This is a genomic window from Rathayibacter sp. AY1B4 (assembly GCF_002932815.1).
GTDB lineage: Bacteria > Actinomycetota > Actinomycetes > Actinomycetales > Microbacteriaceae > Rathayibacter.
Genome location: NZ_PSWN01000010.1, coordinates 1 through 113,615, shown reverse-complemented (window position 1 = coordinate 113,615; position 113,615 = coordinate 1). Strand labels below are relative to the sequence as shown.

The following is a 113,615-nucleotide window of genomic DNA, read 5'->3' as shown; positions in this document are numbered from 1 at the left end:
CACCTCCTCGAAGATGCCGTTCGGCTGGAGCATCAACCCGATGCGCGGCTGCACCCACGCCTGCACCTACTGCTTCGCCCGGCCCACGCACGAGTACCTCGAGTTCGACGGCGGCCGCGACTTCGACTCGCAGATCGTCGTGAAGGTGAACGTAGCCGAGGTCCTCACCCGGGAGCTCGCCAAGCCGAGCTGGGAGCGGCACCCCGTGGCACTCGGCACCAACACCGATCCGTACCAGCGCGCCGAGGGCCGCTACCGGCTGATGCCGGGCATCATCGCCGCGCTCGCCGCCTCGGGCACCCCGATCTCGATCCTCACGAAGGGCTCGCTGCTGCGGCGAGACCTGCCGCTGCTCCGCGAGGCCGCCGAGCACGTCCCGGTCGACCTCGGAGTGTCGATCGCCGTCTACGACGAGGGCCTCCAGCGCTCCGTCGAGCCGGGTGCGCCGACTGCGGCGGCCAGGCTGGCGACGGTCACCGCGGCACGGGAGGCCGGCTTCGACTGCTCGGTGTTCCTGATGCCGATCCTGCCGTTCCTCACCGACACCCGGGCGCACCTCGACGAGTCGCTCCGGGCCTGCCGCGAGGCGGGCGCCAGCACGATCATGTACTCGACTCTCTACCTCAAGCCCGGGGTGAAGGAGTGGTTCCTGCAGTGGCTCGGGCAGGAGCACCCCGAGCTGGTCGACAAGTACCGAGCGCTCTACCCGGGCCGCGACGCCTACGCGCCTCTCGAGTACCGGCGCTGGCTCTCGGCGCGCATCCGCCCGCTGATGCGCGCCCACGGGCTCGAGCGCGGCGAGGAGGACCCGGCCACCGGCTCCGTCAAGTCCTCCGCCCTCGGTTCGCTCGGGACGCTGCGGACCCTCGGCGGCGAGCGGCGCTCCCTCCAGCACGACGGGCTGCTGGTCGGGGAGCTCGGGCCGGAGCGCGCTGCGATCCTGCCCGGCGTCGGGCAGCCGACGCTGTTCTGAGCCGGGGGCGGGCCCGGCCGCGGCTAGGATCGTCCGCATGGTCACCCGCTCCGGTGAGCCCTCGGGCTCCTCCGCCCGGAGCGCCCGCGACGCGGCACCCCGTGCGGTCCGGCTCGGCCTGCTCGACCCGCGCGAGGACCTGCTCGCGGCGACGAGCGCGTGGATCCGCACCCACGCCCCGGACTTCGAGGTCGTCGTGGCCGCCTCCACCTGGCACGACCTGGTGACGAGCGATGTCTTCCCCACCCAGGTGGTCGTGATGGACGTCGAGCTGCGCGAGCCGATCTCGATCGAGGCGCGGATCCGGACCTGCCGGGCGGCCGGAGCCGCGGTCGTGGCGCTCTCCGCGAGCGAGGACGACGAGGTCCGCGAGCGCGCCCTGAAGGCCGGAGCGGTGCGGCACCTGGCGAAGTCGCGCCCGCTCGCCGAGGTGATGGAGCAGACCCGCGCCGCTCTCGAGATGCGCTCTGCCGACGTCTCGTCCGCGCAGTGGCGGCCCCTGCCGTCCGGAGTCGCGGCGCAGCAGCGCCCACGGCTCAGCGCCGGCGAGCTGGAGGCGCTGCGTCTCTACGCGTCCGGATCGAGCACCCCCGAGGTCGCCGCCAAGATGAACGTGCAGTTCGAGACCGCGAAGACCTACCTGCAGCGCGTGCGCCGCAAGTACGTCGCCGTCGGCAGGCCCGCGAGCCGCCGGGCCGATCTGATCCGCCGCGCCGGCGAGGACGGGTTCCTCCCGTGACCGGCCCCTGCTCACCCCGGGGGCCCCGCCTCCGGACCCGCCCCGAGGAGACCTGATGGCCAAGCTGTACTTCCGCTACGGAGCGATGAACAGCGGGAAGAGCACGTCGCTCCTGCAGGCCGCGCACAATTACGAGGAGCGCGGGCACCGGGTGCTGCTGGCCAAGCCGGCCGTCGACACGAAGGGCGAGGAGCTGATCGTGTCGCGGCTCGGCGTGACCCGTCCGGTGGACATCCTGTTCGAGCCCGACGGGGACCCGGTGGCCGTCTTCACCGCCGCCCGGGCCCGCGTGCTGGCCGAGTCGAAGCGCGACGTGAGTGCTCTGCTCGTCGACGAGGCGCAGTTCCTGCCGGAGTCGCACGTCGATGATCTGCTCCGGATCGCCATCCTCGAGAACGTGCCCGTCCTCGCGTACGGCATCCGCACGGACTTCCGCACCGCCGCGTTCCCGGGAAGCAGGCGGCTCCTGGAGATCGCCCACAGCCTCGAGGAGCTGAAGACGATCTGCCGGTGCGGGCGCAAAGCGATCTTCAACGGGCGCGTCGTGGACGGCCGCTTCGTGTTCGACGGCGATCAGGTCGCGATCGACGGAACGGCGGTCACCTACGAGTCGCTGTGCGGCGCGTGCTACCTCCAGGAGAGCCGCGGCCGGCTCCGCGGGTGACCGGTCGAGCGTTCCTCACCGGCGCGACACCCCTCCGAAACGAGGAAGTGGGTAGCCTGACGACGTGACAACACCGGAAACGGAATTACGCCTTTCGAAGCAGCAGGAAAGGTCGGGGGAAACGATGACGGCGCAAGGGGCACCGCTGAGGCGTCGGCCGTCGTGGGAGCAGGACTACCGGCGACGGCTGCTCATCACGGACGTCGTCGCGATCGTCCTCTCCGTCTTCGGCACGCAGCTCTTCTGGTTCGACCTGAACCTGAACTCGGACCTGGGGTTCAAGAACCCCGCCGACATCGCGGTCAGCTACACCTGGGTGTCCGTCGCCCTGTCGGTCGGCTGGCTCCTCGCCCTCCAGGTCTTCGACACGCGCGACCGCCGGATCGTCGGCACCGGATACGTCGAGTACCGCCGCGTCGTCGACGCCTCCATCTGGCTCTTCGGCATCGTCGCGATCATCGCCTACCTGCTCCAGATCCTGCTGGCGCGCGGCTACATCATCACGGCGTTCCCCGCCGGGATCGTGCTGATCTGCGTCGGCCGCCTGGTCTGGCGCTCCTGGCTCACCCGGCAGCGCCGGGCGGGCCGCTTCTCGAGCCAGGTCGTGCTCCTCGGCTCCCGCGCGAGCGTCCTGCACACCGCACGCGAGCTGCGCCGCGGCACCGAGGCCGGCTACAAGCTCGTCGGCGCCGTCTCGACCTCGGTCGGCGGTGCGGACGCGCTGCGGAGCGAGCAGGAGCTCTCGGGCCTCGCGGTCCACGGGTTCACCGGGATCGACGGCGTCCGCGCCGTGATGGACGCCACCGGCGCCGACACGGTGGTCGTCACGAGCTCCGACGAGCTGGCGCCGCAGCGGATCCGCGAGCTGAGCTGGACGCTCGAGCCCGGGCGCGAGCACCTCGTCGTGGCGCCGAGCCTCACCGACATCGGCGGTCCGCGCATCCACACCCGCCCCGTCGCGGGCCTTCCGCTGATCCACGTCGAGACCCCGCGCTTCGACGGCCGCCAGCGGTTCGCCAAGCGCCTCTTCGACATCCTCGCGTCGACCATGCTGATCATCCTCAGCGCGCCGGTGCTCGTCGTCGTCGCCGTGCTGGTCAAGGTCACCAGCCCCGGGCCCGTGCTCTTCCGGCAGGAGCGCATCGGTCTGAACGGCGCGACCTTCGAGATGCTGAAGTTCCGCTCGATGGTCGTCGACGCGGAGGCGCGACTGGCGGCTCTCGCGTCGCAGCAGCGTGCGGAGGGGAACTCGATCCTCTTCAAGATGGCGAAGGACCCGCGCGTCACCCGGGTGGGCGCGATCCTCCGGCGCTTCAGCCTCGATGAGCTGCCCCAGTTCCTGAACGTCTTCCGCGGCGACATGTCCCTGATCGGCCCCCGCCCGCCGCTGGCCCGCGAGGTCGAGCAGTACGAGGAGCACGTGCACCGCCGCTTCCTGATGAAGCCCGGCATCACCGGGCTCTGGCAGGTCAGCGGACGCTCGAACCTCTCGTGGGAGGACACCGTCCGCCTCGACCTGTACTACGTCGAGAACTGGTCGATGACCGGCGACATCGTGATCCTCTTCAAGACCGCGCGCGCCGTCCTCGCCCGGGACGGGGCGTACTGATCGCCGGGGGGAGGGGCGCCGAGCCCCGCAGCCTGTCCGTCTCGGTCCTCGAGACCCCGTTCCGCGTGGTCTTCGGACGCGGCGTCGGCGACGAGGACGCGGCGCGGATCGCCGACAGCTGGGCCGCCTGCGCGTCCGAGCCCGACGCGGGAGCACGCGACGTCCTCGCCGAGGTGGGGCACGATCCCTCCGTCCCGGTCGACGGCTCGCCCCGGGTCTCGAGCGCCACGCTCGCGCAGCTCGAGGAGTCCCTGACCTCGACCCTGACCCTCGAGGCGATCGGCGCCCGGCGCGCCGACCTGCTGATGCTCCACGCCTGCGGGATCTCCGACGAGTCCGGCCGCGTGCTGGCCTTCGTCGCCGCCTCCGGGACCGGCAAGACCACCATCGCCCGGACGCTCGGGTCCCGCTTCGGCTACGTCACCGACGAGACGGTCGGCGTGACCCCGGAGGGGCGCGTCCTGCCCTATCCCAAGCCGCTGTCGGTGAAGCCGCTGACCGGATCGGCGCCGAAGGCGCAGCTGGCCCCCGGGTCGCTCGCCCTCCGACCGGTCCCGGAGGCGCCCCTGCGGCTGGCGGGAGTCCTCCTGCTCGAGCGCCGCGACGGCGTCGGGAGGCCCTTCCTCGAGCACGTCGACCCGGTCGACGCGATCGAGGACCTGGTGCCGCAGACCTCCTACCTCTCGGCCCGCCCGCGGCCGATCGCCGATCTCGTCCGCACCCTCTCGGCGCTGGGCGGCGTCCGGCGACTGGTCTACTCCGAGGCCGCGAGCGTGGTGCACCTGGTCGAGGAGGTCTTCGCGTCCCTCGGCGCCGAGGCCCCGTCCGCCTGGTCCGAGGTGGTCTCCGTGCAGCTCGACCCTGTGGGCGAAGCCCTGCCCGGCACCGTCCTGCGCACCCCTGCGGACGACGCGGTGGAGCTCGCCGACGGCCAGCTGCTCGTGTTCTGCGGCGGCACCCTCGTGCGCCTGTCCGGCATCGGCCCGACGATCTGGCGGCACGCCGGCCGGGGCTCCGATCTGCCCGGTCTCGTCGCCGCGGTGCTCGAGGAGGCGGGCCCGCCGCCCGCCGGCGTCGATGCGGAGGCGGTCGTCGAGTCGGCGGTCGTCGAGCTCGAGGGCCTCGGAGTGATCACGAGAGGGACTCCGCCGGAGCCCACCCCCGACGGGTGGCACGGTTGACGCGCCTGGCGCCGAGGGCGCGGAAGCGCTGTGTCAGAATTCGGAAGAACCCGTCTCCGGCGCCCGCCGCGTGATCCGTACCAGCGAAGGAAATCTGACTCTGTGGAACTTCGAGACGTCCTCCGGCTCCTGCGCGACCACTGGATCCCGATCGTCGCGGCGATCCTCCTCGGCACTCTCGTCGCCTTCGGCTGGTCGCTGACGCAGAAGCCGCGGTACGTCGCCGACTCGCAGGGCCTCGTCTCCGTCGCCACCACCGGTGCCGACGACAGCCAGGCGATCTACACGCAGCAGATCGCGCAGTCCGTCGCCAAGTCGAGCCTCGCCACCTACGTCCCGATCGCCACCTCGCGCGACGTGGCGCAGATCGCGATCGACAGCCTCGGCCTCGATGTCTCGCCCGCCACGCTGATCTCGGCGATCGCGGTGCAGGCCGACACGGTCGCCCCGGTGATGAAGGTCAGCGCCACCGCCTCCACCCCCGAGGGCGCGCAGAAGCTCGCCGACGCCTGGGTCGCGGCCATCGCCACCAAGGTGCAGCAGGTCAACCAGGAGACGGGCGTCGGCGACACGGTCTCCCTCACCGTCCTGCAGACCGCGGCGCTCCCGTCCTCGCCGGCGTTCCCGAACCTGCGCCTCGTCCTCGCGGTCGGCGCGCTCGCGGGCCTCGTCCTCGGCCTCGTCTACGCGTTCGTCCGCAACACGCTTGACCGGCGCATCCGCACCGCCGAGATGGTCGAGCGCCTGTTCGACCTCCCCGTGGTCGGCACCCTCCCCGTCGACAAGCGCCTCAGCGAGACCAACCGCATCGTCCCCGAGGCCGACACGACCGACTACATCAAGGCCGACGGCAAGCACGCACTCGCCGAGGCGCTGCGCGAGCTCCGCACGAACCTGCAGTTCATGAACATCGACAGCCCGCCGCGCATCATCGTCGTGACGAGCCCGCTGCCCTCGGACGGCAAGTCGACGGTGACCGCGAACCTCGCGGTGACGCTCGCCGCCTCCGGTCAGCGCACCGTCGTCGTCGACGGCGACCTCCGCAAGCCCACCGTCGCCAAGTCGTTCGGCCTCGTTCCCGGCGTCGGACTGACCGACCTGCTGATCGGCAAGGCGGAACTGCAGGACGTCCTGCAGCCGTGGGGCCCGTCCGGCAACCTCTGGGTACTCGGAGCCGGGTCGATCCCGCCGAACCCGTCCGAGCTGCTCGGCTCCAACGGCATGGACATCCTCCTGCACGAGATCGCTCGCGAGGCCATCGTGATCGTCGATGCGCCGCCGCTCCTGCCCGTCACGGACGGCGCCATCCTCACCGCCCGCACCGACGGCGCGCTCGTGGTCATCTCCGCGGGCAGGACGACGACCGACGAGCTGGGCAAGGCGATCCAGAACCTCGAGCGGGTCAGCGGCCACACCCTCGGCGTGATCCTCAACCGCGTGCCCGCGCGCGGCCAGGTCGGCCGGGGCTACGGCTACTACTACACGAGCTACTACGGCTCCGAGCGATCGGGTGCCCGCCCGGACACGGCCGTCGAGCCCGAGCCCGCGTCGACCTCGGCCTGAGCGCCCCGCGATGATCTTCCCGGGAGACGACTCCGCCCGCCCCGCCCGCCGGAGCTGGCGACCGGACGAACCGGTCGCCGCCTCCGCCGCGCCCGTCTTCACCGTGCTCTCGGTCTGCACCGGCAACATCTGCCGGTCGCCGATGGCGGAGCAGCTGCTGCGCGCCGCACTCGCCGACGCGACCTCACCCGCGGGAGGTCCGCTCTTCGCGTTCACGAGCGCCGGAGTGAGGACGCGCGACGGACTGCCGATGGACCCGGTCTCGGCCCGCTTCTCGGCTCAGCACGGGGGAGACCCGGCCGCGCACACGAGCGCGGTGCTCGGCGACGCGATCGTCGGCGACGCCGACCTCCTGCTCACGATGACGCGCGACCACCTGGTCGACGCCTCCCGGCGCTTCCCGTCGCTCCTCCTCCGCGGCTTCACGCTGCTCGAGTTCGCCCGCGTGCTGCCGTTCGTGCTGCGGGAGGTGCCGCTGCCGACGGTGGAGGACCCCGCCGCGCGGCTCCGCGCCGTCGTGCGGCTCGCCGCCGCCCACCGCGGGCGCGCCCCGCGGGGCGAGGGCGGCGACGACATCGAGGACCCGATCGGCCGCAGCGAGGCCGTGCACGAGCGCGTGGCGGCGCAGATCGCGGCGGCTGTCGCCGACCTCTCCCGTGATCTGAGAGCATTGGCGCGGCGGTAGTCGCGCGTCTGCGGGCGCGCTGACGCCTCGCCGCATCGCATCGCTCCTCCTCACCGTCGCGACCGCGACACGAACCCGCCACGATTCGGAGAACCCCTGTGAAGCTTTCTGTCATCGGCTGCGGCTACCTCGGTGCCGTCCACGCTGCCGCCATGGCCGAGCTCGGCCACGACGTCATCGGCATCGACGTCGACCAGAAGAAGATCGACGCCCTGGCGGCCGGCACCGCGCCGTTCTTCGAGCCCGGCCTCCCGGAGCTGCTGTCCTCCGGCGTCGCCTCCGGGCGTCTGCGCTTCTCGACCGACATGGCCGACGCCGCCGGTGCGGCCGTGCACTTCGTCGCCGTCGGCACCCCGCAGAAGCCGGGCGAGAACGCCGCGGACATGACCTACGTCGACTCGGCGATCGACGGTCTCCTGCCCTACCTCGAGGCGGACTCCCTCGTCGTCGGCAAGTCGACCGTCCCCGTCGGCACCGCCGCCCGCCTGGCCGACCGCATCGCCTCCTCCGGTGCGACCCTCGCCTGGAACCCCGAGTTCCTCCGCGAGGGCTTCGCCGTGAAGGACACGATCAGCCCCGACCGCCTCGTCTACGGCGTGCCCGCAGGCGAGGCTGGAGCAGCGGCGAAGGCGACCCTCGACGAGGTCTACGCGACGGCGCTCGCGGCCGAGACCCCGCTCGTGGTCACCGACTACGCCACCGCCGAGCTGGTGAAGGTCTCGGCCAACGCCTTCCTCGCGACCAAGATCTCGTTCATCAACGCGATCGCCGAGATCGCGGAGGTCACCGGCGCGGACGTCACGCAGCTCGCCGACGCGATCGGCTACGACGTGCGGATCGGCCGCCGCTTCCTGAACGCGGGCATCGGCTTCGGAGGCGGCTGCCTCCCGAAGGACATCCGCGCCTTCTCGGCCCGCGCCGACGAGCTCGGCGTCGGCGAGTCCGTCGCCTTCCTCAAAGAGGTCGACGCGATCAACCTGCGTCGCCGTCAGCGCGTCGTCGACCTCGTCACCGAGGGCCTGGGCGGCTCCGTCGAGGGCCGCCGCATCGCGGTGCTCGGTCTGGCGTTCAAGCCGGAGTCGGACGACATCCGCGACTCGCCGTCGCTCGACGTCGCCGCTCGCCTGCACGACCTCGGTGCGACCGTGGTCGCGACCGACCCCGAGGCGATCGAGAACTCGCGCCGCCGCTACCCCGAGATCACCTACACGACCGACGTCGACGAGGCGCTGGCCGGTGCCGACGCCGTGGTCGTCGTGACGGAGTGGAAGCAGTTCCGCGCCCTCGACCCCGCGGCCACGGCGGCGAAGGTGGCCAACACCTTCCTCGTCGACGGTCGCAACTGCCTCGACCCCGCCGCCTGGCGTGCGGCCGGCTGGGAGTACCGCGGCCTCGGCCGCTGACGCGGCAGAGCCGTCGTCTCAGCGGACGCGGCTCGGCTGGTCCGCCACGACGCCGGAGGTGCCGCGGAGGGGGATGTGCGCGAAGGCGTCGTCCCACTCCGCCGCCCTCCGGCGTCGTCGTGCGCGGACGACCATCCGGAGCAGGACGCCGGCGACCGCGCCGAGGAGGGCGCCGGAGGTGTTCATCACGACGTCCTCGACGGTCGCGAAGCGCGCCGAGAGGAAGAGCAGCTGGCCCGCCTCGATGAGCGAGCTCACGACGGCGCCGACGGCCACAGCGACCCACGCCCTCCGGAGCCGCAGGTTGAGGGCCAGGAGCAGCCCCAGGGGCACGAACAGGGCGATGTTGGCGGTCGACTCGATGAACGCGTAGTCGACCATCGGGAGGCCGTGCCGGGCGAACCAGGAGGTCACCCGGCCGAGATCCCCCCGCACTCCCGCATCGACGGGCGTCGGCCAGAAGGCGATCGCTGCGAGCGCGACCACGTAGGGCACGCCGATGGCGAGGGTGAGGCGGGTGAGCGACCGGGTCACGGTGCTCCTCTCGTCGGTCGTCGGGCGGAGGCGGCGACGACGGCGGAAGAACAGTCTCGCTCCCGGCTGCTGGGATCGGGCCGGGAGGCGCGGGGGAGTGGGCTGGAGGCACGGCCGTGCGCAGGACGCTCGGGACGCCGACAGGGGTGCTCGAGCCGGAGAGCGCAGGGCGGTGATCGGGCCGGCTCCGTCGACGACCCGGCTCCGATCCGGGCGAGCATCCGCCCGCGGGCGAGCCCCGCCACAGCAGAATTCCGAGAACGCCCCGGGAACGACGAAGCCCGGCCGGATCATCGATCCTGGCCGGGCTTCTCACCGGTCGGGGTAGCGGGATTCGAACCCACGACCTCCTCGTCCCGAACGAGGCGCGCTACCAAGCTGCGCCACACCCCGGTGTGCTCATCACGGAGAACCGCTCACGAGCCTCGACAATAGTAGCCGATTTCCGGACCGCCGTCGGACACCCCTCGTCAGGCCGCCGGAGTGAGCGTGACGAGGGTCACCTCGGGCCGGCAGGCGAAGCGCACCGGTGCGTAGATCGAGGTGCCGACTCCGGCGGACACGTTGAGGTACGAGCTGCGCAGTCCGTTGTCCCACGTCGTCGAGCCGGCGACCTTGTCGCGCGGGATGTCGCAGTTGGTGACGAGGGCGCCGAAGCCCGGGACGCAGACCTGCCCGCCGTGCGTGTGCCCGGCGAGGATCACCTCGGCGCCGCGGGCGACGAAGTCGTCGAGGATGCGCTGGTAGGGCGCGTGCGCCACGCCGATGCTGACCCCGGCCGGTCCGTCCTCCGCGCCGCGCAGCTCGTCCACGGCTCCGGCGACGAGGTCGATGCGGTCGAGGCCGATGTGCGGGTCGTCGACGCCGAAGAACTCGATGCGCGTCCCCTTCACCGTGATGCTCTCGGCACGGTTGTTGAGGTCCACCCAGGCGAGCCCGTCCGAGAAGAAGCCGGTCAGCCCGTCGGTGTCGAGATCGGCCTCGTGCTGCTTGGGGTTCTTGGAGGGGCCGACGAAGTAGCGGAGCGGGTTCTTGATCCGAGGGCCGAAGTAGTCGTTGGACCCGTTGACGAAGGCGCCGGGGATCCCGGCGAAGGGCTCCAGAGCCCGGCGGATGCCGAGCACGCCGTCGCGGTGGCCGAGGTTGTCGCCGGTGTCGACCACGACGTCGGGCGCCAGGGCGAGGAGCGAGCGGATCCACTCCTGCTTCTTCGTCTGCCACGGGGCCATGTGCAGGTCAGACACGTGCAGGACGCGGATCGGCTCGGAACCCGCGGGCAGCACCGGGAACGACGTGCGCCGGACGGTGAACAACGTCCGCTCGACGCCGATGCCCCAGGCCGCGGCGACGGCTCCGGCCGCGGCGACGGTCGCAAGGGCGGTGGTGAGGGGGCGACGGGTGCGTCCGGTCATGGGTCCTTCTCTCGCACGTCGGCCGCGAGCGCGGCCGCGTTCATTCTGCCGGACGCTCCCTCGGGAGCAGCCGGGGGTGCAGGGGCTCAGCCCGCGCGGGGCGGGGCGCCCGGTCCGGCGCTGATCTGCAGGGTGATCTCCGCGCCCCGGGAGACGCGCGACCCGGCGGGAGGGTTCGTCTGCGCGACCGTCCCTGCCGGGCGGTCGGAGGGGACCGGAGAAGTGTCGACGCGGACCGTGAAGCCGACGGAGCGCAGTCGTGCGGCCGCCGCAGAGGGGCTCTGGCCGGTGACCTGGGGCACGGCCTCCTGCGGAGCGTCGACGAGCGAGCGGACGGGAGCCGGGAACGCCGTCCCGCCGTACTTCGCGTCGGCGACGCGCATGATGCGCGGCCAGATCTGGTGGCGCACCTGCCCGGCGTTCACCCGGTTGAGACTGAATCCGCGCATGGAGGTGAAGCCGGTCACGTTGCCGACCCAGGTGGCGGTGGCGACCTCGGTGCTCGCGCCGACCATCCACGTGTGCAGCGCGTCGTCCGTGGTGCCGGTCTTACCGATGTGCGGCACCCCGGTGCGGGGGTTGGAGGGGGCGCCGGTGCCGCCCGTCACCACCTGCTGCAGGGCGTAGCCGGCGGTCGCGGCCACCTCCTCGGACATCCCCTGGCTGCACTCGGAGGCGGGCGGCGCGACGTCCGCGCCCGTGCGGTCGACGATCCGGTCGATCGCGATGGGCGTGCAGACGGTGCCCTTGTTCGCGAAGCCGGCGAAGGCCGTGGCCATCGTGAGCGGAGCGATCTCGTTGGTGCCGAGGATGGTCGGCGCGAGCTTCTGCAGCTCGGTCCCGTCGGCACGGTGCACGCCCATCGCCAGCGCCGTGTTGCGGATGCCGCAGAGGTCCAGCTGCTGGGCCATGGCGGCGAACGAGGTGTTGATCGAGCCGGTCGTCGCCTGCAGGGCCGTGGTCACTCCTCCGTTGCCGCCCTCGTCGTTCCCGGGGTTCCAGGACTCGCCGTAGTAGACGCCGTCGGGCTCGCAGCTGTCACGGAAGGTCGTGTAGGCGCGGCGGGTGCCGTCGACGCTCTCGCCGAGCGAGTGCCCCTCCTGCAGCCACTCCGCGAGGGTGAACACCTTGTAGGTCGAGCCGACCTGGAATCCCGAGGAGCCGCCGTACCCGAAGTCGGTGTTGTAGTTGACGCTCGTGTAGTTGGGGCCCGTCAGGTCCGGATCGTTGGAGTAGTCCTTGTTCTGGGTCATCGCGAGGATCCGGCCGGTGCCGACCTCGACCGAGACGCTCGCGCTGCCGATGTTCACGTTCGCCATCGACTTGGGCACCCAGTCGTCGGTGGCCGAGACGGCGGCCTGCTGCAGGTCGGAATCGAGTGTCGTGTAGATCCGGTAGCCGCCGCGCTTGAAGGTGGCGTCGCGCTCGTCCTGGCTCGCACCGAACGCGTCGTCGTTCTTGATGACCCAGGTGACGTAGTCGCAGAAGAAGGCCGCGACTCCGGCCGTCTGGCAGCCGGTGCTCGGCTCGGTGATGTCTGGCGTCACGGGCTCGGCGACGGCCGCCTGCGCCTGCTCGGACGTCACCTTCGACTCGAGGTCCATGCGGGTGACGATGTAGTCGCGCCGGTCCCGGGTCTGCGGGTAGCCCTCCGCGGCGGGGTTCGCCGGGTCGCCGGGCCGGTCGAAGCGGAACTTCTCGGGGTTGTTCACGATCGCGACGAGTGCGGCGGACTGCGCGAGCGAGAGGTCCTTCGCGCTCACTCCGAAGTAGTAGCGGGCGGCCGCCTCGACGCCGTAGACGGTGCCGCCGAACAGGGCGATGTTGAGGTAGCCCAGCAGGATGTCGTTCTTCGGATACTCCTTCTCGAGCCCGATGGCGAGCCGCATCTCGGCGACCTTGCGCTCCGGAGTGGTCTCCGTGGCCTCGCGGTAGGCCGCGTCGCGCTCGATCGGATCGCTGAGCGCCTCCGCCTTCTGCACGAGCACGTTCTTGACGTACTGCTGCGTGATGGAGGAGCCGCCCTGGACGTCCCCGCCCATGGCCGTCGTCGCAGCCGCGCGGACGGTGCCGAGCAGATCGATGCCGCCGTGCTCGTAGAAGCGGGGGTCCTCGGAGGCGACCACGGCGTCCTTCACGAACGGCGAGATCTCGTCCCAGCCCACCTCGACGCGGTTCTGGGCGTAGAAGGAGGCGAGCAGCACGTCGCCGCCGGAGGAGTCCTTCGCGTACACGTCGCTCTTCTCGGCGAGCGTGCCGATCTCGAGGTACTCGGGGAGGTTGTCGAACATCTCCACCGTGTTGCCGGCGGCCATCCCGCTCAGCGCGATCGCCGGCGTCACCGAGGCGGCCACCAGGACTCCCGCGACGACGCTCATGGCGACGATGCCGATCAGACCGCCGACGGCGCCCCCGATGGTCTTCACGACTCTGGTCCCGCCCTGCCCCGACATAGAATCAGCGTAGTCGCCGCGCTCGGACGAGCCGCGGCGCTCATCCCGCCGACGCGCGGCGCTCAGCAGTCGTCCCGCACCGGCCGCACCCGAGGAGAGCCATGTCCGTCCCGCGCTGGGAGTACATCACCACCCCGCTGATGATCCACAACACCACGGCGATCCTGAACACCTGGGGATCCGAGGGCTGGGAGCTGGTCCAGATCGTGACCGGTCCCGAGGGCGGCCTCGTCGCGTACCTCAAGCGCCCCGTCGCCGAGGCCGGCGCGTGATCGCCGAGCGTCTCGCGGAGCTCGGCGTCGAGCTGCCCGCCGTGGCGGTCCCCGCCGGCGCCTACGTCCCCGCCGTCGTGCACGGCGGCCTCGTCTACACGGCCGGGCAGATCCCCTTCGTCGACGGCGCTCTGCCGCTGGTCGGCAAGGTCGGCGCCGAGGTGTCGCCCGAGCAGGCGAAGGAGCTGGCCCGCACCTGCGCCCTCAACGCGCTCGCGGCCGTCGCCGACGCGATCGGATCGCTCGACCGGGTGACGCGGATCGTGAAGCTCACCGGCTTCGTCGCGTCCGCCTCCGGCTTCACCGGGCAGCCCGGCGTGATCAACGGCGCCTCGGAGCTGCTCGGCGACGTGTTCGGCGAGCCCGGCCGTCACGCGCGCTCGGCCGTCGGGGTGGCGGAGCTGCCCCTCGGCGCTCCCGTCGAGGTCGAGCTGATCGTCGCCTTCGACTGACGCACCGCCCCCTCCGGCCCACGCGGCGGGAGGGGGCGGCGCCCGGTCAGTCCGCGGCGATCGCGGAGGAGATCACCGCCATCACCTGCGTGTCCGCGAGCGTCGTCGTGTCGCCCACGGCACGTCCCTCCGCCACGTCGCGCAGCAGCCGGCGCATGATCTTCCCCGAGCGGGTCTTGGGCAGCTCCTGCACCACGAAGATCCGCTTCGGGCGGGCGATTGCGCCGATGTGCTCGGCGACGTGCGCCTTCAGGGTGGCCTCGAGCTCGTCGTGTCCGTGGGCCAGCGCCTCGGCCTGGCTCGCCTTCGCGATCACGAATGCGACCACGGCCTGGCCGGTGGTCTCGTCCGCGGCTCCCACGACGGCCGCCTCGGCGACGACCGGGTGCGAGACGAGGGCCGACTCGATCTCGGCCGTCGAGAGGCGGTGGCCGGAGACGTTCATCACGTCGTCCACGCGCCCCAGGAGCCAGAGGTCGCCGTCCTGGTCGCGACGCGCTCCGTCGCCCGCGAAGTAGCGGTCGCCGAACTTCGACCAGTAGGTATCGACGTAGCGCTCCGGGTCGCCCCAGATGCCGCGCAGCATCGCCGGCCAGGGCTCGGTGATCACGAGCAGTCCGCCCTCGTCGGCGCCGACCGGCGTCCCGGCGTCGTCGACCACGTCGATCGAGATCCCCGGCAGAGCGACCTGCGCGGACCCGGGCTTGAGAGTCGTCACCCCGGGCAGGGGGGACACCATCATCGCGCCGGTCTCGGTCTGCCACCAGGTGTCGACGATGGGGGTGCGGCCGCCGCCGATGACGTCGCGGTACCAGACCCACGCCTCCGGGTTGATCGGCTCGCCGACCGATCCGAGCAGGCGCAGGCTCGAGAGGTCGAAGCGCTGCGGGATCTGCCGGCCGAGCTTCATGAAGGAGCGGATCGCCGTGGGCGCCGCGTAGAGGATCGTCACGCCGTGCTTCTCGACGATCTCCCACCAGCGGCCGGGATGCGGGCTGTCGGGAGTGCCCTCGTACATCACCTGGGTGGCGCCGTTGGCGAGCGGGCCGTAGACGACGTAGCTGTGTCCGGTGATCCAGCCCACGTCCGCGGTCGACCAGTAGACGTCCGACTCGGGGTGCAGGTCGAAGACCGCGCGGTGCGTGAAGGCGACCTGGGTGAGGTACCCGCCGCTGGTGTGCAGGATGCCCTTGGGCTTCCCGGTCGTGCCGCTCGTGTAGAGGATGAAGAGGGGCTGCTCGGCGGGGAACGGCTTGGCGACGTGGTCGGCGTCGACCGCCACGATCTCCTCGTGCCACCAGAGGTCGCGCCCCTCGTGCCAGGCGACCTCGTTGCCTCCGCGGCGCACGACCAGGACGTGCTGGACGCTGGACTCGCCGCCGAGGGCGAGCGCGGCGTCGACCGCCGGCTTCAGGGGCGAGACGGCGCCCTTGCGCCAGCCGCCGTCGGCGGTGATGACGAGTGTCGCCTCCGCGTCGTCGATCCGCGCGCGGAGGCTCTCGGCGCTGAAGCCGCCGAAGACGACGGAGTGGACCGCCCCCAGCCGGGCGACGGCCAGCATCGCGATGACCGCCTCCGGGATCATGGGCAGGTAGATCGCGATGCGGTCGCCGGCGCGGACGCCGAGGCTCGTGAGCAGGTTCGCGGCGCGCTTCACCTCGGCGGTGAGCTCGGCGTAGGTGATCGAGCGGGAGTCGCCGGGCTCGCCCTCCCAGTGCAGGGCGACACGGTCGCCGTGGCCGGCCAGGACGTGGCGGTCGAGGCAGTTGTAGGCCACGTTCAGCTCGCCGTCGTCGAACCACTTCGCGAACGGGGGCTCGCTCCAGTCGAGCGTGCGCGTGAACGGCCGGTGCCAGTGCAGGAGCTCGCGGCTCCGGTCGGCCCAGAAGGCGAGGCGGTCGGCCGCGGCCTCGTCGTAGAGCGCGGCGGTCGCGACCGCTCCGGCGGCGAGATCGGCCGGCGGCGGGAACCGGCGGGTCTCGTGGAGGAGGTTGTCGATGGCGTTCCGGTCGGCGGCCGGGGCGTCGGGGGGAGTGGACATCTGCGATTCGCTCCTTCGCGAGTGAGACGTTCGCCGGCCCGCGCGGTCGGCGTCGCACCACCGTAGCGCCCGCCTCCAGCGCGGATCACCGAGCGCCACAAGCTGGGTGCGGGGCGGGTGTCGGATAAGAGTCCGCAGAGAACAGGATCCGGGCTTGGCGAATCGCGATCCGTCCCCTACAGTTGCATACGGCCGAATGAACTTCGGCCCAGCGGCGCAAGTGATTCCCCCCAATCCAGCGCCGCCGAGGCGGCACCTGTTCCCCCCAATGGGTGCCGCCCCCTTCTTCCCGCCGGATCCGGCGGAGGGACGCCCCCGCTCGAGCTCTGCTCGCGGGGGCGTTTCCGCGTTGCCGGGACGTCTCCTCGTCGACTGGGCTTCTCTGCGCCGTGGGGCCCCTCCTCGGAGCGGCTCCCTGCCGAGAGCCCCGGGCCGCCCCTGCGCGCGCGTCCGGCCCGGGTCGTTCCTCCACAGGCGCCGACGCGGGCGTCTCTCCTCCGATCGGGCAGGGAGCGCCCCGGCGCGCGGAACGGGCTCCTAGCGTGCCGGGATGACCCGCGACTTCGTCCCCCTCGTCCCCGCCGAGCACCGCCGCGACCCGCTGCCGGTGCGGCCCGCCGCCGCCGGTCTCGGGCTGCTCGCGCCGCACGCCGCGGACCCCGCGGTGACCGACCTCTTCGTGAACGGCGGCGCGGGCCTCTGGATAGACCGGGGCGGTGGTGCGGAGCGGGTGCCGGAGTGGACGCTCGACGCCGCCGGAGCACGGCGGCTGGCCGTCGCGCTGGTCGCGGCCGGTGGACGGCACGTCGACGAGGCGACCCCGTGCGTGGACGTCAGGCTCCGTCACGGGGTCCGCGTGCACGTCGTGCTGCCGCCGGTGGCGACCGGGGGAGCGCTCGTGTCGGTGCGGGTGCCGCGGTCGGACTCCTGGACGCTCGGGGAGCTGCAGGCGGCGGGGATGCTGGACGACGACGGGGTGCGGCTTCTGCGCCGGGCGGTCCGCGAGCGGTGGAACCTGCTGATCACGGGAGCCGGTGGATCAGGCAAGACCACCCTGCTCGGCGCCCTGCTCGGGTGCGCGGCGCCGACCGAGCGGATCGTCGCCATCGAGGACGTCGGCGAGCTCCGGCCTGCGCATCCGCACGTCGTCTCGCTCGAGGCGCGGCAGCCCAACCTCGAGGGCGCCGGTGCCGTGGGGCTGGACCGGCTCGTGCGGGAGGCGCTGCGGATGCGTCCGGACCGCCTGGTCCTCGGCGAGTGCCGCGGCGTCGAGCTGCGCGAGCTGCTGTCCGCGCTGAACACCGGGCACGACGGCGGTGCGGGGACCCTCCACGCGAACTCCCTCGAGGACGTGCCCGCGCGTCTCGAGGCGCTCGGGGTCCTCGCGGGACTCGGGCCCGAGGCGATCGCCCGCCAGACGGTCAGCGCGATCGACCTGGTGCTCCACCTCGAGCGCCGCGACGGGCGGCGGCGGCTGGCGGCATTCGGGACGTTCGCGCTCGACGCGGCCGGCCGCCTGAGGGTCGAGGACGGGTCGCTCCCGAGCGCCTCGAGGTCGAGCGCGTGACGGGCCGGGACGGGCTGGACGAGGTCGCGGCCGTCGTGCACCGACTGGCCGTCCTCCTCGCGGCGGGAGTGGCTCCCGCGTCGGCCCTCGGGCATCTCGCGGGGGCGGAGGGGGCGGACAGCGGGGACGCGCGGCGGCGGCGACTGCTCCGGGCGGTGTCGGAGGAGGCCGGCCGAGGGGGCGACGTGACGGAGGCGCTGCTGCGCGGGACGCCGGCTTCGCGGCGGAGCGGCTCGGAGCGGAAGCGGCCGCGACGGCGAGCGCCGGACACCGGTGAGGCGACCGCGTGGGCGGCGCTGGCCGCCGCGTGGCGGGTGGCCGCCGACTCCGGCGCGCCGGTCGCCGCCGCTCTCGGCGAGCTGGCGGAGTCCCTGCGCGAGCTGGCGCGCGCCCGCCGGGACATCGAGGTGGCTCTGGCCGGTCCCTCCGCCACCGGGAGGGTCGTGAGCGCGCTGCCGCTGGCGGCGCTGGGTCTGGGGGCGCTGCTGGGCTTCGACGTGGTCGGCGTGCTCCTCGGGACGGTGCCCGGTGCGGTCTGCCTGGTCGGGGGAGCCGGGTTGATGGCGGCCGCGCACGCGTGGACGCGGCGCCTCGTCCGAAGCGCGGCCCCGGCCGATCCGGCGCCCGGGCTCGCGCTCGACCTCCTCTCGGTGGCGCTGGCCGGTGGCGGCTCGATCGAGTCGTCGCGCGCCCGGGTCGTGGCGGCGCTCGCCGAGTGCGGGCTCGACTCGGGCGAGCGCGTGCTCTCCGACGCGGACCCGGTGCTCGCCCTCTCCGCGGCGGCTGGTGTGCCGGCCGGACGCCTGCTCCGGAGCGAGGCGGCTCTGGTCCGGGCGCGGGCGTCCTCCGGGGCGCGGGAGCGAGCCGCTCGGCTCGGCGTGACCCTGATGCTGCCGCTCGGAGTCTGCGTGCTGCCGGCGTTCCTGCTGCTCGGAGTGGCCCCGATGGTCGTCTCGGTCCTGCTCTCGACGTTCTCGGTGACGGCGTGATTCGGTCGACCGCTCCTCCACAGGGGCGGGATCGGGAGGCGTGTCCACGGATCGGCCGGAGGGCCGATCGGCGGGATCGGGAGTCCGCGATCCTCGGAGGAGGGGCACGGAGCGGGGCGGAACGGAGCAGGACACATGAGCAGTGACACGGCGATCAGCGGCGGGGAAGTCTCCCGGAGTCGAGGATTCGGTAGGAGGAGGGATGCGGGAAGTGGTGTGGCCGGAACGAGCCGGGGCTCGAGGAGCGGCGGAGATGCGGTGTCCGGCGGAGGAACGGGCATCGACGTCTCCGCGGGGCGCGTCGAGTGGTGCCGACCCGGGTGGGGAGGTCTCGGCGCTCTGGGCGACGAGGAGGGGTCGGCGACGGCGGAGTACGCGATCGCGACGATGGCCGCGGTCGGCTTCGCCGGGCTGCTCGTGGTCATCCTCAAGGGCGACGAGGTGCGGAGCATCCTGACCGACCTGGTGACCCGCGCGCTCACCGCGGCGGGATGAGAGGCCTTCCGCTGCTGCGCGGGCGGCTCGTCCAGGAGGAGGGCTCGGCCACTGCCGAGCTCGCGCTCGTGCTCCCGGCGGTGGTCGCGGTGCTGGCGCTGTGCCTGGGATCGGTGGCGGCCTCGGCGCAGTACGTCCGGCTCGTGGACGCGGCGGCCGACGCGGCCCGGTCCGCGGCCCGGGGCGACGACCCCCACGCGCCGCTCGCCCGGGTAGCGGGGGCGTCGCTCACGGCGGGGGAGCAGGACGGACTGGTCTGCGTCGACGTCGCGGCTCGGCTGCATCCGCTCCCGGCGGTGTCGCTCCCGGTCTCGGTCCGGTCCTGCGCGCTGGGCGGAGGCGGATGATCCGCCGGCTCCCCGGGGCTGTCCGCGACCAGGAGGAGGGATCGGCCGCGGTCGTGGCGATCGGAGTCGTCGCGGGCACGATCCTGGTGACGGCCGCCGTGCTCGCCGGCTGCGCAGGAGTCGTCGGGCACCAGCGAGCCGTCGCCGCCGCGGACGCCTCGTCCCTGGCAGCGGCCGACGTCGCCTCCGGCCTGCTGGCCGGGGATCCGTGCGGACGTGCCGCCGCCGTGGCCCGCGCGAACGGCGCCGAGCTCGTCCTCTGCGACGTCGACGGCGGCGTCGCGAGAACGGAGGCGGCCGTCGCCGCGGGTCCGCTCTCCCTCACGGCGCGGTCGAGGGCCGGACCGCCGCCCTGAGGGCGGAGGCAGCAGCGGGCGTCGTCCGGACCGAGGTTCGGACGACGCCGCGGGAGCGCGTCAGTCGGAGGAGAGTCGCTGGTACCGGTACGCGGCGGCGGTCGGCAGGGCGCCCGCGCCCTCGTCGTGCTCGAGGCCCCCGGCGAGGAGGTAGATGTAGCGGGAGCCCGCCCTCGCCCCGGGGATCTCGAGGCGTGCGGCGGGGGCCTGATCGTCGCCGTATCCCCGGCGGAGGGTCTTGCCCTCCAGCGGTCCGTCGAGGAGCTTGGCCGTGTAGGCGGAAGTCGTGGTGGTGTGCGTCGTTGCCATGCCTCATCATGCGCCGATCGGCGCCGCGCGTCACCCCCGCCGACGGCAGGCCGGGCAGGCGGCTCCGAGGCCGTGTCCAGCGTCCTCCCGAGGTCCCCGTGTCCTCGGGAGGGGGCAGGACGTCCGGGGTCAGTGTGTATGGTGTGCCTGTCGGGCGCCCCCGCCGATGGGGACGCGTCGCCGTTCCCCGCACCACGTCGCCGCGCACCGTCTCCCCGCAGCAGGGGACGTCGGACCACTGGTCGTCCGACCCGACAGCACCAATCGAGGAGAACTGTGTCCGGCACGAAGAAGCTGGTGATCGTCGAGTCGCCGGCGAAAGCCAAGACCATCGCCCAGTACCTGGGCGACGGCTACGAGGTGCTCGCCTCCGTCGGGCACATCCGCGACCTCATCGAGCCGAAGAACCTCCCCCCGGAGCTGAAGAAGGGCCCGCTGGGCAAGTTCTCCGTCGACGTCGACAACGGCTTCGAGCCCTACTACGTCGTGTCCGACCAGAAGAAGAAGACGGTCGCCGACCTCAAGCGCGCGCTGAAGAACGCCGACGAGCTCTACCTCGCCACTGATGAAGACCGCGAGGGCGAGGCCATCGCGTGGCACCTCCTCGAGGAGCTCAAGCCCAAGGTCCCCGTGCACCGCATGGTCTTCCACGAGATCACGAAGGACGCGATCCAGAAGGCGCGCGACAACACCCGGGACATCGACACCTCCCTGGTCGACGCCCAGGAGACCCGCCGCATCCTCGACCGCCTCTACGGCTACGAGATCTCGCCCGTGCTGTGGCGCAAGGTCGGCCCCGGGCTCTCGGCCGGTCGGGTGCAGTCGGCCGCGACCCGCCTGGTGGTCGACCGCGAGCGGGAGCGCCTGGCGTTCGTGTCGGCGAGCTACTGGGACCTCGCCACCGTGCTCGCACCCGAGTCGGACGCCGCGGCGGGCTTCGACGCCCGCCTGGCGCGGCTCGACGGCAAGCGGATCGGAAGCGGCCGCGACTTCGACGACCGCGGTCAGCTGAAGGGCGACGTCACCGTCCTCGACGAGTCCACCGCCGGTGCCCTCGCCGAGGCGCTGCGCGACCCCGCCACCACGGTCCGGGTCTCGAACCTCGAGTCCAAGCCGTACTCGCGCCGCCCCGCCGCCCCGTTCACCACGTCCACGCTCCAGCAGGAGGCGGCGCGCAAGCTCCGCTTCTCGGCGCGCCAGACGATGAGCGTCGCGCAGTCGCTCTACGAGAACGGCTTCATCACCTACATGAGGACCGATTCACCCGGGCTCTCGCAGCAGGCGCTGAACGCCGCACGCACTCAGGCCGCGTCCCTCTACGGAGCCGAGACCGTCCCGGACAAGCCCCGCCTGTACTCCGGCAAGAACAAGAACGCGCAGGAGGCGCACGAGGCCATCCGGCCCGCGGGCGAGACCTTCCGCACCCCGGACCAGCTCTCGGGCACCCTCCGCGGCAACGACCTCCGCCTCTACGAGCTCATCTGGAAGCGCACCGTCGCCTCGCAGATGGCCGACGCCAAGGGCTCGACCGCCACCGTGACGCTGCTCGCCGAGCCGGCCGGCGACGTCGCGAAGACCGCCGAGTTCACCGCCTCCGGAACCGTCATCACCTTCCGCGGATTCCTGCTCGCCTACGAGGAGGGGCGCGACGAGGAGCGTCACGGCGCCCGCGACGAGAAGGACGCCAAGCTGCCGGTGCTCGAGGTCGGCCAGAGCCTGGTCGTCGCCGAGGTCGAGGCCAAGGGCCACGAGACCTCGCCGCCCCCGCGCTACACGGAGGCGAGCCTGGTCAAGGCGCTCGAGGAGCTCGGCATCGGCCGGCCCTCGACCTACGCGTCGATCATCTCCACCATCGTCGACCGCGGCTACGTCACTCCGCGCGGCACCGCCCTCGTGCCCAACTGGATCGCCTTCTCGGTGGTCCGGCTGCTCGAGGACTTCTTCTCCGACCTGGTGGAGTACGACTTCACCGCCGAGATGGAGGGCGACCTCGACCGCATCGCCGGCGGCGAGGAGGACCGCGTCGCCTGGCTCAACCGCTTCTACTTCGGCGGAGGCACGCACCCCGGGCTCCGACACGTCGTGGACAACCTCGGCGAGATCGATGCGAAGAGCATCAACTCCGTCCGGATCACCGACGACATCACCCTGCGCATCGGCAAGTACGGCCCCTACCTCGAGGTGGCCCAGGAGGAGGGGCAGGAGACGCCGCGTCGCGTCAACCTGCCGCTCGAGCTGGCTCCCGACGAGCTCACGCCCGCCAAGGCGCAGGAGCTCGTCGACGCCCCGGTGCAGACCGACCGCGTGCTGGGAAGCAACCCCGACTCGGGCAAGACCGTCGTCGTCAAGGACGGGCGCTTCGGCCCCTACGTGACCGAGGTCGATCCGGAGCCGGAGACCGCGGCGGATCCCGCCACCGGGGAAGTCGTCGAGCGCGCGCCCGCGAAGCGCGGCGCGAAGAAGCCCGCTGTCGTGAAGCCGCGCACCTCCTCCCTCTTCAAGTCGATGGACGTCGCGTCGATCGACCTGGCGACGGCGCTGCGCCTGCTCGACCTGCCGCGCACGGTCGGCGACGACCCCGAGAGCGGCGAGCCGATCACGGCTCAGAACGGCCGGTACGGCCCGTACATCAAGAAGGGCACCGACAGCCGGTCGCTCACCAGCGAGGACCAGATCTTCGAGGTCGACCTGCCGACGGCGCTCGAGATCTTCGCCCAGCCGAAGTACGGGGCGCGACGCGCGTCGAGCGCGCTGAAGGAGTTCGAGGCGGACCCCGTCAGCGGCAAGCCGATCCGGATCCGCGACGGACGCTTCGGCGCCTACGTGACCGACGGCGAGACCAACGTCACGATCTCCAAGGGCCTCACGATCGAGGAGATCGACTTCGAGCAGGCGGTCCAGATGCTCGCCGACAAGCGCGCGAAGGGCCCGGCCAAGAAGGCTCCGGCCAAGCGCGCGCCGGCCAAGAAGCCCGCGGCGAAGACCACGGCGGCCAAGACGACGGCGGCCAAGACGACAGCGGCTAAGACGACGGCGGCTAAGACGACGGCGGCTAAGACGGCCGCGGCCGCCAAGAAGACGACCGCAGCGAAGAAGCCCGCCGCGCCCCGCGCCACCGCCGCGAGCCGCGCGGCCGCGGCGGCCGCCGCCGAGACGTCGGACGCGACCGAGTCGTGACCGGGCTGTTCGTCACCCTCGAGGGCGGGGACGGCGCGGGCAAGACCACGCAGGCCCGGCTGCTCGAGGAGTGGCTGGGCACGCGGGGCGAGACCGTCGTCCGCACCCGCGAGCCCGGAGGCACCGAGGTGGGCCTGCAGATCCGCGAGATCGTTCTGCACCACCGCGGCGAGATCGACCCGCGGGCCGAGGCCCTGCTCTACGCGGCGGACCGCGCCCAGCACATCGGGACGCTCGTGCGACCGGCGCTCGAGCGCGGCGAGGTCGTCGTGCAGGACCGCTACATCGACTCCTCCGTCGCCTACCAGGGAGCCGGACGGGTCCTCGACGCCGTCGAGGTCCGGCGGCTCTCGGAATGGGCCACCCGCGACCTGAGGCCCGACCTCACCGTCCTGCTCGACCTCGACCCCGCCGTCGCGCGGGGCCGGCTCGACGCGGCCCGCACCCGCTTCGACCGGCTGGAGGCCGAGAAGGCGGAGTTCCACGGGCGCGTGCGCGAGGCGTTCCTGGCGATCGCCGAGACGGACGCCGAGCGCTTCCTCGTCCTGGACGCCGCTCTCCCCGTCGAGGAGATCGCGGCCGCGGTGCGGGAACGGGTCGCCGTCCTCCTCGACGGCGCGTCGGCTGTCGGTGCTCGCGGTTAGCCTGGTGGCATGACCGTCTGGAGCCAGCTCGTCGGGCAGGAGCACGCCATCGGCGCCCTGCAGGACGCCTCGACGCCCCGGGACGACCGTGGCCGGGAGTCGTCGTCGATGACGCACTCCTGGCTCATCACCGGCCCTCCCGGGTCCGGCCGCTCGAACCTCGCCTACGCGTTCGCCTCCGCACTGCTCTGCCGCCGCGGCGGCTGCGGGGAGTGCCCCGACTGCCGCCAGGTCGCCGCCCGCTCCCATCCCGACCTCGCCGTGCTGACGACCGAGCGCGTGATCATCTCGATCGACGAGGTGCGGCGGCTGGTCAGCAGCTCGCAGTACTCGCCCTCGGTGTCGCGCTACCGCGTCATGGTCATCGAGGACGCCGACCGGATGAGCGAGCGCACGTCCAACGTGCTGCTGAAGGCGCTCGAAGAGCCGCCGGAGCGCACGGTCTGGATCCTGTGCGCCCCGAGCGAGGCCGATCTGCTCCCCACCATCCGCTCCCGCGTCCGCTCCGTGCGGCTCCGCGTGCCGAGCGTCGAGGACGTCGCCGGTCTCCTCGAGCGCCGCGACGGGGTCGACCCCGAGACCGCCGAGCGCGCCGCCCGCCAGGCTCAGAGCCACATCGGGATGGCGCACCGCCTGGCGACCGACGCGAACGCGCGCGAGCGGCGCGAGGAGACGCTCCGCATCGCCCTGCGCCTCCGCGGCGTCTCGGACGCGGTGCTCGGCGCTGCGCGGATGATCGAGGTCGCGACCGAGGACGCCAAGGCGATCACCCTCGAGCGCGACGAGGCCGAGCGGCAGCAGGCGCTGCGCTCGCTCGGCGTCGAGCCCGGGGGCACCGTGCCCGCGCAGCTCCGCTCGCAGCTGCGGGCGCTCGAGGAGGACCAGAAGCGACGCGCGACGCGGAGCCTCCGCGACGGCCTCGACCGGATCCTCGTCGACCTGCTCTCCCTCTACCGCGACGTGGTGCGCCTCCAGCTCGGGGCGCCCGGCGGCGTCATCAACGAGGAGGTCCGGACCGAGATGACCGCGCTCGCCGAAGCGACTCCGCCCGACCGCACGCTCGCGGTCCTCGACGCGATCGCGACCGCCCGGCAGCGGATCGACGCGAACGTCTCCCCGGTCCTCGCTCTCGAGGCGCTGCTCGTCGTCGCGGCGCGCCGCCCGGTGGCCGCGTGAGGCGGGGGCGCCGGTCGGCCGTCGTCGTCGCGCTCGCCGCGGCCGCGTCCCTCCTGACCGGCTGCTTCGCGCCCGGCCCGAGCGTCGACCGGACCTCCACCCCCTATCCGCAGACCGTCGACGACTCCCTGGAGCGCTACTACTCGCAGGTGCTGGTCTGGGACGACTGCGGCGACGGCGCTCTCTGCACCGACGCGACCGTCCCGCTCGACTGGGACGACCCCTCGGGGGAGACCGCGTCGATCGCTCTGGTGCGCCGACCCGCGACGAAGGGACCGGCGATCGGCTCCCTGCTCGTGAACCCGGGCGGACCGGGAGCGTCGGGCGTCGACTTCATCCGCGACAGCGCCGACTACGCGGTCGACTCCGCGCTCGCCGCCCGGTACGACGTCGTCGGCTTCGATCCGCGCGGAGTGGGCGCCTCCACCGCGGTCTCCTGCCTCGACGCCGCGGGCCTCGACTCCTACCTCTACGACATCACGCCCGGGGAGCGGGGCAGCGACGAGTGGATCCAGGCGCAGCGCACGTCCGCCGCTGCGTTCGCCGCCGCCTGCCAGGAGCGCAGCGGGCCGCTGCTGCCCGAGGTCGGCACCCCGAGCGCCGCCCGTGATCTCGACGTGCTGCGCGCGGCGCTCGGCGACGAGACGCTGCACTACCTCGGCTACTCCTACGGCACGTTCCTCGGAGCGACCTACGCCGGGCTGTTCCCGGACCGGGTCGGCCGCCTCGTCCTCGACGGCGCGATCGATCCGGCGGCCACCTCGTTCGACGTGGTGCGCGAGCAGGCGAAGGGGTTCGAGAGCGCACTGCGCGCCTACCTCGCCGACTGCCTCCGCTCGGACGACTGCCCGTTCACCGGCACCGTCGACGCGGGGATGGCCCAGCTGAAGCGCATGCTCGATGACGTGGACGCCTCGCCGATCCGGGCCGCCGACGGCCGTGAGCTCGGCGCGAGCACGCTGTTCACCGCGATCGTCTACCCGCTCTACGACGCCACGGCGTGGGGAGCGCTGAGCGAGATGCTGGCCGACGTCCGCCGGGGCGACCCCGCGGTCGCGTTCCAGTACGCGGACGCCTACAACGGGCGCGACGCGGACGGCCGGTACGCGGACAACACCACCGAGGCGTTCCTCGCGATCAACTGCGTCGACTACTCCTACGACGCCGACACCGCCTCGATGCGCGCCGACGAGGCCGCTCTCGAGCAGGCCGCGCCGACGATCGGCCGCTACATGGCCTACGGCGACATCCTCTGCAGCGAGTGGCCGGCGGCCTTTGAGGGCTCCCGCGAGCCGATCACCGCGGAGGGCTCGGCGCCCATCCTGGTCGTGGGCACCACGAACGATCCCGCGACGCCCTACGTGTGGGCGCAGGCGCTCGCGGGCGAGCTCTCCGCCGGTCACCTGGTCACCTACGACGGCGAGGGCCACACGGCCTACAACAAGTCGACGTCCTGCGTGAACGACGCGGTCGACGCGTACCTGCTCGAGGGGACCGTCCCGGAGGTGGATCCGCAGTGCTGAGCGAGCAGGAGCGGCCCCGCGAGCAGCAGCCCGGGCTCCGCGAGCGCAAGCGCCTGGCCACGCGGCGGGCGATCGAGATCGCCGTCCTCCGCCTGGCGAGCGAGCGCGGGCCGGAGCGGGTGACCATCGAGGACGTCTCGCGCGCCGCCGACGTCTCCACGCGCACCTTCTTCAACTACTTCGCCTCGAAGGAGGACGCGCTGGTCGGCGGGCTCCCGGTCATCGCCGACGAGACGGCGGCGGCGTTCGTCACGGGCCGGGGCGCCGTGCTCGAGGACCTGCAGCGGGTCTTCGTCGCCGCGATGGAGGAGCCGCTCGAGGAGGACCGGGAGCTGCACGTCCTCCGCCGCGCGCTCTTCCGCGAGCACCCGCATCTGGTCGGTCTGAAGATCGCGGGCATGCGCGAGTTCGAGCTCGCGGTCGAGGGGCTCGTCGCCGAGCGTCTCGGCCAGGAGGACGACGACGCGGAGCGGGTGCGCAGCCGGGCGCGGATGCTGACGCTCCTCGGGCTCGCCGCCGTCCGCCACGCCTGGGCGGCCTGGGTCGATCACGACGGCCGGGAGGCCCTGCCCGGACGCATCGCCCGCTCCTTCGAGGAGCTCCGCGGCGCGCTCGCCTGAGCCGAGCGCAGCGGTAGCCGCCGCCGTCGCGGGGCCTCTGCTCGACCGCGCCGTCCTGATTCACGCCCGGGGGCGCGAGCAGGCTATGCTGTGTAATCGTGTCCGGGGCTCAGGCCCCGCGTGCACGCCGCCTTAGCTCAGTCGGCAGAGCGTCTCACTCGTAATGAGAAGGTCGTGGGTTCGATTCCCACAGGCGGCTCCCTCTCCCGTCATCCTCGACGTCCGAGCCGGATCCGTGAGTTCCCGGCCGGATCCGCGGCGTCCAGGTCGCGTCGAACTCGCGTCGCTACCCTGTTGCGGATGACCGACACGCCTCCTCCCCGCCGTCGCCGCACTCTCGTGGTCGCCGCGGTGCTCGTGGCCGCCGTGCTCGGTGGCGGCGCCTTCGGCGTGGGGACGGCTCTCGGCAGCGCCGCGGAGCCAGGGGCGCTGCCCGTCGCCTCGACCCCGACCGCCACCGCGACTCCCACACCGACGCCGACGGCCACGGCGCGGCCCACCGCCGAAGCGGCGGCCGAAGCGCTCCGCACCTGCTCGGTGGCGGGGCTCGCCGCCGACCCGCGCCTGGGCTCGATGCAGGCGCGCGTGGTCGACGCCGCGACGGGCGAGGTCCTGTTCGACCGCGGGGGCGGGACCGCGTCCCGCACCGCCTCCGCCCTCAAGATCCTCACGGCCGCGTCGGCGCTCGCGGTCCTCGGCCCGGACACACGCATCGCCACCACCGTTGTCCGCGGGAGCGAGCCCGGAAGTGTCGTCCTCGTCGGCGGGGGAGACCTCACCCTGACCGGGCTCCCGACCGGCCGGGAGTCGACCTACGCCGGAGCGGCCCACCTCGACGACCTCGCGGCGCAGGTCGAGAGCGCCTGGGAGGCGGACCCCTCCACCGCCGGGACGCCGATCACGTCGCTGGTGCTCGACTCCTCCCTCTACTCGGGCGAGACCTGGCAGCCGAGCTGGAACCGCAAGGAGCAGGTCGACGGCTACATGCCCGAGATCACGGCGCTCCAGGTGGACGGCGATCGCGAGGACCCCACGGCCTCGACCTCCGAGCGCGGCACGGATCCGGTCGGCCGGGCCGGAGGGGCGTTCGCCGATGAGCTGGACGGCTCGCCCGTGGTCTCCACCGGGACGGCTCCCGCGGGCGCGGCGGTTCTCGGCACGGTGGAGTCGGCCCCGGTCGGCACGCTCGTGCAGCAGATGCTGCTCGTCTCCGACAATGCGATCGCCGAGATGCTCGCGCGACTCGTCGCGATCCGCACCGGCGCGGGCAGCGACTTCGCTGCCGAGCAGGCCGGTGTGCTGCAGGGGCTCGCCGGTTACGGCGTCGACACGTCCGGGATCGCGATCGTCGACGGCTCCGGTCTGAGCGACGACAACGCGGTCGCGCCGGCGTACTTCACCGAGCTGCTCCGGAAGGTGCAGGCCCGCGAGGGGCAGCTGGGGATCCTCCTGGACGGCCTGCCGGTGTCGGGCCGGACGGGCTCGCTCTCCTACTCCGACCGCTTCGCCGGCGACAACGCCGCGGCCGACGGCGCGGTGCGAGCGAAGACGGGCTGGATCGACACCGGCTACACCCTGGCCGGCGTGGTCACCGCGGCGGACGGCACCGAGCTGACCTTCGCGGTCTACGCTCTCGGCGACGTCTCCGACTCGGCGAAGACCGCGATCGACACCCTCGTGACGGGCGTCTACCGCTGCGGATCCTCGCTCTCCGACTCCTGACCCGGACGGGTCGGCCGCCCGCTCCTCCTCTCCACCTCCTCCCGGAAGGCCCACGATGACCACCGCACTCCTGATCGTCGACGTGCAGAACGACTTCACCGAGGGCGGCGCGCTCGCCGTCACAGGCGGCGCGGCCGTCGCCCAGGGCATCACCGCGCATCTGGCGGCGCACGCCGGCCGGTACTCCGCGGTGCTGGCCTCCCGCGACTGGCACGAGGGCGACTCCGACAACGGCGGCCATTTCGCGGTGGAGCCGGACTTCGTCGACAGCTGGCCCGTCCACTGCGTCGCCGGCACGGACGGCGCGCGGTTCCACCCGGCCCTGGACACCGCTCTGATCGACGTGCAGATCCTCAAGGGGCAGGGCCGCCCCTCCTACTCGGCCTTCGAGGGCACGACGGAGGCGGGCGAGGAGCTCGGCGCCGTGCTCGCGGAGCAGGGCGTCACTGCGCTCGACGTCGTGGGACTCGCGACCGACCACTGCGTGCGCGCCTCGGCGCTCGACGCGCGACGGGCGGGGCTCGAGGTCCGCGTGCTCCAGGACCTGGTCGCAGGCGTCTCCGAGGAGGCGAGTGCCGCGGCGCTGCGCGAGCTGACGGAGGCGGGAGTCCGCGTCGAGCGGTCCGTCTGAGCGCTCGTCCCTCCACAGGGCTCAGGGAGGCGCAGGTCCTCGCGGCTCCCGGCGACCACGCCCCCGGAGCGATCGCCCGTCCTACACTGGGAGGACGAGAAGCTCCTCCCGGCGCGGTCTGCGCGCTCCGATCCGAAGAAGTGGTTCCCTCCTGTGACTGATTCCGTCGCGTCCCGCGCCGCCGAGACCGCTCTGCTCGCCCGCATCCCCACGCAGCTGCTGATCGGCGGTGAGTGGGTGGACGCCTCCGGCGGCGGCTCGATCGACGTCGAGGACCCGGCCACCGGAGCGGTCCTGGTCTCGATCGCCGACGCGACTCCGGAGGACGGGGTCCGGGCGCTCGACGCCGCCGTCGCCGCCGGTCCGTCGTGGGCCGCGACGGCGCCGCGGAAGCGGGGCGAGATCCTCCGGCGGGCGTTCGACCTCCTGCAGGAGCGCACCGAGGAGTTCGCGCTCCTGATGGCGCTCGAGATGGGCAAGCCGGTCGCGGAGGCGAGGGGCGAGGTCGTGTACGGCGGCGAGTTCCTCCGCTGGTTCAGCGAGGAGGCGGTGCGCATCAGCGGACGCTACGGCGTCTCGCCCGAGGGCAGTGGCCGGATGATCGTCTCGCAGCACCCGGTGGGCCCCTGCTACCTGATCACCCCCTGGAACTTCCCGCTCGCGATGGCGACGCGGAAGATCGCTCCGGCGCTGGCGGCGGGCTGCACCGTCGTCGTGAAGCCGGCCGAGCTCACTCCGCTCACCACGCTCGCCTTCGCGGCGCTGCTCGCCGAGGCGGGGCTCCCCGACGGCGTGCTCAACGTGGTCACCACGTCCTCGGCGGGAGCCGTGTCGGCTCCGATCCTGTCGGATCCCCGCCTGCGGAAGGTGTCCTTCACCGGCTCCACTCCCGTCGGGCGCACGCTGCTGCAGCAGGCCTCCGAGAACGTGCTGCGGACCTCGATGGAGCTGGGCGGCAACGCGCCCTTCGTCGTGTTCGAGGACGCCGACCTCGACCGGGCGGTCGAGGGCGCGATGCTCGCGAAGTTCCGCAACATCGGCCAGGCCTGCACGGCCGCCAACCGCTGCTTCGTGCACGAGTCGATCGCCGAGGAGTTCGCCGCGCGGATCGTGGAGCGCGTGCGCGCTCTGCGCGTCGGCCGCGGCACCGAGGACGGAGTGACCATCGGCCCGCTGATCGACGAGCGCGCGGTCGAGAAGGCGTCCGCGCTGGTGGAGGACGCAACCTCCCGCGGCGCGCGCCTGCTCACCGGCGGCGATCGGATCGAGGGGGCCGGCCACTTCTACCGGCCGACCGTGCTCGCGGGGGTCGACCGGGAGAGCGAGATCCTGCGCACCGAGATCTTCGGCCCGGTCCTCGCGATCGTGCCGTTCACCGACGAGGACGACGCCGTCGCGCTCGCCAACGACACCGAGTACGGACTGGTGTCCTACGTCTTCACGCGCGATCTCGCCCGCGGTCAGCGGATGATCGAGCGGCTCGCCACCGGGATGATGGGCCTCAACGTCGGCGTGGTGTCGAACGCGGCGGCGCCCTTCGGCGGGGTGAAGCAGTCGGGCCTCGGCCGCGAGGGCGGACTCGAGGGGATCCACGAGTACCTCAGCACCAAGTACACGCTCACCCCCGACCCCTTCGCCTGATCCGGTGGAGCGGATCGAGGTCACCGCGCTCGACGACCCGCGGCTGCGCGACTACGCGCACGCGACCGATGTCGCGCTGAAGAACGCCCGCGGCCCGCACGGCCTGTACATCGCGGAGTCGGCGCTCGTGCTCGAGCGCGCGATCGCCGCCGGGCACCGGCCGCGCTCGGTGCTCGCCCTCGGCGGTTCGGCCGGCGAGGCCGAGCGCCTGGTCGGCCGCTTCGACGTGCCCGTCTTCACGGGCCCGGGTGAGCTCCTGGCCGAGCTCACCGGGTACACCCTGCACCGCGGCCTGATCGCGGCGATGGACCGGCCCGTGCTGCCCGACCCGGCCGGCCTGCTCGCGGGAGCGCGCCGCGTCGTCGTGCTCGAGGACGTGGTCGACCCGACGAACGTCGGCGCGATCTTCCGCTCCGTCGGGGCCATCGGAGCCGATGCCGTGCTGGTGACGCCGCGCTGCTCCGATCCGTACTACCGCCGCGCCATCCGCGTGAGCATGGGAACGGTCCTCCAGGTGCCCTGGACGCGCGTCGGCGACTGGCCGTCGACGCAGCGGCTCCTGCACGGAGCGGGCTTCACGATCGCGGCGATGGCTCTGACCCCGGAGGCGGTGCCCCTGCGGGACTTCGCCGCCCGCGCTCCGGAGCGCGTCGCCCTCGTGCTCGGCACCGAGGGGCAGGGTCTCACCGCCGAAGCGCTCGCCGCCGCCGATGTCGCCGTCCAGATCCCGATGCGGCACGGGATCGACTCGCTCAACGTCGCTGCGGCGTCGGCGGTCGCGATGTGGGCGCTCGCCGAGCCCTCCTGAGAGGCGCGTCTGTGCCCCGTTGGGGGTGCCACTGAGACGTGAGAGCGCGCCCAGCGCTCGCCGGAAGCACCGACTGCGCTACCGTGGCCGCACTCCTGCCCGCAGCCAGCCGTCACGAACGAGGTCGTCCATGCTCCTGCGCACGACGCTCCGCCCGCCCGTCGCGCTGCTCGTCGGAGTCGCGCTCGCACTGAGCCTCACCGCCTGCTCCGGTCCCGCCGCGGAGGTGCCGGACGGGTCCGTGCGCGACTCGGGCTCCGTCGCGACCGCCGCCCCGGCGCCCACCGGCACAGCCGATCCCGAGAGCGGCGCGCGCATGACCCGCCTGATCAGCGACTGCCTCGCCCGCTACGGCCTGAGCGACCGGCCGCCGCTCGCGAGCCCGCTCGCGGAGGAGGAGGTCCGCCTGGCGGCGCAGCGCGCCCGGGACGCCTACGACGCCACCCTGACCGACTGCTCGGCGCAGGCGCTCGCGTCCGGGGAGCCGAGCAGCGATCCGAAGGGAGAGCCCGGCGGCGAGCCGACCGACGAGCCCGACGCCGACTCGACCCCCGCTCCGGCGGGCTGACCGTGCGACTCGAGGGGACGTCCGCGCTGATCGCGGGGGGAGCGTCCGGACTGGGAGCCGCGACGGCGACGGCGCTCGACGCCGCAGGAGCGCGCGTGGTCGTGCTCGATCTGCCGAACGCGGTGGAGGCCGCGCGTCTGCCCGCCTCCGTGCAGCTGATCGCCGGGGACGTCCTCGATCCGGACGCCGTCTCGAGCGCCGTGGAGGCGGCGGGGGAGCTGCGCGTCGCCGTGAGCTGTGCGGGCGTGGCCACACCCGGGCGGCTGCTCGGACGCGACGGGCCGCTGCCGCTCGAGCAGTTCGAGCGGGTGCTGCGGATCAACACGACCGGGACGCTCAACGTGCTGCGCCTCGCCGCGGCGTCGATCGCCGAGCGGGAGCCGATCGATGGGGAGCGGGGAGTCCTGGTCACGACCGCCTCCGTCGCCGCCTTCGAGGGGCAGATCGGACAGGCGGCCTACGCCGCGTCGAAGGGAGCCGTGGCGGCGATGACCCTGCCGCTCGCGCGCGAGCTCGCGGCCCGGCTCGTGCGCGTGGTGTCGATCGCACCGGGCACGTTCGACACGCCCCTGCTCGCCGGGCTGCCGGACAGGGCCCGCGAGGCGCTCGGCTCGGCGACGCCGCATCCTGCCCGCCTCGGACGCCCCGAGGAGTTCGCGGCCCTGGTGCGGCACATCGTCGAGAACCCCATGATCAACGGCGAGACCATCCGGCTCGACGGGGCTCTGCGGCTGCCGCCGCGCTGAGGGACGAGCGGGCGCAGGCTGCCGGTCGAGACGTGCGGGCGTCTCGACACGCCGCTGCGCGGCTGGTCGACCGGCATGAGGCAGCGGCGGTCGCGAGACGCCGCTGCGGCGTCCGTCAGACGAGCAGCTGGTGCTTGGCGAGGTCCCGGTAGAGCGGCGTCGACTCGACGAGCTCGGAGTGGGTGCCGACTCCCACGACCTCGCCCTTCTGCAGCACGACGATGCGGTCGGAGTCGACCACGGTCGACAGGCGGTGCGCGATCACCAGCAGGGTCCGGTTCTCGGCGACCGCGTCGATCGCCAGGCGCAAGCGCTGCTCGTTGAGTCCGTCGAGGCTCGACGTGGACTCGTCCAGCAGCAGGATCGGCGGGGCCGCCAGGAGCGCGCGGCCGATCGCGAGGCGCTGACGCTCACCGCCCGAGAGCATCACTCCGCTCTCGCCCACCGGCGCGTGCAGGCCGAGCGGGTTGCGCTCGAGCACGTCGGTCAGGTTCACCGCCTCGAGCACCCGGAGGCAGTCGGCGTCGTCGGCGTCGGGGCGGCCGAGGACGAGGTTCTCGCGGATGGTGCCGGCCAGGACCGGGGCGTCCTGCTCGACGTAGCCGATCTGCGCGCGGAGCGCGTCGCGGTCGATGGCCGTGATGTCGACACCGCCGAGTCGGACGACGCCGGCCTCCGGGTCGTAGAACCGCTCGATGAGGGCGAGGATCGTGCTCTTGCCCGCTCCCGACGGCCCGACCAGGGCGGTGCGCTTGCCGCGCGGCACGGTGAAGGAGACGCCGCGCAGGACAGTGCGGTCGCGCTCGTCCGCCACGGCCGCCGCGTCGGGCACGGCGCCCTCCTCGTAGGAGAACACCACGTCCTCGAAGGAGATGGCCTCCTCCGCCACGCCGGCGCCGAGGCCGCCCGCGGAGGCGTCGCCGTCGCCCTCGATCGGCAGGTCGATGATCTCCTGGATGCGGCCGAGGGCGCCCAGCGCCGAGTTCACCGAGGTGATGGCGCCGATGAAGTTGCCGAGCGGCATCACCATCATGAAGAGGAAGAGGATGAACGAGACCAGCTGGGCGATGTCGATCGCGCCGGACGCGACGCGGTAGCCGCCGACGCCGAGGACGGCGAGGAAGGCGACCTGCATGGCGATCCCCGCCACCGGCACCACGAGGGCCGAGACGTGCGCGACGCGGATCCCGAGGCGGTACGCCTCCGTCGCGTGCTGGTCGACGACCGCGATCTCGCGATCGGTGGCTCCGGCGGCACGGATCGTCCGGACGGCGCTGATGGCGCGCTCGACGGCCGCGGCCAGATCGCCGACCTTCTCCTGGGCCTTGCGGCTGGCGGTGCGGATGCCGCGGCCGAGGGTCAGCGCGAGCCCGAGGGCCACCGCCACCACCGCCACGATGATCAGCAGCAGCACCCAGTCGATGACGGCCATCGCGATGATCGCGCCGACGAAGACGAGGGAGCCCGCGATCGAGTCGACGAGCCCCTGGGTCAGCACCGCGCGCAGGAGCGTGGAGTCGGAGCCGACGCGCGAGACGAGGTCGCCGGTGCGGCGCGCGTCGAACTCCCGGATGGGGAGGCGCAGCAGCCGTGCGACGAGGCGGCGGCGGCTCGAGAGCACGATCCCCTCGCCGGTGCGCTGGAGCAGGTAGTGCGCGAAGCCCGAGATGAGCCCGGAGGCCACGACCAGGCCGACGAGGGCCCACACGAGCGGGCCGAGATCGAGACCGGACTGGACCCGGGTGATGACCTGGCCGACGAGCAGGGGCTGGCCGAGGCTCGCCGCCGCTCCGAACAGACTGAGGACCACGACGACCGAGAGGATGCCGCGGTGCTCGAGCAGGTAGGGCACGAGCTGCGAGAAGGAGGCGCGGGGTCCGTCGTCGCGGGAGGGTCGTCGTCCGCCGCGCCGGGAGGTGGTGGTGCTCATCGCCGTCCATTCTGCCCCGTCGTCGCTGCGAGCAGGCCGCCAGAGGGCGGGCCCGGTGCTCAGGGAGGGAGCGGAGACGCGGACGGCCCGCCGGGGGATCCCGTCGGGCCGTCCTCTGCAGGGAGTCCTACGAGACGTTGTCGTGGTACGACGCGTTCTTCGTCTCCTTGGAGAGCAGGAGCGCGATCAGCGTCAGCACGGCCGCGGCGCTGAGGTAGAGGCCGACCAGCACGGTGCTGCCGCCCGCCGCCCTCCAGAGCGCGACCGCGATGATCGGCGCGAGGGCCGCTCCGAGGATCGATGCGAGGTTGTACGCCATCGCCGAGCCGGTGTAGCGGACGTTGGTCGGGAACAGCTCGGGGAGGACGGCGCCCATCGGGCCGAAGGTCAGGCCCATCAGCGTGAAGCCGAGGATCAGGACGGCCATGACGCCCGCGAAGCCGGCGCTGAACAGGGGCACGAAGAGCAGGCCGAACACGAGGATCGCCGCGGTCACCACGAGCAGCGTCCGCCGGCGGCCGAAGCGCTCCGCGAGCGGGCCGGAGACGAGCGTGAAGATCCCGAAGAACACCACGCCGACGATCAGCATGACGAGGAAGTCGTTGCGCGTGTAGCCGAGGCCCGGAACCGCGCCGTCGACGGGCGAGGTGCCGTAGGTCAGCGTGAACGTGGTCATGAGGTAGAAGAGCACGTAGGTCGCCAGCATGATGAAGGTGCCCAGGATGAGCGGGCGCCAGCTGGTGACGAAGACGCGGGCGAGGGGCAGCTTGGCGACCTCGCCCTTCTCGACGACCTTCTGGAACGCGGGCGTCTCGACGAGCTTGAACCGCACGTAGAGCCCGATGATCACGAGCACGGCGCTCGCCAGGAACGGCACGCGCCAGCCCCAGGCCGCGAACGTCTCGTCGCTCATCGTGCTCGCGAGCACCAGGAACAGGACGTTGGCGACGATGAAGCCGATCGGTGCGCCCAGCTGCGGGAAGGTGCCGTAGATGGCGCGCTTGCCGGCCGGTGCGTTCTCGGTCGCGAGCAGCGCGGCTCCGGACCACTCGCCGCCGAGGCCGAGGCCCTGGCAGAAGCGCATCACCACGAGCAGGAACGGAGCGAGGAACTCCCAGCCGGGCGTGAGCGCGGTGGGCAGGCAGCCGATCAGGAAGGTCGCGACGCCCATGGTGAGCAGTGAGGCGACGAGGGTGCCCTTGCGGCCGACGCGGTCGCCGAAGTGGCCGAAGATGATCGACCCGATCGGGCGCGCGATGAACGCGACGCCGAAGACGGCGAAGGAGGCGAGGAGGGCCGTGGCCGGGTCCTCGTTGACGAAGAAGAGCGACGGGAAGACCAGGACGGCGGCGGTCGCGTAGGCGTAGAAGTCGTAGAACTCGATCGAGGTGCCGATGAGGCTGGCGAGGATGACGCGGCCGCGGGAGTTCTGCGGGGCGGCTGCTGGCGCGTCGGAGACGGCGGGAGAAGACATGAGGGAGGGGCTCCGTGTGGACGGCGACTCCCCCTGAGCCGGCGGGGCGGGGCGTCGATCAGGCGTCGCGGACCGCTGGGGCGAGGGGGAGGAGAGAGGGGTCGCTCGTGACGACCCGACCACTTTACTCCGTGTTCTCCCAGGTTCGTGTGCGGGCGGCCCCAGGACGGGGGCCGCCCGCAGTGGTTCAGCTGCGCAGCGAGCGGAGGAGCAGAGCGGTCGAGACCGCCGCCTCGGCCGCCTCGCGCCCCTTGTCCTCCTTCGAGCCGGGAAGGCCCGCGCGATCGATGCCCTGCTGCTCGGTGTCGAGGGTGAGCACGCCGAAGCCGACCGGCTTGCCCGTCAGGATCGAGACGGTGGTGAGCCCGGAGGTGGCGGCGTCCGAGACGTACTCGAAGTGCGGGGTGCCGCCGCGGATGATCACGCCGAGGGCGACGACCGCGTCGGCCCCCGCCTCCAGGGCCGCCTTCGAGGCGACGGGCAGCTCGAACGAGCCGGGCACGCGCACGAGCGACCAGGACGCTCCGGCCTCGTCGAGGGCTCGGCCCGCTCCGGCGATCAGACCGTCGCTGATCTGCTCGTGCCAGGTCCCCGCGATGACGACGACGCGCAGTCCCGCGCCGTCGAGAGGGGAGGTGGTGGGGGCGCCGCTACCGGCCATTGCTACTCCTTCGTGGTGGCGCCGGCGATCCCGGCGTCGAGGGCGAGGCCGGAGATCCCGGCGTCGAGGGGGTCGTGGTCGAGGACGCTGTCGAGGGTGTGGCCCATGCGGTCGCGCTTGGTCTCGAGGTAGCCCTCGTTGAAGGCGCCGACCCCGACGACGAGCGGCACGCGCTCGGCGACGACGATGCCGCGGTCGGTGAGCTGGCGGACCTTCTCGGGGTTGTTGGTGAGCAGGCGCACCTCGGTGAGGCCGAGGTCCTCGAGGATCCCGACCGCCGCTCCGTAGTCCCGCGCGTCGGCGGGGAGCCCGAGGGCGAGGTTCGCGTCGAGGGTGTCGAGTCCGTCCTCCTGCAGGCGGTAAGCGCGCAGCTTGTTGATCAGGCCGATGCCCCGGCCCTCGTGCCCGCGGAGGTAGACGACGACGCCGCCGTCCCGCTGGATCGTGTCGAGGGCGGCGTCGAGCTGGGGTCCGCACTCGCACTTCAGCGAGCCGAACGCCTCGCCGGTCAGGCACTCGGAGTGCACGCGCACCAGTGCGGGCCGCCCCGCGGCGACCTCTCCCGCGAGGATCGCGACGTGATCCGCTCCGGTCTGCCGGTCGCGGTAGGCGCGGATGCGGAACGGGCCGTGGGTGGTCGGCACCGTGGTCTCGACCTCGAAGCTCACCCGCGCGCTCTCCGGGACCGCGACCGTGACGGGCACCTCCGCGTCGCAGTGGAACTCCTGCAGGTACGCGATGAGGGCCGCGACCGTGGTCACCGGCACGCCCTCGCGCTCGCCGAGAGCGATCAGCCCGGGCAGCCGCATCATCTCGCCGTCCTCGGCGACGATCTCGGAGATCGCGCCCACGGGGTACAGGCCGGCGAGCTTCATCAGGTCGACCGCCGCCTCCGTGTGCCCGTCGCGCTCGCGCACGCCGCCGTCGACGGCGCGCAGCGGCAGGATGTGGCCGGGGCGGTTCAGGCGGGACGGGGTCGCCTCGGGGTCGGCCAGCACGCGGAGGGTGTGCGCGCGGTCGGAGGCGCTGATGCCGGTGGAGAGCCGGTCGGCCGCGTCGACGGACAGCGTGTAGGCGGTGCCGCGCGGGTCCTCGTTCTCGACCACCATCAGCGGCAGGGCGAGGCGGTCGGCGATCTCGTTGGTCATCGGCGCGCAGATGAACCCGGAGGAGTGGCGGACCATCCAGGCGATCGTCTCCTGGCTGGCGAGCTGGGCCGAGACGATGACGTCGCCCTCGTTCTCGCGGCCCTCGTCGTCCGCGACGATGATCGGGCGCCCGGCGCGCAGCGCCTCGACGGCCTCGGGGATGGTGGCGAGGCTCATGAGCGGGCCTCCGCGATCGAGCGCAGCGCGAGCATCCGCTCGACGTGGCGGGCCAGGACGTCGGTCTCGATGTTGACCTGATCGCCGATCGCGCGCGCGCCCAGCGTGGTGACGGCGAGCGTCTCGGGGATCAGCGAGACCTCGAACCACTGCTCCGGCTCGGCGGCGGGGCTGATCGCCGAGACGGTCAGCGAGACGCCGTCCACCGCGATCGAGCCCTTGTCGACGACGAGCGGAGCGATGCCGGTCGGCAGCGAGAACCGCAGCACCCGCCACGCCTCGCCCGGTGCGATGGCGAGCAGCGTCGCCGTGCCGTCGATGTGGCCCTGGACGATGTGGCCGCCGAGCCGGTCGCCGACCAGCGCGGCGCGCTCGAGGTTCACGGGGTCGCCGACGCCCACGGTGTCGAGGGTCGACATCCGCAGGGTCTGCGCCATGACGTCGGCGGTGAAGCCCTGGTCGGTGTGCTCGACCACGGTGAGGCAGACGCCCGAGACCGCGATCGAGTCGCCGTGCCGCACGCCGTCGACGGCGAGGGGCCCGCGGATGCTGAGGCGGATCGCGTCGGCGCCCGCCTCGACGGCGGTCACGACGCCCTTCTCCTCGATGATTCCGGTGAACATCAGTGGGTCTCCATCTGCAGGGCGTGGGGGAGGCGGGCCGGGGTGCCGGCACCGCCCGCGGGGAGGACGTCGGGGCGCGCGGTCACGAGGAGGTCGTCGCCGAGGATCTCGACCGAGCGGAGGGAGAGGCGCCGGGCCCCGCCGATGCTCTCCACGCCGAGGTCGCCGAGCGCGAGGCGGGGGCCGCCGAGGAGCGCGGGCGCGAGGAACACGAGGTACTCGTCGACCAGTCCGGCGGCGACGAGCGCGGAGGCGAGGGTCGGTCCGGCCTCGACGTAGACGCTGCGGATCTCGGCGGAGTAGAGGTGCGCGAGGACCGCGGCGAGGTCGCGGGTGCGCTCGACCACGACGGCGCGGGGGTGCTCGTGCAGGCGGGCGCCCGGCGGCACGGGGCGCGTGCCGACGACGACGGGCACCGGCTGGTGGGCGAGGAGCTCGCCTCCGTCGCCGCGGGCGGTGAGCGCGGGATCGTCGGCGAGGACGGTCCCGGTGCCGACGAGGATCGCGTCGTGCGCGGCACGCTGCTCGTGCACGCGCTGCCGGGCCGCCGCTCCGGTGATCCAGCGGCTGCTGCCGTCCGCCGCCGCGGTGCGGCCGTCGAGGGTCGAGGCCCACTTGAGCGTGACGAAGGGGCGGTGCAGGCGGGTCGCGGTGAGCCACGGGTGGAGGAACTGCTCTCCCCCCTCGGCGAGCACGCCCTCGATCACCTCGACGCCGGCCTCGCGGAGGGTGCGACCGCCGCCGGCCGAGCGCTCGCCCGGGTCCGGCACGGCGTAGACGACGCGGGAGACGCCCGCCTCGATCAGGGCGCGGCTGCAGGGACCCGTGCGCCCGGTGTGGTCGCACGGCTCGAGCGAGACGACGGCCGTCGCGCCCTCGGCGGCGCCCGCCGCGACGTGCGACAGGGCGTCGACCTCGGCGTGCGCGGTGCCGGCTCCGTGGTGCCAGCCCTCGCCGAGGACGGTGCCGTCGGGCGCGAGGATCACGCAGCCTACGCGCGGGTTGGGTCCGCGGGCGGGCCCGCGCTCGGCGAGCGCCAGCGCCCGGCGCATCGCGTGCTCGTAGTCGATCGTCATTCCCGGTTCTTCCGTTCGTCGCCGAACTCCGGGGTCTCGATCGACGGTGCGCGGGCACCGTCGCTCAGCATCGCGCGGTGATGCGCGACGCTCGTGCTGCCTCTCCTCCGGACTTTCACCGTCGGTCCTGGAGTTCCACCAGGTCAACCGCCGCCCCTCTCGAGGGGCTGCGGCTCGCGGACTGTGACCGCCGGTTCGGAATTCCCACCGACCCCGGAGCACGTGCTGTCCGGTCAGCCTACCCACCCGCCGCCCGGAGGGAGCCTCCGCGCGTCACACTCCCGGCGCACGGTCGGCTCCGTGCGTCCCGGAGCCCGTCGGCGCTGCGGTCGCCCGTCGTCTCCGCACGGTGGACGGCCGCGCTGCGTCCCCTCCGTCGATCACTCTTCGTTTGCCGTAGATGTCGGTTGCATCCCAAATTGGATAGTCCGATCGTTCGACTCCGGTTGGCGTATACCGGCCGGGCTGGTCAGACACGCAATGTCCTCCACCGGCGACGGAGATTTTTGCCGCTCAATGGCGCGACGAGAATCTCCGTCGATCGAGGCTCCGAGGTCAGCTCTCCCGCTCCTCCGCGCGCATGCGCCTCCTAGCGCGTCGAGCTACCTCCACGGTAAAAGCAGTGAGGACCAGTCCCGTTCCAGGCCCGACGAAGGGCGTGAGAACGGCGCGTGCATCGGTGAACCAGAACAGAAGCAATAGAACCGCTGTGCCGCCGAACAGCAGAAGCGCCAATCCTCCAAGGATGGGATTGCGCAATTCTCGGCGCATCGCCCGACTGAGATCGTGATCAGAGGCCATTGAATCTCCTTCGCTGTTCTTCGCGCGCTCTAACAGCGCTGGATGACCGGGTGCAGAGAGCCACCTATAGTGAGGTAGCGTGCGCCGAGGCACTGGCCAGAGTTGTTCGCTTGAACTGCGGCGACGTGGAATACGGCGCCGTAAGCGCCGCACACCGCTCCGATGGGGGCGAATGCGGCCGTCATTGATCCGCACAGTAATCCTGCCGCTGCTGCGGTAGATTGCGACGCGGTTTTCGTCTCGGTTCTGTTGAGCATGATTGTACAGAATGCGATGTCACAGGCGAGGCTGGGGTCGGCGACCACGGGATAGGATGCGCCCGTGTGATGCACTCTCTGCACCAGCGTGCCGCCGTCGATCGAGAAACTGGTCCTGACAGGAGCGCCGGTGGAATCTGAGGCCCAGGCCGGATTTATGAAGTTGACGGTCCGTCCGTGTGAATCCTTCACCGCAACCGAGTGATCGATGAACTCAAGGATGGCGGGTTCTCCATCCACGGTCACGTCGAATCTGTAATCAGATGGGGCTGCCTGGTCCTTGATGAGAGCAAAGCCCGCATTGAGAACATGGCCTGCCCCTGTGAACGCGTAATCGTAGGAGTCGCTCATGTTGTAGACGAGCGCGCCTGAAGGCCCGACGCTCGCCGATCGGACAGCGGTTCCTGGAGTGATGCCGACGCTGTGGTTCCTGTATTCGACCGTGAGGCCGGACTTCGTCGAGAGGGAGCCGCTCGGCTCCAGGTGCTCTGATTCGGAGCTTAGTCGAGCGGCGCCTTCACTGGAGGCGGCGATAGGCGTGAGCAAGCCGAAAGATTGCATTGTCGATTCTGCTGTTCGGGTCGCTGTGACGACTCCCGGATCGGCCGTCGCAGGTGTCGCGACCAATGAAGTGAAAGCAAGTACGGTGCCCATGAGCAGCGCTCGAACCGATCTTCTGGTGCCTGGCAAGAACATCTCCTTCTCTCAACGTCATCTTTGACACCAGTCACAATTGCAGGGTTATCGGAGGTCATCAATGATCGGGCGGGTTCCAGAAGTCCGATGGCGCGTTCGGAGGACCATTCGCCGAATGGTGTCCTTGGCGGGTCGCGCACGTCGAGTCCCGCGCGGCGGAGGACGCCCGGCTCAGTGCCGGTGGTCGTCCACCCAGCGCGGGAAGGGGTCCGCGTACTCCGCCCAGGCGGCGGGGCCGGCCAGCAGCTCCTCGGGGGTGAGCAGGCAGCTCTGCAGGACGGCGGTCAGCCTCCCGGTGTCCAGGCCCGTCCCGAAGAAGGCGAGCTCCTGGCCGAGAGGCGCGTCCTCGTCCCAGCTGAGCAGGCTGGTCGGGTCCAGCGTCAGCACGTCGCCGGCGACCGACCACGAGCCGACCCGGTCGGCGCGCGTCGCCAGGCGCACCAGGCCGCGGGAGCGGAGGATGCGGCCCACCTTCTCCGCCACCAGCTCCCCGTGGACCGCCGTGCTCAGGCGGCCGGGGTGGAAGGGCAGCGGATCGCGGAACACGAACTCCTCGACGGTCGTGCCCGAGGCGCGGCGCCGCGAGGTCCCGTTGAGGGCGCACTGCCAGCCCATCGAGGAGGCGATCGCGTGCGCGCGCCGGGGGTGGAGCCTCCGTGGCGCCGCCGGGAGCTCACCGGCGGGGAGGAGATCGGCGGTGGGGGCGAGTGCTCGCAGGAGGTCGCGGACGAGTGCGGTCCGCTCGGGGTCGCTCTCGGAGAGGGGCTCGGCGAGGGCGATGAGGCTCGAGAACTCCAGGCGGGCGGCGAGGCGCTCCGCCGAGTCGAAGGAGGGGCCCGCGCCGCCGCAGAGCACGCGCAGGATCTCCTCCGTCGACGTCACGGCGACCACGTCGAGGATCGCGATGCGGGTGTCGGCGGGATGCCGCTGCGCGCAGAGGTGCTCGAGCACGAGTCCGATCTCGAGCGGGTCGGCCTGGCCATCGAGGGCGACGACCGTGTGACCGCGGTGGCCGTCGTCGGCGTCGGCCGCGAGGCGCCGGTGGAGCTCCTCGGCGAGAGCGGGACCGTCGGCGCTGGGCGGATCGACCTCGAAGGCGATCCGGGACTCGGGCCTGCCGGCGAGGAGCGCGGCGGTCCGCCCGGCGTCCCGGGGGTCGGTCGCGCTGACGAGGGTGACGGCGAGGACGGGGGGTGCGGGGTGGTGGGGCTCCATGGACCGCTACTCTATCGATAACAGTTCTCATTAACGACAGGAGCATCCGTGAAGGTCCGCAACTCCCTCAGGTCGATGAAGGCGCAGCCCGGCTCGCAGGTGGTCCGCCGCCGGGGCCGCGTCTTCGTGATCAACAAGCTGAACCCGCGCTTCAAGGCCCGTCAGGGCTGAGCGCCGACGGGAGGGTGCGAGCCCTCCCGTCGCGCACGGCCTCAGTGCTCGTCGTAGTGGCCGGCGTGAGCGGCGTGCTTGTGGCCGTCGTGGACGAAGTCCACGTGGTCGTCGTGCTGCACGGTCTCGTGGCCGCAGGCGTCGCCGTGCTCGTGGTCGGCGGTCGAGTGCTCGGCCTCCGACTCGTGCTCGTCGTAGTGGTCGCCGTGCAGGGCGTGGTGGTGCGTGCCGTGGACGTAGTCGACGTGGTCCTCGTGCTGCACGGCCGGGTGGCCGCAGCCCTCGCCGTGCTCGTGCTCGGTGACGGGGTGCTCGGCGTGGAGATCGGTGGTGCTCATGGTGCTGCCTTTCCGGATGCGGGGGCCGCGGACGCGACGGGCTCCAGTCGACCAGATCCATAAACGCATTGCAATGGATGCGCCTAATCGAGAGCGATCATCGTTCCCGACAGGGACGGAGGTCACCCCTCCAGGGCGTGCCGGACAGCGTCGTCGACGATGTGCGTGACGTGGGTGTCGGCGACGGAGTAGTGCGCCTCACGGCCCACGCGCTCGACCGCGACCAGCCCGGCGGTGCGGAGCATCCGCAGGTGCTGCGAGACCAGCGGCTGCGAGAGCCCGGTCACCTCGGCCAGCCGCCCGACCGTCGACGTCTCCTCGGCGAGGGCCCGGAGCAGGCGCAGCCGGGAGGAGGAGGACAGCACCTTGAAGAGCTCGGCGGCGGGTTCGAGGTCCTCGGTCATCTGCTCATGTAAGCAGAGGTGCATGCGCCGTGTCCGCGCGGCGCCCCGCGCGCCTCCGGCTACCCTCGGTGCGATGGACGAGGACAGGTACGGGCAGGACGTGCTCGCCGGCGACTGGCGCGCCCGCGGCAGGGTCGAGGTGGCGGTGGTCGAGGCCGAGCGCGATCTGGTGGTCGAGGAGGTCGCCTCCGGCTTCGTGGGCGCCGTGCTCGGCGTGGAGCTGCGGATGGTGCGGCTGGAGGACCGGTTCGGCAAGGTCCGCGTGTTCCCGCTGGGGCCCGGGTTCCTCCTCGAGGGGAAGCCCGTGTCGCTCAAGGCGCCCGGGCTGAAGCGCGACGCCGGCCTCGGTCGCGCGCGCTCCGCCTCCGGCTCCTTCCACGTCGCCGACGCGAAGGCGCGGGTCGCCCTGCCCAGCCGCATCTACGTCGAGGGCCGGCACGACGCCGAGCTGGTCGAGAAGGTCTGGGGCCACGACCTGCGGGTCGAGGGCGTCGTCGTCGAGTACATCGAGGGCGTCGACAACCTCGACGAGCTGGTGCGCGAGTTCCGGCCCGGTCCGGGGCGCCGCATCGGCGTGCTCGTCGACCACCTGGTGCGCGGCTCGAAGGAGTCGCGGATCGCCGGCCAGGTCGCCGCCGGTCCGCACGGCGCCCACGTCCTCGTCGTCGGCCACCCCTACATCGACGTCTGGCAGGCCGTGAAGCCCGGCCGGATCGGCCTGGAGCGCTGGCCCGAGATCCCGCGCGGCACCGAGTGGAAGCACGGGATCTGCGAGGCGCTCGGCTGGCCGCACGAGGAGCAGGCCGACATCGCGCGCGCCTGGCAGCGCATCCTCGGCCGGGTGCGCACCTTCCAGGACCTGGAGCCGGCGCTGCTGGGCCGGGTCGAGCAGCTCATCGACTTCGTGACGGAGCCCGCATGACCCGGCACGCGGGCCTCGGCCTCGCCCTCGACGCCGTGCTCGTCCTGGTCTTCGTGCTGATCGGCCGCGGGAGCCACGACGAGGGGTCGGCGCTGATCGGCCTGCTCACCACGCTCTGGCCGTTCCTGGCGGCGCTCCTGCTCGGCTGGGTCGTCACGCGCTCGTGGCGCTCCCCGGACCGGATCGTGCCCGCCGGGCTCGTCGTCTGGGCGGTGACCGTCGCGGGCGGGATGCTCCTGCGGATCGCCTCCGGGCAGGGCGTGCAGTGGAGCTTCGTGATCGTGACGGCCGTCGTGCTGGCCGTATTCCTCCTCGGCCGCCGCGCTCTGACGCGGCTGATCGCCCGCCGGCGCTAGGCGGACCGCCGGCTCAGCCCACCCGCACCCCGAAGTGCTCCGCGAACAGCGGCAGCAGCAGGCTGAGCTGCAGCTCGGAGAGGGTGGCGCCGCGGAGGCCGTCCAGCCCGGTGAGCACGTGCAGCTCGGCGCCGCGCAGATCGAGGTGCTCGATCCGGGCCCGGGAGAGATCGAGGGAGCGGACGTCGCAGTCGACCAGGCTCAGCCGCGTGCCGGTCGCACCCGCCAGGTCGAGCTCGTCGATCGTGCAGCGCTCGAGCAGCACGTCGCGCACCGCGGCGCCGCGGAGGTTCAGGTAGCCGAGCTTGCAGTCGGCCACGCGCACCTGCTCCCAGGTGCTCTCGTAGAGCTCGGCCGAGCCCAGCCGCGAGGCGAGCAGCTCGACGGATCGGAGCCGGCTCCGCGGCGCCGAGAGCCCGGGGACGTCCAGCCGCTCGAGCCGCGACTCCGCGATCGACGCGGCCCGCAGCTGGGCACCGTCCAGGACCACTCCCTCCAGCGCGCACTCGCTGAAGGAGGCCGCGGTGAGATCGGCGCCGGTGAGGTCGGTGCCGGCGAAGCGCAGCCCTTCGGCGTGCTCCCGGGCGCCCGTGTCCCCGGCGTACCCCTCGGCGAGGCCGTCGAGGAGGAGGGGGTCGAGCCGGGGAGGAGCGGTCGCGTCGCGCACGCGGCGAGCCTAGTGCTGGCACCATGGCGGCATGCCCCGCCTGCTCGCCGTGTGCCGCGTCGCCCGCCTCCTGCCCGACTCCGGCACGGTCGGCGTGACCGCGATCGACAAGCGGCCGGTCGAGGGTCCCGTCGGAGTGCGCGACCTGGGCCTCTACGGCGACGTGCAGGCCGATCGCGCGCACCACGGCGGCCTCGACAAGGCGCTCTACGCCTACTCCGACGAGGACGCGGTCTGGTGGGCGGAGCGCCTGGGGCGGCCGGTGGCCGCGGGGATGTTCGGCGAGAACCTGCGGATCGCGGGCCTCGACGTGAGCGGAGCCGTGATCGGCGAGCGCTGGCGGATCGGCGAGGCGGTCGAGGTCGAGGTGACGATGCCGCGGACGCCGTGCGCGACGTTCCAGCGGGCCCTCGGAGAGCCGCAGTGGGTGAAGCGCTTCGCCGACGAGGGGCGCACCGGCGCGTACCTGCGGGTGCTGCACCGCGGATCGGTGGAGGCGGGCGACGCCGTCGAGGTGCTGAGCCGGCCCGGGCACGGCGTCCCGGTCGACCGCTGGTACCGCGAGCACAGCCCGGCGGACGCGCAGGCGCTCCTCGAGGCGGAGGAGGCGGGTGCGCTCCGGCCGGCTCCGGCGCTGCGGGCGTCGATCGAGCGGGCGCTCGCCTGACCCGGTCTACTCCCCGCGCGCCTCGCGCTTGAGGCGGCGCTTGACCGCTCGCTCCGTGAGCACCGTCAGGTAGTCCTGCACGGGCCGGTCCTGCAGGTCCGCGAGCTCCTCGCGCACGAGCGGCGCGACCTGCTCCTCGGAGTGGTCGGGGAACTTCTTGCGCACGTTCGCGGTCACGTCGCGCACCACCTGGTCGAGATCGAAGTCGGTCGTCATGCGGAGATCCTGGCCCCTCCAGGTGAACAGGAGGGGCACGGAGCCCACGGCCCCGCGCCCCTCCTCCGTGCCGATGGTCAGCTCGCGGCGACGGCGATCTCGTTCGGTGTGACGTCGAGCTCGCCCGTGGCGACGACCTCTCCCGTGGTGAGGTCGACGGCGTGGATGCTGTCGGCGGCAGGGTCGGTCACGTAGGCGATGTCCCCGGCGACCGTGATAGCGGGGTGCGGGTCCTGCCACTCGACCGGGCTCTCCCAGGCGTCGACGACGGGGTAGGAGGCGGTCAGCTCGCCGGTCTCGGGGTCGAGCACGTGGATAGCGCCGTCCGAGGCGATCATGTACGCCAGGTCGTCGGGGCCGCGGGCGACGCCGCGGAAGGTGTACTCGACGCCCTCGGGCAGGTCGACGACGTCGAGGGTCTTCGCCTCGGTGTCGATCAGCGCCACGCGGTGCAGGAGGTAGCCCTCGGCGTCGCGGTCGTCCTTGTAGTCGCCGACGATGATCGGGCTGGTCTCGCTGACCCAGGCGTTGCCCATGCGGCCGTACGGCTGGTCCGGCGCCTCGAGCTTCGTGATCTCGCCGCCGTCGTAGACCAGGGCGCCGTTCTCGCAGCCGAAGACGACGACCTCGTTCTCGGCCGTGCCCTCTCCGTGGACACCGGGGCACTGGTCGTTCGTGGCCGTCACGGCGCCGGAGGCGTCGCGCACCTCGATGCCGGTGCGCCCGTCGGCGTCACCGACCGTGGTGAGGAAGGTGCCGTCCTCGAGGACGATCGAGACGCCGTGGTGCGCCTCGACTCCCGGGATGGTCTCGGTCTCGGGCATCCCGTCCGAGGACGCCAGGTCGGCGGTCTCGAGGACGGTCGTGTCGCTCGTGCCGTCGGCGTAGAGGACGGTCTTCCCGGCGTGCCGGACGACGTGGCCCGGAGTGTCCGCGGGGAAGACGATGTCCGTCAGCTCCGGCTCGCCGCCGGTGCCGGCGGCGGTGTCGAGGAGCTGGAACCCCTCGCTCATGGTGACCAGGACGTGGCGGTCGTCGCCGGCGGGGTTGAGGCGGGTGAACTCTTCGGAGTCCAGGTCCGCGACGGTCTCGAGGGTCTCGCCGTCGAGGACGAGGATGCCGCCCTCGTAGGCGACGGCGACGCGGGCGCCGGCGGCCGCCGCGGCCTCGGTGGCCGGCGCGGTGGACGCGGAGGACTCGGCGGCCGGGGTCGAGCTCGACGAGCAGGCCGCGAGGACCGTGATCGAGCAGGCGGCGATCAGGCCGAGGCCCGCCCGCCGGACGTGGGGATTCTGCATGGGTGCTTCTTCTTCCTGGTGGTGGATCGGAGGGCTCACGGGGAGAGCCCGGTGGCGATGCGCTGCGTGTTGACGCGCATCATGGCGAGGTAGTCGGGAGCGCCGCCCTCGGGCCCCGTCAGGGACTCCGTGAACAGCTCGACCACCTCCACGCGGATGTCGGCCTCGCTCGCCAGCGCCTGGACCAGGCGGTCGGGAGACGAGGACTCCGCGAAGATCGTGGGGACGCCGGTCTGCTCGACCGCGTCGACGAGGTCGGCGAGGTCGGAGGCGGACGGCGCCGCGAGGGTCGTGCCTCCCGGGATGACGGCGCCGACGACGTCGAAGTCGAAGCGGTCGGCGAGGTACCCGAAGACGTGATGGTTGGTGACGAGGGCGCGGCGCTCGGCCGGGATCGCGGCGAACGCCGCGGCCATCTCGGAGTCGAGCCGCTCGAGCTCGGCGCGGTAGCCGTCCGTCCGGTCCCGGACCGCGGTCGGATCGACGCCGTCGAGCGCGGCGAGCGCGGGCCCGAGGGAGTCGACGACGTCGATCATCCGGCCGGGGTCCGTCCAGAAGTGCGAGTCCGGGCTCCCCTCCGCGTCGCCCTCGCTGTAGTCGAGGACGTCGACGGCGTCGCCGGCGACGAACGCGGGGACGTCCTCAGCGGAGGCCTCGTCGAGGTGCTGCTGCAGGCCCTCCTCGAGTCCGAGCCCGTTCGAGACGACGAGGTCGGCGGAGCGCAGGCGCGCCGCCTCCTGTGCCGAGATCTCGAAGGAGTGCGGGTCGGCGTCGGGCTTCATCAGCGTGACGACCTGCGCCTCGTCGCCGACGAGCTCGCCCACGACGTCGCCGAGGATGTTGGTGGAGACGATGACGAGGGGCCTCTCGTCCTCCTCCGCCAACGTGCAGCCCGACAGGAGCAGGACCGCCGCGGCGGACGCGAGGGCCCAGCGGCGCCTCATCGGCCCGTCTCCGCCGTGAAGGCCGGCTCGGTGGCGGTCTCGAAGGTGCGGGCGAGGCGCGCGCCGTCCGCGTAGTCGATCTCGTGCAGCTTCCGCTCGGCGGGCGCGCTGAGGTAGGCCCGCTGCTGGTCGGCGATCAGGACGGGCCGCGAGCCGTCCGCGGTCGTGTCCGCGACGAGGGGCGCGGTCTCGGCGAGGACCGCACCGTCGGAGCCGTCGAGCACCAGCACGCGGCCGTCGGCGGCGAGGGCGAGGACGGTCTCGTCCGCGTCGTCCACCGCGGTGACCTGCGCCAGCGGGGCGGGAGAGGGGAGGAGGCTCCAGGAGCGCTCCCGGGTGTCGAGGAGCCAGATGCCCGCTTCCCCGGCGAGGCCGGCGACCGTGGGGCGGCCCTCGCGGTTGTCGAAGGAGGCGGCGGGTGGCGCGGTGGTGCCGGCGGGGTAGGGGATCCGCTCGACGATGAGCTCCTCGTCCTCGATCGACGCCAGGAGTGCGCCGTCGGAGCAGCCGATGACGGCGCCGACGCGGGTGGTGATCGTCCCGGCGGGGTCGGGGCAGGCCTCGCGGAGGCCCGTCGGCTCGCCGTCCGAGTCGTAGCCGGCGACGGCCGCTCCGGATCCGGACCCCTCGGTCACCAGTGCGGACGAGCCGACGGGCACGACCATCCCGGGTCCGGGCTCGACGTCCTTCCGGAACCGCTCGACGATCGCCCCCTTCGACAGCGCCTCGGTGTCGAGGAGGACCGCCTCGCCGGAGTCGGGGAAGAAGAGTCCGGTTCCGCCGGTGGTCGAGAGGTTCGTCGTGGCGACGACGGCCGTCCCGGAGCCCTCGACCGTGCCGATCAGGCGGGGGTCCGCGCGGTAGTAGTGGAAGTGGTCCACGTGGTCCCAGGTCCACACGCCGCTGTCGACGATCTCGACGCCCGCATCGGTCTGGGCGAAGAGGTAGCGGCCGTCGGTCGTCATCGCGCTCGGTGCGCCGATGGTGCCGAGGCCGGTGACCGTCTCGTCGAGGAGGTCGAGGTGCGACACGGCGCCCGACGGGTCGATCGACGTCAGCCCCAGGCGCGGCTCGGCGAGCTCGGCGGCGTTCGCGACGGCGCCGTGGCCGGAGCCCGTGTCGTCCGCGGCCGGCGCGGAGGCATCGGTCGAGCAGGCGGCCAGGCCCAGCGCGAGAGCGCCCAGGAGGACGGTGGAGGCGGTGGTTCGGGAGTGCACGGAGTCCTTTCGAGGGTGAGCGGGGGAGGAGCGGTGCCGGCAGGGCCTCATGCGGCGACCGGCTGAGGGCCCGACCGGGACGCGAGGGCCGACGCGGCCGAGCGGATCGCCCAGGACACCGCGGCGACCGCGATGGCCGTGCCGGCGACCGAGGCGCCCGCGGCCGTGGCCGCGTGCCAGGAGACGAGCAGGCCGACGAGCACGGAGGCCGCGCCGAGGATCGACGCGAGCAGCATCCGGGTCGGGATGCGCGTGGTCCAGTGACCGGCGGCCACCGCGGGAGCCAGCAGGAGCCCGACGACGAGGAGCGAGCCGACCGCCTGGTAGGAGGCGACGACGGCGAGGGTCACCAGGCCGACCAGCGCGGCCTGAGCCGAGCGCGGACCGAGGCCGAGCACCGCGGCGATGCGCGGATCCAGCGCCAGGGCGACGAGCGGGCGGTGGAAGGCCGCTGCGACGAGGAGGCCGACTCCGGCGGCGGCGGCGAGCAGCCCGATGTCGACGGGAGTGATCGCGAGGATGTCGCCGAAGAGGATCGAGGTCGCGTCCGTGGCGAAGCTGCCCGAGTGCGAGATCACGATGACCCCCAGCGCCAGCATGGCGACGAAGAGCAGGCCGATGCTGGTGTCGTAGGACAGTCGTCCGCGCCGCTGCAGGGCCGCGATGCCGAGGCTCATCAGCACCGCGCTGGCTGCGCCGCCCACGAGGACGGGCGCGCCGAGCACCGTCGCGAGGGCGACGCCGGGGAGCATCCCGTGGGCGAGCGCCTCGCCGAGGAAGGCCATCCCGCGGAGGACCACCCAGGTGCCGACGACGCCGCAGAGGACCGCGACGAGGACGCCGCCGAGGAGGGCGCGCTGGAGGAAGTCGAGAGCGAACGGCTCGAGGATTCCGGCGAGGAGGCTGGGCATGGTGCCCGACCGTACACGATAATGAGAACAGTTATCACTCCTGTACGCTCGTCGGGATGGACGTCTCACCCCTGCCCGAGCCCCCGGTCCGCCTCCGAGGCGCTCACGTCGACTTCGGCTCCCGCCGCGCTCTCGCGGGGGTCGATCTCGACGTCGCCGCGTGCTCGCTCACCGTGATCGCCGGGCCGAACGGCGCCGGCAAGTCGACGCTCCTGGAGGTGATCGCGGGAGTGCGTCCACTGACGTCCGGGTCGCGGGACGTCACCGGAGCGATCGCCTTCGTGCCGCAGCGGGCGTCGATCCCGGACCGCCTCCCGGTGACGGTGCGCGACGTGGTCGCGGTGGGCACCTGGGGTCGGCTCGGCCGCCTCCGCCGCAGCGACGCGCGCGCGGCGGACGCGATCGCCACCGCGCTCGAGCGGATGGAGATCGCCGCGCTCGCCCGGGAGCCCTTCGCGGTGCTCTCCGGCGGTCAGCGGCAGCGGGCGCTCCTCGCCCAGGGGCTCGCCCGCGGGGCCGGCCTGCTGCTCCTGGACGAGCCCACCACCGGCCTCGACTCGGCGAGCGCGGAGCGGATCCGGTCGGTCCTGCGCGCGGAGGCGGACCGCGGCGCGACCGTGGTCTGCGTCTCGCACGACCCCTCCGTGCTGGCCGATGCCGACCGCGTCGTCGGACTCGTCGACGGGGCCCTCGCTCCGGCGGACCGATCCGTCACCCGCGGCCCGTGAGGCGGGGGCGCACGGGCCGTCCGTGACGGATCGCACCTGAGCGACGGGCCGCGGGCTGGGAGGATGGGGGGATGACCTCGACGCTGCTCGACCGGATGCCGACGCCCGACGCGGACGGGCGCGTCGACGACGACGCGGTCTACCTGGCCTTCACCGAGTGGGCGGAGTCGCGCGGCCTCCCGCTCTACCCGGCGCAGGACGAGTCCATGCTCGAGATCGCCTCCGGCTCCAACCTGATCCTCTCGACGCCCACCGGCACCGGGAAGTCGCTCGTCGCGATCGGCGCGCACGCCGCGGCGCTCGCCTCCGGACGCCGCAGCTTCTACACGGCGCCGATCAAGGCGCTCGTCTCCGAGAAGTTCTTCGCGCTGGTCGACGTCTTCGGCGCCTCCAACGTCGGGATGGTCACCGGCGACTCCTCGGTGAACGCCGACGCGCCGATCATCTGCTGCACGGCCGAGATCCTCGCGAACCTCGCGCTCCGGCACGGCGAGGACACCCCGGTCGACCAGGTCGTGATGGACGAGTTCCACTTCTACGCGGACCCGGCGCGCGGCTGGGCGTGGCAGGTGCCGCTGCTCACCCTCCCGCACGTGCAGTTCGTGCTGATGTCGGCCACCCTCGGCGACGTGACGGCGCTCGCCGCCGACCTCAGCCGCCGTACGGGCCGGGAGACCGCCCGGGTCACCGGCGTGGAGCGCCCGGTGCCGCTGCACTACTTCTACGAGATCGCGCCGATCCACGACTCCATCGAGGAGCTGCTCTCGACGAACCAGTCGCCGGTCTACGTCGTGCACTTCTCGCAGGCGGCCGCTCTCGAGCGTGCGCAGGCGCTCACCAGCGCGAACATCGCCACCCGCGAGCACCGCGACCGCATCGCCGAGGTGATCGGTGGCTTCCGCTTCACCACCGCGTTCGGCAAGACCCTCTCCCGGCTGCTCCGGCTGGGGATCGGCGTGCACCACGCGGGCATGCTGCCGAAGTACCGCCGCCTGGTCGAGCAGCTCGCCCAGCAGGGCATGCTGCGCGTGATCTGCGGCACGGACACCCTCGGCGTCGGCATCAACGTCCCGATCCGCACCGTGCTGCTCACCGCGCTGACCAAGTACGACGGCACCCGGACCCGCCAGCTCTCGGCCCGCGAGTTCCACCAGATCGCCGGCCGCGCCGGTCGCGCCGGGTACGACACCGCCGGGACCGTGGTCGTGCAGGCCCCCGAGCACGAGTCCGAGAACCGGAAGGCTCTCGACAAGATGGGCGACGACCCGAAGAAGCGGAGGAAGTGGGTCGCCAAGCGCGCACCGCAGGGCTTCGTCAGCTGGGGGGAGCCGAGCTTCCGCAAGCTCGTCGACGCCGAGCCCGAGACGCTGACCTCGCACATGACGATCACCTCGGCGATGCTGCTGAACGTGATCGCCCGCGGCGGCGACGCCTACGCGAACGTGCACGCCCTGATCTTCGACAACCACGAGCCGTGGAAGCGGCAGCTGCAGCTGGCCCGCCGGGCGCTCGGCATCTACCGGACGCTGCGGGAGGCGGGAGTGGTCGAGCAGAGCGTCGGCGCCGACGGCGTGACCCGCATCCGCCTGACCGTCGACCTGCAGCCGAACTTCGCGCTCAACCAGCCGCTCTCGCCGTTCGCGCTGGCCGTGTTCGACGTTCTCGACCCGGAGTCGCCGAGCTTCGCGCTCGACGTGATCTCGGTGCTCGAGGCGACCCTCGACGACCCGCGCCCGATCCTGGGGGCCCAGCAGTTCCAGGCCCGCGGCGAGGCCGTCGCCGCGATGAAGGCCGACGGGATCGAGTACGAGGAGCGGATGGAGCTGCTCGAGTCCGTCACGCACCCCAAGCCGCTCGAGGAGCTCCTCGAGGCGACCTTCGAGACCTACACCGCCGCGCAGCCGTGGGTGAAGGACTTCGAGCTCTCGCCGAAGTCGGTCGTGCGCGACATGTACGAGCGGGCGATGTCCTTCGGCGAGTACACCGCGTTCTACAAGCTCTCCCGCTCGGAGGGACTGGTGCTGCGCTACCTGTCCGACGCGTTCCGCGCGGCCCGGCAGACCATCCCCGACGAGCTGAAGAACGAGGAGCTGCACGACCTGATCGAGTGGCTGGGCGAGCTCGTGCGCCAGGTCGACTCCTCGCTGGTCGACGAGTGGGAGGAGCTGGTCAATCCGGCGCTCCACGCGGCGGACCAGGCGATCGTGCCGCCCGCTCCGCGCCGCCTCACCGCGAACCACCGCGCCTTCCGCGTGCTGGTGCGCAACGAGATGTTCCGCCGGGTGACCCTCGCCGCCCTCGACGACCACGAGGCGCTCGGCGAGCTCGACGCCGCCGCCGGCTTCGACGCCGACGCGTGGGGCGCCGCGCTGGACGACTACTACGACGAGCACGACAGCATCGGCATCGGGCCCGACGCCCGGGGGCCGAAGATGCTGCTCGTCACGGAGGAGCCGACGCAGTGGCTCGTGCGGCAGATCCTCGACGATCCGGCCGGCGACCACGACTGGGGGATCTCGGCGACCGTCGACCTCGCCGAGTCGGACGAGCAGGGTGCGGCCGTCGTCCGCGTCACCTCGGTCGGCCGCCTGGACTGATCAGCGGCCGCGCTTCTCCCGGCGCTGCATCTCGGCGGCGATGTCCGCCTCGGTGATCTCCTTGCGGGCGGGACCCCAGATCGACGCGGCCTGGCCGACGACGCCGATCCCGATCCCGATCATCGGCCAAATCGGCCAGAAGTAGCCGTCGGCCCCTGTGCCGACCCAGACGGCGGTCGTGATCGCCGAGACGCTCGCCCATCCGCCGACCGATCCCAGGAAGTCGCGGCGCCGCTTGACCTCGCGCACGGCGAGCGCGCGCTCGGCGTCCTCGACGCGGGCGGTCTCCACCTCCTCGCCGGAGGCGGCCGCCGGGACGACCTCCGCGGACCGGTCACGCCGGGCGGACGGATCCGGAGTTCCCCACTCGTTCGTCATGCGGCCAGCCTACGCACGGGCCGTCGGCAGCGGTACGCGGGCTTCAGGCGGCGGTCGCCTGCTCCGGCTGGCAGTGCGGGCACCACCAGGTGCGGCGCTGCTCGGGGTCGTCGCGGACCTCGTCGCGGACGAGCACCGTCGTGCCGCAGCGCAGGCACGGGCGCCCGGCGCGCCCCGCGACCCAGTGCCGCTCGCCGCGGCGGGTGTCGCCGGTGGTGGTCTGGAACATCCCGGGGACGGTGACGGAGGCGCGGAGGCCTCTCGCCGCGGTCGCCACGAGGGCGCGGACGTCGAGGGAGCCGATCGGCCGCCAGGGCCAGGCTCCGCGGAGGAAGCAGACCTCGTTGGCCCAGAGGTTGCCGAGACCCGCGAGGCAGCGCTGGTCGAGGAGTGCGGCGACGACGGGCCGGTCCGGGAGGCGGGAGAGGCGCCGGACGGCCTCGTCGGCATCCCAGTCCGCGCGGAGCGGGTCGGGCCCGAGGGGCCCGACGGCGCGCGGCTCGTCGCGGGTGGCGAGGAGCTCGACGACCGGGAGGTCGATGCCCCACACGGTCGAGCCGTCGTCGAGGCGGAGGCGGACGCGGACGTCCTTCTGCACCGAGCGGGGGACCGCTCGGCCGGGAGCGGTCACGGTCCAGGAGCCCTGCATCCGCAGGTGGGTGTGCAGGGTCGTTCCGCCGGAGAAGCGGGTGAGGAGGTGCTTGCCGTGGGTGTCGTGCTCGAGGATCCTCAGCCCGGCGAGGGAGGTGCCGGCCGCGTCCCCGGAGCGCAGCTCGCCCTCGAGGACGGTGCGACCGTCCGCCGCCCGCCTGAGGCGGGCGGCGAGACGGTGCACACTGTCTCCCTCGGGCATCCCCGAACTCTAGGAGCCGGAGCTCGTCGAGATCAGGGGTCGCGCGGGATCAGGCGCCGCGGTACGCCTGCTTGTAGACGCGCTCTGTGCCGTCGGGCGCGGTGACCTCGATGGTCGCCGTGCCGGCCTTGATGGGCTTGAAGACGGTCACGGTCTTGACCGTGAACGACTGGCCGGGCTTGACCGTCTTCTTCGTCTTGCTGCCGTACGCCGTCGTGATCTCGATCGAGACCGTCTCGTCGCCGTTGTTCACCGCCGACACCGTCAGCGTCCGCACGACGGCGAGGCGCTTGGTGGAGGCGGTGGTCGCGACGTCGATGACCGTGACGGGCTCGGGCTCCGGGTCCGTCTGGGTCTCGGGCAGGTCGAGGCCGACGACGACCGGGTCGTGGTCGCTGGAGCGGTACGCCGAGGTGTCGTAGAAGATCGTCGCGTTGTAGTCGTAGCGGCTGTACTCCAGTGCCACGGACTCGCCGCTGTTGATGTTCCAGGTGTCGACCCCGGTGACCGTCCTGTCGGCCGCGGGCGAGGCGAAGACGTGATCGAGCGAGCCGACCGCGCCGTCGAACGAGTACGAGTACTTGCCGTCCTTCGCACCCTGGTCGATGTAGCCGGCGTCGGTGATCACCTTCACCGGGTCCTCCTTCGAGTAGGCGTTGAAGTCGCCCAGCAGGTAGACGAGCTCGGTGGCCTTCTCGGTGCGGAGGCGGTCGGCGAAGGCGACGAGGGCGGTCGCCTGCTTCACGCGCGAGGCGTTCGAGGCGCCCTGGCCGTCGCCCTGGTCGGCGTCGGCGCCGGATCCGGAGCCCTTCGACTTGAAGTGGTTCACGATCGCGACGAACTCGCTGGCGCTGTCGCCGAGGAGGCGGAACTCCTGGGCGAGGGGCTTGCGGGCGTTCGAGAAGTTCACCGTGTCGTTGAGCACGACGGACTCGCCGACCGGCTCGATGACGGCCTTCTTGTAGATGAAGGCGGTGCGGATGACGTCCTCGTCCGCGAGCGCGGGGAGCGCTGCGGGGGAGGGGACGTAGGCCCAGACCTCGGAGCCGGCCGCCGTGTTCAGCGCGGCGGTCAGGGTGGCGAGGGCCTCGTCGCGCGGCTTGCCGAACTTGGCCGAGTTCTCGATCTCCTCGAGCGAGACGACGCCCGCGCCGAGGGTGTTGATCGCGGTCACGATCTTGGCCTGCTGGCGCTCGAGGTCGTCGGCGTTCGCCGCTCCGCGGGCGTCGCAGCCGCTGTTGACCGTGACCGGGTCGCCGTCGCGGTCGGTGTAGAAGGTGCAGCCGGTGATCGAGTCGCCGGTGGTGGAGAAGTAGTTGAGCACGTTGAAGGACGCGATCGACAGGTCGCCGCCGACGGCCTCGGGCTTCGCGGTCCGAGTGTTCGCGAAGGTCGCGGGCTGCACGTCGCCGGCGTTCTCGACGGTCAGCTGCGTGGTGGGCTGGAAGGCCCAGCCGCCGTTGCGGTAGTCGAGGACGACGGGGCGGGTGAAGGTCGCCGGAGCACCCACGCGGATCGGCGCGGTCGGGGTGAGGTAGGGCAGCGGGATCGCCTTGTTCGCGGCGGCGCCGAGGAAGTTGATCGAGGCGCCGTCGTCGAGGGTGATCGCGCGGGCGGCGTTGTCGGCGACGACGGCGGCGAGCTCCGGCGAGCCGGGGCGGGCGACCTCGGTCGGCGTGAGCAGCGGGGACGTGCCGGCGGCGAGGCCGACCGAGCCGAAGCTGTTCAGGTCGAAGGTGTCGGTGACGGTGTAGGCGCCCTGCGGAGCGATCAGCATGCTCTCGAGCACCTCGCGCTCGGCGGCGGTGCGGGGGAGCGCGACAGCGGCCGGGACCGGCGCTGCGGCGGCGGCGTCGAGCTTCACGACGGTCGCGGCCGAGGTCGGGGTGAGCTCGGTCAGGCCGTTGTACTCGCTCACCTCGCCGGTGATGCGCAGGTGGTCGCCGATCGCGACCGACCCGACGGAGGCGGAGGAGAAGACGAAGACGGCGTCGGAGGCCGTGCGCGAGCTCTCGCCGCCGGTGCCGGGGGTCTGGATGACGTAGCCGTTGTAGCCGCCGGACGGGTAGCGCGCGGTGACGACGCCGGAGGTGGTGACGGTGCTGCCGACGAGCGGCGACGCGTCACCGGTGCCCTGGATCTCCGCGATGGAGACGGCCGGGATCTCGGCCGGCGGGGTGGTCGGGGGAGTGGTCGGCGGGGTGGTCGTCGGCGGCGTCGTGGGCTCGGGCTCGGATCCTCCGCCCGCGACCTGCGGGGTCGGTGCGTCGAGCGCGAAGTCGGCCGAGTTGACGTCGGTGTCGCCGGTGGCGGTGTCCGCGCGGGCGATCGTCTGGGTGAGGGAGGGCACCGTGGCGACGGACGACTCGAAGGTGTTCGAGGTGCCGTAGCCGACGAGGTCGATCACCGCGTCCGGCTGGGCGGCGGCGCCGGTGGGCGGCGCCACGAGCGCCGAGGTCCCGTCGACGAGGAAGAGGGTGCCGCCCGCGGCGGCCATGTTGAGGCCGTTCGCGCTCTGGTCGGGCGTCGGCAGGGCCGCGCCGTTGGTGCCGTTGCTGGCGCCGGCGAGCAGGAAGTGGCCGCCGGCGGGCACCGAGCCGGTGAGCGGCACGGTCGTGGTGGGGTTCGCGGTGCCGGTCGCCGAGCGGTACTGGATCGAGAGGCCGCCGAGGGCGATCTCGGCGGCGGTGGGGTTGTAGAGCTCGACGTAGCGGTTGCTGAATGCGGCACCGGCGGAGCCTCCGCGGGCGAAGACCTCGCTGATGACGAGCTCGTCGCCCGAGGGCGCGGCCGCGGCGGAGGTCGCGACCAGCGGAGCGGCCGCCAGGGCCAGTCCGGTCAGGGCCGCCAGGCCGAGCCCGCGCCTCCGGCGGCGGTCGGGCGGGGTGGGAGAGTCGGGCATGGTGGTCCTCTCGATCGCCGCTCGGAAGAGCGGTCGCAGCGTCGTCGCCGCGCGGCGCGGCCAGCGCACCCCCGGAAGGGGCACGCATGGTCACGCTATGCAGTGCGGGTGCCCGGCCTGTGAACCGGACGTTTCATGAACGTAAACTCATCCACCGACATCGGGGCGCGCGGGTGCCGCTCGCGGCGCGTTCGCGGCTTCGCGGGCCACACTCGTCGGATGATCTCCTTCGAGCTGGCCCGTGCCCTGCGCACGGCGGGCGTGCGCTGGACGCCCCGCACCGGTGACCGCTTCCGCATCGAGCGGGAGGGCTTCGACGGCGACGTCTTCACCGTCAGCGACATGACCATCGAGGCGCACGAGTACCCGAGCGGGACCGTCCTCGGCTTCAACGGCACCACGGAATGGGCGCTCGACTCCGTCTCCCTGGAGGACTCGCTCTGGCTGCCGCGGGAGGACCAGCTGCGCGAGCTCCTCCGCGGGACCTTCCGCTCCCTCCGTCGCCTCGCCGAGCCGGAGGCGGGGTTCGCCGTCGAGGTCGAGCTCGGCGGCCGGGCGCGGACCTTCGAGGACGCGGCGGCCGAGAACGCCTACGCGGAGGCGCTGCTCGCGCTGGTCAGCTCGGTCGCGGTCGACCTCGACGACGTGGACGAGCTGGACGCGGCCGACGAGCCCGACCGGGCGGCCGAGCGGGCCTGAGGCTCCGTCCGACCCCGACCCTCCGCATCCGGCGGGGCTAGGACGCCGCCTTCTCCGCCGCCGCGGTCTTCTTCGGGGTCCGCTTCTTCGCAGGCGCGTCGGCGCCCTTCTCCGGGTCGGCTCTCTTCGCCGCGGGCTTCTTCTTCGCGGCGGTCGTCGCCGGAGCCTTCGCCGCCTTCTTCGGGGCAGGCGTCGTCGCCGCCTTCTTCTCGGCGGGAGCCTCCTCCGCCGGCGCACCCTTCGCCCCGCGGCTGCGCTCGACCGAGCGCTTGAGCGCCTCCATCAGGTCGAGCACCTCGCCGCCGCCCTCCTCCTCCGTCGCCTCGCCGAAGGTCGCGGCGGTGTCGAGGGCGTCGCCCTGCTCGATCTTGGCGTCGATCAGCGTGCGCAGCTCCTCCTGGTACGCGTCGTGGAACTTCGCGGCGTCGAAGTCCTCGGAGTAGGAGTCGACCAGGTGCGCCGACATCTCGAGCTCGCGCGCCGCGATCCGGGTGGTGCCCTCGAGCGACGGGAACTCGACCTCGCGCACCTCGTCGGCCCAGAGCAGCGTCTGCAGCATCAGCAGCTTGCCGCGCACCCGCAGCGCCGCGAGCCGGGTCTTCTGCCGGAGCGCGAACTCGACGATGGCGGTGCGGTCGGTCTCCTCGAGGGTGCGGCGCAGCAGCACGTAGGCCTTGGGGGAGGAGGAGTCCGGCTCGAGGATGTAGGCGCGGTCGAACATGATCGGGTCGACCTGCTCGCTGGGCACGAACTGCACGACGTCGATCTCGCGGTCGCGCTCCTCCGGCAGCGCCTTGAGCTCGTCCTTGGACAGGACCACGGTGCGCTCGCCGTCGTCGTAGGCCTTGTCGATGTGGTCGAAGGTGACGACCTCGCCGCAGATCTCGCACTTGCGCTGATACCGGATCCGTCCGCCGTCCTTGTCGTGGACCTGGTGCAGCGGGATGTCGTGGTCCTCGGTCGCGCTGTAGATCTTCACCGGCACGTTGACCAGGCCGAAGGTGATCGCGCCCTTCCAGATGGCTCGCATGCGCCCAGTGAACACCGTGTCCCCCGGCCGCCGGAAGCCCTGTCGGACGTGAGGGAGCCCCCGACCGTCGAAGGGACCCGCTGCAGCGGGCGGTCTCGACGGTCCGGGGTCCCCTCAGGGCGGAACGACGGAGCCGCCCGGTCGTCGCGGAGCGACGGCCGGACGGCTCCGGGGCGGTGGCGGCTAGCCGCGCTCGGCGCGCCGGCGGCGCAGCGCGGCGAGCAGGAGCCCGCCGACGCCGCCGGCGATCAGCAGTCCGCCGAGGCCCAGCGGCAGGCCGACGTCGGCGCCCGTCGAGGCCAGGGGCGGGCGGCCGCCGGGGTGCGGCGCCACGGCGGTCGGCGTGCTGCTCGGAGTGGGAGCCGCCGTCGGCGCGGTGGTGGGCGCGGTCGTCGGGGCGACGGTCGGCTGCGCGGTCGGAGCGACGGTCGGCTCGGCGGTCGGGGCCACGGTGGGCTCCGGCGTCGGAGTCGGCGTGGTCGGGTCCTTCTCGGCGTCGATCGCGGAGGTGTCCGCGGCGAACGACGCGGTCACGAAGGCGATGGCCTTCGACGTGATGCCGAGCGCCTCCTGGTTGATGTTGTCGATGTCGTCGGCGGCAGAGTGGTAGTTCGGGTCGTGCGTGATGCCGGCGGTGCCGCCGAACAGCGCGACCTCCTCCTCCGTCTTGACGTCGTCGGCGCCGGTGAAGACGCCCGAGGACGGGATGCCGACCGAGATGAAGCCGTCGTAGTCGCTGCGGCCGTCGAACGCGGTGTCGATCCAGGGCTGGTCGATCGAGTCGAAGTAGTCGGTGAACGCCTTCTCGGTCGCGATCGAGCCGGCGGGCACGTCCACGGGGGCCTCGTAGGTGGACTGGTCCGCGTCGTAGACGGAGATCACGTAGTTCGGCGAGGCGACCATGTCGAAGTTCATGTAGGTCGCGATCTTCGAGGCGTCCTCCTCCGTCAGGGAGTCGACGTAGGTGTAGGAGCCGACCAGGCCCACCTCCTCGGCACCCCACCAGGCGAAGCGGACCGCGTTGGTCGTGTCGCCCGCGGCGGCCAGCTGCACGGCCGTCTCGAGCAGCGTCGCGGATCCGGAGCCGTTGTCGTTGATGCCGGGGCCGGCGGGCACGCTGTCGAGGTGCGCGCCGAGCATGACCACGTTGTCGTGGTCGCCGCCCGGAGTCTCCGTGACGATGTTGAAGGTCTCCACCTCGGTCGTCGTCTGGTCGATGAGGACCGAGACGCTCGCGGGCAGCGACGCCAGCAGCGCCTGCCCCTCGGCCTGCGTGACGCCGACGCCGGGGACGGCGGCCTCGTCCTGTCCGCCGAACGTCCCGTTGAGGGCGTCGCTCGGCGCGTTGTCGTAGATGATGATCGCGGCGGCGCCGGCGGCACCGGCGGCGACCGACTTCTCGAGGAAGCTGCAGGAGCCGCGGCTGACGAGCGCGACCTTCCCGGTGGCGTCGAGGCCGGTCCAGGCGTCCGTGGTGCAGCCGAGCGGATCGACGGGGGCGATGAGCTCGCCGGTCACGCCGCCCTCGGGCGTCGACGGAGTGAACTCCATCGGGGTGCCGACGGCGCCGGTCCCGGTGGTCAGCGTGAACGCGTCGATCGTCTGCGTCGCGGTGGTGAAGTCCTGGCGCTGCGTCGTGTAGCCGGCGTCCGCGAGGACCTTCTCCACGTACTCGCCGCTCAGCTCGTAGCCCGGGGTGCCGATCGCGCGGGTGCCGCCGTTGGCGTCCGCGATCGACTGGAGCGCCTCCAGGTGGGTCATGATGCCGTCGACGGTGACGGTGTCGGCGAAGTCGACCGGCTCGACGGCGCTCGCCGTCGGCGCGAAGGCGAAGCCGGCGACGAGGGCGCCCGCTCCGATCATCGCGCTCGAGCCGATCAGCGAGCGGCGTCGGCGGCCACTCGGGGTGTTCGTGGTGGTTCGCGCCACTGGGGCTCCCTCTCCTCGAGAACGGGCCGCCGCGTCGGCGGCCCCGACGCGGGCCTCCCGAGACTGGGAGGGGATCGCGTCCTCTGCGAGGGTATTCACAGGAAACGGTGCGGCCCAGTCCCCCCTGCCAGATTTCATCCGCACGAAACACGGACCGGGCCGGCGGGCCGGTCAGGCTGTCGCCGGGCTCTCGGCCCACTCGCGGAGCATCGCGAGCGTCTCCTCCGGACGGTCGCGGTGGGGGCTGTGACCTGCGCCGGCCACGACCGCGTACCGGATGCGCGGATTCGCGCGCAGCACCAGGGCGGCGAGGGAGGGAGGGAGCAGCGTCTCGACCTGCGGATCGCCGGCCAGCACGAGGACCGGCGGGCGGAGGCCCGGCAGGTCCGCCAGCAGGTCCCACGGGTCGTTGTCGTCGATCGTCGCGGCGACCGCGGCCGGATCGGCGGCCCGCACCGCGGCGAGCTTCTCGGCCCGGTCCCGCTCGTCCCAGAGCGGCTGCGCGACCGCGAGCTCCTCGGCCGAGACCGAGAGACCGGCGAGCTCGCCCGCGCGGACGGCGGCCCGCTGCTCCGGGGCGAGCCGGAGCACCGGGTCCAGCAGCGCCAGGCGCCCCGCCCAGCCGGAGTCGCGGGCGGCGGCGCGCACCGCGACCGCTCCGCCGAGCGAGTGCCCGACGACGAGGTCGAACGGTCCCCGCGCGAGGGCGTCGTCGGCGTAGGCGTCGTGGCGGGAGGAGCCGCCGCGCGGCCCGTCGCCGTGTCCGCGCAGGTCGGGAGCGGAGACGCTCCAGCCCGCCGCGGTCAGCTCGCGGCTCAGCCGCCACCAGGTGCGGCCCGAGCCACCCAGGCCGTGCAGGAGCAGGACCCTGCCCGCCGTCATCGCCGGAGCCTCAGTCGAAGCGCGGGTCGCGGCCGGTGCGCTCACCGGTCGCGAGCCCGGCGATCGCGGCGAGGTCCTCGTCGTCGAGGGCGAAGCCGAAGACGTCCAGGTTCTCGCGGATCCGCTCCGGCGTCACCGACTTCGGGATCACGACGACGCCGAGCTGCACGTGCCAGCGCAGCACCGCCTGCGCCGGCGAGACGCCGTGCTTCGCGGCGATGCGGGCCAGGGCCGGCTCGTCGAGGAGGCGCCCGCGGGCCAGCGGCGACCAGGCCTCGGTGACGATCCCGTGGGCGGCGTCGAAGGCGCGCAGCTCCTCCTGGGGCAGCCGCGGGTGCAGCTCGACCTGGTTGATCGCGGGCACCACTCCCGTCTCGTCGAGCAGGCGCTGCACGTGCTCCTCGGCGAAGTTCGAGACGCCGATCGAGCGGGCCCGCCCCTCGCTCTGCAGGCGCTCGAGGGCACGGTAGGTGTCGACGTAGCGGTCGCGCGAGGGGATCGGCCAGTGCACGAGGTAGAGGTCGACGTAGTCGGTGCCGAGCAGCTCGAGGCTCCGGTCGAAGGCGGCGAGGGTCTCGTCGAAGCCGTGGTCGTCGTTCCAGACCTTGGTCGTCACGAAGACCTGCTCGCGGGGGAGGCCGCTCGCGCGGATCCCCTCGCCGACTCCGCGCTCGTTGCCGTAGAGGGTGGCGGTGTCGACGTGCCGGTAGCCGGCCTCCAGGGCGACGGCGACCGTGCGGGCCGCCTCCTCGTCGCCGATCTTGTAGACGCCGAGCCCGAGCTGGGGGATCGCGCGGCCGTCGTTGAGGGGGATCAGGGGGACGCTCATGCCTCCCATGCTGGCATGCGCCTCAGACGCTCCAGTCGAGCTCGCCGTGCGGTCCCACGTGCACGTCGTCCTCGATCAGCGCAGCGAGACCGGCCACCCCGAAGAGGAGGCGCCGCTCGGCGCGCTCCGCGTCGCTGCGCTCGTCGATGCCGCGCACGGCGAAGTGCACGTCGTGGCCCGCCTGCAGGCCCTCGACGCCGAGCCGGCCGCGGAGCGCACGCACGGGGCGCTGGCCGATGCCGAGACCCCGCCAGAGGGAGCCCGTCTCGAGGACCACCGCCGTCTCGGAGGCGACGACCCCGTGCTGCTCGCGGTGCGCGGTGAGCTGCCACCCGTAGCCGAGGTGGTGCAGGCGGGTCGAGTGCGGGCCGCGCCAGGCGTGGGAGGACTCCTCGCGGCGGAAGTAGACGGGACTCGGGCGGAAGGACCCCTGCCAGAGCGCGGCGGCGAGCTCGGTGCACCACTCCGGGGTCTCCGGATCGGACCAGGGGTCGAGGAGGTCGGTCCGGGCGGCGGCGCGCCGGTGCTCGCGCACCAGCTCCTCCGCGTCCTCCCGCAGTCCCATGCCGCCCCCTCGCCGTCGTGGGCCTTCACCCTAGGGTGCCCGACAGGCGCCGGACAACCGGGGTGGCGGCCTAGGAGGGCAGCGTGACCGGCTCGGTGTCGGGAAGCGGGCTGGCGTCGCGCCCGCGGAGATCCGGGTGGTACCGGCGGCCGAGCAGGGGCACCAGGAAGCCGACCAGGGCGAAGGCCGCGGCGACGACGATGGCGGCGGTCGGCCCGGCCTGGTCGATCTGCACGCCGGCGATCGCGGAGCCCAGCGCCGCGCCGATCAGCTGACCAGTGCCGACCCAGCCGTAGGCCTCCGCCGTGTCCGAGAAGCGCACGCTCGAGGCGGTGATCGCGAACAGCGCCGCGAGAGCGGGGGCGATGCCGATGCCGGCGAGGAACAGCGTGACGCACAGCCACCAGAAGTCGGTCGAGACCGCCGCCAGGCCCATGCCGACCGTGACGATCAGCATCCGCCGCGCGGTCGCCCACCGGCTGATCGGGATGTGGCCGAGGGCGAGGCCGCCTACCAGGGACCCAGCCGCGAACACGGCGAGCACGACGCCCGACTCGACTCCGCCCTCGCCGAACACCGCGACCACGCCCGCCTCGACCGCCGAGCAGGCGCCGATCAGGAGGAAGCCGACGACCGTGGCCAGCAGCACCGGGGGCTTCGTGAGCACCACGCCGAGGCGGCGCTTCGAGCGCGGGATGCGGACGCGGCCCACCTCGGGCGAGGCGATGAACCAGATCCCGCCGCCGATCAGGAACGCGGCGGCGGTCAGGATGCCCGCGACCGTCGACACCTGGATCGACACGAGCGTCGCCAGCACCGGGCCGAGCACCCAGATGATCTCCTGCGCGGAGGCGTCGAGCGAGAAGAGCGGGGTCAGCTGCGAGCTGGTGACCATCTTGGGGTAGATGGTCCGCACGGCCGGCTGCACCGGCGGCATGCTCAGGCCGGCGATGAATCCGATCACGACGAACTGCCACACCTCGAGCGGGAGCACGGCCATCGCGATGATCGCGCCCGCGCAGACCGCGAGGGTGATCGTCAGCACGCGGCGCATCCCGAGCCGCCCCATCAGGCGGCTGGTCAGCGGCCCGGCGATGGCCTGCCCGATCGACATCGAGCCGAGCACCAGGCCGGCGGCGGCGTAGGAGTGGTGCACCCGCTCCACGTGCAGGAGGAACGCCAGCGAGAGCATCCCGAACGGGAAGCGCGCGGTCAGCTGCGCGAGGATGATGCGCCCCACCCCGGGGGTCTTCAGGAGATCGGTGTAGCTGCCCACCGGACGACACTAGCGCTCCGAAGGGGACTGCGGTTCGTCGAGGGAGACCGCTGCCCGAGGGTCCCTCGACGGGTCGCGGTTCCCTCGGCGGAGGGGCGCGTCAGCCAGCCAGCACCTTGCGGATCCGCTGCAGCGACACGCTCTCGGCGGTGCCGAGCGACTGCGCGAAGAAGCTCACCCGCAGCTCCTCGATCATCCAGCGGGCGCGCGCGATCCGCTCCGGGGCGTGCGCGGGCAGCGGGACGACGCCGCCTGCCGAGCGGTAGAGCTCCTGGGCCGCCTGCACCTCGTTCAGCCAGACGCGGTCGCGCCCGACGTTCTCGGCGATCTTTCCGAAGCGCTCGGTGATCCCGCCGAGGTAGCGCGGGACGTGCCGCAGCCGCTCCACTCCGGTCGCCGAGACGAAGCCCGGGTAGACCAGGCCGGAGAGCTGCTCCCGCGCATCCGTGAGGGCGGGCAGGAGCGCCATGCTCGTCGAGGCCTTGAGCGCCTTCTCGACGCCCCGGGCGGTGGTGAGGATCGTCGTGACCGTCTTCACGGTCTCGAACATCGCGTCCATGACGCTCGCCGAGACCCGGTCGCGCACGGCGTCGAACTCGGCGCGGAGGAAGAGCATCCCGTCGGGCTTCATCCGCCAGAGGACCGCGTCGACGCAGGCGAGCAGGCAGTCGGTGAAGAGCGCGGTCGTGTTCTGGTACGGGCTCTGCGCGAGCACGAGCTTCTCGTTCGAGGTGAGGTGCTGCTGCACGTAGGCGACGGGGCTCGGCGTCGCGAGCAGGAGGAGGCGGCGCACGCCGCGCGGGTGCTCGCGCGCCTGGTCCTCGGCCGTGGCGAGCAGGCGGATCGAGACCGAGTCGCCGTCGTCGATCAGGGCGGGGTAGGCGCGGATGGTGTTCCCGCCCTGCCGGGTGTCGGTGACGCGGGGCAGCTCCGGCATGTCCCAGGTCTTCAGGCCCCGGCGCTCGAGCGCGTCGGGGACCCGGGCCTCGACCACGCGGGCGACCTCGTCGCGGACCCGACCGCGCAGGCGCTCGGCCAGCGGGGCGAGCTCCTTGCCGGCGGCGACCGTGCGCCCCCGCTCGTCGGCGACGGCGAAGGTGACCCGCAGGTGCGAGGGGATGCGCTCGAGGTCGAAGTCCTCGGGCTGCACCACCACGCCGGCCTCGCGGCGGATCGCTCCGGCCAGGGTCGCCGCGAACGACTCCGTCGGCGGATTCGGCACGTCGTGCGGCAGGGACGCGGTGAGCTTGCGCGCCCAGTCGTTCGCGGGCACCACGTTCCGGCGCAGGTGCTTGGGCAGCGCCTTGATCATCGCGGTGACCAGCTCGGCCCGGAGCCCCGGCACCAGCCAGTCGAAGCCGAGGGGCGTCACGCGGGGCAGGAGCGCGAGCGGCACGTGCACCGTCACTCCGTCCTCCTCCGTCCCCGGCTCGAACCGGTACGAGAGGCGGAAGCGCTGGTCGGCCTGGCGCCACTGCGTGGGGAACGCGGTCTCGTCGATCTGCTCCGCGTCCTCGGGGAGGAGCGTCTCCTGCGTCATCGTCAGCAGGTCGGGCTCGTCGTGCTGGGTCGTCCGCCACCAGGAGTCGAACGAGCGCACCGAGGTGATGTCGCGGGGGAGTCGGCGGTCGTAGAAGTCGAACACGGCCTCGTCGTCGACGAGCAGGTCGCGACGGCGCGTGCGCTCCTCCAGCCGCTCGAGCTCGGCCCGCAGGGCCCGGTTCTTGCGGTCGAAGGCGTGGCGCGACTCCCACTCGCCTTCGACGAGGGCGTGCCGGATGAACAGCTCGCGGGCGTACGAGGCGTCGATCCGCGAGAACTGGACGCGGCGGCGGGCGATGATCGGCACGCCGTAGAGCGTGACCTTCTCGTAGGCGACGGCCGCGCCCTGCGACTTCTCCCAGTGCGGCTCGCTGAACTGCCGCTTCACGAGGTCGCCCGCGATCGCCTCGGCCCAGGCCGGATCGATCGCGGCGTTCGAGCGGGCGAAGAGGCGGCTGGTCTCGACCAGCTCGGCGCTCATCACCGCGTCGGGGAGCTTCTTGGCCAGGGCGCTGCCGGGGAAGATCGAGAACTTCGCGTTGCGGGCGCCGATGTACTGCACGTTCTGGCGCTCGCGGCTCTTCGCCGCGCGCTGCGCCTGCTGCGAGGTGGTGTCCTTGATGCCCAGGTGCGAGAGCAGGCCGGCCAGGAGGCTCCGGTGGATCCCGTCGGGGTCGACCTTCGGCTCGCCCAGCTCGAGCTTGAGGGGGCGCGCGAGCTGGCGCAGCTGGCGGAACACGTCCTGCCACTCGCGCACGCGCAGGTAGTTGAGGTACTCGGCCTTGCAGAGGCGGCGGAACGCGCTGGAGGAGAGCTCCTCCTGCTTCTCCTCCACGTAGTTCCAGAGGTTCAGCAGGGTGAGGAAGTCGCTGGTGGGATCGACGAAGCGCGCGTGCTGCTGGTCGGCCTGCGCGCGGCGCTCGAGAGGGCGCTCGCGGACGTCCTGGATCGTGAGGCCCGCGACGATCGCCATCACCTCGCGGCTGACGCCGTGGCGGCGCGACTCGATCACCATCCGGCCGAAGCGCGGATCGATGGGGAGCCGCGCGAGGTCGCGCCCGATGCGCGTGAGCTGCGGCGCGGCCTCAGCCCCCTTGCGCGGGATGCCGCTCGAGTGCGCGCTCGGCGGCGTACCGCGCGCCGGAGCGGCATCCCGTGGAGCAGCGGAGGCGGCGGAGGGGGAGCCGGGGACGCGGAGGGCGCCGAGCTCCGTGAGCAGGTCGAGGCCGTCCTTGATGCCGCGGGAGTCGGGCGGAGTGAGGAACGGGAACGAGGCGATGTCGCCCAGTCCGAGCGAGATCATCTGCAGGATGACCGCGGCCAGGCCCGTGCGCAGGATCTCGGGATCGGTGTACTCGGGGCGGCGGAGGTAGTCCTCCTCGGAGTAGAGGCGGATCGCGATGCCCGCGCTGGTGCGTCCCGAGCGGCCGGAGCGCTGGTTCGCGGAGGCCTGCGACACCGCCTCGATCGGCAGCCGCTGCACCTTCGAGCGCGCGCTGTAGCGCGAGATGCGGGCCGTGCCGCCGTCGATCACGTAGCGGATCCCGGGGACGGTGAGGCTCGTCTCCGCCACGTTGGTCGCGAGCACGACGCGGCGGCGGACGCCGGGGGTGCGCCCCTTCTCGAAGACGCGGTGCTGATCGGCCGCCGACAGGCGCCCGTAGAGGGGGAGCACCTCGGTGCCCGGCAGGTTGCGGCCCCGGATGGCGTCCTCGGCGTCGCGGATCTCGTTCTCGCCCGAGAGGAACACCAGGACGTCGCCCGGATCCTCGCGCGCCAGCTCGGCCAGGGCGTCGGCGATGCCGGTCATCAGGTCGCGGCTGCCGCTCGTCGCGTCGGGGACGTCGGTGTCGTCGTCCTCCTCCGGCTCCTCGGCGACCAGCGGGCGGTAGCGGATCTCGACCGGGTAGGTGCGGCCGGAGACCTCGATGATCGGCGCGGGCTCGCCGGCGGCGTCGGCGAAGTGGGCCGCGAAGCTCTGCGGGTCGATCGTCGCCGAGGTGATGATCACCTTCAGGTCGGGGCGCTGCGGCAGCAGGCGGTGCAGGTAGCCCAGGAGGAAGTCGATGTTGAGGCTGCGCTCGTGCGCCTCGTCGATGATGATCGTGTCGTAACGGCTGAGCATCCGGTCGTGGTTCATCTCGTTGAGCAGGATGCCGTCGGTCATCAGCTTGATCCGCGTCGAGGCGGACGCCTTGTCGGTGAACCGGACCTGGTAGCCGACCAGCCCGCCGACCTCGTCGTCGAGCTCCTCCGCGATGCGCTCGGCGATGGTGCGCGCGGCGATGCGCCGGGGCTGCGTGTGCGCGATGCTCTCGCGGCCGAGCTCCAGGCAGATCTTCGGCAGCTGGGTCGTCTTGCCCGATCCGGTCGCGCCGGCGACGATGACCACCTGGTGGTCGCGGATCGCGGCGGCGATGTCCTCGCGCCGCGCCGACACGGGGAGTTCGGGCGGGTAGCGGATGCTGAGCACGTCTGACATGAGCCCTCCATCCTACGCCGCGTGCGACAATGCCCTGTCTCGTGAATCATCGCGGGCCACCCTGCCCGGTCGGGCGCTCCGGCGCCGGTCGACCGCGGCGCACGATCCCGTGGAGCACCCCGATGAATCCGCAGTCCCTGCTGGTCGTGCTGAACATCGTGCTGCTGCTCTTCGCGATCCGGGGCGTGCTGTCGAACCCGAGGCTCTCGAAGGTCGCGAAGGTCTCCTGGGTGGCGTTCATCGTGATCGCGCCGTTCATCGGCAGCCTCGCCTACCTGGCGGTGGGCCGTCGCGGCGGGAGCGGCGGAGGCGGCACGGTCGTGCGCGGCACGGAGCGGCCGTCGGGCTGGTTCTTCGAGCGCTGACCGGCCGGGCGGGCCGGCGGCGGGGGAGACCCGCGGACGTCGGCGCTCCGCGGACCTCCTGACCCTCCGTCCCGCGGCAACCCCCTGACCGGCGGCTCCGCCCACGTCTAGCGTGGAGCGCATGGCCGATCGTCTGCGCTCCAGTGTCAGCCCCTACCTCCGCTCGCACGCGGACAATCCGGTCGACTGGTTCCCCTGGGGCGAGGAGGCGTTCGCCGAGGCGGTGCGCCGCGACGTCCCGGTGATGGTGTCGATCGGCTACTCCACCTGCCACTGGTGCCACGTGATGGCGCGGGAGTCGTTCTCGGATCCGGTGCTCGCCGCGCGGCTGAACGCGGACTTCGTCGCGGTGAAGGTCGACCGCGAGGAGCACCCGGACGTCGACACGGCCTACCTGACGGCCGCGAGCGCGTTCACCCGGCAGCTCGGCTGGCCGCTGACGGCCTTCGCCACCCCCGCCGGCGAGACCTTCTTCGCCGGCACCTACTTCCCGCCGCGCGCCGTCGGCGGCGTGCCCGCCTTCTCCGACGTCCTCGACGCGGTCTCGGAGGCGTGGCGGCTGCGGCGCGACGAGGTGCAGGCGACGGCGGGCGGCCTGGCCGCGGCCCTGCGCGAGGCGACCGCGGCGCTGCCCGCCGACTCCGCGCTGCCCGGCGACGCCGAGCTCGACGGCGCCGTCCGCGCACTCGCGGACGAGGAGGACCGGGTGCACGGCGGCTTCGGCGGCGCCCCGAAGTTCCCGGTGGCTCCCGTGCTCGGGTTCCTGGCCTCGCGGCCCTCGGGAGCGGCGCTCGCCGAGCGCACGCTGCTCGCGCTGGCCGCGTCCCCGCTCCGCGACCGCGATGGGGGCTTCTTCCGCTACGCGACGCAGGCCGACTGGAGCGATCCGCACTACGAGCGGATGCTGTACGACAACGCGCAGCTGCTGGACGTCGCTGCCGTCCTGCTCGGGCACGACGGCGCCCGGGTGGAGGAGCTGACCGGGCTCGCGGAGGGCGTCGCCGCGTTCCTCCTGACCACTCTCGAGCGGCCGGGCGGCGGCTTCGCATCGGCGCAGGACTCGGAGAGCATCGTCGACGGTCAGCGCTCGGAGGGCGGCTACTACCTCGCCGAGGACCGGTCCCGCCTCGCGCCTCCCGCTCTCGACGAGAAGGTCGTCACCGGCTGGAACGGCCTGGCGATCCGCGCGCTCGCCCGCGCCGGACGCGTGCTCGGACGGGAGGAGTGGATCGACGCCGCCCGGCGCGCGGCGGACGCGGTCCTGCAGCGGCACCTCGTCGACGGCCGCGTCGCGGTGCGCGCCTCCCTCGACGGTGCCGTCTCCGCGGCCCGCCCGGCGCTGGAGGACCTCGGGATGCTGGCCGGCGGGCTCCTCGAGCTCGCCCTGGCGGAGGGCCGCCCGCGCTACGCGGTCGCGGCGCGCACCCTGATCGACGGCGCGCTCGACGCGGCCGACGGCCCGCTGCCGTTCGCGCTGCCCGGGGGAGGGGACCCGGCGCTGACCGCGCGGGGACTCCTGCTCGCGGCCGATCCCTCCGAGGGCGCCTACCCCTCCGGCCTGTCGGCGACGGCGGACGCGGCGCACGAGCTGTACCTGCTCACCGGATCGCAGCGCTACCGGGAGGCGGCCGAGGCGTTCGTCGCCTCGATCGCTCCGGGCGCGGTCCGCCGGCCGATGGGCTTCGGCGCCGTGCTCGGGCTCGCTTCGCGGCTGGCTCGCCCGGTGCGGCAGCTGGTCGTCGTGGGCCCCGGAGCGGCGGAGGCGGTGCAGGGCGCACGGTCCGCCGGGATCGGCGTGCTGGTCGGCGTGTCCGACGAGGGCGCCCGGGACTGGGCGGACGCGGGCTTCGAGCTGTTCGAGGGGCGGATCTCGCGGGAGGGGCTGCCGACCGCCTACTCCTGCGAGGCCTTCGTCTGCGCCCTGCCGACCACCCGCCTCCCGGAGGAGCTGCTCACGCGGCCGTGACCACCAGCGGCGCCGCGGGGTCGGCGGCCCACTCGTTGAGCGAGCCGTCGTAGACGACCGCCGTGTGGACTCCGAGCACCGCCAGTGCGAGCGCATCGGCCGTCGCGGCGATCCCGCCCCCGCAGTAGAGGACGATCCGCTCGGCCTGGAGAGCGTCTCCGAACAGCGACCGCAGCCGCTCCGGCGGCAGGAGCGTGTTGTCGGCGCGGTCGACGAGCCGCCCGGCGGGGACGCTCCGCGAGCCCGGCAGGTGTCCGAGGCGGGGGCGGCGCCCCTCCTCCCCGGTGAACTCCTTCGGCGGGACCGCGCAGACCAGCGCCCCGGGAGCCTCGCCGCGCACGACGCTCTCGACGCCGGCCTTGTCGATCCAGAGCGGCCGCTCCTCGCGCACGCTGATGCCTCCGCTCTCCGCGGGCTCGACGTGCCCCGTCTCGATCGGGCGCTCCTCCCGCCGCCAGGCCGGGAGCCCGCCGTCGAGCACCGCGACGGCGTCGTGCCCGGCCGAGCGCAGCAGCCACCACAGGCGCGAGGCCCACTGGCCGACCGCGGAGTCGTACACGACGACCACCGAGTCGTCGTCGATGCCGAGCGCGGCGGTCGCGGCGGCGAAGCGCTCCGGGTCGAGCCGGGTGAAGGGCAGGGGAGCCGCCGGATCGGACAGCTGCTCGAGCAGGTCGCCGAACACGGCGCCGGGGACATGCCCCTCGAGGAGGTACTGCTCGTCGCCGCTGAGGTAGCCGGGCCGCCCGTCGAAGCCGGGCACGAGCAGCACGCTGGCGTCGACGACGACGAGGTGCTCGCGGCCGAGCTGGTCGGCGAGCCACTGGGTCGAGACGATCGGCCGGGCGAGGTACGGGGCGGAGGAGGTGCTCACCCGCACCACGCTAGGCGCGACCGCCGACATGTGCGCCCCCGTGCGTCACGCACGGTCACGGACGCCACGGGCGCTCAGCACTCGATGACGTTGACCGCGAGGCCGCCCTCGCTCGTCTCCTTGTACTTCGACGACATGTCGATGCCGGTCTGGCGCATCGTCTCGATGACCGCGTCGAGCGAGACGCGGTGGTCGCCGTCGCCGTGCAGCGCGAGACGGGCTGCGCTCACCGCGGTGGAGGAGGCGATCGCGTTCCGCTCGATGCACGGGATCTGCACGAGGCCGCCGACCGGGTCGCAGGTCAGTCCGAGGTGGTGCTCCATCGCGATCTCGGCCGCGTTCTCGACCTGGCGCGGAGTGCCGCCGAGCACCGCGCAGAGCGCTCCGGCGGCCATCGCGCAGGCCGAGCCGACCTCGCCCTGGCAGCCCGCCTCCGCACCGGAGATCGAGGCGTTCGTCTTGCAGAGCGAGCCGATCGCGGTGGCGGTGAGGAGGAAGCGGCGCAGCCCCGCGCGGTCGGCGCCCGGGACGAAGCGGAGGTAGTAGTGCCCGACGGCGGGGATGATGCCCGCCGCTCCGTTCGTCGGAGCCGTCACGACGCGCCCGCCCGCGGCGTTCTCCTCGTTCACCGCGAGGGCGAAGGCGTGGAGCCACTCCACCGAGGTCGCGCGGGCGCGGTCGAGTGGGTCCTCCTCGAAGGCCTCGAGCCGCTCGCGCAGCACCGAGGCGCGGCGGCGGACGCCCAGGCCGCCCGGCAGCACGCCATCGGTCGCCAGGCCGTGCTCGACGCAGGCGGCCATGGCGTCCCAGATCGCGTCGAGCCGGGCGTCGATGTCGACCCCGGGGTGCAGAGCGCGCTCGTTCGCGGCGGCGATCTCGGCGATGCCGGAGCGGGTCCGATCGCAGGTCGCCAGCAGGTCGAGCCCGGAGACGAAGGGGTAGGGGTGCGGGGCCAGCGCAGCCAGCTCGGCGCGCTCGCCCGCGCGCCGGATGAAGCCGCCGCCGATCGAGTAGTAGGTCTCCTCCCACACCGGCAGCGCGTCGTCGCCGACCCAGACGCTGAAGGTGAGGGCGTTCGGGTGCTCCGGCAGCCTCGTGCGCGGCTCGAAGACGACGTCGTCGCGCGTCATCGCGAGGCGCTGCTCGCCGGCCAGCAGGATCATCCCCTCCGCGTCGAGGCGCTGCCATGCCCCGCGCACCAGCGCCGGGTCGCACGTCTCGGGGTCCAGGCCGGCGAGGCCGGCGACCACCGCGTCGGGGGTGCCGTGGCCGATCCCGGTGGAGCCGAGCGAGCCGTAGAGGGTGCAGCCCACCCGGCTCACGCGGCCGAGGAGCCCGGCGTCGCGTATCCGCTCGGCGAGGGCGAGGGCGGCGCGCATCGGTCCGACGGTGTGCGAGCTGGACGGGCCGATCCCGACGCTGAACAGGTCGAGGACGGAGACGTAGGCGCTCATCCACCGAGACTACGCCGGGGCCGGCGGTGTGCGCCGCCCGAGCCGCGCCCGCGTCGAGGAGCCACGGAGATCCGGAGTCGACGAGGGTCTGCGGTGGATCAGCGCAGCGTCTTGCGCGCCGAGATCTGGCCGGTGTCGAAGCCGAGCAGGTGCAGGCCGCCGTGGAAGCGGGCGTGCTCGACCTTGATGCAGCGGTCCATCACGACGGACAGGCCCTTCGACTCGCCGTACTCGGCCGCCTCCTGGTTCCAGATCCCCAGCTGCACCCAGACCGTGGGCGCGCCGACGGCGAGGACGTCGTCGATCACGGCGGGGATGTCGCTCGCCTTGCGGAACACGTCGACGATGTCGGGCACGACCGGGAGCTCGGCGAGACTGCGGTAGACCGGCTGCCCCAGGATCTCGGTGGCGTTCGGGTTCACGAAGTAGAGCTCGTAGTCGCTCGACTGCTGCAGGTAGGTGGCGACGAAGTAGGAGGAGCGGGCCGGGTTCGGCGAGGCGCCGACGATCGCCACGGTCTTCGCGCGGCGGAGGATGTCGAGTCGCCTGCGGGCGTCGGGGCCCACCCAGGTGCGCTGCGAGCGCAGCATCTTCGCCAGCGGCGAGTTCGCCGGGACCGAGCAGCTCAGCCCGTTGGACAGCTGGACGACCGTGTCGGCGGTGTCGGTGGTGCTCATGCTCAGACCTCCACGGCCGGGGTGTGCAGGGTGGTGGTCGTGTCCTCGGGGAGCTCGGTCGGAGCGTCGGGGGTGCCGTGCTCCTCGACCGCGCGGGCGAGCGCCTGGTCGAGATCGTAGATGATGTCGTCCGCGTCCTCGATGCCGACGGAGAGGCGGACGAGTCCGGGGAGGACGCCCGCGTGGAGGAGCTGGTCCTCGGTGAGCTGGGCGTGGGTGGTCGAGGCGGGGTGGATCACCAGCGTCTTCGCGTCGCCGATGTTGGCGAGGTGGCTGGCGAGGTCGACCGATTCGATGAAGGTCTGGCCGACGGCGCGGCCGCCCTTGACCACGAAGCTGAAGACCGAGCCCGGTCCCTTCGGCAGGTACTTCTGCGCGCGGTCGTGGTGCGGGTGCGCGGGCAGCCCGGCCCAGTAGACCGCCTCGATGCGGGGGTCGGCGTCGAGCCATTCGGCGACGCGGCGCGCGTTGTCGACGTGCGCCTGGATCCGGTACGGCAGCGTCTCGACGCCCTGGGCGAGCAGGAACGCGGAGTGCGGAGCGAGGACCGGCCCGATGTCGCGCAGCTGCTCCGCGCGCAGGCGCGTGAGGAAGCCGTACTCCCCGAAGTTGCCGTCCCACGACAGGTCTCCGTAGGAGGCGACCGGGTCGTGCAGCAGCGGGAACTTCTCGGGGGAGTAGTGGAAGCGCCCCGACTCGACGACGACGCCGCCGAGCGTGGTGCCGTGTCCGCCGAGGAACTTGGTGGCCGAGTGGATGACGATGTCGGCGCCCCACTCGATCGGGCGGACGAGGTAGGGCGTGGCGACCGTGGAGTCGATGATCAGCGGGATGCCGGCGGCGTGCGCGACCGCGGCGAGGCCCTCGATGTCGGCGATCTCGCCGGAGGGGTTCGCGATCGTCTCGGCGTAGAGCACCTTGGTCTTCTCGGTGATCGCCGCCGCGTAGTCGGCCGGGTCGCTCGAGCGGACGAAGGTGGTGTCCACTCCGAAACGGCGGAGCGTGACGTCGAGCTGGGTGATCGATCCGCCGTAGAGGTTGGCGGAGGACACCACGTGGTCGCCCGCGCCGACGAGCGCCGCGAAGGTGATGAACTGCGCCGAGAGCCCGGAGGCCGTGGCGACGGCGCCGAGGCCGCCCTCGAGGCTCGCGACGCGCTCCTCGAAGGAGGCGACCGTGGGGTTCGACAGGCGCGAGTAGACGTTGCCGTACTTCTGCAGCGCGAAGCGGGCCGCGGCGTCGGAGGTGTCGTCGAAGACGAAGGCGCTGGTCTGGTAGATCGGCAGAGCGCGGGCGCCCGTCACCGCGTCGGGGATGTTGCCCGCGTGGATCGCACGCGTCTTGAAGCCGTACTCACGATCTGCCATGCGATCGACGCTAGCGGGAGCCGCCGACACCGCCGCGCCGGAGCGACGCATCGCGTAACAGAGCGTCCCCGCAGTGCAGAGCGACCGTGCGCGACAGAGCGGTCGAGCGGATCGGAGCGCCGATCAGAGCGCCAGCTGCACCGCGGCCAGTCCCATCGCCGCGATCGCCGCCCACGACACCAGGGCGACGAGCAGAGCACGCCACCCCGTCGTCACGAGCGCGCGCACCCGGACGGCGCTGCCGAGCGCGAAGAGCGCCGCGGCGAGGAGCCAGGTCTGCGCGGTGTCGGCGGCGGCGAGCAGTCCCTCCGGCAGGGGGAGGAGCGTGCGCAGCAGCACCGCGGCGAGGAACCCGACCACGAACAGCGGCACGATCGCCGGGCGCGTCCCGCCGGTCCCGCCGCCGCGCCTCGTGACCGCCGCCGCCACCGCGACCATCGGCGCCAGCATGACCACGCGGGTCAGCTTCACCACGACCGCCACGGCCAGCGCCGACGCACCCGCCACCTGGGCCGTCGCCACCACCTGGCCCACGTCGTGGACCGAGGCGCCGACCCAGTGCCCGAACTGCACGTCGGAGAGCCCGAGCGGCTGCTGCAGGGCGGGGAGCACCGCGATCGCGAGCGTGCCGCAGAGCGTCACCAGCGCGACCGGCGTCGCCTGCTCCTGCTCCTTCGCCCGGGTCGCTCCGGCCATCGCGCCGATCGCCGAGGCCCCGCAGATCGAGAAGCCCGCCGCGAGCAGCAGCGGCTCCTGCCCGGGCAGCCGGAGCGCCCGGCCCAGCGCCCAGGTCAGGCCGAAGGTGGCCAGGACGATCCCGACGACGACCAGGATCGCGCCCCAGCCCAGCGCAGCGATGTCGATCAGCGAGAGCTTCAGCCCGAGCAGGACGATGCCGGTGCGCATCAGCGAGCGGGACGAGAACTTCAGGCCCGGCGCCAGCGCCCCGCTCAGCAGGGGGCGCGCCGCGGGCAGCTGCGCCACGAGGATCCCGAGCGCGACCGCCGCGGTCAGCATCGGCACTGCCGGCACCGTCGCGTGCAGCAGGGCCGCGATCACCGCCGCGACGGCGCAGGCCGCGACTCCCGGGCCCAGCCGCCGGATCAGACCCACGAGGGCAGCCACATGTGGGCCTGCCAGAAGGTGAAGGAGGTCTGCGCGCCGATCCAGAGCGGCAGGAAGTAGGCCGTCAGCGCCGCCGCCGCCACCGCGAAGACGAGCACCACGAGGACGCCGCGGGTGCGCCGCCTCCGCTCGTCACCCGGACTCCCGATCACCATCCCGGCCGTCAGCGCCAGCGCCAGCATCATGTAGGGCTCGAAGACGACGCAGTAGAACTGGAACACCGTGCGGTCGAGGTACAGCAGCCACGGCAGGTAGCCCGCGACGATCCCCATCAGCACGAAGCCGGCGCGCCACTCCCGGTACCGCGCGAGCCGGTAGAGGAGGTACACCAGCGCCAGGACTCCGGCGTACCAGATGAGCGGATTGGCGACCGAGGTGATCGCCTCGTCGCAGCGTGCGGCGGTGCAGCCGTCGACGCCCGTCGCCTGGTCGACGAAGTACATGCTGGTCGGCCGGAGCATGAGCAGCCAGGTGAGCGGGTTCGCCTCGTAGGGGTGCGAGGCCCGCAGGTTGATCGAGTAGTCGTACATCTGCACGTGGTAGTGCCAGAGGCTCTGCGCCCAGTCCGGCACCCACGCCAGAGCCCCGGTCCAGGCGTTGCCGGGGGCCTCCGACGCCCACTGCCGGGCCCATCCGCCGGAGGTGCGCAGCCAGCCCGTCCAGGTGACGAGGTAGGCGATCAGGGCGATCGGCACGACCAGGAGGAAGGTGACCGGACCCTGCTTGAGGATCGCGCCGCTGCCCCAGAACGGCACGCCCGCGCGGCGCCGCATCAGCGCGTCGACGACCACCGCGTACACGCCGTACGCCGCGAGGAAGTAGACGCCCGTCCACTTCACGCCCGCGGCCAGGCCGAAGAGCACGCCGGCCGCGAGCAGCCAGGGCCGCCACCACAGGACCGGCCCCCAGCTCGGCAGCGCTCCCGCCGCCACCTTCCGCGCCAGCTGCAGCTCGGCCCAGCGCCGGTCCAGCAGCACCGCCGCGACCCCGCAGAGCGCGACGAACATCAGGATCCCGTCCAGGAGCGACACCCGCGACATCACGATCGCGTGGCCGTCGAGCGCGAGCATCAGCCCCGCGAAGGAGGAGAGGAGGGTGGAGCGGAACAGGAGGCGGCCGATCACGATCACCAGCGCGACGGCGAGGATCCCCACGACGGCGGTCGCGACGCGCCAGCCGACGCTGTCGTCCGCGCCGAACACGCCCATCCCGAGCCCGATGATCCACTTGCCCAGCGGCGGATGCACCACGAAGGACGGCGCCCCCGTGAAGGTGTCCACGTCGCCGGCCGCGAAGCCGGGGTCCGGGTTCTCGGGCCAGGCGCCCTCGAACCCGAGGTTCCAGAGGGTCCAGGCGTCCTTCACGTAGAAGGTCTCGTCGAACACGAGCGAGCGCGGGTGGCCGAGGTTCCACAGCCGCAGCACCGCGGCCAGGGCGACCACCAGCAAGGGCAGTCCGAGCTCGTACAGCCGGCGGCGCGCGGGGGAGGCGACGAGCCGGGCGTGCAGGTCGTCGAACCAGGAGCCGCGCGGCACGTCCGGGAGCGGGGTGCGCTCCCGCGGTGCGGACGCCTCGGCGGGCTCCACCGGGACCGAGCGCGCCGATCCCGCCGCGTCCAGGAGCAGGTCGTCGAAGTCGCGCTGCGGTCGGTCCGTCACCCGGCCATGCTAACGGGGCGCCTCCTCCCGGGACGGCGGCGATCCGCGGCGGGAGGCCCCGGACCCGGCCTGGGAGACTGGCGGCATGATCATCCTCGCCGGCACTCCCATCGGAAACCTCGGCGACGCCTCCCGCCGGCTCGTGGAGGCGCTGGGCTCCGCCCGCCACGTCGCCGCCGAGGACACGCGCGTGACCATCCAGCTGATGCGCGCCCTGGGCGTCGAGAACCGGCCCGCCCTCTACGCGCTGCACGACCACAACGAGCGCGAGCGCGCCGCCGAGCTGGTGGAGCTGGCCCGCGAGGAGGACCTGCTCGTGCTGAGCGACGCGGGCATGCCCACGGTCTCGGACCCGGGCTACCACCTGGTCGAGGCGGCGGTGGCGGCCGGAGTCGCGGTCACCGCGCTGCCCGGTCCCTCGGCGGTGCTCATGGCGCTCGCCGTGTCCGGGCTCCCGACGGATCGCTTCAGCTTCGAGGGGTTCCTGCCCCGCCGGCACGGCGAGCGGGTCTCGACCTTCCGGGCGCTCGTCGACGAGCGCCGCACCATGGTCTTCTTCGAGTCCCCGCACCGGATCGGCGACGCGCTCGCCGACCTGGTCGAGGCGATGGGCCCGGAGCGGCGCGTCGTCGTCTGCCGCGAGCTCACCAAGATGTTCGAGGAGGTCCGGCGCGGCACGGCGGCCGAGCTGGCCGAGTGGGCGGCCGACGGCCTGCGCGGCGAGATCTGCCTGGTCGTCGAGGGAGCCCCCGCGAGGGAGGCGTCGCTCGAGGACGCGCTGGCCGACGTGCTGGCCCGCGTCGAGGCCGGATCGCGGCTCAAGGAGGCGTCGGCCGAGGTCGCCGAGATCACCGGGCTCTCGCGCCGCGCGCTCTACGAGGCGGCGCTCGCCTCCCGCCGCGGCTGAGGGCTCCCTCCCCGGCGGCGATCGCGGCCGGTCGTCCACGGCCTCCGTCACACGCCGGGAGCGGTGCCGCGCGGTGAATAGGATGGTCGCCATGTCCGACGGCGCCTCCTTCTACCTCACGACCCCGATCTTCTACGTGAACGACGTCCCGCACATCGGGCACGCGTACACCGAGGTCGCCGCCGACGTGCTCACCCGCTGGCACCGCCAGGCGGGCGACGACACCTGGCTGCTGACCGGCACCGACGAGCACGGCCAGAAGATCCTCCGCACCGCCACCGCCAACGGCACGACCCCCCAGGAGTGGGCCGACCGCCTCGTGAGGACCGCCTGGCAGCCGCTGCTCGAGACCATCGACATCGCCAACGACGACTTCATCCGCACCACGGACGCGCGGCACGAGGTCAACGTCCAGAAGTTCCTGCAGAAGCTGTACGACGAGGACGCCATCTACACCGGCGAGTACGAGGGCTACTACTGCGTGGGCTGCGAGGAGTACAAGCAGCTGTCCGACCTCGAGGAGGGCACCGGCGACTACGACGGCCAGTACGTCTGCAAGATCCACTCGAAGCCGGTCGAGCTGCTGAAGGAGAAGAACTACTTCTTCAAGATGAGCGAGTACACCGAGCGGCTGCTCGCGCTCTACGAGGAGCGTCCCGACTTCGTCCAGCCCGAGTCGGCGCGCAACGAGGTCGTCAGCTTCGTCCGCCAGGGCCTGGCCGACCTGTCGATCTCCCGCTCCAGCTTCGACTGGGGCGTGAAGGTCCCGTGGGACGACTCGCACGTGGTCTACGTCTGGTTCGACGCGCTGCTCAACTACATCACCGCGGTCGGCTACGGCCAGGACGAGGCGGAGTTCGAGCGCCGCTGGCCCGCGACCCACATCGTCGGCAAGGACATCCTGCGCTTCCACGCCGTGATCTGGCCCGCCATGCTCATGGCCGCGGGCCTCGAGGTGCCCCGGCAGGTGTTCGGCCACGGCTGGCTGCTGGTCGGCGGCGAGAAGATGTCGAAGTCGAAGCTCACCGGCATCGCGCCCGAGCAGATCACCGACACCTTCGGCTCCGACGCCTTCCGCTACTACTTCCTCCGGGCCATCACCTTCGGCCAGGACGGCTCGTTCTCGTGGGAGGACCTGTCGGCGCGCTACCAGTCCGAGCTCGCGAACGGCTTCGGCAACCTCGCCTCGCGGGTCGTCGCGATGCTGCACCGCTACTACGACGGCGTCGTGCCCGCGCCGGGGGAGCCGACCGAGGCGGAGGAGCGCGTGCAGCGCATCGTCGCCGAGGCCGCCGCGTCGGCCGACCGGTCGATCGACGCGCTCGCGATCCACGACGCGATCACCGCCGTGTGGAGCATCGTCGAGGAGCTCAACGGCTACATCACCGAGCAGGAGCCGTGGGCACTCGCCAAGCGCGAGGAGCGCGAGCGCCTCGGCACGGTGCTCTACACCGCGACGGAGGGGCTCCGCGCCCTGGCCGTGTTGCTCTCGCCGGTCGTGCCGCGCGCGACGGCGTCCCTCTGGGAGGCGCTCGGCGTGACGGAGTCGCTCGGCGCCCTCACCGCGCAGCCGATCCGCGAGGCGGGCCGGTGGGGGGTCCTCCCCGTCGGCACGACCGTCGGGACGCTCGCCGCGCTCTTCCCGCGCATCGAGGCTCCCGCGTCCTGACGTCCGCGCCTCGACCCGTGGACGGAGCAGCCGAGCGGCGCGGAGTCGCCGGCGGAGGATCCGCAGGAGAGTGCACGATGACCGCGATCCGAACGCGAGGCGCCGGGTGCGAGCGGCCCTCCGCTCCGGGGACGGCGGGGCGCAGATGACGCGCGAGGTCCTCGACGCTCTCGGGCAGGCGGCCGAGCTCACCCGGCGCCACGTCGGGCACCCCGAGCGCGCCGCCGCGCTCGCCCTGCGCCTGCACCGGGTGACCGCTCCGACCGAGCTCGTCTACACCCGGTTCCCGCCGACCCTCAGCCTGGTGCTGGCCGGCCGGAAGCGCTCGGTGGTCGGCGACTCCGACGAGCGGTGGGGCGCCGGCCGCTTCCTGATCACCCCCGTCGACCTGCCGGTGGTCGCGGCCGTCGTGGAGACCGGCGACCGCGGCGACTTCCTGTCGGCCAACTGGCGTCTCGACCCGCTCGTGGTGGCCGAGATCGCGGCGCTCGCCCCCCGGACGGCCCCGCGGGCTCCCGCCCCGCGGATCGGCACGGTCACGGAGGAGATGGCCGACTCGCTGCGCCGACTCTTCCGTCTGCTCGACGCCCCCGCCGACATCCCGGTGCTCGCCCCCGCGATCACGCGCGAGCTCGTGCTGCGGCTGCTGCAGACGGACCAGGCGCCCCGGCTGCTGGCCGCGTCCAGCACCGTCCGCTCGGAGGCCGTCTCCCGTGCGGTCGAGGCGATGAGCGCGTCGCTCTCGCGCGGCTGGACCCTCGGCGCGCTCGCCGCGGAGGCGGGCACCAGCGTGCCCACGCTCACCCGCCGCTTCCGCGAGCTGACCGGGATGTCGCCGCTGGGCTACCTGCGGCGGCTCCGCCTGGGGGAGGCCAGGAGGCTGCTCCTGGTCCGGGGCGACACCGCCGCGCAGGCCGCGGCCGCGGTCGGCTACGCGAGCGCGTCGCACTTCGGGCGCGACTACCGCCGCGCCTACGAGACGACCCCCGCGGCCGACGCTGCGCTCCACCCCGGGCCGCTCGTCCAGATCCACTGAGCGGCGGGCGCTGTCGCGGGGACTCCGAGCGGCGCGTACCGCGGCGTCAGACGCGGGCGCCGACGATGCCTCCGTCGACGTCGAGCGTCGTGCCGTGGACGTACGAGGCCTCGTCCGAGACGAGCCAGCGCACGGCCAGGGCGATCTCGTCCGGACGTCCGGGCCGGCCGGCGGGGGCGGACGCGGTCATCTGCTCCAGGATCGCGGCGGCGTGCTCATTGCCGGGCGTGAGGGTCGCGCCGGGCGCGACGGCGACCACGCGCACGCCGCTCGGGCCGTACTCGGCCGCCCACGCCCGCGTGAGGTGCTCCAGCGCTGCCTTGGTCGCGGGGTAGAGCGCGGTCCCGGGCGTTCCCACCCGTCCCATCCACGAGGTGATGTTGACGACCACTCCGCTCCCGCGCTCGGCCATGGCCGGGGCGATCGCCGCGACGAGCTGGTGCGGCACGCGGATGTTCGTGGTGAGGAGGGACTCGACGTCGGCGTCGCTGAGGTCGGCGGTCGGCCCCACCGGGAACACTCCGGCGTTGTTGACGAGGACGTCGATCCGCCCGTCGAGGAGGGTCAGCGCCCGGGCGGCGACGGCGCGGGTCTCCTCCGGCGTGCCCGCGAGGTCGGCGACGAGCGCGGAGGCGGTGCCCCCGTCGGCGCGGATGCCGCGGACGACGGACCCGACCCGCTCGGGGTCGCGTCCGTGCACGAGGACGTGAGCGCCGGCCCCGGCGAGCCGGCGGGCGATGGCCGCGCCGATCCCGCTCGAGGATCCGGTGACGAGGGCATGGCGCCCGGCGAGGGAGCCGGGTGCGGAGTGGGCGAGGAGCTCGGTGTCTGTCATGGCTCCAGCCTCCCTGCGGCGCGGGAGGCGGGCTGTCCCGATCCGATCGGGTGCTGACCCGATCCGCTCAGGGCGCCTCGGCGGCCGCCTCTCGGCCCGCGTCCACCCGGGACTCCGGCCTCCGCGAGCCCTCCCGGTAGCCTGGAGCGCATGACCGACAGCCAGCACGTCCGCTCCCGCGAGGCCTCGTCCGGCCGCGACCTGACGTACCCGCCGCTGCCCGAGGCGCTCGTCGTCCCCGTCTACGACAACCACACGCACCTCGAGATCGCCGACGGCCTCGAGCCGCTCGACCACCGCGAGCAGCTCGACCGGGCCTCCACCGTCGGCGTCCGCGGCGTCGTCCAGGTCGGCACCGACGTCGAGACGAGCCGCTGGTCGGCCGAGCAGGCGGCGAGCGAGCCGCGGATGCTGGCCGCCGTCGCGATCCACCCCAACGAGGCGCCCGAGCTGGAGCAGCGCGGCGAGCTCGACGCCGCCCTCGCCGTGATCGCCGAGCTGGCGGAGCAGCCGCGGGTGCGCGCCATCGGCGAGACCGGGCTCGACTTCTTCCGCACCGGCGAGAGCGGCCGCGCCGCGCAGTTCCGCTCCTTCGAGGAGCACATCCGCATCGCGAAGGAGCACGACCTCGCGCTGCAGATCCACGACCGCGACGCGCACCGCGAGGTCATCGAGACCCTGCGCCGCGTCGGCGCCCCCGAGCGCACCGTCTTCCACTGCTTCTCCGGGGACGCGGAGATGGCGCGGATGTGCACGGACGAGGGCTGGTACCTCTCCTTCGCCGGCACCGTGACGTTCAAGAACGCCGAGCCGCTGCGGGAGGCGCTCGTCGCGACTCCGCGGCACCTCATCCTGGTCGAGACCGACGCGCCGTACCTCACTCCGTCGCCCTTCCGCGGCCGGCCGAACGCGCCCTACCTCCTCCCGCACACCCTGCGCTCGATGGCCGCGACCCTCGAGACCGACGTCGGCCACCTGGCCGCGACGATCGCGTCGAACACGGAGGCCGTGTACGGCGAGTGGGGCGGCGAGGTCGGCTCCGAGCCGACGGAGCCGGTCGGACCCCTCGCATGAGCGGCCGCCACGCCGCCGAGCCGACGGCCGCCGCGATCCCGCGCCTGCTCGGCCCGGCCGAGATCCGCGACCTCGCCGGCCTGCTCGACGTCACGCCGACCAAGAAGCTCGGCCAGAACTTCGTGCACGACGCCAACACGGTCCGCCGCATCGTCAAGCTCGCTCGGGTGCGCCCGGGGGAGACCGTCGTCGAGATCGGCCCCGGCCTCGGATCGCTGACCCTCGGCCTGCTCGAGGCGGGCGCGCAGGTCGTGGCCGTCGAGATCGACGGGCGCCTCGCCGAGCAGCTGCCGCGCACCGTCGAGCTGATGGCGCCGGGCGCCGATCTCGCGGTCGTGCACGCCGACGCGATGAAGGTGCTCGACCTGCCGGGGGAGCCGGTCCGGCTCGTCGCCAACCTCCCGTACAACATCTCGGTGCCGGTGCTCCTGCACTTCCTCGAGCACTTCCCCAGCATCCGGTCCGGAGTGGTGATGGTGCAGTCCGAGGTCGGGCACCGGCTCGCCGCCGGTCCCGGCTCCAAGGTCTACGGCGGCCCGAGCGTCAAGGCGGCGTGGTTCGGCTCCTGGACGACGGGCGGCGCGGTCTCGCGTCAGATCTTCTGGCCGGTGCCGAACGTCGACAGCGTGCTCGTCGCGTTCGACCGCGGTGAGGAGCCGGGCGACGAGACCCTGCGCCGCGCCGTCTTCGCGGTCGTCGACGCGGCGTTCGCGCAGCGGAGGAAGATGCTCCGCCAGTCGCTCGCGACCCTCTTCGGCGACAGCGCCGCGGCGATCGTCGCGCTCGAGCGGGCCGGCGTCCCGCAGACCGCGCGCGGCGAGGAGCTGGACGTCGCCGCCTTCGTCCGCCTGGGCCGCGAGCTCGATCCGGCGCGGGTCCCCGTGCGCGGCGCGGCGGTGCCCGACGGGTCGCTGGCGGAGACCGACGGGGACGACGCGGACGGCGACGGGGAGCCCGCCCCGGGTGCGGACGAGGGCGCCTCCGCCACCCTGTAGCGTGGATGCATGGCCCACCGCGCGACGTCGAACCGGGTCCACGCGCGGGCGCCCGGCAAGATCAACGTGTTCCTCAAGGTCGGCGCCGTGCGCGACGACGGGTACCACGAGCTGGCCACCGCGTTCCAGTCGCTCTCCCTCTATGAGGACGTGTTCGCGGAGGAGGCGGCCGACTTCTCGGTCTCCTTCTCGGGCTCGATCGACACCTCCCGCCTGGCCGTCGACGGCTCCAACCTCGCGATCAAGGCGGCTCGGGCGCTCGCCCGGGCGACCGGCTACCGCGGCGGCGTGCACCTCGAGATCGAGAAGAACGTCCCCATCGCCGGCGGCATGGGCGGCGGCTCGGCCGACGCTGCCGCGACCCTCCTCGCCTGCGACGCGCTCTGGGGCACGGCCTGCACGAGGGAGCAGCTGCTCGGCATCGCCGCGAGCCTCGGCGCCGACGTCCCCTTCTCCTTCACCGGCGGCACCGCGATCGGGGTCGGCCGCGGCGATGAGCTGAGCCCGGCGCTCGCCAAGGGCCGCTTCGAGTGGGTGCTGGTCCTCTCGGAGGAGGGCCTGTCGACCCCCGAGGTCTACAGCGAGCTCGACCGGCACCGCGAGCGCCACCTGCACGACTTCCGCCCGATCTCGGCGACCCCCGCCATCGACCCCAACGTGCTGCAGGCCCTCCGCGCCGGCGACGCCGCCATGCTCGCCGACGCGATGCACAACGACCTCCAGGCGCCGGCGCTGCACCTGCAGCCCGGGCTCGCCCGCATCCTCGAGCTCGGCGAGGGCCGCGGGGCGCTCGGCGGCCTCGTCTCGGGGTCCGGACCGACCGTGGCGTTCCTCGCTCCGGACGCCGATGCGGCGGCCGACCTGCAGCGCGAGCTGAGCTCCGCGCGGCTGAGCGCCGTGAGGGTCTCCGGCCCGGTACACGGGGCGCGCCTGCTGTCGACCTAGTCGCGGAGGCGGTGCCTCCGGAGCGGGGCGCGGGAGCCCCGCGCCCTGCGCCCTCCACAGACGGTCCGCAGAGAAGTTCCGACCTCGTGGCTTAGAGTGCCGCTCATGTCCCGCCGCGCCACCCTCTTCGCGATCCTCTCCGGGATCGTGGCCGCCGTCGTCGCCCTCGCGGCCGCCGAGGTCGTCGCGGTCTTCACCGGAGCGGGCGGCAGTCCGCTGGTCGCGGTCGGCGGCTTCGTCATCGACATCGTGCCCCCGGGCGTGAAGGACACGGTCATCGCGCTCTTCGGCACCGGCGACAAGCTCGTGCTGCTGGTCTCGATCGGCCTCGCGATCGCGCTGCTGGCCGTCGGCGCCGGGGTCCTCGAGTACCGCCGCCCGCCGTTCGGCGTGCTGCTGCTGGCCGTCGTCGCGGGCGCCGGTGCGCTCGCCGCCGTCAGCCGCGAGGGCGCGTCCGGGATCGACGCGGCGCCGAGCGTCGTGGGCATGGTGGCCGGTGCCGCGGTGCTCCGCTCGGCCTCCGTCCGCCTCCGCGGCTGGCAGGAGGAGCGCGAGAGCGACTCCCCGGACCGCCGGTCGTTCCTCCGCCTGGTCGGGATCGCCGGAGTCGCCGCGGTCGCCGCCGGCATCGGCGCCCGCTTCCTCACGTCCGCCTCCGCCGCCGTTACGGCCGTGCGCGAGGCCGTGTCCCTGCCGGCTCCCGCCTCGGCCGCCGCGCCCGTCCCGGCGGGCGCCGTGCTCGACGACATCGACGGCATCAGCTCCTACGTCACTCCCAACTCCTCGTTCTACCGGATCGACACCGCGCTCTCGGTGCCGTCGGTCGAGCCCGCCGACTGGTCGCTGAAGATCACCGGCATGGTGGAGGAGGAGATCGAGATCACCTGGGACGAGCTGCTCGCGCTGCCGCTCGAGGAGCACCTGGTCACCCTGTCCTGCGTGTCCAACGAGGTCGGCGGCGACCTGATCGGCACCGCCCTCTGGCTGGGCTACCCGATCCGAGAGCTGCTGGCCCGGGCCCGGCCGACCGCCGGCGCCGACATGGTGCTCTCGCGGAGCATCGACGGCTTCACCGCCTCCAGCCCGCTCGACGTGCTGCAGGACGAGGACCGCGCGAGCCTGCTCGCCGTCGGGATGAACGGCGAGCCGCTCCCGGTCGAGCACGGCTTCCCCGTCCGGATGGTCGTCCCCGGCCTGTACGGCTACGTCTCGGCGACGAAGTGGGTCGTCGAGCTGAAGGTCACGACCTTCGCGGAGGACCTGGCGTACTGGTCGACGCGCGGCTGGACCGAGCGCGGTCCGATCAAGATCGAGTCGCGGATCGATGTGCCGCGCCAGGGCCAGCCCGTCGAGGCGGGGACGGTCGCCGTGGCGGGAGTCGCCTGGGCGCCGCACACCGGCATCGCGAAGGTGGAGGTGCAGATCGACGGCGGCGCCTGGCAGGAGGCGCGCCTCGCCGAGCAGGTCACCGCGGACACGTGGATCCAGTGGGTCCTCGAGTGGGACGCGACGGTCGGCGACCACGTCGTGACCGTGCGCGCCACCGACGCGGACGGCACGGTGCAGACCACGGTCGAGCGCCCGCCCGCCCCCGACGGCGCCACGGGACTGCACCGCCGCTCGGTGTCCGTCTCGCAGCCGGCACCCGCGGGCTGAGGTCCGGGGGCCGCGACCCGCCCGCACTGTGATCGACCCGCGGCGGACCGCTCAGGCGGCACCGCCTAGGCTGGATCCCTATGGCACATCTGCTGGGCGCCGAGGCGCTGCGACTCGAGTACCCCACACGCGTGATCTTCGACGACGTCTCCCTGGGGATCGAGGAGGGCGACCGCATCGGGATCGTCGGACGCAACGGCGACGGCAAGTCGACCCTCCTGCGCCTGCTCGCGCAGCGCATCGAGCCGGACAGCGGCCGCGTCACGCACCGCCGCGGCGTCACGCTCGGGATGCTCGACCAGGCCGACACGGTCGACGAGGACCTCACCGTCGCCCAGGCCGTCGTCGGCGGGCTCCAGGAGCACGAGTGGGCGGGCGACGCGCGCACCCGAGACGTGATCGCGGGCCTGCTGCGCGACGTCCCCTGGGACGGAGTGGTCGGCTCCCTCTCGGGCGGCCAGCGGCGCCGGGTCGCCCTCGCGAAGCTGCTCGTCGGCGACTGGGACGTCGTCTTCCTCGACGAGCCCACCAACCACCTCGACGTCGAGGGCATCGCCTGGCTGGCCGAGCACCTCAAGCGCCGCTGGGCGGCGTCATCGGGCGGGCTCGCGGTCGTCACCCACGACCGGTGGTTCCTCGACGAGATCTGCACCGCCACCTGGGAGGTGCACGACCGTCTCGTCGAGCCGTTCGAGGGCGGGTACGCGGCGTACATCCTGCAGCGCGTCGAGCGCGACCGGATGGCGTCGACCATGGAGGCCAAGCGCCAGAACCTGATGAAGAAGGAGCTCGCCTGGCTCCGGCGCGGCGCCCCCGCCCGCACGGCCAAGCCCAAGTTCCGGATCGACGCCGCGAACCAGCTGATCGAGGACGAGCCCCCGGTGCGCGACTCGGTCTCGCTCTCGCAGCTCGCCGTCTCGCGCCTGGGCAAGGACGTCGTCGACCTGCTCGACGTCACCGTCCGCTACGGCGAGCGGACCGTCCTCAACCGCATCGAGTGGCGGATCGCGCCCGGCGAGCGCACCGGCATCCTCGGCGTGAACGGCGCCGGCAAGTCGACCCTCCTCGGCCTGGTCGCGGGCAGCGTGGAGCCGACGAGCGGCCGGGTGAAGCGCGGCACCACTGTGCGCGTCGCGATCCTCGACCAGCAGCTGCGCGAGCTGACCGGGGTCCAGCACCGGCCCGTCCGCGAGATCATCGCGGAGCAGCGCACCAGCTACTCCATTGGCGGCAAGGAGATGACCCCGGGCCAGCTGCTCGAGCGGCTCGGCTTCTCGAGCGCGCAGCTCTCGACGCCCGTGAAGGACCTCTCGGGCGGTCAGCGCCGGAGGCTCCAGCTCCTGCTCATCCTGCTCAGCGAGCCCAACGTGCTGATCCTCGACGAGCCGACCAACGACCTCGACACCGACATGCTCGCCGCGATCGAGGACCTGCTCGACTCCTGGCCGGGCACCCTCCTCGTCGTCTCGCACGACCGGTACCTGCTCGAGCGCGTCACCGACCAGCAGTACGCCGTGATGGACGGCGCGTTCCGCCACCTGCCCGGCGGCGTCGAGCAGTACCTCGACCTGCGCCGCGCGCTCGAGAAGGGTGCGCCCGCGGCGGCGTCGTCGGGCTCCTCCTCCGCCGCGCCGGCGTCGAGCGGACTCGCGGGGGCCGAGCGGCGCACCGCCGAGAAGGAGGTGTCGGCGATCGACCGGCGCCTGCACAAGCTCACGCAGCTGACGAAGACCGTGCACGAGAAGATGGCGACGCACGACCAGGACGACTACGACGGGATCCTGGCGCTCAACGCCTCGCTCCGCGCCTACGAGGACGAGACGGCCGAGCTCGAGCTGCGCTGGCTGGAGCTCTCGGAGCAGCTCGAGGGCTGACGCCGCTCTGCTCCGCGGCACCGGCAGCTGTCCCGTACCGCGTGGGCGGGCCGCCGTCGCGGGCCCGGGCCGACCGGCTCAGCCGAAGTCGAGGGAGAGCTTCCGGAGGAGCTGCGCCAGCCGCTCCTGCTGGGCGTGGGTGAGCGCGCCGAGCAGCTCCTGCTCCGCGTCGACCAGGCGGGTGATCGCCGCGTCGACCCGGGCGAGCCCCGACGGCGTCATCTGCACCAGCACGCCGCGCCCGTCGTTCGGGTCGTCGAGGCGCTCGACCAGGTCGCGCTCGACCAGCCGGTCGATGCGGTTGGTCATGGTGCCGCTGGTGACCATGGTCGCCTGGAGGAGCTGCTTGGGGCTCATCCGGTAGGGCGCTCCCGCGCGCCGCAGGGCCGAGAGCACGTCGAACTCCCACGTCTCGAGCTCGGACCGGCCGAAGGCGCTGCCGCGCGCGCGCTCGAGCTGCTTGGCCAGCCGGCGCATCCGCGAGAAGACCTGGAGCGGCGTGAAGTCGAGATCGGGCCGCTCCCGGACCCAGGCGTCGACGATCCCGTCGACCTCGTCATTCGCACTCACCCGTCCATTGTGGCGGCTGGGCGGCTCGGGGGACGCCGGGAGGCGGACGGGCCGGGAGGCGGGGACCTCCCGGGCCGCCGTCGTCCGCCCGAGCGACGGCCGCCCGCGCCCCCGGCCCCGCCTCGGGCGCGGGGGTGGCAGGATGGACGGCGCGCGATCGCGCGGTCCGCCATGGTGTAACGGCAGCACGGCAGCCTTTGGAGCTGTCCGGTCCAGGTTCGAATCCTGGTGGCGGAGCGGCACCAGGACGGTGCGCTCACGGAGGAGAACGCGAAGAACATGGCAGACAGCACGCTCGCCGTCGTGATCCTGGCGGCAGGCCAGGGCACCCGCATGAAGTCCCGCACCCCGAAGGTCCTGCACCGCCTCGCCGGGAGGCCGCTGCTCGGGCACGTGCTCGACACGGCCGCCTCGCTCGACGCGGCGCACGTCGTCACCGTGGTGCGCCACGAGCGCGACCGGGTCGCCGAGGCCGTCCTCGAGCACACCCCCTCCGCGCTGGTGGTGGACCAGGACGAGACGCCCGGCACCGGCCGCGCGGTCGAGCAGGGCCTCGCGGCGCTCCCGGAGTCCTTCGCCGGCACGGTCGTCGTGCTGAGCGCCGACGTCCCGCTGCTGGACGCGCCGACCCTCCGCCGCCTGGTCGACGAGCATCTCGCCGCGGCGAACGCGCTCACCATGCTCTCCTGCGTGCTCGAGGACCCGACCGGCTTCGGCCGGATCGTCCGCGGCGCCGACGGCGCCTTCGCCTCCATCGTGGAGCAGAAGGACGCGAGCCCCGGCGAGCTCGACCTCACCGAGATCAACGCCGGTGTCTACGCCTTCGACGCCGCCGCGCTCCGCTCGGTCATCGGCGCGATCGGCACCGAGAACGCTCAGCGGGAGAAGTACCTCACCGACGCCGCCGCCGCGCTCAAGGCCGCCGGCCGCGCGATCGAGGCCGTCCCTGTGCAGGACCGCTGGCTCGTGGCCGGGATCAACGACCGCGCCCAGCTCGCCGACGCGGCGCTCGAGCTCAACGCGCGCATCGTGCGCCGCTGGCAGCTCGAGGGCGTCACGATCCAGGACCCGGCGACCACCTGGATCGACGTGGACGCGGTCCTCGCCCCGGACGTCGAGATCCTCCCGGGCACGCAGATCAAGGGCCCGACCGTCATCGCCACCGGCGCGGTCATCGGCCCGGACACCACGCTCGACTCCTGCGAGGTCGGCGAGGACGCGGTCGTGAAGCGCTCCGACGCGACGCTCGCCGTGATCGGCGCGAAGGCCCAGGTCGGCCCGTTCTCGTTCCTCCGCCCCGGCACCGTGCTCGGTGCCCGCGGCAAGATCGGCACCTACGTCGAGACCAAGAACGCCGTCATCGGCGAGGGATCGAAGGTCCCGCACCTCTCCTACGTCGGCGACGCGGTCATCGGCGAGGAGTCGAACATCGGCGCCGGCTCGATCTTCGCCAACTACGACGGGGTGAGCAAGGCGTCCTCCGTGGTGGGCTCGCACGTGCGTGCGGGGTCGCACAACGTCTTCGTCGCCCCCGTTAGAATCGGTGACGGAGCGTACACGGGCGCCGGCACGGTCATCCGCAAGGACATCCCCGCCGGAGCCCTCGGGATCACCGTCGCTCCGCAGCGCAACATGGCCGGGTGGGTGCAGACCCACCGTCCGGGCACCGCAGCGGCCGACGCCGCCGAGGCGGCCCTGGCGTCGGATCCCACCGGATCCGACCAGGCGCCCACCGGAGGAAGCGGAGCACAGTGACCGGCATCACCGCCAGCAACAAGAAGAGCCTGGTCCTCGTCTCGGGGAGGGCGCATCCGGCACTGGCGGAAGCGGTCGCCGCCGAGCTCGGGACCGAGCTCGTCACGACCGAGGGGCGCACCTTCGCCAACGGCGAGCTCTACGTCCGCTACGGCGAGTCGGTCCGCGGAGGCGACGTGTTCGTCCTCCAGTCGCACACGTCCCCGATCAACGAGTGGCTGATGGAGCAGCTGATCATGGTCGACGCGCTCAAGCGCGCCTCCGCCAAGCGGATCACCGTGGTCGCCCCGTTCTACCCCTACGCGCGCCAGGACAAGAAGGGCCGCGGGCGCGAGCCGATCTCGGCCCGCCTCGTCGCCGACCTCTTCAAGGCGGCGGGAGCCGACCGGATCATGTCGGTCGACCTCCACGCGGCGCAGATCCAGGGCTTCTTCGACGGCCCCGTCGACCACCTCTTCGCGATGCCGGTGCTGCTCGAGCACTTCCGCGAGAAGCTCGACCCCTCGACCCTCACCATCGTCTCGCCCGACATGGGCCGCGTCCGCGTCGCCGACATCTGGAGCGACAAGCTCGGCGTCCCGCTGGCGATCATCCACAAGCGCCGCGACCCGAAGGTCGCCAACCAGGTCTCCGTCCACGAGATCGTCGGCGAGGTGAAGGGCCGCGTCTGCCTCCTCGTCGACGACCTCATCGACACCGGGCGCACCATCGCGAAGGCGGCCGAGGCGCTGAAGAAGGCGGGCGCGATCGGCGTGGTCGTCGCGGCCACCCACGCCGTCTTCTCGGACCCGGCGGTCGAGCTCCTGAGCTCGGAATTCATCGACTCGGTCGTCGTCACCGACACCCTGCCGCTGCCGCCGGAGAAGACCTGGGACCGCCTGACGATCCTGCCCATCGCTCCGCTGCTGGCCCGCGCCATCCACGAGGTCTTCGACGACGGCTCCGTGACGTCGATGTTCGACGGCGACGCGTAGGACCCCGCGCCCCGGGTGCGCCCTGCACAGCGCACCCGGGTCCCGCCCCGGCTCCACCGCCTAGGGTGAGGCCGTGCCCCAGCGTTCGGATGCGACCCTCGCCCTGGCGGCGGTCTTCCTGGTCTGGTCGCCGGCCGCCGCCGCGGCGGGCTGGTGGCTGCTCCTCGGGCTCGCCGTCGCTGCGGCCGCCGCGGCCCTGAGCGCCGTCGCCGATGCCGGGCGCACCGTCCACGACGGCCCCTCCTCCGAGTGGCTCGGGATCGTCGGGCGCGCCTTCGCCTCGGCCGCGCTGGCCCTGACCGCGGCCCAGTCGGTCCTCGGGGGAGCGGCCCGGCCCCTGGCCGTCCTGCTGCTCGTGGCCGTCGCGCTCTTCGGTCTGCGCGGCGGGCGCCTCCCCGCCCGCCCGGTCCTGCTCCTCGTCGGTGCGGTCGTCGTTCTGCTGGCCGCCGCCGCCGTGCTCGTGCTGGCGTCCCCTCCGGACCCCGCGCCGCTCGACCCGCTGCGCGACGGAGGGCCGCTGGGAGCCGGCACCGCCGCGGCGCTGCTCCTCATCCTCCTGCCGACGTCCCGCTCCGGCGCGGTGACGGCTCTCCGCCCCGCCCTGCTGCGCATCGGGATCGCCACGGCGGCCGCCGCCGCGCTCGGCACCGGTCTGCTCCTGGCGGCCGGTCCCGAGGTCCTCGCGTCCTCGGAGACCCCCCTGAGCGCTGTCACCCGAGGCTCGCCCGCGTCCGGGCTCGTCGGGGCCGCCGCGGTGATCGCGGTCCTGCTCGCGCTCCTCGACCTCGGGAGGAGGGATGCGCGCGCCCTCGTCCGTCTCGCCGACGCGGGGGAGATCCCGGCGGTGCTCGCCACCAGGAACCGCAGGACCGGCGTGCCCGCGGCGGCCCAGCTCGTCCTCTGCCTGGTCGCCGTGCTCGCGGTCGTGATCCTCGACGCCGACGCGCTGCTCGCCTTCGCCGTGGCCGCTCTGCTGGTGGCGACCATCGTGCGGCGCCTCGACCACGGAGCGGCCGGGGCGAGCGGCCCGGCCCTCGCGTCGGCCGCGGTCTCGCTGCTGCTCCTGCTCGCCCTCCCGGCGGCCACGGCGGCCGCCGCAGCGGTGCTCCTGGCGGCGCTCCTGATCGCGCGGGCGTTCCGGACCTGAGGGGTCAGCCGGCCCGGGCGTCGAGCGCGTGCTCGGGGAGCCGGACGCCACCGCCCGGCTCCGCTGACGACGGGGGAGCTCTCTCCGCAACGAGGAAGGCGCCCCCGCCCGAGGATCCGTGGATCCTGCAGGCGGGGGCGCCTTCCCGTGCGACGCGGGTCAGTGCGTGGAGGGGTCCTGCTCGACCTCGGTGCGGTCACCCGACCACAGCGTGTGGAAGGTGCCCTCCTTGTCGACGCGCTTGTAGGTGTGCGCTCCGAAGAAGTCGCGCTGGCCCTGCACGAGAGCGGCCGGGAGGCGCTTGGAGGCGAGCGAGTCGTAGTACGACAGCGCGGCGCCGAAGCCGGGGATCGGCACGCCCGAGAGCGCGGCGGTCGAGACGATGCGGCGCCAGGCGGCCTCGCCGTTGGCGACGGCCTCGGCGAAGTACGGGTCCTCGAGGAGGGTCGTGATGCCGGCGTTCTCGTCGTAGGCGTCGACGATGCGGTTGAGGAACTGGGCGCGGATGATGCAGCCCGCGCGCCAGATCTTGGCGACCGCACCCTTGTCGATCTCCCAGCCGTACTTCTCGGCTCCGGCGATGATCGCGTCGAAGCCCTGCGAGTAGGCGACGACCTTGGAGGCGTAGAGCGCGGCGCGCACGTCGTCCTCGAAGCCCTCGTACTTCTCCACCGGGGTCGGGCGCGAGGTGACGCGGGCCTGCACGGCCTCGCGCTGCTCGGGGTGGGAGGACACGGCGCGGGCGAAGACGGCCTCGGCGATGCCGCCGACGGGGACGCCGAGGTCGAGCGCGTTCTGCACGGTCCAGACGCCGGTGCCCTTCGAGCCGGCCTGGTCGAGGACGACGTCGATGAAGGGATTGCCGGTGTCGGCGTCGACCTGGCGGAGCACCTCGGCGGTGATCTCGATGAGGTACGACTCGAGGTCGCCCTTGTTCCAGGCGTCGAAGACCTCGGCGATGGCGGCGGGCTCGTGTCCGCCGACGGTGCGGAGCAGGTCGTACGCCTCGGCGATGAGCTGCATGTCGGCGTACTCGATGCCGTTGTGGATCATCTTGACGAAGTGGCCGGCGCCGTCCGTGCCGATGTGGGTGACGCAGGGCTCGCCCTCGGCGACCGCGGCGATCGACGAGAGGATCGGGCCGAGGGTCCTGTAGGACTCGACCGAGCCGCCGGGCATGATCGACGGGCCCTTGAGCGCGCCCTCCTCGCCGCCGGAGATGCCGGTGCCGACGAAGTGGATGCCGGTCTCGCGGACGGCTTTCTCGCGGCGGATGGTGTCGGTGAAGAGCGCATTGCCGCCGTCGACGATGATGTCGCCGGGCTCGAAGACCTTCGTCAGCTGCTCGATCACGGCGTCGGTGCCGCGGCCGGCCTGGACCATGATGATCGCGGTGCGCGGGGTGGCGAGCGAGGCGGCGAAGTCCTCGATGGTGCCGGAGGCGACGAAGCCCGCCTCCGGGTGCTCCGTGATGAGGGTCTCGGTGCGGCCGTAGGAGCGGTTGAACACCGCGACCGTGTTGCCCTCGCGGCTGGCGAGGTTGCGGGCGAGGTTCGAGCCCATCACCGCCAGACCGACGACTCCGATGTTGGCTGTGGCGGTGGGCTTGTCAGACACGGTTCTCCTCGACGTTCGCGTTCAGGGGCGAGCCCAGGCTAGCCCCGGGTCGCTCCGGGGAGCCCGGGTCCGAGCCGTCTCCCGGCTGCACATCGGTCGTGCGGCGCGCGCACGGTCTTGCGCGCGCCGCGACGACCGCGACCGGAACCGGTCAGGCGCCGTGGCCGAGGGGGACGCGCTCTGACGGGATCGGCGGCGGCGGGGGAGTGCCGTCGCCGAACGGGCGGCCGCCGAGCTCCTCGCGGCGCGAGGGGACGAGCCAGCCGGAGAGGTCCGGGCCCTTGGGGACGACGCCGGTCGGATTGATGTCCCGCTGCACCTCGTAGTAGTGCGACTTGATGTGGGTGAAGTCGATCGTGTCGCCGAACCCCGGAGTGGCGAACAGGTCGCGTGCGTAGCCCCAGAGCGCGGGCATCGCCGACAGCAGGTTCCGGTTGGCCTTGAAGTGGCTGTAGTAGACGGCGTCGAAGCGGGCGAGCGTCGTGAAGAGCCGCACGTCCGCCTCGGTGATGGTGTCGCCGACCAGGTAGCGGCGGGTGCTCAGCCGCTCCTCCAGCCAGTCCAGCCGCGCCCAGAGGCGGTCGTAGGCCCGGTCGTAGGAGCGCTGCGACCCGGCGAAGCCGCACTTGTAGACGCCGTTGTTCACGTCGTGGAAGACCAGCTCGGCGATCTCGTCGATCTCCTCGCGGTGCTCCTCGGGGTAGAGGTCGGGGGCGCCGTCGCGGTGGAACGCGGTCCACTCGGTGGAGAAGTCGAGCGTCATCACCGGGTAGTCGTTGGTGACGACCTGGCCGCTCGGGATGTCCACGAGGGCCGGGACGGTGATCCCGCGCGGGTAGTCGGGGAAGCGGGCGAAGAACGCGTCCTGGAGGCGGGGGATGCCCAGCACCGGGTCGACGCCGCCCGGATCGAGGTCGAAGGTCCAGCTGCGCTTGTCGTGCGTCGGCCCGCAGATGCCCATCGAGAGGGCGTCCTCGAGACCGAGCAGGCGCCGCACGATCACGGCGCGGTTCGCCCACGGGCAGGCGCGGGAGACCACGAGGCGGTAGCGCCCGGCCTCCACCGGGTACCCGTCGCGGCCGTCGGCGGTGATCCGCGTCGGGATGTAGTTCGTGTCGCGGTGGAAGCCGTTCTTCTCGACGTAGGAGCCGAAGTCGTCGCTCGTCATACCCGCACGGTAGGCGGTCCGCCTGGACGTCCGGCTCCGAGTCCGGCGGCGCGACCGCCTGCTGGCGGGCGGCCGCGATGCCGGGTAGGATCGGCAGCTGAACTTCGGCGAGGGATGCACGTGCATCCGTGATCGACGCGGTGGAAGCAGGCGAGGCCCCCACGGGGCGCCACGGACTTCTCCTCACGCTGACATGCGTTCGAGTCGACAAACCGTCCGTGGCCGCAGGCCACGACCCGATCCGGTGGCGTGCGCGCCGCCCAAGGAGAACATCATGGCTGAACTGACCAACAAGGTCGTCGTCGAGGTCCGCACCTCGTTCGGCAAGGGCGCCGCCCGCAAGATCCGCGCGCAGGACAAGATCCCCGCGGTCCTCTACGGCCACGGCACCGAGCCCCAGCACCTCACCCTCCCGGGCCACCAGGTGCTCCTGCTCACCCGCAAGGCGAACGCGATCCTCGAGCTCGACATCGAGGGCGCCGCGCAGACCACGCTGGTGAAGGACATCCAGCGCGACCCGGTGCGCCAGATCATCGAGCACATCGACCTCGTCGTCATCAACAAGGGCGAGAAGGTCGAGGTGGACATCCCCGTGCACGTCGAGGGCGACGCCGCTCCCGGCACCCTCGTCTCGATCGAGTCGAACACCCTCTCGCTCGAGGTCGACGCCACGCGCATCCCGCAGAACATCGTCGTCTCCGTCGAGGGCCTCGAGGCCGGCACGCAGATCACCGCTGCCGACGTCACGCTCCCCGAGGGCGCCACGCTGGTCACCGACGCCGAGATCCTCATCGTCAACGTCACCGCCGAGGTCGAGCAGGACCTGGGCGAGGACGACGAGACCCCGGCCTCGGGCGACGTCGTCGCCGAGACCGCGGAGTAGTCCGCACCACCCCGGGAACGGGCCCGCTCGCAGCCGCGGCGGGCCCGTTCCGCGTCCGGCGGGGACCCCCCCGCCGCCCCCGAGGAAGAGGAACGACATGGGTGACACTTGGCTGGTCGTCGGACTGGGCAACCCGGGCGCGCAGTACGCGCGCAACCGGCACAACGTCGGCCAGATGGTGCTCGACGAGCTCGCGACGCGGATCGGCGGCTCGTTCCGCCGGCACAACCGCGCCAACGCCGTGGTCGCCGAGGGCTTCCTCCGCCCGGGCGGGCCGAAGCTCGTGCTGGGCAAGCCCAACAGCTTCATGAACCTCTCCGGCGGGCCGACGGCGCAGCTGCTCGACTTCTACTCGGTCGACCCGGCGCACCTGATCGTCGTGCACGACGAGCTCGACATCCCCTTCGACACCCTGCGCCTCAAGCAGGGCGGCGGTCACGGAGGGCACAACGGCATCCGCGACATCCTCGCGGCGACCGGAGGAGCCGAGTTCCTGCGCGTGCGGGTCGGCATCGGCCGCCCGCCGGGCCGCCAGCAGGCCGCCGACTTCGTGCTGAAGGACTTCGCCGGCCCGGAGCGCGAGGCGCTCCCGATCCTGGTCTCGGACGCCGCCGACGCCGTCGAGCTCATCGCCGACTCCGGCCTCTCCGCCGCCCAGCTGAAGTTCCACACCAGCGCCTGACCCGCCCTCCACCGAGGGGACCCCGGACGGCGAGGGAGACCGCAGCCCCGGGCTCCCTCGACGGTTCGGGGTTCCCTCGGCGGTCGGCCCGCGGGGCGGCCGTAAACTGGACCCGTGCCCCTCAACGAGATCATCTCGGCGCTGTCGCGCGCCTCCACGTTCGACGATGCTCTCGCGTACGCGGTGCGGGACGCCGACTTCTCGGTGGCCGACGGCCTCCGGGTCCCCCTGCTCGCGGGGCTGATCGAGAGGCGCGCGGAGGCGGGACGCCCGCAGGCGGCGCTGGTGGTCACGGCCACGGGCCGCGACTCCGAGAACGTGCGCGCCTCCCTCGGCTGCATGCTGCCGGACGCGGACGTGGTCGAGTTCCCGGCCTGGGAGACGCTGCCGCACGAGCGCCTCAGCCCGAGCGCCGAGATCGTGGGGCGGCGCCTGGACGCGCTGCGGCGGATGAAGCAGTGGTCGGGCGAGCGGCCCCTCGTGGTGGTCGCCTCCGTGCGCGCGGCGCTGCAGCCGGTCGCCGACAACCTCGCCGACATCGAGCCGATCCGACTCGTGAAGGGCGCCCGCGGCTACGACCTCGGCCGCATCTCCTCCGAGCTGGTCGACCTGGCCTACGCCCGGGTCGACATGGTCACGCGCCGCGGCGAGTTCGCCGTGCGCGGCGGCATCCTCGACGTCTTCCCGGCGGTGGCCGAGCATCCGAGCCGAGTGGACTTCTTCGGCGACGAGGTCGACTCCATCCGCGGCTTCTCCGTGGCCGATCAGCGCTCGCTTCCGGGCGAGGCCGACTCGGTGGTCCTCCCGCCGAGCCGCGAGCTGCTGCTGGTGCCCGCGGTGCGGCAGCGGGCCCGCGAGATGCTGCACGAGTTCCCGAGCCTGTCGGCGATGCTCGCCAAGATCGCCGAGGGCATCCCGGTCGAGGGGATGGAGTCGCTCGCCCCCGCGCTGCTGGAGCGGCTGGTCCCGATCTCGCACTACCTCCCCGAGGGTGCGGCCGTCGCGGTCCTCGCCCCCGAGCGCGTGGCGACGCGGGCGATCAGCCTCGCCGAGACGAACCGCGAGTTCCTGCAGGCGGCCTGGAGCGCGGCGACCGCCGGCGCCGAGGCCCCCATCGACCTCGCCTCGGGCGAGTTCATCTCGCTCGGCGCGCTCCGCGACTCCGTGAAGCTCAGCGCCCCGGGCGCCGACGCTCCCGACCACCCGTGGTGGACGATGAGCACGTTCCGCCAGGGCCCCGCCGCGGGCGAGGCCGAGGTGCTGCCGGAGGAGCTCGGGATCGACGAGATCCTCGCCGTCCGCGTCGAGGGCGAGCCGGTCCCCGGCTTCGGAGCGAGCGTCGAGGGCGCCCTCGCCCACGTCCGCGCGCGCCTGGCCGACGGCTGGACCGTGGTCCTGACCGCGCCCGGCACCGGCACGGTCGAGCGCACCGACCAGGTCCTCGCCGAGCACGAGGTCGCCGCCCGCATCGTCGCCGACCTCCCCGCCGGGCTCGAGACGGGCCTGGCCTACGTGGTCCAGGCCTCCGTCGATCACGGCTTCGAGGTGGAGGAGGCGAAGCTCGCCCTGCTCACCGACACGGAGTTCTACGGCCGCACCGTCGGCTACGACTCCCGCGCGGTGAAGAAGCTCGCGTCGCGTCGCAAGAACGTCGTCGACCCGCTGCAGCTCACGCCCGGCGACTTCGTGGTGCACGCCACGCACGGCATCGGCCGGTTCGTGGAGCTCTCGCAGCGCGAGGTCTCCAGCGGGGGCCGCAACGCGATCAAGACCCGCCGCGAGTACCTGGTGCTCGAGTACGCCCCCAGCAAGCGCGGCTTCCCGGGCGACAAGCTGCTCGTCCCCACGGACCAGCTCGACCTGCTCTCCCGCTACGTCGGCGGCGAGGCTCCGGCGCTGAGCAAGATGGGCGGGAGCGACTGGGCGCAGGCCAAGAGCAAGGCCCGCCGCGCGGTCCGCGACATCGCGGTCGAGCTCGTGAAGCTCTACTCCGCCCGGATGGCCTCCCGCGGGCACGCGTTCCCGCCGGACACCCCCTGGCAGCGCGAGCTGGAGGAGGCGTTCCCGTTCGCCGAGACCCCCGACCAGCTCACCGTCATCGACGAGGTCAAGGCCGACATGGAGCGGCCGATCCCGATGGACCGCCTGCTCTCGGGCGACGTCGGCTTCGGCAAGACCGAGGTCGCCGTGCGCGCCGCGTTCAAGGCGATCCAGGACGGGAAGCAGGTCGCGATGCTCGTGCCGACCACGCTGCTCGTCCGCCAGCACCTCGAGACGTTCCAGGAGCGCTTCGCCGGCTTCCCCGTCCACCTGCGGGCGCTCAGCCGGTTCCAGAGCGCGAAGGAGTCGAAGGAGACGATCGAGGGCCTGGCCGACGGCACCGTCGACATGGTCATCGCGACCCACCGGCTCCTCAGCGACAACATCGTCTTCAAGGACCTCGGCCTGCTCGTGATCGACGAGGAGCAGCGCTTCGGCGTCGAGCACAAGGACAAGCTCAAGGCGCTGAAGAAGAACGTCGACATCCTCTCGATGAGCGCCACGCCCATCCCGCGGACGCTCGAGATGGCGGTGACCGGCATCCGCGAGATGTCGACCCTCGCGACCCCGCCGGAGGAGCGCCACCCGATCCTCACCTTCGTCGGCCCCTACTCCGAGAAGCAGGTGTCGGCCGCGATCCGCCGGGAGCTCCTGCGCGAGGGCCAGGTGTTCTTCGTGCACAACCGCGTCTCGACGATCAACCGCGTCGCCTCGCAGCTCGCCGAGCTGGTTCCCGAGGCGCGGATCGCGGTCGCGCACGGCAAGCTCAGTGAGTCGCAGCTCGAGCGGATCATCGTCGACTTCTGGGAGCGCAAGTTCGACGTCCTGGTGTCGACGACGATCGTCGAGACCGGCCTCGACATCCCGAACGCCAACACGCTGATCGTCGACCGCGCCGACAAGTACGGTCTCTCGCAGCTGCACCAGCTGCGCGGGCGGGTCGGCCGCGGCCGCGAGCGCGCCTACGCGTACCTCCTCTACGACGAGACGAAGCCGCTGAGCGAGACCGCGCACGACCGGCTGCAGACGCTGGCCGCCAACTCGGACCTCGGCGGCGGCATGCAGATCGCGCTGAAGGACCTCGAGATCCGCGGTGCGGGCAACCTCCTCGGCGGCGAGCAGTCCGGGCACATCCAGGGCGTGGGCTTCGACCTCTACCTGCGGATGATCGGCGAGGCCGTCGACACCTTCCGCGGCGAGGTCGCCGAGGGGCAGACGGAGCTGCGGCTCGAGCTGCCCGTCGACGCGCGCATCCCGGAGGAGTACGTCGACAGCGAGCGGCTGCGCCTGGAGGCGTACCAGAAGCTGTCGGCCGCGTCGTCGCCGACGGCGAAGGAGGGGAGCATCGACCTCGTGGTCGAGGAGCTGACCGACCGCTACGGTGAGCTGCCCGAGGCGGTCGAGAACCTCATCCTGGTGTCGCGGCTGCGCATGCGCGCGCAGAAGGCGGGCCTCAGCGACGTGGTCGCGATGGGCTCGAACGTCCGCGTGGCTCCCGCTCACCTGCCCGACTCGATCCAGGTGCGCCTGCGCCGGATGTACCCGACCGCGAAGTACCTGCAGCAGGCCGACGCGGTCGTCGTGCCGATGCCCGTGCTCGACGGCGTCCCGCTCGGCGACCGGGCGCTCATCCAGTGGGTGGCGTCGCTCCTGGACGCGCTGTTCCCGGAGCCGGTCACCGTCTGAGGTCCTCGGGGCGGCGCTCCCCGGTGGCGCGCCGCTCCGCTCCGGCGGCCGTCGCCGCTGACGTAGGGCCCACTGGCAGGATGGAGGGCATGCCGCTCCTCGCCGCCCGACGTCCCCGTGAGCCGGAGCCGCTCGCCGGCCCGCTGGTCGCCGTCCGCGGGGTCGCGGTGCGCGCCTCGGGGGTCGAGCTGCTCGCCCCGTGCTCGCTCGAGGTGGAGGCGGGGGAGCGCGTCGCGGTGACGGGCCGCAACGGCACCGGCAAGACCACGCTCCTGCGGGTGATCGCCGGCCTCACCGCTCCGAGCGAGGGAGTCGTGGCGGTGGCCGGGCGCGCCCCGGAGGAGCGCTCCGCCGCCCACCGCCGCGCCGTCGCCGCCCTGATCGGCACCCCTCCCTTCGAGCGGGACCTGACCCTCGAGGAGCACCTCGCGATGGTGGCCGTCTCGTGGGGCGCGCCGGTCGCCGATGCCCGCCGCGAGGCCGCAGCTGGTCTCGACGCGCTCGCGCTCGCTCCGCTCGCCCGCCGCTTCCCGCACGAGCTCTCCTCCGGGCAGACGCAGCTGTTCTCCCTCGCGCTCGTGCTGGCCCGTCCCTCCGCGGTGCTGCTGCTCGACGAGCCGGAGCAGCGGCTCGACGTCGAGCGGGTGCCGCTGGTCGCGGAGGTCCTGCGGCGCGCAGCCGCGTCCCGGGCACTCGTCGTCGCGACCCACAGCCCTGTGCTGATCCAGGGTCTGGGCGCGCGGGTCGTCGAGCTGGAGCGGGCGTGACGCGCGCGGAGGGGGCCCGCGTCGCCGAGGTGCGGGCTCTGCACCGGCACCGCGCCGCGGCTCCGCCGAGTCCGCGCGCCTACGCGGGCTACCTCGCCGCGATGACCGTCCTCGTCGTCGTCCTCCCCGTCGCCCGGGCCCTCGCGCTCCTCGCTGCCGAGGCGGGAGCCGCGCCGGAGCCGCTGGTCGCCCTCGCCGCGGGTCTCGCCCTGCCCGCCGCCGTGCTCCTGGGCCGGGTGCGCGGACCCGCGGTGGGCGAGCCGCACACCACGGCCGTGCTGCTCGCGACCGATCTGCGCCGCTGGGCGGTGCTCCGCCGACCCGTGGTCCGGGCGTCGGCCGGTCTCGTGGCGTGCTGCTCCGCCGTCGCGTCGCTCCTCGCCGTCGCCGCCTCCGCGCCGCTCCTCGCGGCCGTCGTCGGCGGCGCCGCATTCGCCGGCCTCCTCGCCGTCGCCTGGCTCGCCGGTCAGTGCCTGCCCTCGCGCCTCCCCGCGCTCGCGGCGGGCCTCCTCGCCTCCCTCGCGGTCCTCGGGGCCCTCGTGCCCGGTGCGCCCACGCCGGGCGGCCTCCTCGCCTCGGCCGTGAGCGGAGCGGAGGAGGTGCGCGCCGCGACCGTGCTGCTCGCGTCGGCCGCGGTCCTCCTGGCCGCGGCGCCCCGGCTGCTCGACGCCGCGCGCGGACCTCGGCTCCTCGCCCAGGCCCGGCAGTGGTCGGCGACCGCCCGGCTCGGAGCGACGGGGGATCTCGCCGAGTCGCTCGACGGGTACCGCGCCCTCCCGGCGATCGGGCGGGGGCTCCGAGCGGTCCGCCACTCCCCGTTCGCCCTCGCGGTGCCGGTGCGCGACGCGATCGGCGCGCTGCGCACTCCCGGCCGCTCGGCGGTCGCGGTCGTCGCCCTGGCCGCCGCCGGCGCCGCCGCCGTGCTCGCCGCGGTCGTGCCGTCCTCCCTCCTCGCGCTCCCGGCCGCCGCGGCGGGCGTGCTCGCCTACCTCGGCGCCGGCGTCTGGAGCGACGGCTTCCGCCACGCCGCCGCGACCGCGGGGCAGCCGGCGCTCCTCGCCCCCGGCCCGTTCGAGCTGCTCCTCCTGCACGCCGTGCTCCCTCTGGTGCTCGCGGTCGGAGTCGCGATGCTCGGCGCCCTCGCCGCCTCGCTGCTGCTCCCGGGCGCGGCGGTGCCGGTGGCCGCCGCGACCGCCGTCGCCGCCGTCGCCGCGCGGGCGATGGATGCGACCCGGGGTCCGCTGCCGCCGCAGCTGCTCAGCCCGGTGCCGCTCCCGATCGGGGACGGCGCGGGAGTCGCGGTGGTCCTCTGGAACCTGGCGGGTGCACTGGTCAGCGCCTCGACCGCGGTGTCCGTCGCGGCGTCACCCGGGCTCCTCGCCGCGGTGCCGCTCGTCGCCGGCGGCTGCCTCCTCGTCGCGCGGCGGCGACTCGCGCGGGCCTGAGGCTCCCGGGCGCCCGCGCCGCCCGGATGTCCGCGGCGGCGGCCGGACCGGATGCGAGGATGGCGGGGTGACCGCGCATCCCCGGCTCGACGAGCTCATCCGCACCGTCCACGTCCTCCGCGCCCCGGGCGGCTGCCCGTGGGACGCCGAGCAGACCCACGAGTCGCTCGTGCGCTATCTGATCGAGGAGTCGTACGAGCTCGTCGACGCCATCGAGGCGGGGGACCGGGCCGACCTGATCGAGGAGCTCGGCGACGTCCTCTACCAGGTGCTCTTCCACGCCGACCTGGCGGCCGAGAGCGCCGAGCCCTTCACCATCGAGGACGTCGCGGCGCACATGAACGCCAAGATGATCGGCCGCCACCCGCACGTCTTCGGCGACGCCACGGCCGAGACGGCCGACGACGTCATCGCGGTGTGGGACGAGCTCAAGCGCACCGAGAAGCCGCACCGCACCAGCGTGCTCGACGGGATCCCGCAGGGCATGCCCGCCCTCGCGCTCGCCGACAAGGTGATCGGCAAGGCGACCTCGCTGGGCGTCGTGGACGCCGGCCAGGGCCCTCTGCCCATCGAGTCGGAGGAGGACCTCGGCCCGCTGCTGCTGGCCATCGTCGCCTCCGCCCGCGCCCAGGGGCTCGACGCCGAGCGCGCGCTCCGCACGGCGACGCGCGACCTGCAGGACGAGATCCGCGCGGTGGAGCAGGAGCGGCGCGCGGACTGAGGCGCCCGCCGGCCCGCCCCGGCCGATCTGGGAGAATCGCCGTCATGGCCTCCCCGATCACCCCGCCCCGCGGCATGCGCGACTTCCTCCCCGCCGACAAGGCGAAGCGCGAGCACGCGCTCGGCGTCATCCGCCGCGTGTACGCCTCCCACGGGTTCGACGAGATCGAGACGCCCGTGGTCGAGGACTTCGACCGCCTCCACTCCGGGCTCGGCGGCGACAACGAGAAGCTCGCCTTCAGCGTCCTGCGCCGCGGGCTCACCCGCGACGACCTGGCGGCGGTCGACGACGCGTCCGCCCTCGCCGACCTCGGCCTGCGCTTCGACCTCACGGTGCCGCTCGCCCGCTTCTACGCCTCGCACCGCGCCGAGCTGCCGGCCGTCTTCCGGTCGGTGCAGATCGCGCCGGTGTGGCGCGCCGAGCGCCCGCAGAAGGGGCGGTACCGCCAGTTCGTGCAGTGCGACATCGACATCATCGGCGAGCCCGGGCAGCTGGCCGAGGTCGAGCTCATCACGGCGACCGCGGCGGCACTCGACGCCCTGGGCCTCGAGGACTGCACCATCCGGATCAACGACCGCCGCATCCTCACCGGAATCCTCGAGCACTGCGGCTTCGCCCCCGAGCGCTTCGGCCCGGCGCTGATCTCGATCGACAAGCTCGACAAGATCGGCGCCACCGGAGTCGTCGCCGAGCTGGAGGCCGACGGGCCGGACGCGGCCGCGGTCCTCGGGGGTTACCTCGCGCGGATCGAGCAGGCGGTCGCCGCCGGGGGAGTGGCGCTCGAGCAGTCCGCGATCCTCGACGTGCTGCCCGAGGGCATCGACCCGGAGGCGGTGCTCGCGCTCGAGACCCTGGCCCGGTCGCTGCGCTCGCTGCCCGCCGGCGTCTCGCTCCGCTTCGACCCGACGCTCGTGCGGGGCATGGGCTACTACACCGGCACGATCTTCGAGATCGCGCACCCGTCCTCGGGCTCCTCGGTCGGCGGCGGCGGGCGGTACGACGGGATGATCGGCCGCTTCCTCGGTCAGGACGTGCCGGCCTGCGGCTTCTCGATCGGCTTCGAGCGGATCGTCGAGCTGATCGGCGGTGCCGTCGTCGAGCGTCCCGACGCCGTCGTCCTCGTCCACGAGCGGGACGCGGCGCCCGAGCTGCTGCTCGCGCTCAAGCAGGAGCTGATCGCCCGGGGCTCGCGCGTGCGCCTCGAGCGCCGGGCGAAGAACCTCACCCCGCTGCTGGACCGCGCGGCCGCCGCGGGCTTCACCCGCTTCGCGCTCGTCCCGCGGGACGCCGCCTCCGCCGCCGACCTCTCCTTCAAGGACCTCGGCTGATCCGCGCCGGCGGCGCCGGGTGAGCGACGCCGGCTGCCTGCGCTGAGCCGCGCCCGTGGGACGGGCCGGGGCTGTCCTGTGAGGCCTGAACAGGGTCTCAGACGATCCGTCAGAGGATCATGCCGATCTGGTCGGATCCTTGTCGGATCCGTGAGAGCCTTAATACCCGCGAAATCTGCGGACACACCCGAGAAATCTCCCCCGGATAGCGTCGAGGCACCCGATCGGCGCGGCTTGGCGCGCCTGCACGGGCACCCGTCGCGACCCCGCGCACCGCACCGCAGCAGCCCTGACGATCCCCACCCGAGGAGTCCCCTTGACCCTGTCGCCCCTCCGCTCCCTCCCGGCCTTCGACCGCCGCAGCCTCCTCCGCCTGGCGGGTGTCGCCGGCCTCGCGATCGGCGGCGCCTCCGTCCTCGCCTCCTGCGCCTCCGACTCCTCCGGCGCGTCCGCCGCGGACGGCGGCGACCTCGGCACCCTCAAGGTCCAGCTCTCCTGGATCAAGAACGAGGAGTTCGCGGGCGAGTTCTTCGCCGACTCGAAGGGCTACTTCACCGAGGCCGGCCTGGCGGGAGTGACGCTCACCCCCGGCCCCTCGACGGGCGTGGCCGAGCTCCTCTCGGGCAGCGCGGACGTCGCGCTCAGCGACGCCGTCTCGATCGGCACCGCGATCGCCCAGCAGGAGGCCCCGCTCAAGATCATCGGCGCGACCTACCAGAAGAACCCCTTCACGGTCCTCTCGATCAAGACCGCCGGTAACATCGCCACTCCGGCCGACCTCGCCGGGAAGAAGATCGGCGTCCAGGCCTCGAACACCTCCCTGTTCCAGGCGCTGCTCGCCGCGAACGGCCTCTCCGAGTCCGACCTCACGGTCGTCCCCGTCGAGTACGACCCCTCCGTCCTCGTCAACGGCACCGTCGACGGCTTCATCGCCTACCTGACGAACGAGGCCATCACGGTCGCGGCCGAGGGCTACGAGGTCGTCAACCTGCCCTTCGCCGACAACGGCCTCCCCTTCGTCGCCGAGACCTTCTCGGTGTCGGAGCAGGCGATCGCCGAGAAGCGCGATGCTCTGAAGGCGTTCCTCGTCGCCGAGATCAAGGGCTGGACCGACGCCGTCAACGACCCGGAGGCGGGCGCGATGCTCGCCGTCGAGAACTACGGCAAGGACCTCGGCCTCAACGAGGAGTCCTCCAAGAAGGGCGCCACCATCCAGGCCGAGGAGCTGGTCGTCTCGGACGAGACGGTCTCGAACGGCCTCTTCACCATCTCCGAGACGCTGCAGTCCGAGACCATCGCGTCCCTCGCGGGCGCCGGGATCGACGTCACGGCCGAGGACCTCTTCGATCTGACCCTCCTCGACGAGGTCTACGAGGAGAACCCCGAGCTGATGAAGTACGCGGCCTGATCCTGATCCACGAAGGGCACCACTCGTGACCGACACGACCGACGCCGGCACCCTGCGCGACCAGGGTGCCGGCGGCACCGGCATCCAGATCCACGGCCTGTCGAAGACGTTCCGGATGGGCTCGCGCAGCGTCGCGGCGCTGCAGGACACCGACCTCCACACCGACCAGGGCAGCTTCCTCGCCCTGCTCGGCCCGTCGGGGTGCGGCAAGTCGACCATCCTGCGCATCCTCGCGGGGCTGGAGGAGCCGACGTCCGGCTCCATCCGGGTCGACGGCCGGACCCCCCAGGAGCTGCGCCGCGACAACAAGCTCGGCATCGCCTTCCAGGACCACGCGCTCCTGCCGTGGCGCAGCGTCATGGCGAACATCCGCCTGCCGTTCGAGATCGCGGGCAAGAGCGTCGACCAGTCCTACATCGACGAGCTGATCGACCTCGTCGGCCTCCGCGGCTTCGAGAAGGCCAAGCCGGCCCAGCTCTCCGGCGGCATGCGCCAGCGCGTGTCGATCGCCCGGTGCCTGATCCTCAAGCCCGAGGTCCTGCTGCTCGACGAGCCGTTCGGCGCCCTCGACGACATGACGCGGCAGAAGCTCAACCTCGAGCTGCTGCGGATCTGGACCGAGAAGCCCGCCACGACGCTCCTCGTCACGCACGGCATCTCGGAGGCGATCTTCCTCTCGGACCGCGTCGCGGTGATGAGCCCGCGCCCGGGACGGGTGAAGGAGATCATCGACATCGACCTCCCCCGCCCGCGCACTCCCGAGATGCAGCGCACCCCCGAGTTCCACGCCTACGTCGACCAGGCCTCCGAGCTGCTGTTCGGCGACGGCGGCGCGGCCGCGGACGACCGCGTCTAGGAGGCATCGTGGCCACCACGCTCCCCGCGGCCCCGCGCCGCGCCCTGTCCCTGCCTCCGTGGCTCACCGGGCTGATCGGCGTCGCCGCGATCGTCGCCGTCTGGTGGATCGTGGCGCTCGTCACCGCGCCCACCGGCGCCGCGACCTACGCGCCCGTCCCCACTCCCGTGCAGGTCGTGCAGACCGCGATGGAGGACGGCGCCGGCTTCTACTGGCGCAACTTCTCCGTCACGATCGGCGAGGCGGCCGTCGGCTACTTCTGGGGCAACCTCCTCGCGCTGGTGCTCTCGGCGCTCGTGCTGGTCCTGCCCTGGCTGGAGGGGGTCGTCTCGCAGCTCGCGGTCATCACGTACTGCGTGCCGATCGTCGCCATCGGAGCGATCGTGCTGCTGATCCTCGGCGGTGCGGACGCTCCCGGGAAGGCGAGCGCGACGGCGATCTTCCTGGCCGGCCTCTCGGTGTTCTTCACCACGGTCGTCGGCAGCCTGCTCGGGCTGAAGGCGGCCGACAAGGCGGCGCTCGACGTCGTCACGGTCTACGGGGGCTCGCGCTTCACTCAGCTGCGCAAGGTCCGCCTGATCGCGGCGCTGCCCAACATCCTGTCGGCGCTGCAGATCGCGGTGCCCGCGGCCTTCCTCGGCGCGATCCTCGGCGAGTACTTCGGCAAGATCGAGACGGGCGTGGGCCCGATCCTGGTCGCGGCGCAGGTCTCGCTGAACTCGCCCCGTGTCTGGGCGCTCTTCCTCCTCTGCGCGGGCGTCGCGCTCCTCGGCTACGGCATCGTCGGACTGATCGGGCGCCTCATCGCGCCCTGGTCCTCCGGAAAGCGGGCATGACCATGACGACCACCGTTCCCGACCGCACGGAGCAGTCCACGGCCACATCGATCCTCGCGGTCGACGAGCTGCGGCGCCAGCTGCGCACGGCCGCCCTCGGCGCGACCCTCAAGAGCCTGCGCAAGAGCCTGCTCGTCGCCCTGTCGACGATCGTGATCGTGCTGGCGATCTGGATCGGCGTCGTCCTCTTCAGCGGGGTCTCGCCCTACGTGGTCAAGGGCCCGTGGGACGTCTGGCAGCACCTGGTGACCGATGCGAAGGCCGCGGAGCACCGCGCCGAGCTGGGCGGGCTCTTCGCCGTGACCATGGGCGACGCGCTGATCGGCTTCGCGGCCGGCCTGGTCGTGGCGATCCTCGGCGCGATCCTGTTCCGCCTGTCGAAGGGCATCGAGCACGCGCTGATGCCGTTCGCGATGCTGCTGCGCTCGGTGCCGCTGATCGCGATGGCGCCGCTGATCATCCTGGTCTTCGGGACCGGCTCGATCGCCTCGGTCGCGGTCATCGGCGGGATCGTCGTCCTGTTCCCCGCGCTGGTGACCATCGCCTTCGGCCTCAACAACGCCTCCCCGCAGATGCTCGACGTGGTCGCGGTCTACGGAGGCAGCACCCTCACCGCGATCCGCAAGGTGGCCATCCCCGGCTCGCTGCCCTCGCTCTTCGCCGCGATCCGCATCTCGGTGCCAGGGGCGATCACGGGCGCGCTGCTCGCGGAGTGGCTCTCCACCGGTGCGGGCATCGGCGGGGCGATCAACGCCTGGTCCGCCCAAGCCCGCTTCGCGGACGTCTGGTCGGCGGTCGTGCTCGTGACCGGCGTCTCGCTCGTGCTCTACATGCTCGTGCAGGTGCTCGAGACCTTCGTCCTCTCCCGGATGTCCCTCTCCCTCACCTGACCTCGTCCCTTCCCCCTTCCGCGGGACGCAATTCGAGTGCGGCTCGCCCGGTGGGTCGCATACCCCGGTGGTGTCTCGCGGGAAGGGGGAGGGCAGGGGGAGCGGAGCGACGGGGCCGGGTCAGACGGTGACGATCGCGTCGACGCGGTGGCCGGCCAGCACCTCGCGGCCGCCGAGCCCGTCGAGCTCCATGACCACCGCGATCCCCTCGAGGCTCCACCCTGCGCGCTCGATCAGGCGGCGGCTCGCGTCGAGCGTGCCCCCGGTCGCCAGCACGTCGTCGACCAGCAGCAGCCGCGAGCCGCGGGGCGCCGCGTCCTCGTGCACCTCCAGCATCGTCTCGCCGTACTCGAGGGTCGCCTGCTCGCGCAGCACGGCCCGCGGGAGCTTGCCGGGCTTGCGGACGGTGACGACGCCGAGACCCGCCGAGTAGGCGGCCGCTGCGGCGAGCAGGAAGCCGCGCGCCTCCACGCCCGCGATCGCGTCGATCCGGCCGCGGTAGGGCTCGATCAGCGCGTCGGCCACCGCCCGCAGGGCCTCGCCGTCGCCGAAGACCGGCGTGAGGTCGCGGAACAGGATGCCCGGGCTCGGGAAGTCCGGGACGACGGCGGTGAGACGGTCGACGTGGTCGGCGGCGGTCGTGGTCACGGGGAACCTCCGGGTCGGCGGGTGCGCCCGGGCCGTCCGGCGATCGGGCCCTGGGAGTCTACGACCGGCCGCGGTCTCCTGCGCTTCGGAGGCGGTCAGTAGACTCCTTCCCGACCGCTCCCGTCTCCGGGAGCCCACCCGTCAAGAGGAGATAGTTGTGGCCCTTATCGAGGCAGTCGTCGCCCGAGAAATTCTGGACTCCCGTGGCAACCCCACGGTCGAGGTCGAGGTCCTGCTCGAGGACGGCGCGTCCTCGCGAGCGGCCGTCCCGTCCGGCGCCTCCACCGGCGCGTTCGAGGCGTACGAGCTCCGCGACGGCGACTCCGACCGCTACCTCGGCAAGGGCGTGCAGAAGGCCGTCGACGCCGTCATCGACGAGATCGGCCCGGCCATCGAGGGCTTCGACGCCACCGACCAGCGCCTCGTCGACGCCGAGCTGATCGAGCTCGACGGCACCGAGAACAAGTCCCGCCTGGGCGCGAACGCGATCCTCGGCGTCAGCCTCGCCGTGGCCAAGGCCGCCGCGCAGTCGTCGGACCTCGACCTGTTCCGCTACGTCGGCGGCCCGAACGCGCACACCCTGCCCGTGCCGCTGATGAACATCATCAACGGAGGCGCGCACGCCGACACCGGCGTCGACATCCAGGAGTTCATGGCCGTCCCGCTGGGCGCCGAGTCCTTCTCCGAGGGCCTGCGCTGGGGCGTCGAGATCTACCACGCGCTCAAGGCGCAGCTGAAGAAGGCCGGCTTCGCCACCGGCCTCGGCGACGAGGGCGGCTTCGCCCCCGACCTGCCCACCAACCGCGAGGCGCTCGACTTCATCCTCAAGGCCGTCGAGGCCGCCGGCTTCACCCCCGGCAAGGACATCGGGCTCGCGCTCGACGTCGCCTCCTCGGAGTTCTACGAGGACGGCGCCTACACGTTCGAGGGCAAGAAGCTCTCGGCCGAGGAGCTCTCCTCCTACTACGCCGACCTCGTCGCCAACTACCCGCTGGTCTCGATCGAGGACCCGCTGGACGAGGACGACTGGGCCGGCTGGACCCACCTCACCGCGGCCATCGGCGACAAGGTGCAGCTCGTCGGAGACGACCTGTACGTCACCAACCCGGTGCGGCTCGCCCGCGGCATCGCCGAGAAGGCCGGCAACTCGATCCTGGTCAAGGTGAACCAGATCGGCACGCTCACCGAGACGCTCGACGCCGTGGCCCTCGCCCAGCGCAACGGCATGACCGCGATCCTCTCGCACCGCTCCGGCGAGACCGAGGACACCACCATCGCCGACCTCGCGGTCGCGGTGGACGGCGGCCAGATCAAGACCGGCGCCCCGGCCCGCTCGGACCGCGTCGCGAAGTACAACCAGCTGCTGCGCATCGAGGAGATCCTGGGAGGTGCGGCGACCTACGCGGGTCGCTCCGCCTTCCCGCGCTTCTCCGCGTAGTCTCGGCACGCCGGACCGGCCCCGGAGCCCAGCACCTCGGTGCGGGCGCCGGGGCCGCTCCACTTCCCCCGCCGCGATCGAGGAGGCACCCGCCCATGGCCCGTCCGCCCCGCCGCCC

General features: G+C 73.0%; 101 protein-coding genes, 3 tRNA genes and 1 riboswitch (1 of these 105 running past the window's edge). Of the genes, 60 read left to right on the top strand and 44 right to left on the bottom strand.

The window, feature by feature from the left end; genetic code table 11:
- The 8 genes from C5D66_RS09180 to C5D66_RS09145 form a co-directional block, all read left to right on the top strand.
- On the top strand, positions 1-973 hold the 3' portion of the coding sequence (locus C5D66_RS09180) for an Rv2578c family radical SAM protein (RefSeq protein ID WP_104233745.1). Its footprint begins 155 nt before the window's first position; the window shows 973 of its 1,128 coding nt (coding positions 156-1,128); the start codon falls outside the window, past its left edge; the stop codon is at positions 971-973.
- 37 nt (positions 974-1,010) lie between these two features.
- Positions 1,011-1,712: a LuxR C-terminal-related transcriptional regulator gene (locus C5D66_RS09175; RefSeq protein WP_104237728.1), complete on the top strand. Its 702-nt coding sequence runs from the start codon at positions 1,011-1,013 to the stop codon at positions 1,710-1,712.
- Positions 1,713-1,767: 55 nt separating this feature from the next.
- A complete protein-coding gene (locus C5D66_RS09170; RefSeq protein ID WP_104227256.1) occupies positions 1,768-2,376 on the top strand; it encodes a thymidine kinase in 609 nt (202 codons plus the stop codon).
- Between the two features lie 124 nt (positions 2,377-2,500).
- The gene (locus tag C5D66_RS09165; RefSeq protein ID WP_104222171.1) at positions 2,501-3,985 is read left to right on the top strand and encodes a sugar transferase; all 1,485 of its coding nucleotides are present in this window, start codon (positions 2,501-2,503) and stop codon (positions 3,983-3,985) included.
- A gap of 65 nt (positions 3,986-4,050) precedes the next feature.
- Positions 4,051-5,166 carry a hypothetical protein gene (locus tag C5D66_RS09160; protein ID WP_104256504.1) on the top strand — a complete coding sequence of 372 codons (1,116 nt, stop codon included), beginning with the start codon at positions 4,051-4,053 and terminating at the stop codon, positions 5,164-5,166.
- A gap of 102 nt (positions 5,167-5,268) precedes the next feature.
- Positions 5,269-6,729, top strand: coding sequence for a polysaccharide biosynthesis tyrosine autokinase (locus tag C5D66_RS09155; protein WP_159939611.1), 1,461 nt, complete (start codon positions 5,269-5,271; stop codon positions 6,727-6,729).
- A 10-nt stretch (positions 6,730-6,739) separates the two neighbouring features.
- Positions 6,740-7,414 (top strand): low molecular weight phosphatase family protein, encoded by a 675-nt coding sequence (locus C5D66_RS09150; protein WP_104256506.1) that lies wholly within the window; start codon positions 6,740-6,742, stop codon positions 7,412-7,414.
- A 98-nt stretch (positions 7,415-7,512) separates the two neighbouring features.
- Positions 7,513-8,817, top strand: a complete 1,305-nt coding sequence (locus tag C5D66_RS09145; protein WP_104222179.1) for a UDP-glucose/GDP-mannose dehydrogenase family protein — start codon at positions 7,513-7,515, stop codon at positions 8,815-8,817.
- Positions 8,818-8,835: 18 nt separating this feature from the next.
- Here the strand turns inward: C5D66_RS09145 and C5D66_RS17465 are convergent, their stop codons facing one another.
- From C5D66_RS17465 to C5D66_RS09125, 4 genes are all read right to left on the bottom strand, one after another.
- Complete coding sequence (locus tag C5D66_RS17465) at positions 8,836-9,351, bottom strand: VanZ family protein (protein WP_258061301.1); 516 nt, start codon at positions 9,349-9,351, stop codon at positions 8,836-8,838.
- A 319-nt stretch (positions 9,352-9,670) separates the two neighbouring features.
- Positions 9,671-9,744, bottom strand: a tRNA-Pro gene (locus C5D66_RS09135).
- Between the two features lie 77 nt (positions 9,745-9,821).
- On the bottom strand, positions 9,822-10,763 hold the full coding sequence (locus C5D66_RS09130) for a metallophosphoesterase (protein WP_104256508.1): 942 nt from the start codon (positions 10,761-10,763) through the stop codon (positions 9,822-9,824).
- Between the two features lie 86 nt (positions 10,764-10,849).
- Positions 10,850-13,216 carry a transglycosylase domain-containing protein gene (locus C5D66_RS09125; RefSeq protein ID WP_104256509.1) on the bottom strand — a complete coding sequence of 789 codons (2,367 nt, stop codon included), beginning with the start codon at positions 13,214-13,216 and terminating at the stop codon, positions 10,850-10,852.
- Positions 13,217-13,317: 101 nt separating this feature from the next.
- Between C5D66_RS09125 and C5D66_RS17155 the strand changes: the two genes are divergently transcribed.
- On the top strand, positions 13,318-13,488 hold the full coding sequence (locus tag C5D66_RS17155) for a hypothetical protein (protein WP_164861113.1): 171 nt from the start codon (positions 13,318-13,320) through the stop codon (positions 13,486-13,488).
- Positions 13,485-13,940 (top strand): RidA family protein, encoded by a 456-nt coding sequence (locus C5D66_RS09120; RefSeq protein WP_208543361.1) that lies wholly within the window; start codon positions 13,485-13,487, stop codon positions 13,938-13,940. Before C5D66_RS17155 ends, C5D66_RS09120 begins: the two co-directional genes overlap by 4 nt.
- Positions 13,941-13,986: 46 nt before the next feature.
- On the opposite strand, the gene acs is transcribed toward C5D66_RS09120, so the two are convergent.
- Positions 13,987-15,981, bottom strand: coding sequence for an acetate--CoA ligase (acs, locus tag C5D66_RS09115; RefSeq protein ID WP_104256510.1), 1,995 nt, complete (start codon positions 15,979-15,981; stop codon positions 13,987-13,989).
- Between the two features lie 550 nt (positions 15,982-16,531).
- Between acs and C5D66_RS09110 the strand changes: the two genes are divergently transcribed.
- The 5 genes from C5D66_RS09110 to C5D66_RS09090 all read left to right on the top strand — a co-directional run bounded on the left by C5D66_RS09110 (position 16,532) and on the right by C5D66_RS09090 (position 19,735).
- Entirely contained in the window at positions 16,532-17,548 is a 1,017-nt protein-coding gene (locus tag C5D66_RS09110; RefSeq protein WP_104326890.1) for a TadA family conjugal transfer-associated ATPase, read from the top strand.
- Positions 17,545-18,537, top strand: a complete 993-nt coding sequence (locus C5D66_RS09105; RefSeq protein ID WP_104255843.1) for a type II secretion system F family protein — start codon at positions 17,545-17,547, stop codon at positions 18,535-18,537. Before C5D66_RS09110 ends, C5D66_RS09105 begins: the two co-directional genes overlap by 4 nt.
- Before the next feature lie 258 nt (positions 18,538-18,795).
- Positions 18,796-19,032, top strand: coding sequence for a DUF4244 domain-containing protein (locus C5D66_RS09100; RefSeq protein WP_258059887.1), 237 nt, complete (start codon positions 18,796-18,798; stop codon positions 19,030-19,032).
- A complete protein-coding gene (locus tag C5D66_RS09095; RefSeq protein ID WP_104255841.1) occupies positions 19,029-19,379 on the top strand; it encodes a TadE family type IV pilus minor pilin in 351 nt (116 codons plus the stop codon). The genes C5D66_RS09100 and C5D66_RS09095 overlap by 4 nt, the downstream gene beginning before the upstream one ends.
- Positions 19,376-19,735, top strand: coding sequence for an Rv3654c family TadE-like protein (locus tag C5D66_RS09090; RefSeq protein ID WP_104255840.1), 360 nt, complete (start codon positions 19,376-19,378; stop codon positions 19,733-19,735). The genes C5D66_RS09095 and C5D66_RS09090 overlap by 4 nt, the downstream gene beginning before the upstream one ends.
- Positions 19,736-19,795: 60 nt before the next feature.
- Here the strand turns inward: C5D66_RS09090 and C5D66_RS09085 are convergent, their stop codons facing one another.
- Positions 19,796-20,044, bottom strand: coding sequence for a hypothetical protein (locus C5D66_RS09085; protein WP_104222197.1), 249 nt, complete (start codon positions 20,042-20,044; stop codon positions 19,796-19,798).
- 276 nt (positions 20,045-20,320) lie between these two features.
- On the opposite strand from C5D66_RS09085, the gene topA reads away from it, so the two are divergent.
- The 12 genes from topA to C5D66_RS09025 all read left to right on the top strand — a co-directional run bounded on the left by topA (position 20,321) and on the right by C5D66_RS09025 (position 33,300).
- Positions 20,321-23,221 carry a type I DNA topoisomerase gene (gene topA, locus C5D66_RS09080; RefSeq protein ID WP_104255839.1) on the top strand — a complete coding sequence of 967 codons (2,901 nt, stop codon included), beginning with the start codon at positions 20,321-20,323 and terminating at the stop codon, positions 23,219-23,221.
- Positions 23,218-23,865, top strand: a complete 648-nt coding sequence (gene tmk, locus C5D66_RS09075) for a dTMP kinase (protein WP_104255838.1) — start codon at positions 23,218-23,220, stop codon at positions 23,863-23,865. The genes topA and tmk overlap by 4 nt, the downstream gene beginning before the upstream one ends.
- Before the next feature lie 9 nt (positions 23,866-23,874).
- Entirely contained in the window at positions 23,875-25,041 is a 1,167-nt protein-coding gene (locus tag C5D66_RS09070) for a DNA polymerase III subunit delta' (RefSeq protein WP_104255837.1), read from the top strand.
- Complete coding sequence (locus C5D66_RS09065; RefSeq protein WP_104255836.1) at positions 25,038-26,564, top strand: alpha/beta hydrolase; 1,527 nt, start codon at positions 25,038-25,040, stop codon at positions 26,562-26,564. The genes C5D66_RS09070 and C5D66_RS09065 overlap by 4 nt, the downstream gene beginning before the upstream one ends.
- Positions 26,558-27,184 carry a TetR/AcrR family transcriptional regulator gene (locus C5D66_RS17150; RefSeq protein ID WP_181028766.1) on the top strand — a complete coding sequence of 209 codons (627 nt, stop codon included), beginning with the start codon at positions 26,558-26,560 and terminating at the stop codon, positions 27,182-27,184. Before C5D66_RS09065 ends, C5D66_RS17150 begins: the two co-directional genes overlap by 7 nt.
- Positions 27,185-27,310: 126 nt before the next feature.
- Positions 27,311-27,383 (top strand) — tRNA-Thr (locus C5D66_RS09055).
- 101 nt (positions 27,384-27,484) lie between these two features.
- The gene (dacB, locus tag C5D66_RS09050) at positions 27,485-28,906 is read left to right on the top strand and encodes a D-alanyl-D-alanine carboxypeptidase/D-alanyl-D-alanine-endopeptidase (protein ID WP_104255835.1); all 1,422 of its coding nucleotides are present in this window, start codon (positions 27,485-27,487) and stop codon (positions 28,904-28,906) included.
- 55 nt (positions 28,907-28,961) lie between these two features.
- On the top strand, positions 28,962-29,537 hold the full coding sequence (locus C5D66_RS09045) for an isochorismatase family protein (RefSeq protein WP_104255834.1): 576 nt from the start codon (positions 28,962-28,964) through the stop codon (positions 29,535-29,537).
- Positions 29,538-29,690: 153 nt separating this feature from the next.
- The gene (locus C5D66_RS09040; protein WP_104255833.1) at positions 29,691-31,178 is read left to right on the top strand and encodes an NAD-dependent succinate-semialdehyde dehydrogenase; all 1,488 of its coding nucleotides are present in this window, start codon (positions 29,691-29,693) and stop codon (positions 31,176-31,178) included.
- Between the two features lie 4 nt (positions 31,179-31,182).
- Complete coding sequence (locus C5D66_RS09035; protein WP_104250606.1) at positions 31,183-31,986, top strand: RNA methyltransferase; 804 nt, start codon at positions 31,183-31,185, stop codon at positions 31,984-31,986.
- A gap of 130 nt (positions 31,987-32,116) precedes the next feature.
- Positions 32,117-32,554, top strand: coding sequence for a hypothetical protein (locus tag C5D66_RS09030; RefSeq protein ID WP_104255832.1), 438 nt, complete (start codon positions 32,117-32,119; stop codon positions 32,552-32,554).
- A 2-nt stretch (positions 32,555-32,556) separates the two neighbouring features.
- Entirely contained in the window at positions 32,557-33,300 is a 744-nt protein-coding gene (locus C5D66_RS09025; RefSeq protein WP_104255831.1) for an SDR family NAD(P)-dependent oxidoreductase, read from the top strand.
- Positions 33,301-33,415: 115 nt separating this feature from the next.
- On the opposite strand, the gene C5D66_RS09020 is transcribed toward C5D66_RS09025, so the two are convergent.
- The 9 genes from C5D66_RS09020 to C5D66_RS08990 form a co-directional block, all read right to left on the bottom strand.
- The gene (locus C5D66_RS09020) at positions 33,416-35,230 is read right to left on the bottom strand and encodes an ABC transporter ATP-binding protein (RefSeq protein WP_104233721.1); all 1,815 of its coding nucleotides are present in this window, start codon (positions 35,228-35,230) and stop codon (positions 33,416-33,418) included.
- A 127-nt stretch (positions 35,231-35,357) separates the two neighbouring features.
- Complete coding sequence (locus C5D66_RS09015) at positions 35,358-36,704, bottom strand: MFS transporter (protein ID WP_104222221.1); 1,347 nt, start codon at positions 36,702-36,704, stop codon at positions 35,358-35,360.
- 187 nt (positions 36,705-36,891) lie between these two features.
- Positions 36,892-37,365 carry a 6,7-dimethyl-8-ribityllumazine synthase gene (ribH, locus tag C5D66_RS09010; RefSeq protein WP_104222223.1) on the bottom strand — a complete coding sequence of 158 codons (474 nt, stop codon included), beginning with the start codon at positions 37,363-37,365 and terminating at the stop codon, positions 36,892-36,894.
- Positions 37,366-37,367: 2 nt separating this feature from the next.
- A complete protein-coding gene (ribA, locus tag C5D66_RS09005) occupies positions 37,368-38,690 on the bottom strand; it encodes a GTP cyclohydrolase II (protein ID WP_104222225.1) in 1,323 nt (440 codons plus the stop codon).
- Positions 38,687-39,313: a riboflavin synthase gene (locus tag C5D66_RS09000; protein WP_104255830.1), complete on the bottom strand. Its 627-nt coding sequence runs from the start codon at positions 39,311-39,313 to the stop codon at positions 38,687-38,689. The genes ribA and C5D66_RS09000 overlap by 4 nt, the downstream gene beginning before the upstream one ends.
- Positions 39,313-40,389, bottom strand: coding sequence for a bifunctional diaminohydroxyphosphoribosylaminopyrimidine deaminase/5-amino-6-(5-phosphoribosylamino)uracil reductase RibD (gene ribD / locus C5D66_RS08995; RefSeq protein ID WP_258061302.1), 1,077 nt, complete (start codon positions 40,387-40,389; stop codon positions 39,313-39,315). The genes C5D66_RS09000 and ribD overlap by 1 nt, the downstream gene beginning before the upstream one ends.
- 91 nt (positions 40,390-40,480) lie before the next feature.
- Positions 40,481-40,613, bottom strand: a riboswitch (FMN riboswitch).
- A 331-nt stretch (positions 40,614-40,944) separates the two neighbouring features.
- Positions 40,945-41,190: a hypothetical protein gene (locus C5D66_RS16775; RefSeq protein ID WP_146078468.1), complete on the bottom strand. Its 246-nt coding sequence runs from the start codon at positions 41,188-41,190 to the stop codon at positions 40,945-40,947.
- 29 nt (positions 41,191-41,219) lie between these two features.
- A complete protein-coding gene (locus C5D66_RS16770) occupies positions 41,220-42,008 on the bottom strand; it encodes a hypothetical protein (protein WP_146084794.1) in 789 nt (262 codons plus the stop codon).
- Between the two features lie 306 nt (positions 42,009-42,314).
- Positions 42,315-43,358 (bottom strand): GTP-binding protein, encoded by a 1,044-nt coding sequence (locus tag C5D66_RS08990; RefSeq protein WP_104255829.1) that lies wholly within the window; start codon positions 43,356-43,358, stop codon positions 42,315-42,317.
- Between the two features lie 48 nt (positions 43,359-43,406).
- Between C5D66_RS08990 and ykgO the strand changes: the two genes are divergently transcribed.
- Entirely contained in the window at positions 43,407-43,529 is a 123-nt protein-coding gene (gene ykgO, locus C5D66_RS08985) for a type B 50S ribosomal protein L36 (protein ID WP_104226896.1), read from the top strand.
- Between the two features lie 41 nt (positions 43,530-43,570).
- Here the strand turns inward: ykgO and C5D66_RS17460 are convergent, their stop codons facing one another.
- Together C5D66_RS17460 and C5D66_RS08975 are read right to left on the bottom strand one after the other, a co-directional pair.
- Positions 43,571-43,867, bottom strand: a complete 297-nt coding sequence (locus C5D66_RS17460) for a hypothetical protein (protein ID WP_104222233.1) — start codon at positions 43,865-43,867, stop codon at positions 43,571-43,573.
- Between the two features lie 122 nt (positions 43,868-43,989).
- The gene (locus tag C5D66_RS08975) at positions 43,990-44,271 is read right to left on the bottom strand and encodes a helix-turn-helix transcriptional regulator (protein ID WP_104222235.1); all 282 of its coding nucleotides are present in this window, start codon (positions 44,269-44,271) and stop codon (positions 43,990-43,992) included.
- A 73-nt stretch (positions 44,272-44,344) separates the two neighbouring features.
- On the opposite strand from C5D66_RS08975, the gene C5D66_RS08970 reads away from it, so the two are divergent.
- Positions 44,345-45,193, top strand: a complete 849-nt coding sequence (locus C5D66_RS08970; protein ID WP_104255828.1) for a DUF3097 domain-containing protein — start codon at positions 44,345-44,347, stop codon at positions 45,191-45,193.
- Positions 45,190-45,549, top strand: coding sequence for a DUF3054 domain-containing protein (locus tag C5D66_RS08965; protein ID WP_104233715.1), 360 nt, complete (start codon positions 45,190-45,192; stop codon positions 45,547-45,549). Before C5D66_RS08970 ends, C5D66_RS08965 begins: the two co-directional genes overlap by 4 nt.
- A gap of 13 nt (positions 45,550-45,562) precedes the next feature.
- Here C5D66_RS08965 and C5D66_RS08960 read toward each other — a convergent pair whose 3' ends face one another.
- The gene (locus C5D66_RS08960) at positions 45,563-46,216 is read right to left on the bottom strand and encodes a pentapeptide repeat-containing protein (RefSeq protein ID WP_104255827.1); all 654 of its coding nucleotides are present in this window, start codon (positions 46,214-46,216) and stop codon (positions 45,563-45,565) included.
- Between the two features lie 31 nt (positions 46,217-46,247).
- Here C5D66_RS08960 and C5D66_RS08955 point away from each other — a divergent pair, with 31 nt between their 5' ends.
- Positions 46,248-46,883 (top strand): MOSC domain-containing protein, encoded by a 636-nt coding sequence (locus tag C5D66_RS08955; protein ID WP_104255826.1) that lies wholly within the window; start codon positions 46,248-46,250, stop codon positions 46,881-46,883.
- A gap of 6 nt (positions 46,884-46,889) precedes the next feature.
- Here C5D66_RS08955 and C5D66_RS08950 read toward each other — a convergent pair whose 3' ends face one another.
- The 5 genes from C5D66_RS08950 to aztB all read right to left on the bottom strand — a co-directional run bounded on the left by C5D66_RS08950 (position 46,890) and on the right by aztB (position 51,469).
- Positions 46,890-47,099 carry a three-helix bundle dimerization domain-containing protein gene (locus C5D66_RS08950; protein ID WP_104262881.1) on the bottom strand — a complete coding sequence of 70 codons (210 nt, stop codon included), beginning with the start codon at positions 47,097-47,099 and terminating at the stop codon, positions 46,890-46,892.
- Between the two features lie 77 nt (positions 47,100-47,176).
- Positions 47,177-48,397: a zinc metallochaperone AztD gene (gene aztD / locus C5D66_RS08945; RefSeq protein WP_104255825.1), complete on the bottom strand. Its 1,221-nt coding sequence runs from the start codon at positions 48,395-48,397 to the stop codon at positions 47,177-47,179.
- Positions 48,398-48,432: 35 nt separating this feature from the next.
- The gene (gene aztC / locus C5D66_RS08940) at positions 48,433-49,341 is read right to left on the bottom strand and encodes a zinc ABC transporter substrate-binding protein AztC (protein ID WP_104255824.1); all 909 of its coding nucleotides are present in this window, start codon (positions 49,339-49,341) and stop codon (positions 48,433-48,435) included.
- Positions 49,338-50,558, bottom strand: coding sequence for an ABC transporter (locus tag C5D66_RS08935; RefSeq protein WP_104255823.1), 1,221 nt, complete (start codon positions 50,556-50,558; stop codon positions 49,338-49,340). The genes aztC and C5D66_RS08935 overlap by 4 nt, the downstream gene beginning before the upstream one ends.
- Before the next feature lie 47 nt (positions 50,559-50,605).
- Positions 50,606-51,469 carry a zinc ABC transporter permease AztB gene (gene aztB / locus C5D66_RS08930; protein WP_104255822.1) on the bottom strand — a complete coding sequence of 288 codons (864 nt, stop codon included), beginning with the start codon at positions 51,467-51,469 and terminating at the stop codon, positions 50,606-50,608.
- A gap of 56 nt (positions 51,470-51,525) precedes the next feature.
- On the opposite strand from aztB, the gene aztA reads away from it, so the two are divergent.
- Together aztA and C5D66_RS08920 are read left to right on the top strand one after the other, a co-directional pair.
- Entirely contained in the window at positions 51,526-52,197 is a 672-nt protein-coding gene (gene aztA / locus C5D66_RS08925; RefSeq protein ID WP_104255821.1) for a zinc ABC transporter ATP-binding protein AztA, read from the top strand.
- A gap of 71 nt (positions 52,198-52,268) precedes the next feature.
- Positions 52,269-54,794, top strand: coding sequence for an RNA helicase (locus C5D66_RS08920; RefSeq protein WP_104250621.1), 2,526 nt, complete (start codon positions 52,269-52,271; stop codon positions 54,792-54,794).
- Here C5D66_RS08920 and C5D66_RS08915 read toward each other — a convergent pair whose 3' ends face one another.
- From C5D66_RS08915 to C5D66_RS08905, 3 genes are read right to left on the bottom strand one after another with little or no spacing between them, the layout of a single operon-like run.
- Positions 54,795-55,172, bottom strand: a complete 378-nt coding sequence (locus tag C5D66_RS08915; RefSeq protein ID WP_104222259.1) for a 2TM domain-containing protein — start codon at positions 55,170-55,172, stop codon at positions 54,795-54,797. It abuts the gene before it with no gap.
- 43 nt (positions 55,173-55,215) lie between these two features.
- The gene (locus C5D66_RS08910) at positions 55,216-56,025 is read right to left on the bottom strand and encodes a DNA-formamidopyrimidine glycosylase family protein (protein WP_104255820.1); all 810 of its coding nucleotides are present in this window, start codon (positions 56,023-56,025) and stop codon (positions 55,216-55,218) included.
- Between the two features lie 49 nt (positions 56,026-56,074).
- The gene (locus tag C5D66_RS08905) at positions 56,075-58,927 is read right to left on the bottom strand and encodes an ExeM/NucH family extracellular endonuclease (protein ID WP_104255846.1); all 2,853 of its coding nucleotides are present in this window, start codon (positions 58,925-58,927) and stop codon (positions 56,075-56,077) included.
- Between the two features lie 219 nt (positions 58,928-59,146).
- On the opposite strand from C5D66_RS08905, the gene C5D66_RS08900 reads away from it, so the two are divergent.
- Entirely contained in the window at positions 59,147-59,626 is a 480-nt protein-coding gene (locus tag C5D66_RS08900) for a pilus assembly protein CpaE (RefSeq protein ID WP_258061303.1), read from the top strand.
- 37 nt (positions 59,627-59,663) lie between these two features.
- Here C5D66_RS08900 and C5D66_RS08895 read toward each other — a convergent pair whose 3' ends face one another.
- The 7 genes from C5D66_RS08895 to hrpA form a co-directional block, all read right to left on the bottom strand.
- Positions 59,664-60,656 (bottom strand): Ku protein, encoded by a 993-nt coding sequence (locus C5D66_RS08895; RefSeq protein WP_104274319.1) that lies wholly within the window; start codon positions 60,654-60,656, stop codon positions 59,664-59,666.
- A gap of 183 nt (positions 60,657-60,839) precedes the next feature.
- Positions 60,840-62,585: a M28 family metallopeptidase gene (locus tag C5D66_RS08890; RefSeq protein ID WP_181028767.1), complete on the bottom strand. Its 1,746-nt coding sequence runs from the start codon at positions 62,583-62,585 to the stop codon at positions 60,840-60,842.
- Positions 62,586-62,756: 171 nt separating this feature from the next.
- Complete coding sequence (locus C5D66_RS08885) at positions 62,757-63,467, bottom strand: alpha/beta fold hydrolase (RefSeq protein ID WP_146083882.1); 711 nt, start codon at positions 63,465-63,467, stop codon at positions 62,757-62,759.
- Between the two features lie 10 nt (positions 63,468-63,477).
- Positions 63,478-64,296: an aldo/keto reductase gene (locus C5D66_RS08880; RefSeq protein ID WP_104274316.1), complete on the bottom strand. Its 819-nt coding sequence runs from the start codon at positions 64,294-64,296 to the stop codon at positions 63,478-63,480.
- Between the two features lie 22 nt (positions 64,297-64,318).
- Complete coding sequence (locus C5D66_RS08875) at positions 64,319-64,861, bottom strand: hypothetical protein (protein WP_104274315.1); 543 nt, start codon at positions 64,859-64,861, stop codon at positions 64,319-64,321.
- Positions 64,862-64,931: 70 nt separating this feature from the next.
- Positions 64,932-66,137 carry an MFS transporter gene (locus C5D66_RS08870; RefSeq protein WP_104274314.1) on the bottom strand — a complete coding sequence of 402 codons (1,206 nt, stop codon included), beginning with the start codon at positions 66,135-66,137 and terminating at the stop codon, positions 64,932-64,934.
- Between the two features lie 100 nt (positions 66,138-66,237).
- Positions 66,238-70,161 (bottom strand): ATP-dependent RNA helicase HrpA, encoded by a 3,924-nt coding sequence (gene hrpA, locus C5D66_RS08865; RefSeq protein ID WP_104274313.1) that lies wholly within the window; start codon positions 70,159-70,161, stop codon positions 66,238-66,240.
- Between the two features lie 122 nt (positions 70,162-70,283).
- On the opposite strand from hrpA, the gene C5D66_RS08860 reads away from it, so the two are divergent.
- Positions 70,284-70,526: a PLDc N-terminal domain-containing protein gene (locus tag C5D66_RS08860; RefSeq protein ID WP_160033960.1), complete on the top strand. Its 243-nt coding sequence runs from the start codon at positions 70,284-70,286 to the stop codon at positions 70,524-70,526.
- A 121-nt stretch (positions 70,527-70,647) separates the two neighbouring features.
- Complete coding sequence (locus C5D66_RS08855; RefSeq protein ID WP_104274312.1) at positions 70,648-72,492, top strand: thioredoxin domain-containing protein; 1,845 nt, start codon at positions 70,648-70,650, stop codon at positions 72,490-72,492.
- Here the strand turns inward: C5D66_RS08855 and C5D66_RS08850 are convergent.
- The 6 genes from C5D66_RS08850 to C5D66_RS08825 all read right to left on the bottom strand — a co-directional run bounded on the left by C5D66_RS08850 (position 72,479) and on the right by C5D66_RS08825 (position 79,647).
- Positions 72,479-73,366 (bottom strand): sulfurtransferase, encoded by an 888-nt coding sequence (locus tag C5D66_RS08850; protein ID WP_181067946.1) that lies wholly within the window; start codon positions 73,364-73,366, stop codon positions 72,479-72,481. The genes C5D66_RS08855 and C5D66_RS08850 overlap by 14 nt on opposite strands.
- A 74-nt stretch (positions 73,367-73,440) precedes the next feature.
- Positions 73,441-74,820 (bottom strand): L-serine ammonia-lyase, encoded by a 1,380-nt coding sequence (locus C5D66_RS08845; RefSeq protein WP_104274310.1) that lies wholly within the window; start codon positions 74,818-74,820, stop codon positions 73,441-73,443.
- A 98-nt stretch (positions 74,821-74,918) separates the two neighbouring features.
- Positions 74,919-75,497 (bottom strand): CoA-binding protein, encoded by a 579-nt coding sequence (locus tag C5D66_RS08840; RefSeq protein WP_104274309.1) that lies wholly within the window; start codon positions 75,495-75,497, stop codon positions 74,919-74,921.
- A gap of 2 nt (positions 75,498-75,499) precedes the next feature.
- Positions 75,500-76,864 carry an O-acetylhomoserine aminocarboxypropyltransferase/cysteine synthase family protein gene (locus tag C5D66_RS08835; RefSeq protein ID WP_104226921.1) on the bottom strand — a complete coding sequence of 455 codons (1,365 nt, stop codon included), beginning with the start codon at positions 76,862-76,864 and terminating at the stop codon, positions 75,500-75,502.
- 123 nt (positions 76,865-76,987) lie between these two features.
- Entirely contained in the window at positions 76,988-77,977 is a 990-nt protein-coding gene (locus C5D66_RS08830; RefSeq protein WP_258061304.1) for a YeiH family protein, read from the bottom strand.
- Entirely contained in the window at positions 77,968-79,647 is a 1,680-nt protein-coding gene (locus C5D66_RS08825) for a dolichyl-phosphate-mannose--protein mannosyltransferase (RefSeq protein ID WP_258061305.1), read from the bottom strand. Before C5D66_RS08825 ends, C5D66_RS08830 begins: the two co-directional genes overlap by 10 nt.
- Before the next feature lie 85 nt (positions 79,648-79,732).
- On the opposite strand from C5D66_RS08825, the gene rsmI reads away from it, so the two are divergent.
- The 3 genes from rsmI to C5D66_RS08810 all read left to right on the top strand — a co-directional run bounded on the left by rsmI (position 79,733) and on the right by C5D66_RS08810 (position 83,259).
- The gene (gene rsmI / locus C5D66_RS08820; RefSeq protein ID WP_104226923.1) at positions 79,733-80,554 is read left to right on the top strand and encodes a 16S rRNA (cytidine(1402)-2'-O)-methyltransferase; all 822 of its coding nucleotides are present in this window, start codon (positions 79,733-79,735) and stop codon (positions 80,552-80,554) included.
- Positions 80,555-80,645: 91 nt separating this feature from the next.
- The gene (metG, locus tag C5D66_RS08815) at positions 80,646-82,223 is read left to right on the top strand and encodes a methionine--tRNA ligase (protein ID WP_104274308.1); all 1,578 of its coding nucleotides are present in this window, start codon (positions 80,646-80,648) and stop codon (positions 82,221-82,223) included.
- Between the two features lie 70 nt (positions 82,224-82,293).
- Positions 82,294-83,259: an AraC family transcriptional regulator gene (locus C5D66_RS08810; RefSeq protein ID WP_258061306.1), complete on the top strand. Its 966-nt coding sequence runs from the start codon at positions 82,294-82,296 to the stop codon at positions 83,257-83,259.
- Between the two features lie 46 nt (positions 83,260-83,305).
- Here C5D66_RS08810 and C5D66_RS08805 read toward each other — a convergent pair whose 3' ends face one another.
- A complete protein-coding gene (locus tag C5D66_RS08805; RefSeq protein ID WP_104274307.1) occupies positions 83,306-84,094 on the bottom strand; it encodes an SDR family NAD(P)-dependent oxidoreductase in 789 nt (262 codons plus the stop codon).
- A gap of 150 nt (positions 84,095-84,244) precedes the next feature.
- Here C5D66_RS08805 and C5D66_RS08800 point away from each other — a divergent pair, with 150 nt between their 5' ends.
- The 5 genes from C5D66_RS08800 (at position 84,245) to C5D66_RS08780 (ending at position 90,638) form a co-directional block, all read left to right on the top strand.
- Positions 84,245-85,168 (top strand): TatD family hydrolase, encoded by a 924-nt coding sequence (locus tag C5D66_RS08800; protein ID WP_104222332.1) that lies wholly within the window; start codon positions 84,245-84,247, stop codon positions 85,166-85,168.
- Positions 85,165-86,163 carry a 16S rRNA (adenine(1518)-N(6)/adenine(1519)-N(6))-dimethyltransferase RsmA gene (gene rsmA / locus C5D66_RS08795; protein WP_104274333.1) on the top strand — a complete coding sequence of 333 codons (999 nt, stop codon included), beginning with the start codon at positions 85,165-85,167 and terminating at the stop codon, positions 86,161-86,163. The genes C5D66_RS08800 and rsmA overlap by 4 nt, the downstream gene beginning before the upstream one ends.
- A gap of 9 nt (positions 86,164-86,172) precedes the next feature.
- Entirely contained in the window at positions 86,173-87,108 is a 936-nt protein-coding gene (locus C5D66_RS08790) for a 4-(cytidine 5'-diphospho)-2-C-methyl-D-erythritol kinase (protein ID WP_104222334.1), read from the top strand.
- Between the two features lie 105 nt (positions 87,109-87,213).
- Positions 87,214-88,764: a molybdopterin-dependent oxidoreductase gene (locus C5D66_RS08785; RefSeq protein ID WP_104274332.1), complete on the top strand. Its 1,551-nt coding sequence runs from the start codon at positions 87,214-87,216 to the stop codon at positions 88,762-88,764.
- 80 nt (positions 88,765-88,844) lie between these two features.
- Positions 88,845-90,638 (top strand): ABC-F family ATP-binding cassette domain-containing protein, encoded by a 1,794-nt coding sequence (locus tag C5D66_RS08780; RefSeq protein ID WP_104233689.1) that lies wholly within the window; start codon positions 88,845-88,847, stop codon positions 90,636-90,638.
- Between the two features lie 78 nt (positions 90,639-90,716).
- On the opposite strand, the gene C5D66_RS08775 is transcribed toward C5D66_RS08780, so the two are convergent.
- A complete protein-coding gene (locus tag C5D66_RS08775) occupies positions 90,717-91,208 on the bottom strand; it encodes a MarR family winged helix-turn-helix transcriptional regulator (RefSeq protein ID WP_104222340.1) in 492 nt (163 codons plus the stop codon).
- A gap of 165 nt (positions 91,209-91,373) precedes the next feature.
- Between C5D66_RS08775 and C5D66_RS08770 the strand changes: the two genes are divergently transcribed.
- The 4 genes from C5D66_RS08770 (at position 91,374) to C5D66_RS08755 (ending at position 95,084) form a co-directional block, all read left to right on the top strand.
- A tRNA-Gln gene (locus C5D66_RS08770) sits at positions 91,374-91,445 on the top strand.
- A 42-nt stretch (positions 91,446-91,487) separates the two neighbouring features.
- Entirely contained in the window at positions 91,488-92,963 is a 1,476-nt protein-coding gene (gene glmU / locus C5D66_RS08765) for a bifunctional UDP-N-acetylglucosamine diphosphorylase/glucosamine-1-phosphate N-acetyltransferase GlmU (protein ID WP_104274334.1), read from the top strand.
- The gene (locus C5D66_RS08760) at positions 92,960-93,937 is read left to right on the top strand and encodes a ribose-phosphate diphosphokinase (protein ID WP_104222342.1); all 978 of its coding nucleotides are present in this window, start codon (positions 92,960-92,962) and stop codon (positions 93,935-93,937) included. Before glmU ends, C5D66_RS08760 begins: the two co-directional genes overlap by 4 nt.
- A 73-nt stretch (positions 93,938-94,010) precedes the next feature.
- On the top strand, positions 94,011-95,084 hold the full coding sequence (locus C5D66_RS08755) for a hypothetical protein (protein WP_104274331.1): 1,074 nt from the start codon (positions 94,011-94,013) through the stop codon (positions 95,082-95,084).
- 159 nt (positions 95,085-95,243) lie between these two features.
- On the opposite strand, the gene gndA is transcribed toward C5D66_RS08755, so the two are convergent.
- Together gndA and C5D66_RS08745 are read right to left on the bottom strand one after the other, a co-directional pair.
- Complete coding sequence (gene gndA / locus C5D66_RS08750) at positions 95,244-96,701, bottom strand: NADP-dependent phosphogluconate dehydrogenase (RefSeq protein WP_104274330.1); 1,458 nt, start codon at positions 96,699-96,701, stop codon at positions 95,244-95,246.
- Positions 96,702-96,852: 151 nt separating this feature from the next.
- Positions 96,853-97,869 carry a glutathione S-transferase family protein gene (locus C5D66_RS08745; RefSeq protein WP_104226929.1) on the bottom strand — a complete coding sequence of 339 codons (1,017 nt, stop codon included), beginning with the start codon at positions 97,867-97,869 and terminating at the stop codon, positions 96,853-96,855.
- Positions 97,870-98,143: 274 nt separating this feature from the next.
- On the opposite strand from C5D66_RS08745, the gene C5D66_RS08740 reads away from it, so the two are divergent.
- The 11 genes from C5D66_RS08740 to C5D66_RS08695 all read left to right on the top strand — a co-directional run bounded on the left by C5D66_RS08740 (position 98,144) and on the right by C5D66_RS08695 (position 111,411).
- On the top strand, positions 98,144-98,752 hold the full coding sequence (locus C5D66_RS08740; protein WP_104233682.1) for a 50S ribosomal protein L25/general stress protein Ctc: 609 nt from the start codon (positions 98,144-98,146) through the stop codon (positions 98,750-98,752).
- Between the two features lie 97 nt (positions 98,753-98,849).
- A complete protein-coding gene (gene pth / locus C5D66_RS08735) occupies positions 98,850-99,434 on the top strand; it encodes an aminoacyl-tRNA hydrolase (protein WP_104233681.1) in 585 nt (194 codons plus the stop codon).
- A gap of 114 nt (positions 99,435-99,548) precedes the next feature.
- The gene (gene mfd / locus C5D66_RS08730; protein ID WP_104262852.1) at positions 99,549-103,160 is read left to right on the top strand and encodes a transcription-repair coupling factor; all 3,612 of its coding nucleotides are present in this window, start codon (positions 99,549-99,551) and stop codon (positions 103,158-103,160) included.
- Positions 103,161-103,249: 89 nt separating this feature from the next.
- On the top strand, positions 103,250-103,927 hold the full coding sequence (locus tag C5D66_RS08725) for an ATP-binding cassette domain-containing protein (RefSeq protein WP_104274329.1): 678 nt from the start codon (positions 103,250-103,252) through the stop codon (positions 103,925-103,927).
- Entirely contained in the window at positions 103,924-105,372 is a 1,449-nt protein-coding gene (locus C5D66_RS17455) for a hypothetical protein (protein WP_258061307.1), read from the top strand. Before C5D66_RS08725 ends, C5D66_RS17455 begins: the two co-directional genes overlap by 4 nt.
- Positions 105,373-105,439: 67 nt before the next feature.
- Positions 105,440-106,093 (top strand): MazG family protein, encoded by a 654-nt coding sequence (locus tag C5D66_RS08720; protein WP_258061308.1) that lies wholly within the window; start codon positions 105,440-105,442, stop codon positions 106,091-106,093.
- Positions 106,094-106,137: 44 nt separating this feature from the next.
- Positions 106,138-107,421, top strand: a complete 1,284-nt coding sequence (gene hisS / locus C5D66_RS08715; RefSeq protein WP_104268004.1) for a histidine--tRNA ligase — start codon at positions 106,138-106,140, stop codon at positions 107,419-107,421.
- Between the two features lie 316 nt (positions 107,422-107,737).
- Positions 107,738-108,829 carry an ABC transporter substrate-binding protein gene (locus C5D66_RS08710; protein ID WP_258059873.1) on the top strand — a complete coding sequence of 364 codons (1,092 nt, stop codon included), beginning with the start codon at positions 107,738-107,740 and terminating at the stop codon, positions 108,827-108,829.
- A gap of 115 nt (positions 108,830-108,944) precedes the next feature.
- Positions 108,945-109,685, top strand: a complete 741-nt coding sequence (locus tag C5D66_RS08705) for an ABC transporter ATP-binding protein (protein WP_104222373.1) — start codon at positions 108,945-108,947, stop codon at positions 109,683-109,685.
- Between the two features lie 8 nt (positions 109,686-109,693).
- Positions 109,694-110,521: an ABC transporter permease gene (locus C5D66_RS08700; RefSeq protein ID WP_244229606.1), complete on the top strand. Its 828-nt coding sequence runs from the start codon at positions 109,694-109,696 to the stop codon at positions 110,519-110,521.
- Positions 110,522-110,523: 2 nt separating this feature from the next.
- Positions 110,524-111,411 (top strand): ABC transporter permease, encoded by an 888-nt coding sequence (locus tag C5D66_RS08695; RefSeq protein ID WP_244230660.1) that lies wholly within the window; start codon positions 110,524-110,526, stop codon positions 111,409-111,411.
- Between the two features lie 120 nt (positions 111,412-111,531).
- On the opposite strand, the gene C5D66_RS08690 is transcribed toward C5D66_RS08695, so the two are convergent.
- Positions 111,532-112,059, bottom strand: coding sequence for an adenine phosphoribosyltransferase (locus C5D66_RS08690; RefSeq protein ID WP_104274327.1), 528 nt, complete (start codon positions 112,057-112,059; stop codon positions 111,532-111,534).
- 157 nt (positions 112,060-112,216) lie between these two features.
- Between C5D66_RS08690 and eno the strand changes: the two genes are divergently transcribed.
- Positions 112,217-113,497 carry a phosphopyruvate hydratase gene (gene eno / locus C5D66_RS08685; protein ID WP_104222361.1) on the top strand — a complete coding sequence of 427 codons (1,281 nt, stop codon included), beginning with the start codon at positions 112,217-112,219 and terminating at the stop codon, positions 113,495-113,497.
- The last annotated feature ends 118 nt before the right edge of the window (positions 113,498-113,615 follow it).

Excerpts from the sequence above, each read along its gene's own strand:
- C5D66_RS08835 (WP_104226921.1), bottom strand. The coding sequence starts at position 76,864 with ATGGCAGATCGTGAGTACGGCTTCAAGACGCGTGCGATCCACGCGGGC.
- dacB (WP_104255835.1), top strand. The coding sequence starts at position 27,485 with ATGACCGACACGCCTCCTCCCCGCCGTCGCCGCACTCTCGTGGTCGCC.
- C5D66_RS08905 (WP_104255846.1), bottom strand. The coding sequence starts at position 58,927 with ATGCCCGACTCTCCCACCCCGCCCGACCGCCGCCGGAGGCGCGGGCTC.
- metG (WP_104274308.1), top strand. The coding sequence starts at position 80,646 with ATGTCCGACGGCGCCTCCTTCTACCTCACGACCCCGATCTTCTACGTG.
- C5D66_RS09175 (WP_104237728.1), top strand. The coding sequence starts at position 1,011 with ATGGTCACCCGCTCCGGTGAGCCCTCGGGCTCCTCCGCCCGGAGCGCC.
- hrpA (WP_104274313.1), bottom strand. The coding sequence starts at position 70,161 with ATGTCAGACGTGCTCAGCATCCGCTACCCGCCCGAACTCCCCGTGTCG.
- C5D66_RS09015 (WP_104222221.1), bottom strand. The coding sequence starts at position 36,704 with ATGTCTTCTCCCGCCGTCTCCGACGCGCCAGCAGCCGCCCCGCAGAAC.
- C5D66_RS08790 (WP_104222334.1), top strand. The coding sequence starts at position 86,173 with ATGGCCCACCGCGCGACGTCGAACCGGGTCCACGCGCGGGCGCCCGGC.
- C5D66_RS08895 (WP_104274319.1), bottom strand. The coding sequence starts at position 60,656 with ATGCGAGCCATCTGGAAGGGCGCGATCACCTTCGGCCTGGTCAACGTG.
- C5D66_RS08800 (WP_104222332.1), top strand. The coding sequence starts at position 84,245 with ATGACCGACAGCCAGCACGTCCGCTCCCGCGAGGCCTCGTCCGGCCGC.
- C5D66_RS08805 (WP_104274307.1), bottom strand. The coding sequence starts at position 84,094 with ATGACAGACACCGAGCTCCTCGCCCACTCCGCACCCGGCTCCCTCGCC.
- aztD (WP_104255825.1), bottom strand. The coding sequence starts at position 48,397 with ATGCAGAATCCCCACGTCCGGCGGGCGGGCCTCGGCCTGATCGCCGCC.
- C5D66_RS17155 (WP_164861113.1), top strand. The coding sequence starts at position 13,318 with ATGTCCGTCCCGCGCTGGGAGTACATCACCACCCCGCTGATGATCCAC.
- C5D66_RS08920 (WP_104250621.1), top strand. The coding sequence starts at position 52,269 with ATGACCTCGACGCTGCTCGACCGGATGCCGACGCCCGACGCGGACGGG.
- C5D66_RS08915 (WP_104222259.1), bottom strand. The coding sequence starts at position 55,172 with ATGACGAACGAGTGGGGAACTCCGGATCCGTCCGCCCGGCGTGACCGG.
- C5D66_RS08955 (WP_104255826.1), top strand. The coding sequence starts at position 46,248 with ATGCCCCGCCTGCTCGCCGTGTGCCGCGTCGCCCGCCTCCTGCCCGAC.
- C5D66_RS08950 (WP_104262881.1), bottom strand. The coding sequence starts at position 47,099 with ATGACGACCGACTTCGATCTCGACCAGGTGGTGCGCGACGTGACCGCG.
- C5D66_RS09170 (WP_104227256.1), top strand. The coding sequence starts at position 1,768 with ATGGCCAAGCTGTACTTCCGCTACGGAGCGATGAACAGCGGGAAGAGC.
- C5D66_RS08860 (WP_160033960.1), top strand. The coding sequence starts at position 70,284 with ATGAATCCGCAGTCCCTGCTGGTCGTGCTGAACATCGTGCTGCTGCTC.
- glmU (WP_104274334.1), top strand. The coding sequence starts at position 91,488 with ATGGCAGACAGCACGCTCGCCGTCGTGATCCTGGCGGCAGGCCAGGGC.
- C5D66_RS08970 (WP_104255828.1), top strand. The coding sequence starts at position 44,345 with ATGGACGAGGACAGGTACGGGCAGGACGTGCTCGCCGGCGACTGGCGC.
- rsmA (WP_104274333.1), top strand. The coding sequence starts at position 85,165 with ATGAGCGGCCGCCACGCCGCCGAGCCGACGGCCGCCGCGATCCCGCGC.
- rsmI (WP_104226923.1), top strand. The coding sequence starts at position 79,733 with ATGATCATCCTCGCCGGCACTCCCATCGGAAACCTCGGCGACGCCTCC.
- C5D66_RS09085 (WP_104222197.1), bottom strand. The coding sequence starts at position 20,044 with ATGGCAACGACGCACACCACCACGACTTCCGCCTACACGGCCAAGCTC.
- C5D66_RS16775 (WP_146078468.1), bottom strand. The coding sequence starts at position 41,190 with ATGGCCTCTGATCACGATCTCAGTCGGGCGATGCGCCGAGAATTGCGC.
- C5D66_RS08725 (WP_104274329.1), top strand. The coding sequence starts at position 103,250 with ATGCCGCTCCTCGCCGCCCGACGTCCCCGTGAGCCGGAGCCGCTCGCC.
- C5D66_RS08975 (WP_104222235.1), bottom strand. The coding sequence starts at position 44,271 with ATGACCGAGGACCTCGAACCCGCCGCCGAGCTCTTCAAGGTGCTGTCC.
- ribD (WP_258061302.1), bottom strand. The coding sequence starts at position 40,389 with ATGACGATCGACTACGAGCACGCGATGCGCCGGGCGCTGGCGCTCGCC.
- C5D66_RS09020 (WP_104233721.1), bottom strand. The coding sequence starts at position 35,230 with ATGAGCACCACCACCTCCCGGCGCGGCGGACGACGACCCTCCCGCGAC.
- C5D66_RS08845 (WP_104274310.1), bottom strand. The coding sequence starts at position 74,820 with ATGAGCGCCTACGTCTCCGTCCTCGACCTGTTCAGCGTCGGGATCGGC.
- C5D66_RS08740 (WP_104233682.1), top strand. The coding sequence starts at position 98,144 with ATGGCTGAACTGACCAACAAGGTCGTCGTCGAGGTCCGCACCTCGTTC.
- C5D66_RS09000 (WP_104255830.1), bottom strand. The coding sequence starts at position 39,313 with ATGTTCACCGGAATCATCGAGGAGAAGGGCGTCGTGACCGCCGTCGAG.
- C5D66_RS17460 (WP_104222233.1), bottom strand. The coding sequence starts at position 43,867 with ATGAGCACCACCGATCTCCACGCCGAGCACCCCGTCACCGAGCACGAG.
- C5D66_RS09165 (WP_104222171.1), top strand. The coding sequence starts at position 2,501 with ATGACGGCGCAAGGGGCACCGCTGAGGCGTCGGCCGTCGTGGGAGCAG.
- C5D66_RS09130 (WP_104256508.1), bottom strand. The coding sequence starts at position 10,763 with ATGACCGGACGCACCCGTCGCCCCCTCACCACCGCCCTTGCGACCGTC.
- C5D66_RS08855 (WP_104274312.1), top strand. The coding sequence starts at position 70,648 with ATGGCCGATCGTCTGCGCTCCAGTGTCAGCCCCTACCTCCGCTCGCAC.
- ribA (WP_104222225.1), bottom strand. The coding sequence starts at position 38,690 with ATGAGCCTCGCCACCATCCCCGAGGCCGTCGAGGCGCTGCGCGCCGGG.
- C5D66_RS08910 (WP_104255820.1), bottom strand. The coding sequence starts at position 56,025 with ATGCCCGAGGGAGACAGTGTGCACCGTCTCGCCGCCCGCCTCAGGCGG.
- aztC (WP_104255824.1), bottom strand. The coding sequence starts at position 49,341 with ATGAGGCGCCGCTGGGCCCTCGCGTCCGCCGCGGCGGTCCTGCTCCTG.
- C5D66_RS09090 (WP_104255840.1), top strand. The coding sequence starts at position 19,376 with ATGATCCGCCGGCTCCCCGGGGCTGTCCGCGACCAGGAGGAGGGATCG.
- acs (WP_104256510.1), bottom strand. The coding sequence starts at position 15,981 with ATGTCCACTCCCCCCGACGCCCCGGCCGCCGACCGGAACGCCATCGAC.
- C5D66_RS09150 (WP_104256506.1), top strand. The coding sequence starts at position 6,740 with ATGATCTTCCCGGGAGACGACTCCGCCCGCCCCGCCCGCCGGAGCTGG.
- C5D66_RS08840 (WP_104274309.1), bottom strand. The coding sequence starts at position 75,497 with ATGAGCACCACCGACACCGCCGACACGGTCGTCCAGCTGTCCAACGGG.
- C5D66_RS08900 (WP_258061303.1), top strand. The coding sequence starts at position 59,147 with ATGATCTCCTTCGAGCTGGCCCGTGCCCTGCGCACGGCGGGCGTGCGC.
- C5D66_RS08880 (WP_104274316.1), bottom strand. The coding sequence starts at position 64,296 with ATGAGCGTCCCCCTGATCCCCCTCAACGACGGCCGCGCGATCCCCCAG.
- C5D66_RS09030 (WP_104255832.1), top strand. The coding sequence starts at position 32,117 with ATGCTCCTGCGCACGACGCTCCGCCCGCCCGTCGCGCTGCTCGTCGGA.
- C5D66_RS16770 (WP_146084794.1), bottom strand. The coding sequence starts at position 42,008 with ATGCAATCTTTCGGCTTGCTCACGCCTATCGCCGCCTCCAGTGAAGGC.
- C5D66_RS09070 (WP_104255837.1), top strand. The coding sequence starts at position 23,875 with ATGACCGTCTGGAGCCAGCTCGTCGGGCAGGAGCACGCCATCGGCGCC.
- ribH (WP_104222223.1), bottom strand. The coding sequence starts at position 37,365 with ATGGCCGGTAGCGGCGCCCCCACCACCTCCCCTCTCGACGGCGCGGGA.
- aztB (WP_104255822.1), bottom strand. The coding sequence starts at position 51,469 with ATGCCCAGCCTCCTCGCCGGAATCCTCGAGCCGTTCGCTCTCGACTTC.
- C5D66_RS08885 (WP_146083882.1), bottom strand. The coding sequence starts at position 63,467 with ATGACGGCGGGCAGGGTCCTGCTCCTGCACGGCCTGGGTGGCTCGGGC.
- C5D66_RS08785 (WP_104274332.1), top strand. The coding sequence starts at position 87,214 with ATGTCCCGCCGCGCCACCCTCTTCGCGATCCTCTCCGGGATCGTGGCC.
- C5D66_RS09045 (WP_104255834.1), top strand. The coding sequence starts at position 28,962 with ATGACCACCGCACTCCTGATCGTCGACGTGCAGAACGACTTCACCGAG.
- C5D66_RS08745 (WP_104226929.1), bottom strand. The coding sequence starts at position 97,869 with ATGACGAGCGACGACTTCGGCTCCTACGTCGAGAAGAACGGCTTCCAC.
- C5D66_RS08705 (WP_104222373.1), top strand. The coding sequence starts at position 108,945 with ATGGGCTCGCGCAGCGTCGCGGCGCTGCAGGACACCGACCTCCACACC.
- C5D66_RS08780 (WP_104233689.1), top strand. The coding sequence starts at position 88,845 with ATGGCACATCTGCTGGGCGCCGAGGCGCTGCGACTCGAGTACCCCACA.
- C5D66_RS09110 (WP_104326890.1), top strand. The coding sequence starts at position 16,532 with ATGACCCGCGACTTCGTCCCCCTCGTCCCCGCCGAGCACCGCCGCGAC.
- aztA (WP_104255821.1), top strand. The coding sequence starts at position 51,526 with ATGGACGTCTCACCCCTGCCCGAGCCCCCGGTCCGCCTCCGAGGCGCT.
- C5D66_RS09125 (WP_104256509.1), bottom strand. The coding sequence starts at position 13,216 with ATGTCGGGGCAGGGCGGGACCAGAGTCGTGAAGACCATCGGGGGCGCC.
- C5D66_RS08965 (WP_104233715.1), top strand. The coding sequence starts at position 45,190 with ATGACCCGGCACGCGGGCCTCGGCCTCGCCCTCGACGCCGTGCTCGTC.
- C5D66_RS08695 (WP_244230660.1), top strand. The coding sequence starts at position 110,524 with ATGACGACCACCGTTCCCGACCGCACGGAGCAGTCCACGGCCACATCG.
- C5D66_RS08875 (WP_104274315.1), bottom strand. The coding sequence starts at position 64,861 with ATGGGACTGCGGGAGGACGCGGAGGAGCTGGTGCGCGAGCACCGGCGC.
- hisS (WP_104268004.1), top strand. The coding sequence starts at position 106,138 with ATGGCCTCCCCGATCACCCCGCCCCGCGGCATGCGCGACTTCCTCCCC.
- pth (WP_104233681.1), top strand. The coding sequence starts at position 98,850 with ATGGGTGACACTTGGCTGGTCGTCGGACTGGGCAACCCGGGCGCGCAG.
- C5D66_RS08990 (WP_104255829.1), bottom strand. The coding sequence starts at position 43,358 with ATGGAGCCCCACCACCCCGCACCCCCCGTCCTCGCCGTCACCCTCGTC.
- C5D66_RS09095 (WP_104255841.1), top strand. The coding sequence starts at position 19,029 with ATGAGAGGCCTTCCGCTGCTGCGCGGGCGGCTCGTCCAGGAGGAGGGC.